General features: G+C 63.1%; 102 protein-coding genes, 1 tRNA gene, 1 pseudogene and 1 riboswitch (1 of these 105 only partly in view). Of the genes and pseudogenes, 47 read left to right on the forward strand and 57 right to left on the reverse strand.

Translation table 11 applies throughout. The features are described from left to right. Positions 1-159 (forward strand): annotated as a pseudogene (locus NDO48_RS06830) (UTP--glucose-1-phosphate uridylyltransferase); the annotation flags it as partial. Between the two features lie 70 nt (positions 160-229). Here NDO48_RS06830 and scpA read toward each other — a convergent pair. The 4 genes from scpA to NDO48_RS06850 are packed head-to-tail and all read right to left on the reverse strand — an operon-like array spanning position 230 to position 6522. Beyond that, complete coding sequence (gene scpA / locus NDO48_RS06835) at positions 230-2371, reverse strand: methylmalonyl-CoA mutase (protein ID WP_018430492.1); 2142 nt, start codon at positions 2369-2371, stop codon at positions 230-232. A 7-nt stretch (positions 2372-2378) separates the two neighbouring features. Next, positions 2379-4397: an acetyl-CoA carboxylase biotin carboxylase subunit gene (locus tag NDO48_RS06840; protein ID WP_267321195.1), complete on the reverse strand. Its 2019-nt coding sequence runs from the start codon at positions 4395-4397 to the stop codon at positions 2379-2381. Positions 4398-4408: 11 nt separating this feature from the next. Further along, positions 4409-5941, reverse strand: coding sequence for an acyl-CoA carboxylase subunit beta (locus tag NDO48_RS06845; RefSeq protein ID WP_018430490.1), 1533 nt, complete (start codon positions 5939-5941; stop codon positions 4409-4411). Continuing rightward, positions 5941-6522, reverse strand: a complete 582-nt coding sequence (locus NDO48_RS06850) for a biotin transporter BioY (RefSeq protein ID WP_018430489.1) — start codon at positions 6520-6522, stop codon at positions 5941-5943. The genes NDO48_RS06845 and NDO48_RS06850 overlap by 1 nt, the downstream gene beginning before the upstream one ends. 166 nt (positions 6523-6688) lie before the next feature. Between NDO48_RS06850 and NDO48_RS06855 the strand changes: the two genes are divergently transcribed. Then, positions 6689-8101: a helix-turn-helix domain-containing protein gene (locus tag NDO48_RS06855; protein WP_018430488.1), complete on the forward strand. Its 1413-nt coding sequence runs from the start codon at positions 6689-6691 to the stop codon at positions 8099-8101. A gap of 3 nt (positions 8102-8104) precedes the next feature. On the opposite strand, the gene NDO48_RS06860 is transcribed toward NDO48_RS06855, so the two are convergent. Continuing rightward, the gene (locus NDO48_RS06860; RefSeq protein ID WP_018430487.1) at positions 8105-8461 is read right to left on the reverse strand and encodes a DUF423 domain-containing protein; all 357 of its coding nucleotides are present in this window, start codon (positions 8459-8461) and stop codon (positions 8105-8107) included. A gap of 205 nt (positions 8462-8666) precedes the next feature. Between NDO48_RS06860 and NDO48_RS06865 the strand changes: the two genes are divergently transcribed. The 3 genes from NDO48_RS06865 (at position 8667) to NDO48_RS06875 (ending at position 13185) form a co-directional block, all read left to right on the forward strand. Next, entirely contained in the window at positions 8667-10970 is a 2304-nt protein-coding gene (locus NDO48_RS06865) for a Tex family protein (RefSeq protein WP_267321196.1), read from the forward strand. Between the two features lie 205 nt (positions 10971-11175). Further along, entirely contained in the window at positions 11176-12393 is a 1218-nt protein-coding gene (locus NDO48_RS06870) for an argininosuccinate synthase (protein ID WP_018430485.1), read from the forward strand. Between the two features lie 306 nt (positions 12394-12699). Further along, positions 12700-13185, forward strand: a complete 486-nt coding sequence (locus NDO48_RS06875) for a hypothetical protein (RefSeq protein WP_051091925.1) — start codon at positions 12700-12702, stop codon at positions 13183-13185. A gap of 63 nt (positions 13186-13248) precedes the next feature. Here the strand turns inward: NDO48_RS06875 and NDO48_RS06880 are convergent, their stop codons facing one another. Both NDO48_RS06880 and NDO48_RS06885 read right to left on the reverse strand, forming a co-directional pair. Next, positions 13249-13767: a hypothetical protein gene (locus NDO48_RS06880; RefSeq protein WP_157632828.1), complete on the reverse strand. Its 519-nt coding sequence runs from the start codon at positions 13765-13767 to the stop codon at positions 13249-13251. A 130-nt stretch (positions 13768-13897) separates the two neighbouring features. After that, positions 13898-14716, reverse strand: a complete 819-nt coding sequence (locus NDO48_RS06885) for a lytic murein transglycosylase (RefSeq protein ID WP_018430481.1) — start codon at positions 14714-14716, stop codon at positions 13898-13900. 428 nt (positions 14717-15144) lie between these two features. Between NDO48_RS06885 and NDO48_RS06890 the strand changes: the two genes are divergently transcribed. Continuing rightward, the gene (locus NDO48_RS06890) at positions 15145-15756 is read left to right on the forward strand and encodes a DUF1236 domain-containing protein (protein ID WP_018430480.1); all 612 of its coding nucleotides are present in this window, start codon (positions 15145-15147) and stop codon (positions 15754-15756) included. A gap of 38 nt (positions 15757-15794) precedes the next feature. Here NDO48_RS06890 and NDO48_RS06895 read toward each other — a convergent pair whose 3' ends face one another. Both NDO48_RS06895 and NDO48_RS06900 read right to left on the reverse strand, forming a co-directional pair. Beyond that, the gene (locus tag NDO48_RS06895; RefSeq protein WP_018430479.1) at positions 15795-16499 is read right to left on the reverse strand and encodes a DUF2270 domain-containing protein; all 705 of its coding nucleotides are present in this window, start codon (positions 16497-16499) and stop codon (positions 15795-15797) included. 126 nt (positions 16500-16625) lie between these two features. Then, positions 16626-18353, reverse strand: a complete 1728-nt coding sequence (locus NDO48_RS06900; protein ID WP_157632827.1) for a putative bifunctional diguanylate cyclase/phosphodiesterase — start codon at positions 18351-18353, stop codon at positions 16626-16628. 176 nt (positions 18354-18529) lie between these two features. On the opposite strand from NDO48_RS06900, the gene NDO48_RS06905 reads away from it, so the two are divergent. From NDO48_RS06905 to NDO48_RS06935, 7 genes are all read left to right on the forward strand, one after another. Beyond that, on the forward strand, positions 18530-19471 hold the full coding sequence (locus NDO48_RS06905) for a glycosyltransferase (RefSeq protein ID WP_018430477.1): 942 nt from the start codon (positions 18530-18532) through the stop codon (positions 19469-19471). Positions 19472-19736: 265 nt separating this feature from the next. After that, positions 19737-21317, forward strand: coding sequence for a signal recognition particle protein (gene ffh / locus NDO48_RS06910; RefSeq protein WP_267321197.1), 1581 nt, complete (start codon positions 19737-19739; stop codon positions 21315-21317). Between the two features lie 6 nt (positions 21318-21323). Beyond that, entirely contained in the window at positions 21324-21650 is a 327-nt protein-coding gene (locus NDO48_RS06915; RefSeq protein WP_018430475.1) for a chorismate mutase, read from the forward strand. Positions 21651-21707: 57 nt separating this feature from the next. Beyond that, positions 21708-22100: a 30S ribosomal protein S16 gene (gene rpsP, locus NDO48_RS06920; RefSeq protein ID WP_018430474.1), complete on the forward strand. Its 393-nt coding sequence runs from the start codon at positions 21708-21710 to the stop codon at positions 22098-22100. A 443-nt stretch (positions 22101-22543) separates the two neighbouring features. Further along, positions 22544-25069 (forward strand): putative bifunctional diguanylate cyclase/phosphodiesterase, encoded by a 2526-nt coding sequence (locus NDO48_RS06925; protein WP_198292879.1) that lies wholly within the window; start codon positions 22544-22546, stop codon positions 25067-25069. Positions 25070-25145: 76 nt separating this feature from the next. Continuing rightward, positions 25146-25661, forward strand: a complete 516-nt coding sequence (locus NDO48_RS06930) for a cupin domain-containing protein (RefSeq protein WP_018430472.1) — start codon at positions 25146-25148, stop codon at positions 25659-25661. Next, the gene (locus NDO48_RS06935) at positions 25658-26068 is read left to right on the forward strand and encodes an ACT domain-containing protein (protein ID WP_018430471.1); all 411 of its coding nucleotides are present in this window, start codon (positions 25658-25660) and stop codon (positions 26066-26068) included. Before NDO48_RS06930 ends, NDO48_RS06935 begins: the two co-directional genes overlap by 4 nt. Here NDO48_RS06935 and NDO48_RS06940 read toward each other — a convergent pair. The 5 genes from NDO48_RS06940 to NDO48_RS06960 form a co-directional block, all read right to left on the reverse strand. Further along, entirely contained in the window at positions 26059-26964 is a 906-nt protein-coding gene (locus NDO48_RS06940; RefSeq protein ID WP_267321198.1) for a bestrophin family protein, read from the reverse strand. The genes NDO48_RS06935 and NDO48_RS06940 overlap by 10 nt on opposite strands. Before the next feature lie 114 nt (positions 26965-27078). Continuing rightward, positions 27079-28314 (reverse strand): glycosyltransferase, encoded by a 1236-nt coding sequence (locus NDO48_RS06945; RefSeq protein ID WP_081623533.1) that lies wholly within the window; start codon positions 28312-28314, stop codon positions 27079-27081. A 70-nt stretch (positions 28315-28384) separates the two neighbouring features. Beyond that, on the reverse strand, positions 28385-28852 hold the full coding sequence (locus NDO48_RS06950; RefSeq protein ID WP_018430468.1) for a GNAT family N-acetyltransferase: 468 nt from the start codon (positions 28850-28852) through the stop codon (positions 28385-28387). A 4-nt stretch (positions 28853-28856) separates the two neighbouring features. Next, positions 28857-29891, reverse strand: coding sequence for an aspartate-semialdehyde dehydrogenase (locus NDO48_RS06955; RefSeq protein ID WP_018430467.1), 1035 nt, complete (start codon positions 29889-29891; stop codon positions 28857-28859). Positions 29892-29998: 107 nt separating this feature from the next. Next, on the reverse strand, positions 29999-30130 hold the full coding sequence (locus NDO48_RS06960; RefSeq protein ID WP_018430466.1) for a hypothetical protein: 132 nt from the start codon (positions 30128-30130) through the stop codon (positions 29999-30001). 143 nt (positions 30131-30273) lie between these two features. On the opposite strand from NDO48_RS06960, the gene NDO48_RS06965 reads away from it, so the two are divergent. From NDO48_RS06965 to NDO48_RS06980, 4 genes are all read left to right on the forward strand, one after another. Beyond that, complete coding sequence (locus NDO48_RS06965) at positions 30274-30933, forward strand: GNAT family N-acetyltransferase (RefSeq protein WP_018430465.1); 660 nt, start codon at positions 30274-30276, stop codon at positions 30931-30933. Between the two features lie 208 nt (positions 30934-31141). Continuing rightward, complete coding sequence (locus NDO48_RS06970) at positions 31142-32110, forward strand: helix-turn-helix domain-containing protein (protein ID WP_018430464.1); 969 nt, start codon at positions 31142-31144, stop codon at positions 32108-32110. Positions 32111-32251: 141 nt separating this feature from the next. Continuing rightward, positions 32252-33769 (forward strand): aldehyde dehydrogenase, encoded by a 1518-nt coding sequence (gene adh, locus NDO48_RS06975; protein ID WP_018430463.1) that lies wholly within the window; start codon positions 32252-32254, stop codon positions 33767-33769. 154 nt (positions 33770-33923) lie between these two features. After that, positions 33924-34289 (forward strand): DUF779 domain-containing protein, encoded by a 366-nt coding sequence (locus tag NDO48_RS06980; protein ID WP_018430462.1) that lies wholly within the window; start codon positions 33924-33926, stop codon positions 34287-34289. A gap of 104 nt (positions 34290-34393) precedes the next feature. Here NDO48_RS06980 and NDO48_RS06985 read toward each other — a convergent pair whose 3' ends face one another. Further along, positions 34394-36283 carry an ABC transporter ATP-binding protein/permease gene (locus NDO48_RS06985; RefSeq protein ID WP_026227697.1) on the reverse strand — a complete coding sequence of 630 codons (1890 nt, stop codon included), beginning with the start codon at positions 36281-36283 and terminating at the stop codon, positions 34394-34396. A gap of 293 nt (positions 36284-36576) precedes the next feature. Between NDO48_RS06985 and NDO48_RS06990 the strand changes: the two genes are divergently transcribed. After that, positions 36577-37344, forward strand: a complete 768-nt coding sequence (locus NDO48_RS06990; protein ID WP_267321199.1) for a DUF805 domain-containing protein — start codon at positions 36577-36579, stop codon at positions 37342-37344. 65 nt (positions 37345-37409) lie between these two features. Here NDO48_RS06990 and leuB read toward each other — a convergent pair whose 3' ends face one another. The 4 genes from leuB to NDO48_RS07010 form a co-directional block, all read right to left on the reverse strand. Then, positions 37410-38513 carry a 3-isopropylmalate dehydrogenase gene (leuB, locus tag NDO48_RS06995; protein WP_018430459.1) on the reverse strand — a complete coding sequence of 368 codons (1104 nt, stop codon included), beginning with the start codon at positions 38511-38513 and terminating at the stop codon, positions 37410-37412. Positions 38514-38662: 149 nt separating this feature from the next. Continuing rightward, positions 38663-39466 (reverse strand): endonuclease/exonuclease/phosphatase family protein, encoded by an 804-nt coding sequence (locus NDO48_RS07000; protein WP_026227695.1) that lies wholly within the window; start codon positions 39464-39466, stop codon positions 38663-38665. 16 nt (positions 39467-39482) lie between these two features. Further along, entirely contained in the window at positions 39483-39863 is a 381-nt protein-coding gene (locus tag NDO48_RS07005) for a RidA family protein (protein WP_018430457.1), read from the reverse strand. Between the two features lie 7 nt (positions 39864-39870). Next, the gene (locus NDO48_RS07010) at positions 39871-40701 is read right to left on the reverse strand and encodes a hypothetical protein (protein ID WP_157632826.1); all 831 of its coding nucleotides are present in this window, start codon (positions 40699-40701) and stop codon (positions 39871-39873) included. 244 nt (positions 40702-40945) lie between these two features. Between NDO48_RS07010 and NDO48_RS07015 the strand changes: the two genes are divergently transcribed. Beyond that, entirely contained in the window at positions 40946-41575 is a 630-nt protein-coding gene (locus NDO48_RS07015) for a LysE family translocator (RefSeq protein ID WP_026227694.1), read from the forward strand. 74 nt (positions 41576-41649) lie between these two features. Here NDO48_RS07015 and leuD read toward each other — a convergent pair whose 3' ends face one another. Beyond that, positions 41650-42255, reverse strand: coding sequence for a 3-isopropylmalate dehydratase small subunit (gene leuD / locus NDO48_RS07020; protein WP_018430454.1), 606 nt, complete (start codon positions 42253-42255; stop codon positions 41650-41652). Positions 42256-42590: 335 nt separating this feature from the next. Between leuD and NDO48_RS07025 the strand changes: the two genes are divergently transcribed. Beyond that, a complete protein-coding gene (locus NDO48_RS07025) occupies positions 42591-44138 on the forward strand; it encodes a phospholipase D family protein (RefSeq protein ID WP_040456368.1) in 1548 nt (515 codons plus the stop codon). A gap of 8 nt (positions 44139-44146) precedes the next feature. Further along, entirely contained in the window at positions 44147-45340 is a 1194-nt protein-coding gene (locus NDO48_RS07030) for a chloride channel protein (protein WP_018430452.1), read from the forward strand. A gap of 30 nt (positions 45341-45370) precedes the next feature. On the opposite strand, the gene NDO48_RS07035 is transcribed toward NDO48_RS07030, so the two are convergent. From NDO48_RS07035 to NDO48_RS07045, 3 genes are all read right to left on the reverse strand, one after another. Further along, positions 45371-45832 (reverse strand): glyoxalase superfamily protein, encoded by a 462-nt coding sequence (locus NDO48_RS07035; RefSeq protein WP_018430451.1) that lies wholly within the window; start codon positions 45830-45832, stop codon positions 45371-45373. 206 nt (positions 45833-46038) lie between these two features. Continuing rightward, entirely contained in the window at positions 46039-46872 is an 834-nt protein-coding gene (locus tag NDO48_RS07040; protein ID WP_018430450.1) for an aldo/keto reductase, read from the reverse strand. Between the two features lie 73 nt (positions 46873-46945). After that, a complete protein-coding gene (locus tag NDO48_RS07045) occupies positions 46946-48148 on the reverse strand; it encodes an MFS transporter (RefSeq protein ID WP_018430449.1) in 1203 nt (400 codons plus the stop codon). A 153-nt stretch (positions 48149-48301) separates the two neighbouring features. Between NDO48_RS07045 and NDO48_RS07050 the strand changes: the two genes are divergently transcribed. Together NDO48_RS07050 and NDO48_RS07055 are read left to right on the forward strand one after the other, a co-directional pair. Continuing rightward, positions 48302-49201, forward strand: a complete 900-nt coding sequence (locus NDO48_RS07050; RefSeq protein WP_018430448.1) for a LysR family transcriptional regulator — start codon at positions 48302-48304, stop codon at positions 49199-49201. Between the two features lie 102 nt (positions 49202-49303). Then, entirely contained in the window at positions 49304-49636 is a 333-nt protein-coding gene (locus NDO48_RS07055; RefSeq protein ID WP_018430447.1) for a hypothetical protein, read from the forward strand. A 76-nt stretch (positions 49637-49712) separates the two neighbouring features. On the opposite strand, the gene NDO48_RS07060 is transcribed toward NDO48_RS07055, so the two are convergent. From NDO48_RS07060 to NDO48_RS07070, 3 genes are all read right to left on the reverse strand, one after another. Continuing rightward, entirely contained in the window at positions 49713-50201 is a 489-nt protein-coding gene (locus NDO48_RS07060; protein ID WP_018430446.1) for an SRPBCC family protein, read from the reverse strand. 26 nt (positions 50202-50227) lie between these two features. Then, positions 50228-50569: an ArsR/SmtB family transcription factor gene (locus tag NDO48_RS07065; RefSeq protein ID WP_018430445.1), complete on the reverse strand. Its 342-nt coding sequence runs from the start codon at positions 50567-50569 to the stop codon at positions 50228-50230. 112 nt (positions 50570-50681) lie between these two features. Further along, complete coding sequence (locus tag NDO48_RS07070; protein ID WP_267321200.1) at positions 50682-52121, reverse strand: FAD-binding oxidoreductase; 1440 nt, start codon at positions 52119-52121, stop codon at positions 50682-50684. A gap of 416 nt (positions 52122-52537) precedes the next feature. Between NDO48_RS07070 and NDO48_RS07075 the strand changes: the two genes are divergently transcribed. Both NDO48_RS07075 and NDO48_RS07080 read left to right on the forward strand, forming a co-directional pair. Further along, the gene (locus NDO48_RS07075) at positions 52538-53887 is read left to right on the forward strand and encodes an alginate export family protein (RefSeq protein ID WP_026227692.1); all 1350 of its coding nucleotides are present in this window, start codon (positions 52538-52540) and stop codon (positions 53885-53887) included. Between the two features lie 70 nt (positions 53888-53957). Continuing rightward, positions 53958-55220, forward strand: coding sequence for a serine hydrolase domain-containing protein (locus tag NDO48_RS07080; protein WP_026227691.1), 1263 nt, complete (start codon positions 53958-53960; stop codon positions 55218-55220). Positions 55221-55276: 56 nt separating this feature from the next. Here the strand turns inward: NDO48_RS07080 and NDO48_RS07085 are convergent, their stop codons facing one another. Together NDO48_RS07085 and NDO48_RS07090 are read right to left on the reverse strand one after the other, a co-directional pair. Further along, the gene (locus NDO48_RS07085) at positions 55277-56068 is read right to left on the reverse strand and encodes a DUF2189 domain-containing protein (RefSeq protein WP_018430441.1); all 792 of its coding nucleotides are present in this window, start codon (positions 56066-56068) and stop codon (positions 55277-55279) included. A gap of 455 nt (positions 56069-56523) precedes the next feature. Beyond that, positions 56524-57537, reverse strand: coding sequence for a GlxA family transcriptional regulator (locus NDO48_RS07090; RefSeq protein ID WP_018430440.1), 1014 nt, complete (start codon positions 57535-57537; stop codon positions 56524-56526). 108 nt (positions 57538-57645) lie between these two features. On the opposite strand from NDO48_RS07090, the gene NDO48_RS07095 reads away from it, so the two are divergent. Beyond that, positions 57646-58587 carry an alpha/beta fold hydrolase gene (locus NDO48_RS07095; RefSeq protein ID WP_018430439.1) on the forward strand — a complete coding sequence of 314 codons (942 nt, stop codon included), beginning with the start codon at positions 57646-57648 and terminating at the stop codon, positions 58585-58587. 141 nt (positions 58588-58728) lie between these two features. On the opposite strand, the gene NDO48_RS07100 is transcribed toward NDO48_RS07095, so the two are convergent. Beyond that, entirely contained in the window at positions 58729-59223 is a 495-nt protein-coding gene (locus tag NDO48_RS07100; RefSeq protein ID WP_018430438.1) for a DUF2127 domain-containing protein, read from the reverse strand. Positions 59224-59258: 35 nt separating this feature from the next. Between NDO48_RS07100 and NDO48_RS07105 the strand changes: the two genes are divergently transcribed. Further along, complete coding sequence (locus tag NDO48_RS07105; RefSeq protein WP_018430437.1) at positions 59259-59801, forward strand: phosphatase PAP2 family protein; 543 nt, start codon at positions 59259-59261, stop codon at positions 59799-59801. A gap of 93 nt (positions 59802-59894) precedes the next feature. On the opposite strand, the gene katG is transcribed toward NDO48_RS07105, so the two are convergent. Next, positions 59895-62084 carry a catalase/peroxidase HPI gene (gene katG / locus NDO48_RS07110; protein ID WP_018430436.1) on the reverse strand — a complete coding sequence of 730 codons (2190 nt, stop codon included), beginning with the start codon at positions 62082-62084 and terminating at the stop codon, positions 59895-59897. Between the two features lie 293 nt (positions 62085-62377). Here katG and NDO48_RS07115 point away from each other — a divergent pair, with 293 nt between their 5' ends. Together NDO48_RS07115 and NDO48_RS07120 are read left to right on the forward strand one after the other, a co-directional pair. Beyond that, entirely contained in the window at positions 62378-63301 is a 924-nt protein-coding gene (locus NDO48_RS07115) for a LysR substrate-binding domain-containing protein (protein ID WP_018430435.1), read from the forward strand. 256 nt (positions 63302-63557) lie between these two features. Beyond that, a complete protein-coding gene (locus NDO48_RS07120) occupies positions 63558-63974 on the forward strand; it encodes a DUF1801 domain-containing protein (protein WP_026227688.1) in 417 nt (138 codons plus the stop codon). A 15-nt stretch (positions 63975-63989) separates the two neighbouring features. On the opposite strand, the gene NDO48_RS07125 is transcribed toward NDO48_RS07120, so the two are convergent. Continuing rightward, the gene (locus NDO48_RS07125) at positions 63990-64364 is read right to left on the reverse strand and encodes a hypothetical protein (protein WP_018430433.1); all 375 of its coding nucleotides are present in this window, start codon (positions 64362-64364) and stop codon (positions 63990-63992) included. A gap of 42 nt (positions 64365-64406) precedes the next feature. Further along, positions 64407-64622, reverse strand: a complete 216-nt coding sequence (locus NDO48_RS07130) for a hypothetical protein (protein ID WP_157632825.1) — start codon at positions 64620-64622, stop codon at positions 64407-64409. Positions 64623-64877: 255 nt separating this feature from the next. On the opposite strand from NDO48_RS07130, the gene NDO48_RS07135 reads away from it, so the two are divergent. Then, positions 64878-65597: an outer membrane protein gene (locus NDO48_RS07135; RefSeq protein ID WP_245262274.1), complete on the forward strand. Its 720-nt coding sequence runs from the start codon at positions 64878-64880 to the stop codon at positions 65595-65597. Between the two features lie 70 nt (positions 65598-65667). Here NDO48_RS07135 and NDO48_RS07140 read toward each other — a convergent pair whose 3' ends face one another. Continuing rightward, positions 65668-66498, reverse strand: a complete 831-nt coding sequence (locus tag NDO48_RS07140) for an AraC family transcriptional regulator (RefSeq protein WP_267321201.1) — start codon at positions 66496-66498, stop codon at positions 65668-65670. Positions 66499-67212: 714 nt separating this feature from the next. Further along, a complete protein-coding gene (locus tag NDO48_RS07145) occupies positions 67213-68385 on the reverse strand; it encodes a DUF930 domain-containing protein (RefSeq protein WP_245262270.1) in 1173 nt (390 codons plus the stop codon). Between the two features lie 644 nt (positions 68386-69029). On the opposite strand from NDO48_RS07145, the gene NDO48_RS07150 reads away from it, so the two are divergent. After that, positions 69030-69680: a glutathione S-transferase family protein gene (locus NDO48_RS07150; RefSeq protein WP_267321202.1), complete on the forward strand. Its 651-nt coding sequence runs from the start codon at positions 69030-69032 to the stop codon at positions 69678-69680. A 42-nt stretch (positions 69681-69722) separates the two neighbouring features. On the opposite strand, the gene NDO48_RS07155 is transcribed toward NDO48_RS07150, so the two are convergent. After that, positions 69723-70892 carry an NAD(P)/FAD-dependent oxidoreductase gene (locus NDO48_RS07155; RefSeq protein WP_018430426.1) on the reverse strand — a complete coding sequence of 390 codons (1170 nt, stop codon included), beginning with the start codon at positions 70890-70892 and terminating at the stop codon, positions 69723-69725. 96 nt (positions 70893-70988) lie between these two features. On the opposite strand from NDO48_RS07155, the gene NDO48_RS07160 reads away from it, so the two are divergent. Further along, a complete protein-coding gene (locus tag NDO48_RS07160; protein ID WP_267321203.1) occupies positions 70989-71879 on the forward strand; it encodes an HpcH/HpaI aldolase/citrate lyase family protein in 891 nt (296 codons plus the stop codon). A 14-nt stretch (positions 71880-71893) separates the two neighbouring features. Further along, the gene (locus tag NDO48_RS07165) at positions 71894-72100 is read left to right on the forward strand and encodes a DUF1737 domain-containing protein (RefSeq protein ID WP_267321204.1); all 207 of its coding nucleotides are present in this window, start codon (positions 71894-71896) and stop codon (positions 72098-72100) included. An 18-nt stretch (positions 72101-72118) separates the two neighbouring features. On the opposite strand, the gene NDO48_RS07170 is transcribed toward NDO48_RS07165, so the two are convergent. Next, a complete protein-coding gene (locus NDO48_RS07170) occupies positions 72119-72541 on the reverse strand; it encodes a metallopeptidase family protein (RefSeq protein ID WP_018430423.1) in 423 nt (140 codons plus the stop codon). A gap of 194 nt (positions 72542-72735) precedes the next feature. Here NDO48_RS07170 and NDO48_RS07175 point away from each other — a divergent pair, with 194 nt between their 5' ends. Genes NDO48_RS07175 through NDO48_RS07185 form a run of 3 tightly spaced genes read left to right on the forward strand, consistent with a single transcriptional unit; the run spans position 72736 to position 78471 of the window. Continuing rightward, positions 72736-73722, forward strand: a complete 987-nt coding sequence (locus NDO48_RS07175; protein ID WP_267321328.1) for an ImuA family protein — start codon at positions 72736-72738, stop codon at positions 73720-73722. Then, entirely contained in the window at positions 73664-75133 is a 1470-nt protein-coding gene (locus NDO48_RS07180) for a Y-family DNA polymerase (RefSeq protein WP_267321329.1), read from the forward strand. Before NDO48_RS07175 ends, NDO48_RS07180 begins: the two co-directional genes overlap by 59 nt. Continuing rightward, the gene (locus NDO48_RS07185) at positions 75130-78471 is read left to right on the forward strand and encodes an error-prone DNA polymerase (RefSeq protein WP_267321205.1); all 3342 of its coding nucleotides are present in this window, start codon (positions 75130-75132) and stop codon (positions 78469-78471) included. The genes NDO48_RS07180 and NDO48_RS07185 overlap by 4 nt, the downstream gene beginning before the upstream one ends. Positions 78472-78590: 119 nt before the next feature. Here NDO48_RS07185 and NDO48_RS07190 read toward each other — a convergent pair whose 3' ends face one another. From NDO48_RS07190 to NDO48_RS07205, 4 genes are all read right to left on the reverse strand, one after another. Continuing rightward, the gene (locus tag NDO48_RS07190; RefSeq protein WP_267321206.1) at positions 78591-78803 is read right to left on the reverse strand and encodes a Trm112 family protein; all 213 of its coding nucleotides are present in this window, start codon (positions 78801-78803) and stop codon (positions 78591-78593) included. Between the two features lie 144 nt (positions 78804-78947). Next, on the reverse strand, positions 78948-79619 hold the full coding sequence (locus tag NDO48_RS07195; protein WP_267321207.1) for an LON peptidase substrate-binding domain-containing protein: 672 nt from the start codon (positions 79617-79619) through the stop codon (positions 78948-78950). 66 nt (positions 79620-79685) lie between these two features. Next, positions 79686-80651 (reverse strand): thioredoxin, encoded by a 966-nt coding sequence (gene trxA / locus NDO48_RS07200; RefSeq protein WP_018430417.1) that lies wholly within the window; start codon positions 80649-80651, stop codon positions 79686-79688. Positions 80652-80714: 63 nt separating this feature from the next. Further along, positions 80715-81227 (reverse strand): prolyl-tRNA synthetase associated domain-containing protein, encoded by a 513-nt coding sequence (locus tag NDO48_RS07205; RefSeq protein WP_267321208.1) that lies wholly within the window; start codon positions 81225-81227, stop codon positions 80715-80717. A gap of 211 nt (positions 81228-81438) precedes the next feature. Between NDO48_RS07205 and NDO48_RS07210 the strand changes: the two genes are divergently transcribed. From NDO48_RS07210 to NDO48_RS07230, 5 genes are all read left to right on the forward strand, one after another. Beyond that, positions 81439-81513 (forward strand) — tRNA-Gly (locus tag NDO48_RS07210). Between the two features lie 250 nt (positions 81514-81763). Then, complete coding sequence (locus tag NDO48_RS07215) at positions 81764-83437, forward strand: restriction endonuclease subunit S (RefSeq protein WP_267321209.1); 1674 nt, start codon at positions 81764-81766, stop codon at positions 83435-83437. After that, positions 83427-85130, forward strand: a complete 1704-nt coding sequence (locus NDO48_RS07220; RefSeq protein ID WP_267321210.1) for an AAA family ATPase — start codon at positions 83427-83429, stop codon at positions 85128-85130. The genes NDO48_RS07215 and NDO48_RS07220 overlap by 11 nt, the downstream gene beginning before the upstream one ends. After that, positions 85127-85705 (forward strand): hypothetical protein, encoded by a 579-nt coding sequence (locus NDO48_RS07225; RefSeq protein ID WP_267321211.1) that lies wholly within the window; start codon positions 85127-85129, stop codon positions 85703-85705. The genes NDO48_RS07220 and NDO48_RS07225 overlap by 4 nt, the downstream gene beginning before the upstream one ends. 229 nt (positions 85706-85934) lie before the next feature. Then, positions 85935-87419 carry an HsdM family class I SAM-dependent methyltransferase gene (locus NDO48_RS07230; protein ID WP_267321212.1) on the forward strand — a complete coding sequence of 495 codons (1485 nt, stop codon included), beginning with the start codon at positions 85935-85937 and terminating at the stop codon, positions 87417-87419. A gap of 36 nt (positions 87420-87455) precedes the next feature. Here the strand turns inward: NDO48_RS07230 and NDO48_RS07235 are convergent, their stop codons facing one another. After that, positions 87456-87791: a helix-turn-helix domain-containing protein gene (locus NDO48_RS07235; protein WP_267321213.1), complete on the reverse strand. Its 336-nt coding sequence runs from the start codon at positions 87789-87791 to the stop codon at positions 87456-87458. Between the two features lie 80 nt (positions 87792-87871). Between NDO48_RS07235 and NDO48_RS07240 the strand changes: the two genes are divergently transcribed. Continuing rightward, positions 87872-88603, forward strand: a complete 732-nt coding sequence (locus NDO48_RS07240; RefSeq protein ID WP_267321214.1) for a hypothetical protein — start codon at positions 87872-87874, stop codon at positions 88601-88603. A gap of 57 nt (positions 88604-88660) precedes the next feature. Beyond that, a complete protein-coding gene (locus NDO48_RS07245; RefSeq protein ID WP_267321215.1) occupies positions 88661-89140 on the forward strand; it encodes a hypothetical protein in 480 nt (159 codons plus the stop codon). A 197-nt stretch (positions 89141-89337) separates the two neighbouring features. Here the strand turns inward: NDO48_RS07245 and NDO48_RS07250 are convergent, their stop codons facing one another. The 8 genes from NDO48_RS07250 to NDO48_RS07285 all read right to left on the reverse strand — a co-directional run bounded on the left by NDO48_RS07250 (position 89338) and on the right by NDO48_RS07285 (position 98190). Further along, complete coding sequence (locus NDO48_RS07250; protein ID WP_267321216.1) at positions 89338-89499, reverse strand: hypothetical protein; 162 nt, start codon at positions 89497-89499, stop codon at positions 89338-89340. A gap of 263 nt (positions 89500-89762) precedes the next feature. After that, on the reverse strand, positions 89763-90071 hold the full coding sequence (locus tag NDO48_RS07255) for a DUF3223 domain-containing protein (RefSeq protein ID WP_267321217.1): 309 nt from the start codon (positions 90069-90071) through the stop codon (positions 89763-89765). A 48-nt stretch (positions 90072-90119) separates the two neighbouring features. Continuing rightward, complete coding sequence (locus NDO48_RS07260; RefSeq protein ID WP_267321218.1) at positions 90120-91361, reverse strand: tyrosine-type recombinase/integrase; 1242 nt, start codon at positions 91359-91361, stop codon at positions 90120-90122. Between the two features lie 363 nt (positions 91362-91724). Further along, on the reverse strand, positions 91725-93944 hold the full coding sequence (locus tag NDO48_RS07265; RefSeq protein ID WP_267321219.1) for a bifunctional DNA primase/polymerase: 2220 nt from the start codon (positions 93942-93944) through the stop codon (positions 91725-91727). Next, positions 93937-94176, reverse strand: coding sequence for an excisionase family DNA-binding protein (locus tag NDO48_RS07270; RefSeq protein ID WP_267321220.1), 240 nt, complete (start codon positions 94174-94176; stop codon positions 93937-93939). Before NDO48_RS07270 ends, NDO48_RS07265 begins: the two co-directional genes overlap by 8 nt. Before the next feature lie 85 nt (positions 94177-94261). Continuing rightward, on the reverse strand, positions 94262-95005 hold the full coding sequence (locus tag NDO48_RS07275; RefSeq protein WP_267321221.1) for a hypothetical protein: 744 nt from the start codon (positions 95003-95005) through the stop codon (positions 94262-94264). Positions 95006-95257: 252 nt separating this feature from the next. Then, positions 95258-96538, reverse strand: coding sequence for a hypothetical protein (locus NDO48_RS07280; protein WP_267321222.1), 1281 nt, complete (start codon positions 96536-96538; stop codon positions 95258-95260). Positions 96539-96600: 62 nt separating this feature from the next. After that, positions 96601-98190: an ATP-binding protein gene (locus NDO48_RS07285; protein ID WP_267321223.1), complete on the reverse strand. Its 1590-nt coding sequence runs from the start codon at positions 98188-98190 to the stop codon at positions 96601-96603. Positions 98191-98406: 216 nt separating this feature from the next. Here NDO48_RS07285 and NDO48_RS30545 point away from each other — a divergent pair, with 216 nt between their 5' ends. After that, positions 98407-98895 (forward strand): GNAT family N-acetyltransferase, encoded by a 489-nt coding sequence (locus NDO48_RS30545; protein ID WP_416377186.1) that lies wholly within the window; start codon positions 98407-98409, stop codon positions 98893-98895. 328 nt (positions 98896-99223) lie between these two features. On the opposite strand, the gene NDO48_RS07295 is transcribed toward NDO48_RS30545, so the two are convergent. Both NDO48_RS07295 and NDO48_RS07300 read right to left on the reverse strand, forming a co-directional pair. Continuing rightward, positions 99224-99844: a DedA family protein gene (locus NDO48_RS07295; protein ID WP_018430415.1), complete on the reverse strand. Its 621-nt coding sequence runs from the start codon at positions 99842-99844 to the stop codon at positions 99224-99226. After that, a complete protein-coding gene (locus NDO48_RS07300) occupies positions 99834-100409 on the reverse strand; it encodes a class I SAM-dependent methyltransferase (RefSeq protein ID WP_267321225.1) in 576 nt (191 codons plus the stop codon). The genes NDO48_RS07295 and NDO48_RS07300 overlap by 11 nt, the downstream gene beginning before the upstream one ends. Positions 100410-100691: 282 nt before the next feature. On the opposite strand from NDO48_RS07300, the gene NDO48_RS07305 reads away from it, so the two are divergent. Further along, positions 100692-101366 carry a response regulator transcription factor gene (locus NDO48_RS07305; RefSeq protein WP_267321226.1) on the forward strand — a complete coding sequence of 225 codons (675 nt, stop codon included), beginning with the start codon at positions 100692-100694 and terminating at the stop codon, positions 101364-101366. Then, positions 101366-102718 (forward strand): sensor histidine kinase, encoded by a 1353-nt coding sequence (locus NDO48_RS07310; protein WP_267321227.1) that lies wholly within the window; start codon positions 101366-101368, stop codon positions 102716-102718. Before NDO48_RS07305 ends, NDO48_RS07310 begins: the two co-directional genes overlap by 1 nt. 33 nt (positions 102719-102751) lie before the next feature. Here NDO48_RS07310 and NDO48_RS07315 read toward each other — a convergent pair whose 3' ends face one another. From NDO48_RS07315 to NDO48_RS07325, 3 genes are all read right to left on the reverse strand, one after another. Then, positions 102752-103084 (reverse strand): CbiX/SirB N-terminal domain-containing protein, encoded by a 333-nt coding sequence (locus NDO48_RS07315; protein WP_267321228.1) that lies wholly within the window; start codon positions 103082-103084, stop codon positions 102752-102754. A gap of 101 nt (positions 103085-103185) precedes the next feature. Then, a riboswitch (cobalamin riboswitch) is annotated at positions 103186-103377 on the reverse strand. 43 nt (positions 103378-103420) lie between these two features. Then, positions 103421-107215, reverse strand: coding sequence for a methionine synthase (metH, locus tag NDO48_RS07320; RefSeq protein WP_267321229.1), 3795 nt, complete (start codon positions 107213-107215; stop codon positions 103421-103423). 73 nt (positions 107216-107288) lie between these two features. Further along, on the reverse strand, positions 107289-108587 hold the full coding sequence (locus tag NDO48_RS07325; RefSeq protein ID WP_267321230.1) for a glycosyltransferase family 2 protein: 1299 nt from the start codon (positions 108585-108587) through the stop codon (positions 107289-107291). 229 nt (positions 108588-108816) lie between these two features. Between NDO48_RS07325 and cls the strand changes: the two genes are divergently transcribed. Continuing rightward, positions 108817-110262, forward strand: coding sequence for a cardiolipin synthase (gene cls / locus NDO48_RS07330; protein ID WP_267321231.1), 1446 nt, complete (start codon positions 108817-108819; stop codon positions 110260-110262). A 65-nt stretch (positions 110263-110327) separates the two neighbouring features. Here cls and NDO48_RS07335 read toward each other — a convergent pair whose 3' ends face one another. The 3 genes from NDO48_RS07335 to NDO48_RS07345 form a co-directional block, all read right to left on the reverse strand. Continuing rightward, entirely contained in the window at positions 110328-111104 is a 777-nt protein-coding gene (locus NDO48_RS07335; RefSeq protein WP_267321232.1) for an SDR family oxidoreductase, read from the reverse strand. A gap of 11 nt (positions 111105-111115) precedes the next feature. Continuing rightward, positions 111116-112393, reverse strand: a complete 1278-nt coding sequence (locus tag NDO48_RS07340; protein WP_267321233.1) for an L-fuconate dehydratase — start codon at positions 112391-112393, stop codon at positions 111116-111118. Between the two features lie 115 nt (positions 112394-112508). Beyond that, positions 112509-112701: the 3' end of a fumarylacetoacetate hydrolase family protein gene (locus NDO48_RS07345; protein ID WP_267321234.1), read on the reverse strand. The gene runs 662 nt beyond the window's last position; only the last 193 of its 855 coding nucleotides appear in the window; its start codon lies beyond the right edge, outside the window; it ends in the stop codon at positions 112509-112511.

The raw sequence follows: 112701 nt of genomic DNA on the forward strand, positions 1-112701 counted from the left end.
CGCCCGTTCGGGGGACGCATGTTCGACTGCGGCTCCAAGGAAGGTTTCATCCAGGCCAATGTGGCGTTCGCGCTGAAGCGGGCCGACCTCAAGGGCTCGGTGCTGGAAGCGCTGCGCGAGATGATCGCGGAGCACGACCGCGAACAGGTTTCGGCCTGAGGATCTTCTTGTCTATCTCCAAATGCAAAAAAGGCCCGCTTTAGCGGGCCTTTTTTGCCTCGTGTGGCGCTCACTGGTTGCGGCGCTTGCCTTCCATCAGGTCGAGCACGGCCCGCGCCGCGTCGAGCACATTGGTGCCAGGGCCGAACACTGCCGCCACCCCATGGTCGAGCAGATATTGGTAGTCCTGGCGTGGGATGACGCCGCCGACGACGACAATGATGTTGTCGGCACCCTTGGCCTTGAGTGCCCCGACCAGCTGTGGGGCGAGCGTCTTGTGGCCGGCGGCCAGCGACGACATGCCGACGACATGCACCCTCGAGGCAATGGCGGTGTCCGCGGCCTCGTCGGGTGTCTGAAACAGCGGCCCGGCAATGACCTCGAAGCCGATATCGCCGAAGGCCGAGGCGATCACCTTGGCGCCGCGGTCGTGGCCGTCCTGGCCAAGCTTGGCGACCATGATACGCGGTTTCTCGCCTAGTGAGCCGGCAAACTGCTCCAGTCGCGAGACCAAAGTCCGGAACTCCGGCTCGTCGTCATAGGCCTTTCCATAGACGTTTTCGACAACCTCGGGCACGGCCGCATGATCGCCGAAGGCGCGGCGCATTGCGTCCGAAATCTCGCCGACCGTGGCGCGGGCGCGAGAGGCATCGACGGCGGCGGCCAGGATGTTGCCCTCCCCTGTCCGCGCGACCTGTTCAAGCGCCACAATTGCTGCCTCGACCCGCTTGGGGTCGCGCTGCCGGCGCGTGCGCTCGATGCGCTCGACCTGGGCCTGGCGGACAGCCGAGTTGTCGATCTCGAGGATGTCGATCTCGTCTTCCTGTTCGAGCCGGTACTTGTTGACGCCGACGATGACCTCGTCGCCGCGGTCGATCGCCGCCTGCTTGCGCGTCGCGGCCTCTTCGATCAGGCGCTTGGGCAGGCCTGTTGCGACCGCCTTGGTCATACCGCCCATCGCCTCGACCTCCTCAATCAGCGCCCAGGCCTTCTCGGCGAGGTCGTTGGTCAGGGCCTCGACATAATAGGAGCCGGCGAGCGGGTCGACGACCTTGGTCACGCCCGTCTCATGCTGGAGGATCAACTGGGTGTTGCGGGCGATGCGAGCCGAAAACTCGGTCGGAAGTGCAATCGCCTCGTCGAAGGAGTTGGTGTGCAGCGACTGGGTGCCGCCCAAAGCTGCCGACATCGCCTCGAAGGCGGTGCGGACGATGTTGTTGTAAGGGTCCTGCTCTTGCAGCGACACACCAGAGGTCTGGCAATGCGTGCGCAGCATCAGCGACGACGCCTTCTTGGGCTCGAACTCGGTCATGATGCGCGACCACAGCAGGCGCGCCGCCCGCAGCTTGGCCGCCTCCATGAAGAAGTTCATGCCGATGGCGAAGAAGAACGACAGCCGGCCGGCGAAGTCGTCGACATTAAGCCCCTTTTTCAGCGCCGCCCGCACATATTCGCGTCCATCGGCGAGAGTGAAGGCGAGCTCCTGCACCAGCGTCGAGCCGGCCTCCTGCATGTGGTAGCCGGAGATCGAGATCGAGTTGAACTTAGGCATCTCCTTTGCCGTGTACTCGATGATGTCGGCAACGATGCGCATCGAGGGCTCGGGCGGATAGATGTAGGTGTTGCGGACCATGAACTCCTTGAGAATGTCGTTCTGGATGGTCCCCGAAAGCTTGTCGCGCGACACGCCTTGTTCCTCGCCGGCGACGATGAAATTGGCGAGGATCGGGATGACCGCGCCGTTCATTGTCATCGACACCGAGATCTGCTCGAGCGGAATGCCGTCGAACAGAATCTTCATGTCTTCTACGGAATCGATAGCCACTCCGGCCTTGCCGACATCGCCCTCGACCCGCGGATGGTCCGAGTCATAGCCGCGATGGGTGGCGAGGTCGAAGGCGACCGACACGCCCTGCTGGCCGGCGGCTAGCGCCTTGCGGTAGAAGTTGTTGGAAGCCTCCGCCGTCGAGAAGCCGGCATATTGCCGGATCGTCCAGGGGCGGCCGGTATACATGGTGGCGCGTGGGCCGCGCAGGAACGGTTCGATGCCTGGCAGCGAACCGATATGGTCGATGCCTTCGAGATCATCCGCCGTGTAAAGCGGCTTGACGTCGATGCCTTCGGGCGTGTTCCAGATCAGCGTGTCGGGCGATGCCTTGATCTCGCGTTCGGCGAGCTTGCGCCAGTCGGCCTTTGTTGGGCGGTCAGTCATGGCACACCTACTCGAATTCCATGATCAGTTCGTCGACGGCGAGGCTTTCGCCTGCGGTTGCCGCGACGCGCTTGACCGTGCCCTTGCGCTCGGCGCGCAGCACGTTTTCCATCTTCATAGCCTCCACTGTCGCCAGCGACTGGCCGGCCTCGACGGTGTCGCCTTGCTTGACCAGGATCGACGTCACCACCCCCGGCATCGGGCAGAGCAGCATCTTCGAGGTGTCGGGCGGCAGCTTCACCGGCATCAGCTTCGCCAGTTCGGCGACGCGCGGGCTGCGCACATGGGTCATCACATCCATGCCACGCCAGCGCAGGCGCCAGCCGGTGCCCGAGCGCGAAGCCTTGACACCGATGGAGGTACCGCCCACGGCGAAGTTGGCGTGCGGGTGGCCGGGCAGCCAGTCGCTCGATACCGCAAGTGCTGCGCCGTCATCGAATTCGACCACGGTGCCGTCCGCCCCGTCCCTGACATGGAGCGGCAGAGTGAGGCCGGCAAGAGTAACCACCCAGTCGGCTCCGACGGGGCGCTGGTGGTTGGCGAGCGAGCCCGAGATCTGGGCGCTGCGGCGCTGTACGGACTGGTTGATCAGCGCCGCCACCGCGGCAAGCTTGCGGGCGTCGGCCTCGGAAGGTGTCACGCCAGTGAAACCGTCGGGGAACTCCTCGGCAATGTATGCAGTGGTCAGCGCGCCCGAGCGGAAGCGCTCCTGGTCCATGACCGCCGACAGGAACGGCAGATTGTGGCCGATGCCCTCGACCTCGAAGTCGTCGAGCGCCCGGCCCATGGCCTCGATCGCCGCCAGGCGGGCGGGAGCCCCTTCTCCTGGAGCAAAAGTGCAGAGCTTGGCGATCATCGGGTCGTAATACATCGAGATTTCGCCGCCCTCGAATACGCCGGTGTCATTGCGGACGATGGTGCCGTCGTCACGCTTGCCTTCGACCGGCGGGCGGTAGCGGGTCAGCCGACCGATCGACGGCAGGAAGTTGCGATAAGGATCTTCGGCGTAGAGGCGGCTCTCGATGGCCCAGCCGTTGAGCTTCACATCGTCCTGGCTGAAGCGCAGCTTCTCGCCAGCGGCGACGCGGATCATCTCTTCGACGAGGTCGATGCCGGTGATCAGCTCGGTTACAGGATGCTCGACCTGGAGACGTGTGTTCATCTCGAGGAAATAGAAGTTCCTGTTGCCATCGACGATGAACTCGACCGTGCCGGCCGAGAAATAGCCGACGGCTTTGCCAAGAGCGACAGCCTGCTCGCCCATCGCCTTGCGGGTCTCGGCGTCGAGGAAGGGCGACGGCGCCTCTTCGATAACCTTCTGATTGCGGCGTTGGATCGAGCATTCACGCTCGCCGAGATAGACGAGGTTGCCGTGCTGGTCGCCCAGCACCTGGATCTCGATATGGCGCGGTTGGGTGACGAATTTCTCGATGAAGATGCGGTCGTCGCCGAACGACGATTTTGCCTCGTTCTTCGATGACTGGAAGCCCTCGCGGGCCTCGGTGTCGTTCCATGCAATGCGCATGCCCTTGCCGCCGCCGCCGGCGGAGGCCTTGATCATGACGGGATAGCCGATCGAATTGGCTATCTTCACCGCCTCATCAGCGTCCTCGATCAGGCCCATGTGACCGGGCACTGTCGATACGCCGGCGGATGCCGCGATCTTCTTCGAGGTGATCTTGTCGCCCATCGCCTCGATCGCTACGGGCGGCGGTCCGACGAAGGCGACGCCCTCGGCCTTCAGCGCCTCGGCGAAGTTCGCGTTCTCCGACAGAAAGCCATAACCGGGATGCACCGCATCCGCCCCGGTCTGCCTGATCGCGTCGATGATCTTCTGGATGACGATGTAGGACTGGTTCGACGGCGCAGGGCCGATGTGGACGGCCTCGTCGGCCATCTTCACATGCAGGGCCTCGCGGTCAGCATCGGAATAGACTGCGACCGTTGCGATACCGAGCTTCTTGGCCGTCTTGATGACCCGGCAGGCGATCTCGCCGCGATTGGCGATGAGGATTTTCTTGAACATTTTTGACCTGCTCACAGCGGTATCGTGTCGTGCTTCTTCCACGGCGCATCAAGCTTCTTGCCGCGCAGGGCGGCGAAGGCGCGGGCGATGCGGCGGCGCGACGAATGCGGCATGATCACTTCGTCGATGAAACCGCGCTCGGCGGCGACGAAGGGATTGGCGAAGCGTTCTTCATATTCCTTGGTGCGTGCGGCGATCTTGTCTGCGTCGCCAAGTTCCGAACGATAAAGAATCTCGGTTGCGCCCTTGGCGCCCATCACCGCGATCTCGGCCGTTGGCCAGGCATAGTTGATGTCGGCACCGATATGCTTGGAGGCCATGACGTCGTAGGCGCCGCCATAGGCTTTGCGGGTGATCAGCGTGACCATCGGTACGGTCGCCTGCGAATAGGCGAACAGCAGCTTGGCACCGTGCTTGATGACGCCGCCATATTCCTGCGCCGTACCCGGCAGGAAGCCCGGCACGTCGACCAAGGTCAGTATCGGGATCGAGAACGCATCGCAGAAGCGCACGAAGCGCGCTGCCTTGCGTGACGAGTCAATGTCGAGGCAGCCGGCCAGCACCATCGGCTGGTTGGCGACGACGCCGACGCTCTGGCCCTCGATGCGCATGAAGCCGGTGATGATGTTCCTGGCGAAAGCCTCCTGGATTTCGAAGAAGTCGCCCTCGTCGGCAATGGCGAGGATCAGCTCCTTCATGTCGTAGGGCTTGGCCGCGCTGTCGGGGATCAGTGTATCGAGCCGCTTTTCCAGCCGCGCCGGGTCGTCGTGGAACGGCCTGACCGGCGGCTTCTCGCGGTTGTTGAGCGGCAGGAAGTCGAACAGCAGACGAACCTGCTCCAGCGCCTCGATATCGTTTTCGTAGGCGCCGTCGGCGACCGAGGATTTCGAGGTGTGGGTGCGGGCGCCGCCGAGTTCCTCGGCGGTGACGATCTCGTTGGTGACGGTCTTCACCACGTCGGGACCGGTCACGAACATGTAGGACGAGTCGCGCACCATGAAGATGAAGTCGGTCATGGCGGGCGAATAGACCGCGCCACCGGCGCATGGGCCCATGATGACCGAGATCTGCGGCACCACGCCCGAGGCGTCGACATTGCGCTTGAATACATCGGCATAGCCGGCAAGCGAGGCAACGCCCTCCTGGATGCGGGCGCCACCGGAATCGTTGAGGCCGATGACCGGCGCGCCGTTGCGCACGGCCATGTCCATGATCTTGCAGATCTTCTGCGCGTGCGTCTCGGACAGCGAGCCGCCGAGCACGGTAAAGTCCTGCGAAAAGACGTAGACCAGGCGGCCGTTGATGGTGCCCCAGCCTGTGACGACACCGTCGCCCGCCACCTTCTGCTCGGCCATGCCGAACTCGGTGGTACGATGGGTGACATACATGTCGAACTCTTCGAAGGAGCCTTCGTCGAGCAGCACGTCGATGCGTTCGCGCGCCGTCAGCTTGCCCTTGGCGTGCTGGGCGTCGATGCGCTTCTGGCCACCGCCGAGGCGGGCCTCGGCGCGGCGGGCTTCCAGTTGTTCGAGTACGGCGCGCATCAGTTCATGCCCTTGTGAGAAAGCCATTTCCAGGCGGCGGGAAAAGCGATTGCCGCAAGCACGGCCTTCATGACGTCGCCTGGGATGAAGGGATAAAGCCCGAAGGCCAGCACCGGTTTGTCCCAGCCAACGACGCTGCCGAGCCAGAGCAGGCCGGGAACGTAGATGACAGCGCCGGCGAGCAGTGCAGCCAGCATGGCGGTGAAGGCATTGCGATCCCAACCGCGTTCGGCGAGCCAGCCAGCGAGCGCGGCAGCAGGCAGGTAGCCAGCGAGATAACCGCCGGTCGGGCCCATCATGTAGGCAAGACCAATGCCCTTTTCCGGCGTGCCGGCGAAGACTGGCAGGCCGAGCGCACCCTGCGTCAGATAAAGCGCCACGGCGGCGGCACCGCGCACCGGGCCAAGCGCCAGGCCGAGACCGATGACGACAAGCGTCTGCATGGTCATCGGCACGGGATAGAATGGCACCTGGATCTTGGCCGAAACGGTCAGCAGCAGCGATCCCGCTACGACTGCCACTACATCCATCGTGCTTATCCGGCTTGTCCGTTCCGGTGCGACGGCCTGGTAGAGCGTCATTATTTTTCTCCCGCACTACGATCTTGCAAAACAATGTCTCCCCGCCGCGTCAGCGGCAAGGCGCAGTTAGCGCCCATTACGCCTATGCCCGCCATAGGAAAACCGTTGAAAGTGTGCAAAAGCGTAATGTACAAATTCCAAAAATGTAAATTGCGAAATTGCAAATATGGCGACCCGCAAACTCTATATTGGCCGCAAAGTGCGCGAACTGCGCGAAGCCAACAAGGCGACGCAGGCGAGCTTCGCCGAGCGCATCGGCATCTCGACCAGCTATCTCAACCAGATCGAGAACAACCAGCGCCCTGTCTCAGCCTCGGTGCTGCTGGCGCTGGCCGAAAAGTTCCAGATCGACATTTCGGAGATTTCGCAGGGCGACAATGACCGGTTGCTGTCGGCGTTGACGGAAGCGCTGTCCGATCCGATCTTCGAGAATTATGCGCCCAACCTGCAGGAGCTCAAGCTGGTGACGCAGAACGCGCCGGGCTTTGCCCGGGCGCTGATCTCGGCGCACCAGGCCTATCGCCGCAATTCCGAGCAACTGGCGAGCCTCGACGACACGCTGGGTCGCGGTGCCGCCGGGTCGGAGCCGACGCCTTACGAAGAGGTGCGAGACTTCTTCCACTTCGTCGACAACTACATCCACGCGCTCGATGTGGCGGCCGAGCGGCTGGCGGGCGAACTCGGCATCGGCGAGCGCGACAGCTATGCGGCGCTCGCCGGGCATCTCGAAAGCAAGCACGGAGTCCGCATCGCCCGCGTTGATGCCGATGACGACGCGCTGCGCCGCTTCGACGCTAAATCGGGCGTGCTGTTTCTCAACCCCTACTCGCCGCTTGCCACCCGCAGCTTCCAGATTGCCTTTCAGATCGCCGAGATGGAGATAGAGGCCGAGGTGGCGCAGGTCGCTCGCTCTGCCGATTTCCGCACCAGCGAGGCGCTGGAGATCTGCAAGATGGGGCTGCGCAACTATTTCGCTGGGGCGCTTGCCCTGCCTTACCAGGCGTTCATGCGCGCGGCCGGCGAGCTGCGCCACGATCTCGAATTGTTGGCGGCGCATTTCGGCGCCTCGATCGAGCAGGTGGCGCATCGCCTCAGCACCTTGCAGCGCCCAGGCCACAAGGGCGTGCCGATCTTCTTTGCCCGCATCGACCGCGCCGGCAACATCACCAAGCGCCATAGTGCGGCCAAGCTGCAGTTCGCCCGCTTTGGCGCTGCCTGCCCGCTGTGGAACGTGCACCAAGCCTTCGAGACGCCAGGGCGCATCATCCGCCAACTGGCCGAAACGCCCGATGGCGCGCGCTATCTCTGCATCGCAACCGAGATTTCAAAGGGCGGCGGCGGCTTCAACGCGCCGCATCGCCGCTATGCCATCGCACTTGGCTGCGAGGTCACCTACGCCCAGGATTTTGTCTACGCCGACGGGCTGGAGCTGGGCAGCAAGACCGCCTTCGATCCGATCGGCATCTCCTGCCGCATCTGCGAGCGCACCAATTGCCTGCAGCGTGCCGTGCCGCCGCTCAAGCGACGGCTGGTGATCGACAGGGATGTCCGGCATCCGCTGCCGTATCGGATCGGCTGAACGTCAACCGTCCCTGCGTGCCAACAGCCCGCCGACGGCCAGCGTCAACCAGCCCACAATCATGCCGGTGCCGCCCACCGGCGCGGCAAACGGAAACAGGCGCTGCCCGAGATAGTCGCGCGCCAGCAGGTCGCCGGAGAACAGCAGCACCGCCAGAAGCAGGATGGCGGCTCCGATGTGCAGCACACGGCTGCCCGCAACCACCAGCGACAGCGCCAACAGCACAGGCGCGTGAAACAGCAGGAAGTTTGCGGCCGTGGCGAAATTGGCGCTGCCGCCATGGCTGGCTGCGGCAGATAGCGCCACGCCGGCTGCACCGAACAATGCAGCGGCGACAAACAGAACCCGGTCGAACTTCATTCATGTGCTCCTGAGGGCGCGCCTTCCGGGGAAGATACGCGGAAGTGCGAAGGAAACCTGCCAAAACTTCCGCCCCTGCCCGCGCCGATTGCCGCAGCCCTGCCGCTTTTCTGTGGAGCTTGAGATGGCGTGGGACAATGGCCGTTTGGCGTTCCGGCCGGCAGTCACTATGTTCGCGCACCCGTTCAACAGGCACCAGGATTCCATGGCTGGCGACAACAGGAAAATCGCTGCGATCATCGCGGCCGAGATCAACGCGAAGCCCGAGCAGGTCGTGGCCGCGGTCGGACTGCTCGACGAGGGCGCGACCGTGCCGTTCGTCGCCCGCTACCGCAAGGAGGTCACCGGCGGCCTCGACGACACGCAGCTGCGCGATCTCTCCGAGCGCCTTGCCTATCTGCGCGAGCTCGAGGCGCGCCGCGCGGCAATCGTCGAATCGATCACCAGCCAGGGCAAGATGACCGACGATCTGGCGGTTCGAATCGCTACCGTAACGACCAAGGCAGAGCTTGAGGACATCTACCTGCCCTACAAGCCGAAGCGCCGCACCAAGGCTGAAATCGCCAGGGAGCGCGGGCTAGGCCCTCTGGCCGAAGCCATCCTCGCCGACCGCTCCAAGGTGCCGGCTGAACTCGCCGTGGCTTATGTCGCCGGAGAGGTCGCCGACGTGAAGGCAGCGCTCGAAGGCGCGCGCGACATCGTCGCCGAGAGCATCTCGGAGAACGCCGACCTGCTCGGCCGTCTGCGCACCCACATGAAGGAGCGTGCGGTGATGCGCGCCCGCGTCGTCGACGGCAAGCAGGAGGCCGGCGCCAAGTTCTCCGATTATTTCGACCATTCCGAGCGCTGGGCTTCCGTGCCTAGCCACCGCGCGCTGGCCATGCTGCGCGGCCGCAACGAGGACGTGCTGTCGCTCGACCTCGAGATCGATGCCGACGACATCTCGCCGGTCAAGCCGGTCGAGCGCATGATCGCCGCCGCCTATGCGATTGGCGCAACGCTTCCGGGCGACCAGTGGCTGATGCAGGTTGCCGGCTGGACCTGGCGGGTGAAGCTGTCGCTGTCCTTGTCGCTCGACCTGATGCGCGACCTGCGCGAGGCGGCCGAAGAAGAGGCGATTCGCGTCTTCTCGCGCAACCTGAAGGATCTGCTGCTCGCTGCCCCGGCCGGCTCGCGCGCCACCATGGGCCTCGATCCAGGCATCCGTACCGGTGTCAAGGTCGCGGTCATCGATGCCACCGGCAAGGTGCTCGACACCACCACCGTCTACCCCTTCCCGCCCAAGAACGACGTGCGCGGTACACAGGCCGAGCTGGCCCGGCTTATCATCCGCCACAAGGTCGAGCTGATCGCCATCGGCAACGGCACCGGTAGCCGCGAGACCGAGCGTCTGGTCGCCGATATGCTGACTGACATGCCGGCGCCGAAGCCGACCAAGGTCATCGTCAGCGAGGCCGGCGCGTCGGTCTATTCGGCGTCGGCCACTGCTGCCGCCGAGTTCCCCAATCTCGACGTGTCGCTGCGTGGTGCCGTGTCCATTGCGCGGCGCCTGCAGGATCCGCTCGCCGAGCTGGTCAAGATCGAGCCCAAGTCGATCGGCGTCGGCCAATATCAGCATGACGTCGACCAGTACCGTCTCGGCCGCTCGCTCGAAGCGGTGGTCGAGGATGCGGTGAACGCCGTCGGCGTCGACCTCAACACGGCCTCCGCCCCCCTTCTCGCCCGTGTCTCAGGCCTCGGGCCGTCGCTTGCCGAGTCGATCGTGGCCTATCGCGACGCTTCGGGCGCCTTCGCCACGCGCCGCGATCTGCTGTCGGTACCGCGTCTCGGCCAGCGCGCCTTCGAGCAATGCGCCGGCTTCCTGCGCATCCGCGACGGCAAGGAGCCGCTCGATGCATCCTCGGTCCATCCTGAAGCCTATGGCGTCGCCAAGAAGATCGTTGCGTCCTGCGGCCGCGACCTGCGCCAGCTGATGGGCGACAGTGCCGCGCTGAAGGCCATCGATCCCCGCGCGTTCGTCGATGAGCGTTTCGGCCTGCCGACCGTGCGCGACATCATCGCCGAGCTGGAAAAGCCGGGTCGTGATCCGCGTCCGGGCTTCAAGACCGCGACCTTCGCCGACGGGGTCGACGACATCAAGGACCTGAAGCCGGGCATGCTGCTCGAGGGTACGGTGACCAACGTTGCCGCCTTTGGCGCCTTCGTCGACATCGGCGTGCACCAGGACGGCCTTGTCCATGTCTCGCAGCTGGCCGACAAGTTCGTGAAGGACCCGCATGAGGTCGTGAAGGCCGGTGACGTGGTGAAGGTCCGCGTCGTCGAGGTGGACATCCCGCGCAAGCGCATCGGGCTCACCATGCGCAAGGACGGCGGCGAGGCGGCGCCGCGCTCGGCCGCTCCCGCCAAGGCCCGCGACATGAAGTTCGCCTCGTCCAAGCCACAGCAGAACAAGCCGGAGCAGCAAGGCGCATTCGGTGCGGCGCTGCTCGAGGCGATGAAGCGGAAGTAGGCGACGGGGCGAGGAACCCAAGCTGGGAGGACCTCCTCTTCCCCGTCGATCGGGGGAAAGATGGCCCGAAGAGCCGGAGTGGGGGTCGACCTGATCCCCCTACTCACCCAGCGGCATCATCGCCCTTGCCCGGCTCGCCGTTCGTGCTTAGAAAGCCCGGGAAACGCGGCCCCAGCCGGCCGCTTGCAAAAGGTGCCGTGCTCAAATGTCCAAGTGGAAAGACGTCAAGAAGGTCGTGCTCGCCTATTCCGGCGGTCTCGACACCTCCATCATCCTGAAGTGGCTGCAGACCGAGCTCAATGCAGAGGTCGTCACATTCACCGCCGATCTCGGCCAGGGCGAGGAACTCGAGCCGGCGCGCAAGAAGGCCGAGATGCTCGGCATCAAGGAAATCTTCATCGAGGACGTGCGCGAGGAATTCGTCCGCGACTTCGTTTTCCCGATGTTCCGCGCCAATGCCGTCTATGAAGGCGTCTATCTGCTCGGCACCTCGATCGCCCGTCCGCTGATCTCCAAGCACCTCGTCGACATCGCCCGCAAGACCGGTGCCGACGCCATCGCGCACGGCGCCACCGGCAAGGGCAACGACCAGGTCCGCTTCGAGCTGTCGGCCTACGCGCTCAACCCCGATATCAAGATCATCGCGCCGTGGCGCGACTGGTCGTTCAAGAGCCGCACCGATCTGCTCGACTTCGCCGAGAAGCACCAGATCCCGGTCGCCAAGGACAAGAAGGGCGAGGCCCCCTTCTCAGTCGACGCCAACCTGCTGCACTCCTCGTCGGAGGGCAAGGTACTGGAAGATCCGGCCGTCGAGGCGCCCGAATATGTCCACATGCGCACGATTTCGCCTGAAGCCGCGCCCGATAAGGCGACCATCATCAAGATCGGCTTCGAAAAGGGCGATGCCGTTTCGATCAACGGCGAGCGCCTGTCGCCGGCGACCCTGCTCGCCAAGCTCAACGATTATGGCCGCGACAACGGCATCGGCCGCCTCGACCTTGTCGAGAACCGTTTCGTCGGCATGAAGTCGCGCGGCGTCTACGAGACCCCCGGCGGCACCATCTTGCTCTCTGCGCACCGCGCCATCGAATCGATCACGCTCGACCGCGGTGCGGCGCACCTCAAGGATGAGCTGATGCCGCGCTACGCCGAGCTGATCTACTACGGCTTCTGGTTCTCGCCCGAGCGCCAGATGCTGCAGGCGGCGATCGACCTCAGCCAGAAGGACGTCGAGGGCGAAGTTACGCTCAAGCTCTACAAGGGCAACGTCATGGTCATCGGCCGCGAGAGCGCGAAGTCGCTCTATTCCGACAAGCTGGTCACGTTCGAGGACGACCAGGGCGCCTACGACCAGAAGGACGCTGCCGGCTTCATCAAGCTCAACGCTCTGCGCCTGCGCACGCTGGCCGCGCGCAACCGGTAATGATGAGCTTTTCTTCTCCCCGTTCTAAGGGAGAAGATGCTGGCAGGCTGATGAGGGGCCATGCAAGCCCCTCATACTTACGCGCTGCCCCTCATCCGGCCCTTCGGGCCGCTTTTCCCCGTGAACTCGGAGAAGGAACCCGCCTCCTTGGCCGACGGGTAGCGTGCCCAGAAGATGTGATGTTGATAATGTAATTCCCGTACAGGAAAGCGCATCACCAAAAAGCGCTGTTGATCCAAAAGACGCGAAGTTGACATCGAATTCACGGAAAGCCTCAATGGAAACATTGAGGGGGATGAATTCCAGATGATCAGCAAGAATAGTATATGCGCGTTTTCATGTCTAATTTTGGCGTCTTGCGCATCTAGCAACACCATCAAGACATCATCTAGCACCGCTATCGTGCAGACATCAGCTGAGGCGATGTGCGGTGGTGCTGGTGCGGCAAACGTTGCGCAAAAGCAGGCAGCGATCGAAACTCTCAAAGCTGGCTTTGACCGTTACATCATCTTCGACTCGGCTGCATCGAGCGACGTTCAGGTGACGCAGATGCCCGGAAGCTACCAAACCAGTGGCACTGCCATGATCTATGGCAACAGGGCAACCTATCACGGAAATACACAATATATCCCTGGACCAACAATCGTCTCAGGCGGATATCAGCAGTCGTTTGCCATAAAGATGTTCCGCGAGGGTGAAAGCGGTGCTTCGGATGCGGTTTCTGCGCGGGAGACGCTGGGTCCGAAATGGCAGCAGCTTGTGAAGGTCGGCACAATCCGCACCTGCACCTAGGTCATAGCGCGATTGGTTGACGTGGGCGCGCTGGTGAGGGCGGGGCTCATTGCCTCGTCTCATTCACGCTCCGCCTTCATACATATCCCGGAGATATGTCCGCTTGGCCACCTCATCGCGCGCCGAGAATAGATAACTGCTGAATGCCAGCCGTTCGTGGTTGACCGCGGCCAGTTCCCAGACGCAGAACGTGGCTCGATGCGGCCCGGGCAGCGGAAACAGCGAAAAATCGGGTGCGTTGGCCGTCTTGGCATAGACGGTTTCCCACATCTCGTTGGCATTGCGCCACGAGCTCACCAGCAGGAAATGGAAGTCGCCGCCGCAGCGGTGCAGGATGACGAAGCCGAGCTCACCCTTGAGGTCGAGGCGGCCGGTCGCCGTTTCGGCTGCGAGGAAGCGGCGGGCGAGCGCGTCGGTATCGCGCGTCACCGGCGTGTCGCGCTCTGCGATGTCGTACCATTTCAGCAGGCCGCCGCCAGATGTCGCCGGCAGGCCCGGGGTCACTGATTTGGGGTAGTGGGCATAACCTTCGACATTGCCGAAGGGCGAGAGATCGGCGGGCAGGCCGCTCAGGCTGTTCATGAAAAAATCCTCGTCCGCATCGAAAAAGCCCGGTGCAGGCACCGGGCTTTTGTCATTCTGCGTCCGAGGTCCTGGCTTTGCCAGTGCTCCGGAAATGTCTCCTGACAGGGTCGTGTCAGGTCTGCGGGCTTTAGTTTCCGTCAATCTCGGCGCCGATGATGGCGATGGCCTGCTGGTAGACGCTGGCCGCGTTCCAGCCCTGGAGTGCGGCGAAATTGGCCTGGCCGGGCTGGTAGCCAGCGCCTGGCTGCCAGCCATGGCCGCGCAGGAAGTTGGCGGTTGAAGCCAGCGCGTCGGCCTTGGAGCGGACCATGTCGATCTTGCCGTTGCCGTCGCCGTCGGCGCCGTACTTCAGCACGTTGACAGGCAGGAACTGAGTCTGGCCGATTTCGCCATGGGCCGCGCCGACGGCGTTGGTCGCCAGCGTGCCCGACTGGACCAGCTTGAGGGCTGCGTAGAGCTGGTCGGTGAAATAGTCCGAGCGGCGGCAGTCATAGGCGAGCGTCGCCACGGCCGACAGCGTGTGCTGATTGCCCATATAGGCGCCGAAACCGGTTTCCATGCCCCAGATCGCGATCAGCGGGCCCGCCGGAACGCCGTAGCGCTGCTCGATGCTCTGGAAGAGTGCGGCGTTCTGCTTCTTCAGCACCTTGCCCTTCGAAGCGATGGTCTTGCCGCCGCGCTTGGCCATGAACTGGTCGAGCGAGAGCTTGAAGCTTTTCTGGTTGCGGTCGGCGTAGATCGTCTTGGTGGCATAGGTCGTATCGGACAAAGCGTCGAGCGCCCTGCCGCTGATGCCGTTGGCTGCGGCTTCCTTCGCAAACGAAGCCTTCCAGGCCTCGAAGCCGCCTGAGTTGTTGCCGCACTGGGCAGCGTATGCGCCGCCAGCCGTCACCGCCAGCATGGCGGAGGCCGCAGCAAAAGTCTTCACCTTGGCAAGTATTGCCATGCCGTACTCCTGATGCCTGAATCAATGCCCTTGGGAGGGAAGTTGCCAGCCGCACGCTCTCTTGTCATCGTTAAGAAGGCGTTTACGTCCCCACTGTCTTGCAATGGCTGGTGGCAAAAAACTCGCACACGATCAAGCGGTGAATGTGGCGAGAGCGGGGAAAAACCATGGAAGATGCCGATGTTGTGATCGTCGGTGCGGGTTCCCGGGTCTTTCGACTGCAAAGAGCTATGCCCGAGTTTGTTCAACCTCAGGGTGCCGGAGGCGGGGGACGTGGGGTTGGGGCAGGCCATCCTGCACAGGCCGGCCCGACTGGCTGCAGTGAAAGGCCGGAACAATTTGTGAGCGGAACGTCGGCATTTTGGCCGGAACGGATGCTAACGGGTCTCGTTCCCTGCTCCTGGGGGACCAAGAAAAGGAGCGAAAAGATGAAACCCACCTTGCTGCTACCCGCTGTCGCGGGGGCACTTCTCGCCTTCTCCGTCCCCTCTTTTGCGGAGACCGCCGTTTCCGCCGCCACCGATTTGAACGTGCGCGCCGGCCCCGGGCCGCAATATCCCGTCATCGGCGTGATCGATGCCGGCCAGTCAACGGTGCTGCGTGGCTGCCTCGAAAACAGCAAGTGGTGCTCGATATCAGATTCCGGCGGTGAGGGCTGGGTCTATGCCGACTATCTTGTTGGCGATTTCGGTGGTCAGGACATCGTTTTGTCTCAGCGCCCTGCAGGTTCCGACGTGGTCGTGGTCGATCCGACGGCCGCTGGCGGTGCCGGTGACGTGGTCATCGATGACACGACCGGCGCCATCATTGCCGGCGTTGCCGGACCGGCGATAGAGCCGCCTGGCGAGGTGCGCAGCTACGTAACCAGCCACCGGATCGAGCCTGTCTATCTGGACGGCGAGGTTGTCGTTGGGGGGAGCCTGCCCGATACGGTGGATCTGACCGAAATCCCCGACTACGAGTATCGCTACGTCTATGTGAACGGCCAGCCGGTGCTGGTCGAGCCGTCCAGCCGCCGCATCGTCTATGTGGTGCGTTAATCCTTGGCGAGATCGCCGGGCTTGACGCCCGGCGGTGCTCACACATGGACCTTGCTGAGATTGCCTTCGGTCGCATCGTCGGCCGGGCGCAGCGAAGCGCGAAGCAGCCAGAGATAGAAGGCTGTCACGACAAGGACGACCAGCCAACCCGGCAACGGTCCGAGGCTGGCGTTGGCGGCCAGGTCCCAGAGCGACGACACGAGGTCGGCACTGCCATGGCTTTGCAGCGTCGGGGTCGTGATCTTGAGCACCCATGCGAGCAGCAGGATCAGGAACATCCAGATGTAGTTGCGTCTCAGCCGGCGCGAGAAGGCGTCAGCGTAGGAGATGCGGAACTGCGGATCGCGGAGGCTTTCGGCCAGCATCTGCCGCCAGTTGACGGTATCTCCGGCAAGCGGCGAGAAGATCGGCGCGAAATAATAGCGTTCGAAGGTGCGCACCCGTGAACGGTAGACGTCGAAGAAGCGATAGCGGCGCGCTTCGATCCATAGCAGGAGGAAGACGAGCAGCATGGCAAACAGCAGCACGCCGTGATGAGCGCTCGGCGTCGACAGGGACACCGACAGCATCGCGGCGACTACCGTGATCGCCCAGTTGCTGGTGCGGTCGATGCGGTCGCGCCAGCCGGCCATCCTCGCCATTTCGGCGCGATGATAGTGCGCCATCGTGTTGACGATCTCGGTCGAGGTCATGGGCGTCAGCGCCCCGGGCTGGAGCAGCTCGGTCTTCACCATTTCCGGCATCGCAACCTCCCTGGTGTGGGCAGGCCGCGGCTTCCAGGTGTGCCGTAGTGCCGCGCCGGTGGCCGATGCAGCCCGCTGCCTTGGGATTTTATACCCGCCAGCCCCGAATTGTACGGAAAACCGCGGTCAGCTGTCTCTCGGCACGCTATTTTCGCGGCGCTTGACCAGGGCAGCGAAATCATCGGCCGGAATGGCCTTCGAATAGAGATAGCCTTGGCCGATGCGGCAGCCCATGCCAAGGAGCACGGCCTCGTGGGCCAACGTCTCGATGCCTTCAGCGACGACGGTCATCGCCATGTCGTTGGCCATGCCGAGCACGGCGCGCACGATCGCGGCGTCCCGGGGTTCGTTGAGCAGGTCACGCACGAAGCTGCGGTCGATCTTGAGCACGGTCAGCGGAAACCGCTTGATGGTGCTGAGCGCCGCGTGTCCGGTGCCGAAATCGTCAAAGGCGAGGCCGACGCCGGCCGTCGCGAGTTCGCGGAAAGGTGCGAGCGTGCGCTCTTCATTGTCGAGGGCGATGGTCTCGGTGATCTCGAGTTCGAGGGCGCGGGACGGCAGGCGATGCCGCTCGAGCGCTGCCATCACCGTTTCGGCCAGGTTGCCGGCGTTGACCTGCACGGCGAACAGATTGACTGCCATGCGCAGTGCCGGCAGGCCCTCGGCGCGCCAGACAGCCGATTGCCGGCAGGCCTCGTCGAGGATCCAGTTGCCGACCGTCAGCGCGCCGGAATGGGTTTCGAGTACAGCCAGGAAGTCGGCGGGCTCGAGCAGGCCGCGTGTCGGATGGTTCCAGCGCAGCAGCGCTTCGGCGCCGACCACCCTGCCCGAGTTGAGGCACACCTGAGGCTGGTAATGAAGCGTGAACTCGCCGGCGCCTATGGCCCGCAGCAGCTCGTCCTGAAGCGCCCGCCGCACCGCCACCGCGTTGAGCATGGACGGCTCGAACATGCAGTAGCTGGAGCCGCGCTGGCGCGCCCGGTAGAGGGCGAGATCGGCGCTGGCCAGCAGCTCCTCGAGGTCGCCGCCGTCGCGCGGGCCGACCGCGCCGCCGATGCTGACGCCGAGCTTCAAAAGGTGATCGCCGATGCCGAAGGGCTTGTCGAAGGACTGCAGCAAGGCACGGGCCGCAGCCGCGGCCGTCGCCGGGTCGTCGATGCGACGCAGGAGCACGGCAAATTCGTCGCTGCCAAGCCGGGCCACCATGGCATCGGCCTCGACGGCAGCGGGCAGCCGCACGGCAAGCGCCTGAAGCAGCGTGTCGCCGGTGGCATGGCCCAGCGTGTCGTTGATCCTTCTGAAGCCGTCGAGATCGATCAAGAGCACGGCAGTCTGCTCGCCGATCTCGAGCGCTTCCTCAAGGCGCATGTCGAACTGGAAGCGATTGGGCAGGCCCGTCAGCGCATCCTGGTGGGCGAGCCTGTGCAACCTGATGTCGCGCTGGCGGCGATCGGAGATATCGCGGATCAGCCCGCCCATGGCCACGCCATGGGGGCCGTTCCAGACCGACAGCGACAGCTCAATCGGGAATTCGTTGCCGTCGCGCCGCTGCGCCGTCACTTCGACTGTCTTGCCGCTCAGCTTCGAGCGCTTGCCGGAACCGACCTTGGCCACCCCGGCTTCGTGGGCGCCGCGCAGCCGTGGCGGAATGATCAGGTCGAGCGTCTGGCCGATCATCTCGTCGTAGTCGTAACCGAACATCCTTTCGGCCGTTTTGTTGACGAAGGTGATCTTGCCGTCGGCGTCGATGACCACCAGGGCGAACTCGATGTTCTCAACAAAGCCGGCCAATGACGGCGTGGCCTCGCCAGCCGCATCAGGTTGAGGAACGCCTCGCGTATGTCGTTTGCGCATCTGAACAAGCTGCTTGAAAGTAATTCAAAATTGCTTGGTGGGTCGTTTCGTAAAACACTATCATATGAACACTATTCTGGAGTGATTAACGGGTTTCGCGCAAGGTGTCGCAAACGATAATTGAGTGAAGTCTTATATAACTGGTGATATGCGCCGAGATCGTATGGGGATAAGTCTTGCGAATTGCACTGATCGTATCGGGTGCGGTCCCTTGCAGGGGCTATGGCGGCACCCAACGGCAGGTCGAGTGGCTGGCCAGGGAGCTGATGCGGCGCGACCATCAGGTCGTGGTCGTTGCCGGCCATGTCACCGGCCCTGCCTCCTTCGAGTTGCGGCAGGCCTCGACCGAGCAGCAAATCCGCGAGGCCATTCCGGCGGATACGCAACTCGTCCATTGTCATGGGCCGCATCTCGAGCTTCCGCTGCCCACCCTCAACACCATGCATGCGGTGGGGGGGAGCCTTGCCGACAGCGACGGCAACTGGAGCTTCGTCAGCGCCAGCCATGCCCGGAATCATGGCCGGCAGAGCTTCGTCTTCAACGGCTTTCCCGTCGATGAGTATCGCCTGTCCGCAGGCAAGAACGACCGGCTGCTTTTCCTTGCCGGCATAGCGCGGGCAAGCAAGAACCTGAACCGCGCGGTGGGGCTCGCGCGGAAATACGATTTTGGCCTGGACATAGCCGGAGGCGCGCGCTGGATGCTGCTGACGCGCAGCCAGGTGCGCCGCGACCTCGTCTTCTTCAAGAGCCTTTCGCCGCGCTATCATTTCCACGGCATCGTCGATGGCGACGAGAAGCTCGCTTTGCTCGGCCAAGCGCGTGCCTTCCTAAACCCGATCGCCTGGGAGGAGCCCTTTGGCATGGCACCGGTCGAGGCGATGCTGTGCGGTACGCCGGTGCTGGCGACACCCCGCGGGGCGATGCCTGAGATCGTCGATCCGGAGACGGGGCGGCTGTTCGAGACGGACAAAGAGTTTGCCGCAGCCCTCGATGATGTGTCGGCGCTGGCACCGGCGCGTTGCCGCGAGGTGGCGGCCGAACGTTTCTCCATTGCCAGGACCGCGCATGGCTATCTCGATCTCTATGCCCGTATCCTCGACGGCGAGCGTCTGCCGTGACGCCGGCGCGGCGCAAAAGTGGTGGCAAAGCTTGACTCCCCGGCCATTTTCCTGTCTACAGCCCTCGAAATTCCGCGAAGAGTTCCACTCCTAGCGGCCGACCGGGACACCCCAGAGGTTGTCAAACGATCCCGGAGGCCAACACCCGGCAGCGCGATGCGCCCCCGGGTGCTTTTTGGTTTTGGCCGCATGAATGGTTTGGCGCTTGGGCGCGGAGGCATTACTTCTCGGCCAACGCATGTGTGTCCGGGAAAGGGAAAGTCGAATGTTTGAATCGCTGCAAGAGCGGCTTGGATCGATCCTGAACGGCCTCACTGGCCGTGGCGCGCTGTCGGAGGCCGATGTTACGGCCGCTCTGCGCGAGGTCCGTCGCGCCCTGCTCGAAGCCGACGTCGCGCTCGAGGTCGTCCGTTCGTTCACCGACCGGGTGCGCGAGAAGGCCGTGGGTGCCGCGGTTCTGAAGTCGATCAAGCCCGGGCAGATGGTCGTCAAGATCGTCCATGACGAGCTGGTCGAGATGCTCGGCGCCGAAGGCGTTGCCATCGACCTCAACGCGCCGGCCCCCGTCGTCATCATGATGGTCGGCCTTCAGGGCTCGGGCAAGACGACGACCACCGCCAAGATCGCCAAGCGGATGACCGAGCGCCAGGGCAAGAAGGTCCTGATGGCCTCGCTCGACACGCGTCGCCCGGCCGCCCAGGAGCAGCTGCGCCAGCTCGGCGAGCAGACCAAGGTGGCGACGCTGCCTGTTATTGCCGGCCAGTCGCCGGTCGACATCGCCAAGCGCGCCGTCCAGGCGGCCAAGCTCGGCGGCCATGACATCGTCATCCTCGACACCGCCGGCCGCACCCATATCGATGAGCCGCTGATGGTCGAGATGGCCGACATCCGCAAGGTGTCGGACCCGCACGAAATCCTGCTCGTGGCCGACTCGCTGACCGGTCAGGACGCCGTCAACCTCGCCAAGAGTTTCGACGACCGCGTCGGCATCACCGGCCTGGTGCTGACCCGCATGGACGGCGACGGCCGTGGCGGTGCCGCCCTTTCGATGCGCGCCGTCACCGGCAAGCCGATCAAGCTGATCGGTGTCGGCGAAAAGATGGATGCGCTGGAGGAGTTCTATCCCAAGCGCATCGCCGACCGCATCCTCGGCATGGGCGACATCGTTTCGCTGGTCGAGAAGGCTGCCGAAACCATCGACGCGGAAAAGGCCGCGGCGATGGCCAAGAAGATGCAGTCGGGCAAGTTCGACCTGAACGACCTCGCCGACCAGCTTGGCCAGATGCAGAAGATGGGCGGCATGGGCGGCATCATGGGCATGATGCCCGGCATGGGCAAGATGAAGGACCAGATGGCCGCGGCCGGCCTCGACGACAAGATGTTCGGCCGCCAGCTCGCCATCATCTCGTCGATGACCAAGGCCGAGCGCGCCAATCCCGACGTGCTCAAGCATTCGCGCAAGAAGCGCATCGCCGCCGGTTCCGGCACCGATGCGGCCGAGATCAACAAGCTGCTCAAGATGCATCGCCAGATGGCCGACATGATGAAGGCGATGGGCGGCAAGGGCAAAGGCGGCGGCCTCATGCGCGGCATGATGGGCGGCCTGGCCTCCAAGATGGGCCTCGGCGGCATGATGCCCGGCGGCGGCATGCCTGACCTTTCCAAGATGGACCCCAAGCAGCTCGAGGCGCTGAAGAAGCAGGCTGAGGCAGCCGGTCTCGGCCAGGGTCTCAAAGGCCTTCCCGGTGGCATGCCGGGTCTCGGCGGCGGTCTTCCCGGCCTGCCTGGCGGCATGAAGCTTCCGGGCCTCGGCGGCGGCCTGCCCGGCCTCGGCAAGAAGAAGTGAGGGCCCATGACCGACATCGACCCTAAGGCCCGGCTGCAGGAACTGCGCGCTTCGATCGACAACATCGATGCAGCACTCATCCATATGCTGGCCGAGCGTTTCCGCTGCACCCAGGCGGTCGGCGTGCTCAAGGCCACCCATGGCCTGCCACCGGCCGACCCGGCGCGCGAGCAGACCCAGATCGCGCGTCTGCGCCGGCTTGCCGACGATGCGCATCTCGATCCCGATTTCGCGGAGAAGTTCCTTAACTTCATCATCCGCGAGGTGATCCGTCACCACGAAATGCTGGCCGCCGAACACAATGGCGCGCCAGACAAGACTACCTCCGCCTGACGGCGGAACAGACTTAAGACCAAGAACCCAAGACAGAACCACTCCAGGAGTAAGAAAATGTCCCTCAAGATCCGTCTGGCCCGCGCCGGCTCGAAGAAGCGCCCCTACTACCACATCGTCATCGCTGACGCCCGCAGCCCGCGCGACGGCCGCTTCATCGAGGCGATCGGCGCCTGGAACCCGCTGCTGCCCAAGGACGGCGACCGCATGAAGCTGGACGCCGACCGCGCCAAGTACTGGCTGTCGAACGGCGCCCTGCCGACCGACCGCGTTGCCCGCTTCCTCGATGAGGCTGGCGTCGTCAAGCGTGAAGCCCGCTCGAACCCGACCAAGGGCGAGCCGGGCAAGAAGGCCCAGGAGCGTCTGGCTGCCCTCAAGAAGGCGCAGGAAGACGCTGCTGCTGCCATCGCAGCTGCAGCTGCTGCCCCGGCCGAGGCTTCGGCCGAGTAATTTCCGGGTACCCGGAACACGTAAACGGGCAGGGAAACCTGCCCGTTTTTTTGTGCCCGCCAGTCTACTGGTCGAGGATGGAAGGGGCGGCGCTTCCGACTTTGCTGTGCCCGTGCAGGTTGATGTGTGCCGGTCCTCGCGATAGGGATTTCCACCGGCGATATCACGGTAACGGGCCACGACGTGGACGCGACGAGGGCATGGGCCGGTCCCCGCACTATGACACTTATATGACGTTGCGCTTAAGCAGGCGGTAAGCCTGCACCCGATAGGTTGCGCCGCGACGGCGCCCGGCCTTCCTGCCGTGCCGGCATGAGGCCGTGCCGTCGGGCCGAAACGTTCGGCATGCTGACAACAGATGCGATGCCTTCAGGCGTCCGGCGAGTGCCGGACCGCGGAAATCGGCAGTCGCACCAGCGACAGGTGACCGGATGCTTTTGGCAATGCGAGCTTGGGATAAGGCGAAGGCGTTTCCGCCGGAAACGCGTGACGGCGCCGCCGAGCGGCCGGCGGTCATGCGCGCTGCCGACCTGCCGCCTGATATCGATACCGAGTTCGACGATGTCAGGCTGGTGTTGCGCCGCTGGCAGGCTGCACGCGTCGATGGCGGCTTGCCGCCCTATGAAGAGTTGGCGCTCGGCAGCATCGGCCGCTTCGCCGACGAGATGGCGGTGCTGCGCCTGCAAACGGACAAGGACGGGTTCATTCTGCGCGCCGGTCCGCGCTTCACCACCATTGCCGGACTTTCCGAGCCTGCAGCGACGCTTTCCGTGCTGCCCTTCGCCTTCCGCCGCGCAATTGCCAGCGCCATGGACCAGGCCCGCGCCGCCGCTGCGCCGAAGCTGACGTTCTGCCGGTCGCTGGTCGACGGCATGGTCTCCACCGTCGAGGTGCTGGCGCTGCCGCTGGCCTGCCGCTGGCCGGGCGAATATTTCATGGTCTTCGCGCGCCCGCGCAAGAGCCAGATCGACCTTGCCCGCCTGTTGATCAACTCGACCGACGAGGGCATCCTGGCGCTCAGCCCGCTGGAAACCGCCGGTGGCGAGATGCGCGACTACCAAATTCTCTCGGTCAACAACGCCGCCGCAAGGCTGCTGGGCCTTTCGACCGAAAACACCCGTTTCCGGCTGCTGTCCGAAGCACGGGCGGCGCAGGCTTTGTCGGAGGCGCTTGCCCAGCTTGGCCTGGCCCGCGCCCATGGCGTGGCGGCACCCTCGCTCGAGCTGGCCTACGACCTCGATGGCGAGGCGGTGTCGCTGCAGGTCGGCGTGGTCGAGACGGGCGGCCTGCTTGCCGTAACGCTGACCGACGTGCGCGAGATCAAGAACCGCGAAGCGCTGTTCCGCTCGCTGTTCGACGACAATCCGGTGCCGATGTATGTGCGCAAGGCCGAGGGCGGCGCGTTCCTGAGCGTGAACGCCGCGGCGCTCAACCTCTATGGTCGCAGCCGCGACGAGTTCCTGGCGCTTGGACTTCAAGACCTCGATCACGGCGACGGACAGGCGAGTGCAGCAATCGAGGGCGAGCGCCATGCCCGCCACCGCACTTCCACCGGCACCGAGCTTGATGTCATCGAATACGCCCGCCACATCCGCTTCGGGGCGGCGCCCGCGACGCTGTCGACCATCGTCGACATCACCGAGCGCAAGCGCGCCGAGGATCGCATTTCCTTCCTTGCCCATCACGATCCGCTGACCGGCGTCGGCAACCGCACCACCTTCTCGCAGGAGATCGAGGAGGCTGTGGCCACTGCGGTCGCCGGCCACCAGCCCTTTGCTCTGCTGCTTGTCGATCTCGACGATTTCAAGGTCGTCAACGACACGCTTGGCCATGCGGCGGGCGATTCCCTGCTGATCGAGACCGCGGCCCGTATTCGTCGGCTGCTGCGCCGCAGCGACCTCGTCGCCCGTCTCGGTGGCGACGAGTTCGCAATCCTGCTGCGTGGAGCGCTGAGCCGTCCCGATGTCGAGGCGCTGGCGCGTCGCATCATCCAGGCCATCGGCGAACCGCATCTTTATGACGGCCACAAGCTGACGATCGGCGCGAGCCTCGGAGCGGCTATCGCGCCAGCCGATGCGCGCGAGACCGGCGCGCTGCTCAAATGCGCCGACCTCGCGCTCTACCGCTCCAAACGCGAGGGCAAGGGTGCGTTCCACTTCTTCGAACCGGAGATGGACGCCGAGATGCGCGACCGGCGCGAGCTCGAATTCGAGCTGCGCTGTGCCGATCTCGACCAGGAGCTCGAGCTTCACTACCAGCCGATCATCTCGGTCAAGACCGGCGGCCTGCGCGGCTTCGAGGCGCTGGTGCGCTGGCGCAATCCCCGGCGCGGCATGGTCTCGCCGGCGCAGTTCATCCCGCTGGCCGAGGAGACCGGTATGATCGAGCCGATCGGCCGCTGGGTGCTCAACGAGGCCTGCCGTCGCGCCGCTGACTGGCCGTCCGATCTCGTTATCGCGGTCAACGCATCTGCTGTGCAGTTCCGTGGCGGCCATCTCGCCGAGGATATCGGCCAGGCTCTGGCCGCATCCGGGCTTGTGCCGGCGCGACTGGAAATCGAGATCACCGAATCCGTGCTGCTTGCCGATACGGGCGCAAATCTGGCCGTGCTGCAGCGGCTCAAGGACATCGGCGTGCGGGTTGCACTCGATGATTTCGGCACCGGCTATTCGAGCATGAGCTATCTTCGCCGCTTCCAATTCAGCCGGCTAAAGATCGACCGATCCTTCGTTCGCGATATCGGCAACAGCCGCGAATCCATGGCCATCGTGCGCGCGATCATCGGCCTCGGGGCCAATCTCGGCATCGACACGACGGCTGAAGGCGTGGAGACCGGCGCACAGCTCGAACTGCTGAGGCAGGAGCGCTGCGGCGAAATCCAGGGCTTCCTGTTCAGCCCGCCAGTGGACTGCACAGGGGCCGCCCGCATCATCGAGAGTTATTGCGGCGGTGCAGTCCACGTCGCATGAGGTGATGCCTCGGCGAGCTTGCCGCCTTGACCGTGGCCGTCAGCCATCCCACCCTCCGGCCAAACGGAGGAAAATCATGTCGAAGAGAGAATCGTCCATCAATCCAGAGGGCGTCTACGAGCCGTTTTCGGCGCTCGAAGCGCCGCTGGAGGTCTTCAGCCATGGCGAGCGTTTCGGCTCCAGCTTCCGGCACCTGTCGAGCTTCGGCGGCGGCAGCCATGTCGGCGTGGCGCTGGAGGAGCTGCCGCCGGGCAAGGAAACCAACCCGTCACACTACCACATGCTCGAGGAGGAGCATCTCTACGTCCTCGACGGTGTGGCGACGCTGAAGCTCGGCGACCGTACGTATGTCATGAAGGCTGGCGATTATGTCTGCTTCCCGGCCGGCCAGAAGGTCGGCCATTCGCTGTACAACCACACCGACGCGCCCTGCCGCTACATCATCATCGGCGAGCGCAACCCCAACGACGTCATTGTCTATCCGGAATCGGGCCGCGTCAGCGTCCGGCTGACGGGCGAAGGCTACAGCGGGGCGTCGGTCATGGAGTACTGGGAGGGTATCGACGCGAGCAGGCAGCAGGCGAAGCGATGACTTTGGGCGAGACTGACCTCGGCGTCCTGCTGGCCTCCATGGAGCCGGAGCTTTGGCCCGAGACCTATGTCTTTGCGACCGTGCCGGAGGGAGCGCCGGTGCCGCCGGATACGGTGATGAGCTTTCGCGAGCGAGAGGGCACAACCCTTATCCTGCGGGAGGCAGACGCGAGGAGCGCTGGACTTGCCGCGGCCTTTTCATGCCGGATGATCACGCTGAATATCCATTCGTCGCTCGAAGCGGTCGGCTTTCTTGCCGCGATCACTGCGCATCTCGCTTCCGCGGGCATGGGCGTCAATCCGGTCTCGGCCTACTACCATGACCATCTGTTCGTGCCGGCAGGGCGAGCGGAGGAGGCGATGATGCTGCTGAGGCAGCTTGCGGCGGAGGCGGCTGCTCACGAATAGTAGTAGTGCTCGGCCGGAAGCATCTGCGGTGGGGTTTCGCCCAGCGCTTCGAACACCGAGATCTCGCAGACGCGGCAAAGGCCATCGAGGGCGAGGTCATTGGCCTCCATGCCGAAGGGGTCCTCCAGCTCTTCCGACAGCGCGTCGAGGCCGAAGAAGGTGTAGGCGATCAGCGCCGTGAACAGCGGCGTTCCCCAGCCGGCGGAGCCCGCGAGCCCGAAGGGCAGCAGCAGGCAGAAGATGTAGGCCGTGCGCTGCAAAAGTAGCGTGTAGGCGAAGGGCAGGGGCGTGCCCATGATGCGCTCGCAGCCGGCCTGAAGTGCTGCCATCGCCGACAGGCGCTCGTCGAGGATGCGGTAATCCATTGCTTCCAGCGTGCCGCTGCGCTTGAGGGCGCCGAGCTTGCCACCCATGCGCCGCATGACGGCGTCCGGTCTGTTGGTGGCGGCGTGGATTTCGTCGACGGCATCGCCGATGAAGGGGCGCGCCGCGTCACGCGTATCGATCCGGCGCAGTTCGCCGCGCAGGAAATGACAGAAGGCGAGCGAATCCATCAGCAGCGGCCGCAGCGCCTCGCGTTCTGAAATCATCGCGGTGGAGGCGCGGCACAGGTTGCGGATCTCGAACACCAACTGCCCCCACAGCTTGCGCGCCTCCCACCAGCGGTCATAGGCGGCGTTGTTGCGGAAGCCGAGATAGATGGACAGCGCCACGCCGAGCAGCGCGAAGGGCGCCACCCCGGCGTTGCCGAAATCGAGCCCCAGCGCCTGCACCAGCGCCACCACGACGGCGCCATAGGCGGCAAAGCCGATGATCTGCGGCAGGATGCGCGGCACGACGGACCCGCGCATGACGAAGAACAATTTGAGCAGGTTCGTGCGGGGGCGGACGATCATGTGGGGCGGTACCTCTTTGCAGCGGATACTGTGCCGCGGAACCGGCCAAAGTCATCCCCTCAATCGCGACAGGCGTGACGATTTCTTGGAGCTGAAGCGGAGCGCGGCTTGGGATCACTTTTCGTAGGTTCGGCCCGTCAGCTTGTCCATGACCCGGCGCAGCAGCCCACCACGCCTGAGCCGGCGAACCTCCTCCGACAGCTCGGCCGCCCTGCTGGACAGCTCGCCGATCAGGAGTTGCAGCTCTTCGCTGGGGCCAAGCCCTTCCCGCAACTTGAGGAAGCGGCGGTCATAGATTCGCCGCTGCTGGAGAAACCGTTCGATGATGGCGGCCAGCGCGCGCTCGTCCTCATCCGCTTCGCGGCGCGGCCACTCCCTTTCAGACAGGACTTCGCGATAGATCGTCTCCAGAGCCTGGGCGCCCCTGTCGCTGCTGAAATCGCGCCGGACGAGCGCGGTTACGGCTCGGGCATCGTCCGCACCGTAAGCTGTCAGCTCGCGATCGAGCAACTCCGGCGAGGCTGCATCCGACAGCGCACCATAGGCAAAGTTGATGGCTGCAAAGTCGTCGAACCTGCCTGTGGTCACAAGACCGCCGATACCGAAGCGGTCGGCATTGATCACCGCGCATCCCTTGGCCATGGCTTCGAGTGCCATCCGCCCGCTGGCGAATGCCAGTTCGATCCCGTCAAGACGTTGCACCACGTCGGTGGCCACCTTACCAACCAACTCGCCGCGGAAGGCGATGCCGTGCCGCCGGCAAGCCTCTGCGATCATTGGTGTGAAGGGGATCGCTCCTGGATGAGCGAAGACCGCTGCCGTTGTCAGCAGCGGTGGCGGCGCCAAGACGCGTCCTACACGCTGGAGGTCGACGGTGTTCGACCAGAAGGCAATCTTCGAAGCGTCCACCCCGCATTCGTCGACAAGCCGGCCGCGCAGGCCGGACCGAACATGAAGATAGCGCCTGATCCGGGGATGTATGGGAGGATCGTCAAGTTCGCTGGTGAAATCGTGACAAACGAAGATGGCCGGTGTGCCCGGAAAGCGTGCCAGGGCTGCGATTGTCGGACCGGCATGATGGCCATGGATGATGTCAGGCGCTTCGCCGAACGTTTCCAGCGACGTCAGCACCGGCGAGCCCGTCGCCCGGATTTCCGCTGCAGCCGGACCGATGACCGGCGCAAAGGTTGCCACCGAATGGCCGCGCCGACGCAGCGCCAGGACCATGTCGCGCACCAGCGTTTCGGTGCCGCTGCGTGCCCTCAAGACGGCGTTCGTCATCAGAATTCGCAGGGGCCGACCCGTGCCCTGGGCAAGGCTGCCGGTAGCGTCAAGGCTGTCGCGTGCCATGCTCCCGTCTCCGATGCATCAACCCACCCACCCATGACTTGGCGCTAATGTATCGAAGCAATGCCCGGGATCAACCATTCAGCCAACTACCGGCCGGGTCCTCGCGGACATAGAGAACATCAGGCAGGCCTTCTTCGTTGCCCGAGCCATCGCCGAAGGCTTCCGCGCGGAAGTCGTGGCGTTCGTAGAAGCGGCGTGCGCCTGAATTGGCCTGGAAGCAATGGAGCTGGACGCGGGGCATGGTCGATGTGGCGTGCCGCAGGAGGCGGCTGCCGATGCCGCGGCCGGTCCAGTCCGGATCGAAATAGAGCTGTTCGACCCAGTCGTCCTTGATCGATATGAAGCCGACGATGCGGTCTGCGGCGGTTACGACGGTGACAGCCTGGTGGGCGAGGAGCACATGCCGGACGAAATACAAGTCCTCGTCCGGCGTGTGGAGTTGTGGCATCCACTCGAAGGCAGCAAGCGCCGCCCTCAGGACGCGGGCGATGTCGTGTGCGTCGCCGGCTTCGGCCGGACGCAGCACGACATCGAACATGGCGTCAGGCGGCCTTCTGCTTCGGCTTGATCAGGCCGCGCTCGACCAGAAGTTCGGCGATCTGCACGGCGTTGAGGGCCGCGCCCTTGCGCAGGTTGTCGGAGACGATCCACATCGCCAGGCCGTTGTCGACCGTGCCGTCCTCGCGGATGCGAGAGATGTAAGTGGCGTCTTCGCCGGCCGAGTCGAGCGGCGTGGCGTAGCCGCCGTCCTCATGCTTGTCGATGACCAGGCAGCCCGGCGCTTCGCGCAGGATGTCGCGCGCCTCGTCGGCGGTGATCGGCTCTTCGAACTCGACATTGACGGCTTCGGAGTGGCCGATGAAGACAGGCACGCGCACGGCGGTGGCCGTCAGCTTGATCTTGGGGTCGAGCATCTTCTTGGTCTCGGCGACCATCTTCCACTCTTCCTTGGTGTAGCCGTCCTCCATGAAGACGTCGATGTGTGGAATGACGTTGAAGGCGATGCGCTTGCTGAACTTCTTGGCTTCGACCGGATCGGCGACGAAGACGGCGCGCGTCTGGGTGAACAGCTCGTCCATGCCTTCCTTGCCGGCGCCCGACACCGACTGGTAGGTCGCAACGACGACGCGCTTGATCTTGGCCTTGTCGTGCAGCGGCTTCAGCGCCACAACCATCTGGGCGGTCGAGCAGTTCGGGTTGGCGATGATGTTCTTCTTGGTGAAGCCGGCAATGGCGTCCGGGTTCACTTCCGGCACGATCAGCGGCACGTCCTGGTCGTAGCGGAAGGCCGACGAATTATCGATGACGACGCAACCCTGCTTGCCGATCTTGGGCGACCATTCCTTGGAGATATTGCCGCCGGCCGACATCAGGCAGAGGTCGGTGTCGGAGAAGTCGTAGGTGTCGAGCGCCTTCACCTTCAGCGTCTTGTCGCCATAGGACACTTCGGTGCCCTGGCTGCGGCGCGATGCCAGCGGCACCACTTCGCTGGCGGGGAAGCCGCGTTCCTCGAGGATATTGAGCATTTCGCGGCCCACATTGCCCGTGGCGCCGACGATCGCAACCTTGAAACCCATCAGATCACTCCTGTCCCTCTCCGCTCGTTCCTGGAGAAAACCCGCTGGCCAGCGCGGGCTTCATCCCCCGGGCCAGACCCGGGAGAGGGTGAGCAGGCCAAGGGAAATCACACCGTTTTGGTGGTGGTGGTTTTGGCCATGGTTTTGGTCGAAAGCAGGGAAACGGCTCCGCGCCCGGCACGACTTCTGTCGTGGCCGGGGAAATCGAATGCGAAAAGCGCCATCAAGAGGCCGCGCATCGGAGGGTTCCCTGTTCGCCGCCGCTTTTATCGGGTTTCGGCGAAGAGTCAATCGCGCGCGCAGGTTGCCGAGGGTAGTGTCTTTGGCAAACTTGAATTGCCTTGTACTATTCTCGTCGAGGCGCAGATGCGGGATCAGGCCAATGGGCGAGCCAATCGATGCGAAACTGCCGGTTGCGACCGTCATTGGCGGTCGTCATGGCAGTCTCCGGCCACTTGAAGCCTCCGATGCCGTCACGCTCTACCGGCTTTCGCATGACGAGAACGTCGCTGCCGCCTGGGCCGAGATGAAGGTCGGGCCGTTTGCCGACGAGACCGCATTCGCCGCCCATGTCGATGTGCTTGTCTCCGACCCGAAGCGGGCGTTTTTCGCCGTCATCGATCTTCGGGGCGCCGTGCTGGGCTGGTTGTGCCTGATGGAAGCGAGGGCCGCACATCAGGTCGTCGAGCTCGGCTACGTGCTGTTCACGTCAAGCATGCAACGCACGACGCTTGCGAGCGAGGCACTCTATCTGGTCATGCGCCACGTCTTCGAGGGGCTTGGCTATCGCCGCCTGGAATGGACCTGCACCGCCGAGAACAACCGGTCGCGAATTGCCGCCGACCGGCTCGGCTTCACTTATGAAGGGACCTTGCGCGAAGGTTTGCTGCTCAAGGGGCTGGCAAGAGATATCTGCATGTATTCGATGCTGTCGTCCGAGTGGCCGGCCTGTCGCGCCGTCATGGAAGAGTGGCTGGAGCCGGCCAATTTCCTGGATGGCAGGCAGCTGCGGTCGATGACCGAGATCAGGGCACGGCGATAGCAGGCTTGCGTCGCTGATGCTCCGCAATTGTTGATCCCTTGTGCCTGAACATTCGTTATATATGCTTGGCTACAGCGGGCGCCGTCCTTGTGACGGCCTTGTTCTTATGGCGAATTGACGGGGCGGCCGAACTCTGGAGGATCGGCAGCTTGGCGGCATGGTCCGCCGCGCATGGCAGCAGGAATGGTCCGGGCTTTGGGAGGAGCTTATGAGCGGACAGTTTTTTGGACGGCATGAGGATGCCGTGCAGGCTGCGGTCGCTTCCGACGAGGCGGCACGCTCGGCGCTGGTGGCGTCCTGGCGGCGGTCGTCGCGGCTGCATCGTCTCGACCCCGGCGAGCACAAGCCGCCGCAGCGCCTCACCGAGCAGGAGTTGCGCGACGCGCGCCAACGCATCGAACCGCTGATCCATGCCGCGCAAGCGAGCCTCGACCGGCTCTATCTCGCCGTCGGCGGCGTCGGCTGCTGCGTTCTGCTGGCCGATCGCGACGGCGTGCCGATAGAACGGCGGGGCGCGATCTCCGACAACCAGACCTTCCACAAATGGGGCCTGTGGACCGGCACCATCTGGAGCGAGGAAAGCGAAGGCACCAACGGCATCGGTACCTGCCTTGTCGAACAGCGGGCGCTCACCATCCACCGCGACCAGCATTTCTTCGCCCGCAACACGGCGCTGTCCTGCACCACGACGCCGATCTACGATCATGAGGGCAATGTCGCCGCCGCACTTGATGTTTCGTCCTGTCGGGCCGACCTGACCGAAGGTTTCGTCAATCTCATCGCCCTCGCGGTGAACGACGCCGCCCGCCGCATCGAGGCCGACAATTTCCGTCTCGCTTTCCCCGAGGCGCGCATCCTGCTGACGCCGGCTGCCGAGCGCAATCCGGGCGCCATGGTGGCCGTCGACGCCGACGATCTGGTCATCGGCGCCACCAGGCAGGCGCGCCTCGCCCACGGCATCACCCGCGAGCAGCTAGAGCGCCGGCTGCCGGTCGCCGACCTTCTGGGCATGCCCCAGCGGGTGTCGGGAGACCTCGACGAGGCCGAACGCGCGGCACTGCATCGCGCGCTGGCCCGCGCCGACGGCAACGTCTCGGCGGCGGCCCAGAAGCTCGGCATTTCCAGGGCGACGCTGCACCGCAAGCTCAACCGGCTGGGCATCCGCCGCGACCATTGAGTTTTGCAGCGCCCGACTGTCGCAGAACTGCGACAGTCGCCGCCTGCCATCGCTTCCCCTGGGGCTGACAGCTTTCGCAACATCTCCGACGCTCTTTGTCGACGCGCCGCATCCTGCGGTGCCGCTTCTCGGGAGGAAGAGATGAACAAGGTGGAATTCTCGCGCACGGCCAAGATCCCCTTCGCCAAGCGCTACGACAATTACATCGGTGGTGCGTGGGTGGCGCCGAAATCGGGCCGCTACTTCGAAAACGTCTCGCCGGTCACCGGCCGGCCGCTGGGCGAGGTCGCCCGCTCCGACGCAGCCGACATCGAGGCAGCACTCGATGCCGCCCACAAGGCCAAGGACGCCTGGGGCAAGACTGCGCCCGCGACCCGCGCGCTGATCCTCAACCGCATCGCCGACCGCATGGAGGAAAACCTCGACTGTCTGGCGCTGGCCGAGACCTGGGACAACGGCAAGCCGATCCGCGAGACGACCGCCGCCGACGTGCCGCTCGCCATCGACCATTTCCGCTATTTCGCCGGGGCGCTGCGTGGCCAGGAGGGCAGCCTGTCGCAGATCGACGACGACACCGTCGCCTATCATTTCCACGAGCCGCTGGGCGTCGTCGGCCAGATCATCCCGTGGAATTTCCCGCTGCTGATGGCCTGCTGGAAGCTGGCGCCGGCGCTCGCCGCCGGCAATTGCGTGGTGCTGAAGCCGGCCGAGCAGACGCCCGCCACCATCATGCTGTGGGCCGACCTGATCGGCGACCTGTTGCCCGAGGGCGTGCTCAACATCGTCAACGGCTTCGGCCTCGAGGCGGGCAAGCCGCTGGCGTCGAGCCCGCGCATCGCCAAGATCGCCTTCACCGGCGAGACGACGACCGGCCGGCTGATCATGCAATACGCCTCGCAGAACCTGATCCCGGTGACGCTCGAACTCGGCGGCAAGTCGCCCAACATCTTCTTCCAGGACGTGACGGCGGAAGACGACGACTTCTTCGACAAGGCGATCGAAGGCTTCGTCATGTTCGCGCTCAACCAGGGCGAGGTCTGCACCTGCCCGAGCCGGGCGCTGGTGCATGAGAAGATTTACGACAAGTTCATGGAACGCGCGCTGAAGCGCGTCGAGGCAATTGTCCAGGGCGACCCGCTCGATCCGGCCACCATGATCGGCGCGCAGGCCTCGTCGGAGCAGCTGGAGAAGATCCTGTCCTATATGGACATCGGCCGCCAGGAGGGCGCTGAGGTGCTGACCGGCGGCGAGCGCGCGCATCTGCCCGGTGACCTCGCCGGCGGCTATTACGTCAAGCCGACCGTGTTCAAGGGCCACAACAAGATGCGCATCTTCCAGGAGGAGATCTTTGGGCCTGTTGTCTCGGTCACCACCTTCAAGGATGATGACGATGCGCTGTCGATCGCCAACGACACGCTGTACGGCCTCGGTGCCGGCATCTGGAGCCGCGATGCCAACCGGCTTTACCGCTTCGGCCGCGCCATCCAGGCCGGGCGCGTGTGGACCAACTGCTACCACGCCTATCCGGCGCACGCCGCCTTCGGCGGCTACAAGCAGTCGGGCATCGGCCGCGAGACGCACAAGATGATGCTCGACCACTACCAGCAGACCAAGAACATGCTGGTCAGCTACAGCCCGAAGAAGCTCGGGTTTTTCTGAGATGACGAGCGTTCCTCTCCCCGTTCACGGGGAGAGGATGCCGGCAGGCAGGTGAGGGGCAGCGCTGACCCGACCGCGTTCGCGCCGCCCCTCATCCGTCACTTCGTGGCCCTTCTCCCTGCAGGCGGGGACAAGGAAGAACCGGAACCCACTCATGTCCTCGCATCATCCTCTCGACAAGGTCTCGGCAACACCCGGCGCCGTCGCCCTGCTCGACGAGATCATCGCCGACCACGGGCCGGTGCTGTTCCACCAGTCCGGCGGCTGCTGCGACGGCTCGTCGCCGATGTGTTATCCGCGCTCCGACTTCATCGTCGGCGACCTCGACGTGCTGATGGGCACCATCGGTGACACGCCCGTCTACATCAGCGCCTCGCAATACGAAGCCTGGAAGCACACCGACCTGATCATTGATGTGGTGCCGGGGCGCGGCGGCATGTTCTCGCTCGACAATGGCCGCGAGAAGCGGTTTCTCACCCGCTCCATCATCTGCGCCGTGCCGCTGCCAGGCAGCGTCTAGAGTAATTTCAGGAAAAGTGCGCAGCGGTTTTCCGTCCGGAATAGCGCAAAAACAAAGAGATGGAGGGTTTCCGCGATTCGAAGAAAAGCGGAAGGCCTCTAGGGCTACCTGTCGGTGAGCTTGACGCGCTGGCCGCGCTTCGGCCAGGGCCGGACCGGCAGGGGCTGGTCGAGCAGGGTGGTCAACTCGGCTGGCAGGCTCGATATGGCCTGTTTGGTGGCTGTGCCGTCGGCGATGCTGACGATGCTGTCATAGAATTCGCTGCCGTCGGCGGCGCGCGGCGGCACGGGGTCGTGCATGACGCTGATGACGGTCACGCCGGGGCAATTGTCCTTGATGGCGCGGTGGAAGGCGATCTTGGCCTCGTGGTCGAGCGCGCCGGTGGCCTCGTCGAGGAACAGCAGGCCCGGCTGGTGCAGCAGGATGCGGGCGGCGACGAGCTTCTGCTTCTGCCCGCCGGAGAAGACCTGTTCCCATATCCTGCCGTCATGCAATTCGCTGTCGAGATGCTCGATGAAGTCGCCGAGGCCGGCCTTGTGCAGCGCCACCGCCACCTTCGCCTCCGAATGGCCCTCGGCGCTGCCCGGCAAGCAGACGAGCTGCTTGAGCGTGACTTGCGGCAGCTTCACGTCCTGAGTGGCGTAAAAGGCCGAAACGTTCTCGGGAAAGACGATGTCGCCGCGGCCATACGGCCAGAGCCCGTTGATCGCCTTGACCAGCGAGGTCTTGCCGCAGCCGGATTCACCGCGCACGAAGCTCCATTCGCCGCGCCGGAAGCGCAGGCTGGTCACCGTCAGGAAGGGTTGCACGTCGCTGCCGCGATGCATCAGTTCCAGGTTGCGCAAGGCAAGTCCGAAGACGGCGTGCTGGCTGGCGAAGCGGAATTCGGCCTGGCCCGTTCGGCCATAGTGCTGCTGCGGCTGCTGAACGTTTTCGATTGCCTCGGCCAGGTCGATCACCCGCACGCTGTTGGCGCGCAGCGTGGCGATCGCCGGCATCACCTGGATGAACCAGGAGCATTGCCCGATCAGTGAGTTCACCAGCTCGGCGCCGGTGACGTAGCCCTTGAGATTGATCTGGCCCTGCATGTAGGGGATCAGCCCCGGACCGTAGGCAATGAAGCGGGCGGCGACGAAATTGTAAATCAGCTCGAACGACATGTAGCCGGCATTGACCGTGTTCAGGCGGGCCCAGGTCTTGTCGATGTCGCGGTAGTGGCGCTCGTGCATGGCCTGCTGCACGCCTTCTCCACGCGATGCGGCGACGTGGAAACTGCGGCGCAGAAGCGTGTTCATCTCGCCGCGATAGCTGCCTTCGGCCTGCTGCATCCTGACGTTCAACCGCTCCATCAGCCCGCCGAGCTTCATGGCGATGAAGGTGTTGAGCGGCACGTAGGCGGCGACCGCGCCTAGCGCCAGAACGAAGCTGCCATAGTCGCCGAGGAATTCGAGCCCACGCACCGGCGCCGATGTCTCCCACAATTTCTGGCCGACGAAGAACAGCGAGGTGGCGACGCTCATCACCCCCATCGCCAGGCCGATGGCACCGCCGGTCATGCCCTTGATGGCGTCCTGGACCCGCTGGTCGATGTTGTCGGGCGCAGCCCGGCCCTCGCCGGCGTCGTGCTGGACGTGGAAATGGGTGTGGTTGGCATCGAGCAGAGCGGCGTTGAAGCGGCCATCGAGCCAGCCCCGCCATTTGCGATGCAATGTCGTGGAGAAGAGGTGGCGGATGCCCGTGAAGCCGGCATCCTTGAGCAGCACGAGAATGAAGAGCGTGCCGGCGGCGGTGAGCAATGACGCAAGCGGCGTCACGTTGGCGGGATCGTGGAAGAAGGCGATCGAATTGACCAGTTCGCCCGAGGCTTCGGCCATCCATACGCTGGCCTTGCTGGAAAGTGCGGTCAGGAGGGCTATCACCAGCGTCAGCCCCCAGGCTTCCTTCCAGCGATCCGAGAACCAGTAGGCCCGCATCAGGCCCCAGAAGCTTCGCATCGCCGAGACCGGCGTCCGGGGAGGCGGCCTTGAGGCGCCGCGTCGCCATGTCATCGATAGGTAGCGAGGTCTGCCGACCCGAATCACTACGTTCCCTACCCCATTGCCCTTTTAGCGAAGGGTAACATGAGTGGCCGTTTCTCAAACCGGATTATATCGGGAGATGCATTGGCGGCGTTGTTTTCGCGGCATCTGTGCCGGTGGGAACACAGGCCGGGCGTGGCTGCGCGCCGGACTTGCCGGGTGTGAAAAACTCTGCTCACAGTTGTTAGAGATCAGCCGCCGGAGGGATCATGCGCGGGGAAATGCTACATTACGACGAGGCGCAAGGCTTCGGCTTTATCGAAGGCGCCGACGGCAACCGCTACGGCTTCGCGCGCGAGGACCTGCGCCAGGCGATGGCAGTCGGCAAGGGAACGGAGGTCGAGTTCACCCCGTCAGGCGGACAGGCCCGCGACGTCTTTCCCATTCATGCGCCTGTTGCGCGCAGTGCCGGACCGATGCCTCAACCCGGACGATCGGTGCCGCAGTTCGGCCGCCGCGGCGTGGCGGACAGCCAGCCGGCTCCGGCGCAGGCCGTGCCTCGCGCGCCGAGATACGAACCCGCCTACAGCGATGCAGCCTATGGCGAACCGTCAACTGGACTGTGGTCTTACTTTTGGCGAGCGATCACGACGAACTATGTCAATTTCAGCGGCCGTGCACGTCGCAAGGAATATTGGGCTTTCACGCTGTTCATGATCCTGGGCGGAGTGGTGCTCGGCGCCTTGATCGGCATCTTCGCTGCAGTCTCCGGCCAGGATGAGCAGAGTCTGCCGATCATGGTGCTCTTCCTGCTCAGCGCCTTCGGCCTGGCCATGGTCTTGCCCAGCATTGCCGTCACCGTTCGGAGGATCCACGATCTCGGCTTGTCCGGCTGGTTCTATCTGCTGATCTTCGTACCCTTTGGCGGATTTGTGCTTCTGGTCTTCACCTTGCTGCCGTCGCAGAAGCACGACAACAAGTGGGGGCCGGTGCCGGAGGGCGTAAGCGTGCCCGCGCTCTACATCCCGGATGCGTAGCGACATCAACAAGGACAAAGAAAAACGGCGCCCAAGGGCGCCGTTTTCAGTTCTTCAGTCGGCAATCAGGCGAAGAACTTCGCCACGATGGCGTCACCCATCTGAGTGGTGCCGACTTCGGTCTTGCCTTCCGACATGATGTCTTTGGTGCGCAGGCCGTCGTCGAGGACAGCGGCAATCGCGGCCTCGAGGCGGTCGGCCTCGGCCACCATGTTGAACGAGTAGCGCAGGCACATGGCAAATGACGCGAGCATGGCGATCGGGTTGGCGATGCCCTGGCCGGCGATGTCGGGCGCCGAGCCGTGCACTGGCTCGTAGAGCGCCTTGCGTTTGCCGGTAAGCGCGTCGGGCGCGCCCAGCGAGGCCGAAGGCAACATGCCGAGCGAGCCGGTCAGCATCGCCGCGACATCAGACAGCATGTCGCCGAACAGGTTGTCGGTGACGATGACGTCGAATTGCTTGGGCCAGCGTACCAGCTGCATGCCGCCGGCGTCGGCCAGCATGTGGTCGAGCTTGACATCGGCATACCTGGCCTTGTGGGTGGCGGTCACCACCTCGTTCCACAATACGCCCGACTTCATGACGTTGCGCTTTTCCATCGACGTCACGCGGTTCTTGCGGGTGCGAGCCAGTTCGAAGGCGACGCCCGAGATGCGCTCGATCTCGAAGGTGTCGTAGACCTGCGTGTCGATGCCGCGCTTCTGGCCGTTGCCGAGATCGATGATCTGTTTCGGCTCGCCGAAATATACGCCGCCGGTCAGCTCGCGCACGATCAGGATGTCGAGGCCTTCGACCACGTCCTGCTTGAGCGACGACGAGCCGGCCAGCGCCGGGTAGCAGATCGCCGGACGCAGGTTGGCAAACAGCTCCATGTCCTTGCGCAGGCGCAAAAGGCCGGCCTCGGGGCGCACCTCATAGGGAACTGCGTCCCACTTCGGGCCGCCGACTGCACCGAACAGCACGGCGTCAGCCGCCATCGCCTTGGCCATGTCGGCATCCGAGATCGCCTGGCCGTGCGCGTCATAGGCCGAGCCCCCGACGAGACCTTCCTCGGTGGTGAAGCCGCTGCCGAGTTTCTCGTTCATCGCCGAGATCAGCTTGCGGACCTCGGCCATGGCCTCGGGGCCGATGCCGTCGCCGGGCAGGAGAAGAAGATTGCGCGTCGCCATGGAAAGCCTTTCCGAAAGATGCGTGAACCGCGGACTTGCTAGCCTTGGCAGGGCGTCGGTGCAAGCAGGAAAGGGCGTGCCAGAGCGGCCAAATGACTCCACCAGCTCCTGTTTTTCGCGATTTGTGTCTTCATCGGCTCCGAGGTGACCTACCCAATCTCCAGCAGCAGCGCGCGGTGATCGGATATCTCGGGTTCCTCGACCACCTCAAAGCCGCGCACATCGGCGTTGCCGCTGACCAGCATATAGTCGGCATATCGCGGCGATTTCAGGTAATGCGAGGTCCGGGTGTCGGTGAAGCCACGCGACGTCACCAGTTCGGTCAGCCCGATGTCGCGCAAAGCCGAAAGCATCCGGCTCTCGGGCAGCACGTTGAAGTCGCCGCAGACGACGAGCCCGTCGCCGTGGTGACGTATCCTGTCGATCAGCTCGATCAGCCTTGCCGTCTGGGCGTCGCGGGCAGGGGAGTCGCCCTTGCCGTCGAGCTCGCGCAGGCCGTGGAGATGAACGACGACTGTTGTCCGCCCGGTCGCGTAGTCGTGCAGTCGGACGGCATGGGCGTTGCGCGAGCGCGGGTGCTCACCGAAGCCGTCGGCCGAGAAGGCGCCGTGGATAAAGTCCTGCATCTGTCCGACGATTGGAAGCGAGCACCTGACGAAGGTCGCCAGTCCCCATTCCGACTGCAGCATCCGGTCGCCGTCATGGAGAGGGCCGCGCGCGGCGGGGCAGAAGAACGCCTGGTGGTCGGGCAGTGCGCTGGCCACCTCGGCAAACAGGTTGGCGCGCTGCAAGAGCTCGCCGCCGCCATCACGATAGGTAAGCCACGGGGAGGTTGCCGCTGGCGTGCTGGTCGCCTCCTGCAGGCAGAGCACATCAGGCTCGGCGTCCCCGACATAGGTGACAAGTTCCTCGCCGAGCCTGCCGCCCCAGCCGTTCAACGATAGGATGCGCAAGCAGTCCCCCTTGCGGTCACAAACGCTTCAGCGCCGTCACCTCGATCTCGATCTTCATCTCCGGCTTGTTGAGCTGGCAGACGATCATCGTCGCTGCCGGCCGGATGTCGCCGAAGGTCTCGCCGAGGATCGGGAACACCAGGTCCACATAGGCCTGGTCGGTGATGTAGTAATGCGCGCGCACCACGTCGGCCATATCGAAGCCGCCGTCCTTGAGCGCCTTGGCGATGGTCGCCAGGCAATTGCGCGTCTGCGCCTCCACGTTGTCGGGCATGGTCATGGTGGCGTAGTCGTAGCCCGTCGTGCCGGAAACGAAGCACCAATCTCCCTGGACCACGGCGCGTGAATAGCCGGCAGTCTTTTCGAAGGGCGATCCGGTCGAAATCAGTTTGCGCATCTCTTTCTCATTCTCCCTGTATCAACGACTTGGTCATCGCGCCCTTCAATTCGGCCGGCCATTCGGCCAATGCTGGCCAGGTGTCCGGCTCCGACGCATCGCCCTGCCTGGCGAAATAGAGCTTCCTGCCGCCGGCATCGATGCCGATGAAGGAATCGTTGATGCCGCAGGCATGGGGCACGCAGCCGGTTGCGAAGACCAGGCCCGAGGTCGTCTTTTCCGGACCGCTCGACACCGAGAGGCCCAGCGCGACGCCTTCGAGCTTGTCGCCCAACATGGCGCTCGCTGCTTTGTAGATGTCGGCGTTGTCGAAGAAGTCGACGGGGTAGAGGACGTCTTCGACCTTTAAGTTGGCCCAGGTCGTGTCAGGCTGCGGCGTGAAGGCCAGCTCGCCGGCCATGGACAGGCCGTCTCCCGGCGACCATTTGCGAACGGGCGACTTGGTGCCTGGCAGCAGGTAGGGCACGAAATAGAGCGTGTCGCTGGTCGCGGCAGCTGGCGGGGTGCCGCATTCGCCATCGCCGACCACAGTGGACTGGATGCCCGCCTCGGTCTTCCAGGCGAGCACGGTTTCCGGCCCGCAGGCGTTGCCGCCGTCGCCTATCGCAAAGATCGCCACCTTGGTGCCGTTGAGATCGACCGTGCGGTCGTGGAAGGCGACGTAGTTCTTGGCCAGTTCCTTGCCTTCATAGGCAAGCACCTTCTCGCCCTCGGCGTTCTCCTTGATGGTGAAGTTGCCGCCTTCGAAGGCAATGGTCTGCGGCTCGCTGTCCTGGGCAATGGCGAGCGTCGGCAAAAGCGCGATCGATACGGTTACAAGAAGAATGGATGGTTTCATGCGGCGCTCCATTGGCTGGGCGTGAGCGATGTGCCGAGGCGCAGTCGTGCGCATGCCCCGAATCCCGAGGCACGACAATGGCATGGCATGGGCACAGTGTCAGCCGCCGGCGGCTGCGACAGCTATACGCCAGGGCGCGGTGGCGGCGCGGCTCGCCTTCGGCCGGCTCGCACAAACCTTCAAGACGAGACATGCCTCCTGGCTCCAGGCTGGCCCGCACAGCAGCAATGCCAGGAGGTTGATCGTGCAGCAGCAGCTTTTCGCAGTACCGGCCATCGAGCCCGTTCTCGCACTCATTGCCACCGCGCTGGTCGTTATGGGCAGCCCCGGTCCCTCGACCATCAGCGTCACGGCGCTTGGCAGCGCGTTCGGATTGCGACGCTCGTTGCCCTATCTCGCGGGGGTCATCATCGGCACCAGCGTCGTGCTTGTCGCGGTCGCCGCGGGGCTTGCGTCGGTAGTCCTGTCGCAACCGAGGCTGGCGCCGCTGCTGCTCGGCCTGTCGGCGCTCTACATCCTCTATCTGGCCTTTGCGATCGCGACGGCGCCGCCGCTTGCCGAGACGCCGGCCCAGGCGTTGGCCCCTGGCTTCACCGGCGGCCTGCTGCTCGCGCTTGCCAATCCGAAGGCCTATGTCGTCATCGGCGCGGTCTTTGCCGGAACCCAGCTCGGATTGCGGCCGGAGCTGATTGAGACGTCGGTGAAGACGGCGATTCTGCTGGCGCTGATCGTAGTCATCCACTTTGCCTGGTTCGGCGCCGGCACAGCCTTTGCAGGCCTGCTGCGGCGGCCATTGCTATCACGTATCGTCAATCTCGCCTTCGCAGCTGCACTTGTGGTCACCACCTTGTCCTCCCTGCGTACGCTCTGGTGAACCGCATCCAAGGAAAAAGCCCCGTTCGATGGAACGGGGCTTTGGTCTTCTCAGCTATGAAGTGGGGGGGGCGATCAGGCCCAGGGACGGCTATCGCCGACTTTCTTTTCATAGGTGTCGATCGAGCCGGCCTTTTCCATAGTCAGGCCGATATCGTCGAGGCCGTTGAGCAGGCAGTGACGACGGAAATCGTCGAGGTCGAACTTGACCACGCCGCCGTCGGGGCCGCGGATTTCCTTGGCTTCGAGATCGACCGAGATGGTGGCGTTGGCGCCGCGCTCGGCATCGTCCATCAGCTTGTCCAGATCTTCCTGGCTGACGGTGATCGGCAGGATGCCGTTCTTGAAGCAGTTGTTGTAGAAGATGTCGGCGAACGACGTCGAGATCACGCAACGGATGCCGAAGTCGAGCAGCGCCCATGGCGCATGCTCGCGGCTCGAGCCGCAGCCGAAATTGTCGCCGGCGACGAGAATCTCGGCCTTGCGGTAGGCCGGCTTGTTAAGCACGAATTCGGCGTTCTCCGAACCGTCCTCATTGTAGCGCATCTCGGCGAAAAGCCCGGTACCAAGGCCCGTGCGCTTGATCGTCTTGAGATAATCCTTGGGGATGATCATGTCGGTGTCGACATTGACGATCGGCAGGGGGGCGGCGACGCCCGTGAGCTTGGTGAATTTTTCCATGGCTTTTGCCCGTCTGGCTGTTGCGGGGGATTTTTGCTTGCCTCGCTTTACACAAGCTTGGCCGGGAATCAAAGCGTTTCGACGCTGGGGAAGCCCGGCTGCGGCATCGAGCGATGGCTCGCTGGGCACGGACGCCCCCTCAAGGCCCCGTTCCGAAGCGACGTAAGCACCGGCCGAAATCAGGTTCGCGCCAGGCAACAATCGGGGTCTCGCGATGAATCCCCGTTCGGCTTGTGGGCGTCGCCGATGCAGCCATGGCTTGTCATCGGGGACTTGCTTGCGCTTTAACAGGGCGCGGGGTGCCTGCAACGCAAACCCGGTGCGAGGACGGCCGAATGAGAGTGATCAAGGCAGTCCTTGCCCTGCTTCTGGCTGCAGCCGTCGCCATTGTCGTCGCCCGCCTGCTCTTTCCGTTGCCCTCCATCGAAGGCCGCCCTGCTGAAGCCGCGCTGCCTGCCGTCACCGACGGGGTGCTGGGCCGGATGGCCGGCGAGGGCAGCAGCGCCAATCCGGGCAAGAGCGGCGTGGTGCCGATTGCCGGCGGTCACGATGCCATCGCCAGCCGGCTGGTTATGTCTGCGGTCGCGACGCACTCGATCGACGCGCAATATTACATCTGGCACGACGACACTTCCGGCCGCCTCCTGCTGCGGGCGCTCTACGAGGCGTCGAAACGTGGTGTGCGAGTGCGCCTGCTGCTCGACGACAATGGCGTTCCCGGTCTCGACCGGACGATGGCGACCTTGGCCGCGCAGCCAAATTTTGAGGTCCGGCTGTTCAATCCGTCGACGGTACGCCGGCCCAAAATGCTCGGCTACACCTTCGACTTCTTCCGTATGAACCGGCGCATGCACAACAAGTCGTTCATCGTCGATGGCGTGGCGGCCATCGTCGGCGGGCGCAATGTCGGCAACGAATATTTCAAGGTGGGCGACGAGTCCTATTATTTCGACCTCGACGTGCTCGGCACGGGCCCGGTCGTGCAGGACACGTCCGCCGCCTTTGACCGCTACTGGAACAGCGCCTCGGTGTTTGCCGCCGAAAGCATCCTCGACATGTCCGCGGCCAATCTGGAGACCTTCCTGGCCGAGACCGACGAAGCTGCGGCACGGCCCGAGGCGGCCGAATTCATCACCCCCGACGCACCCATCTACAAGCGGCTGCGCAGCGGCGCGCTCGGGCTCGAATGGGTCGACGTCAAGCTGGTCGTCGACGATCCGTCGAAGGGCGAGGGCAAGGCGACCAAAGACCAGCTGATGATTGCCCAGCTGGCCAAGGTGATAGGCCCGGTCAGCAAAGGCCTCGACCTGGTGTCGGCCTACTTCGTCCCGGGCAAGGCTGGCACGGACTACTTCGATGGCCTCGCCAGAGCCGGCGCCCAGGTGCGCATCCTCACCAACGCGCTGGAGACGACAGACGTCGCAATGGTGCATGCCGGCTACGCCAAGTACCGGCGCGGTCTGCTCGAGGGCGGCGTGAAGCTCTATGAGCTGAGGCCCGTCGAGGGCGCGCCCGACGGCGATGCCGAACTCAACGTCATTGGCTCGTCCGGTGCCAGCCTGCACGCCAAGACCTTCTCGGTCGACGACGACAGGATCTTCATCGGCTCGTTCAACTTCGATCCCCGCTCGGCGCTGCTCAACTGCGAGATGGGCTTCCTCATCGATAGCCCTGCCATGGCGCAGACGATATCGGGCGCGTTCGACAACCGGATCCCCGAGGACGCCTACACAGTGTCGCTGACGCCGGAGGGAAAGCTGTCGTGGACGGCGAGCCGCCCCGGCGAGGCGCCGCAAAGCTTCTCGTCCGATCCGCACAGCGGGGTGGTCAAGCGCGCACTCGTCGTCGTGCTCGGCTGGCTGCCCATCGAATGGATGCTCTAGGAGGCAGGATGACGTCGCTGTCGAAGACGCAGATCGTCAGGCTCGGGCTTCTTGCCGGCGGGGTCGGCTTGCTGGCCGGTGTCGCCGCAGGCGTCATGCTGTGGCTGATGCAACGTGCCAGCGCACTGGTGTGGTCGGTCGGCGAGTCCAGCTGGTACATTCTTGCGGTGGCGATAGCAGGCGGCGTGCTCATCGGCGTCACCAGGCATCTCGGCGCGACAGACAGTGTCGACGAACAGATCGCTGCGCTGCGCGATCCCATCCACATCCACCGCCGCAAGGCGCTTCTCGTCGGGTTCGCCGCGGTGATCGCGGTGGCTTTCGGTGGCGCCGTCGGCCCGGAGGCCGGACTCTTGGCCGTGGTGGCCGAACTCACGGCCGCGATCGCCGTCTTTCTCGGCCGCAGTCATGCCGAAGCGCGCATCATCGGCGAGGCCGGTGCCGCTGGCGCGCTCTCGGGCTTCTACGGCTCGCCGCTTGGCGGCGCCGCCTATGCCGACGAGACATCAGAGGCGCCGCGCGCATTGTTGCTGTTTGCCGGCCTGTGCGGATTGCTGGGCTTTCTGGTCGCCGCGCGGCTGCTGCTTTCAGGCGGCCTCCACCGCATCACGCTGCCGGCCTATGCCGCGCCGGGAGACGGCAGCGACCTGTTGCTATCGGTCGTGCCGGCCCTGCTCGGGGCGGCGGTTGGCGTGGCCTTTCTGTTTGCACTGCCGGCCGCCAAAAGGCTGGTCCAGCGCCTGGTCCCGCAGGCCTTCTGGCAACCGGTCCTGGGCGGTGTTGCCTTCGGTCTTGTCGCCGCCGTTCTGCCGATCCTGCGTTTTTCCGGTCATCACGAGATCGGCGCCATGCTCGAATGGGCGGCAGCCGCCGGCATGGCCACCCTTTTACTGCTCGGCCTGCTCAAGGTGCTGGCGGCCGTGCTCTGCCTGTCGACGGGATGGCTTGGCGGGGCGATCTTTCCGTTGATCTTTTCGGGTGCAGCGGCGGGAGCTTCGGTGCTTGCGGTTGCGCCCGGTATCCACCCGGCAGTCGCTATCGCGGCCGGCATGAGCGGGGCCGCCACGGCCGGGCTGGGCCGGCCGATCGCTGCAATATTGATCATGCTGTTTGTGGTCGACGGTTCGCTGTTCGGGCCGATCTGCGTCGGCGCCCTGTGCGGTTATGCCGGCAGCATGATTGCGCCGAAGCCGGCGCATTAGGGCCGCCGTAGGCGGCCCTTGTGTGTCCGGTCAGGCGCGTGCGAGCGTCATCACGCCGGTCTCGGTGCCGGTCAGGCGGCGCGAGCGGCCATCGGCGCCCACCACCATCTGGATGCGCCGGCGCTCCGACGAAAACAGTGTCGAAGTCGACACATTCACCGGCGGGTTGAAGGCCACGGTGACGCGCCAGAGGTCCGGCTTGATGGTTTCCTCAAGCCCGATGACGCGGCCCTTGGCCGGATTGCCATTGAAGGTGCCGGCGACGTTCTCGCCGACGGCAAAGGGTGCGCCGGCCTTGAGCTCGTCGGTCCCGGTCGCCTCGGAGATCGCTGTCGAGCGGGCCGAAAGCGTGTTCCAGTCGCGAGCGCCGTTCTGCTTGGCTACCAGTTCGAGAGCTTTGGCGTGGCTGATGTCAAAACCCTCGGCGGCGAGCGCGTCGCGCAGCCGGCGGGCATTGGTCTTGTAGTCGGTCGGGGTCTGACCGTTGGTCATGTTTCGCTCCTTCGCGATTGGCGAACGGCGTGTTAAAAGTCGGGAGCCCGCATTGCCGCTTCGGCCGTCGCATCGACAGGGAAACGAAGGTTTCGAGGGAAGCTTCACCGTGCCTTGCGGCTGCGGGCAGCAGGGGCTTCCCGCCCTTGACCGCCCTCAGATAGGAAGAAGCCGACGCCACGTCAACTGCCGCGCCGGCTTGGCCCTCAGGCCGCCTGATCCCATGCGGGCGCCAGGCCCGCCGGGCTGACGATGCGGCCGCTTGCAGTGGCAAGCGCATGGATCGCCTTCATCTGGATCGGCGACAGCTCGAAATCGAAGATGGCGAAGTTCTCCGGCAGCCGCTTCAGCGTCGAGGTCTTCGACAGCGTGATGACGCCGTCCTGCTGCACCAGCCAACGCAGCACCACCTGCGCCGGCGTCTTGTTGTGGCGGGCACCGATATCCTTGAGCAGCGGATCGGAAAGAACCTTGCCGTCGGCCATGGCGTAGTAGGCCGTCACCGACATGCCGAGCCGTCGCGCCGTTTCCAGCACCTTGGCCTGGTCGAGATAGGGGTGGTACTCGACCTGGTTGGTGACGATGGGGGCGGCGCTCAGCTCCACGGCTTCAGCCATCAGCGCGGAATTGTAGTTGCTGACGCCGATGTGGCGCACCTTGCCGGCCTGCCGGACCTCGTTCAGCGCGCCGATCTGCTCGGCCAGCGGTACCACCTCGTTTGGCCAATGCAGCAGGAGAAGGTCGACATGGTCGGTTGCAAGCTTCTTCAGGCTTTCGTCGACCGACTTCAGGAAGTCGGCATGGCGAAACTTGTCGACCCACACCTTGGTGGTCAGGAAGATGTCGCCGCGCGCCGTGCCCGACTTCCGGATCGCCTGGCCGACCTCGGCCTCGTTGCCGTAGATCTGGGCGGTGTCGATGTGGCGGAAGCCGAGCCTGATGGCTTCAGGCACGACCTCGAGCACTTCCTTGCCGGGCATGCGGAAGGTTCCGAAGCCGAGAGCGGGGATCGTCGCGCCATTGGCGGTCACGAATTTCATGGTGTTCTCCTTGGTTGGGAGGAGGGGCCTGGGAAGGTAGGCCCCTCCTAAGTTAGGTCCGGCTTCCGGGCGATCAACCGCCTAGGCCGGCTGGCACAACGGTTCTTGATGCCGGTTCTTGGCGCCGGTCGAGCAAGCCGCTCCAGACGGTCAGCACCAGCGCCGCCGCTACCAGTACGGCGCCGACCCAGGGCGTGGCGCCGAGGCCGAGCGGCGAGGCCACCACCAGGCCGCCGATCCAGGCGCCGAGTGCGATGCCGAGATTGAAGGCAGCGATGTTGAGGGCCGAGGCGACGTCGACGGCGGCGGGGCGATGCTCCTTGGCAAGCTGCACGACATAAATCTGCAGGCCCGGCACGTTGGCGAAGGACAGGAATCCGAGACCGACGAGTGTGACGATGGTCCAGATTGGCGAGACTGCGGTGAAGGTGAAGGCGACAAGCACCGCCGCCTGCAGCGCAAACAGCACCGTCAGCGCCTTCACCGGGTTGCGGTCGGCGATGCGGCCGCCGGCGATGTTGCCGGCCGCTATCGCCAGGCCATAGAGGACAAGCAACAGACTGACACTCGAGGCCGAAAAGCGGGTGATGGTCTCGAGGATCGAGGCGAGGTAGGTGAAGGCGACGAAAGTGCCGCCATAGCCCAACGCCGTCATGGCGAAGACCAGAAGCAGCCGGCCCGAGCCGAGCACCCTGACCTGGTCGAGCAGGCCCGATGGGGCAGCCTTCTTCAGCGTCGAGGGCAGGAGAGCTGCGATGGCGATAAAGGCGATGACGCCAAGGGCAGATACGCCCCAGAAGGTGGCGCGCCAGCCGAAAGTCTGGCCGATGAAGGTGCCGAGCGGGACTCCGGTCACGATCGCCACCGTCAGGCCCATGAACATCATGGCAATCGCCGAGGCGCGGCGGTTTTCCGGCACGAGGTCAGCGGCGATGGTGGCGCCGACCGAGAAGAACACGCCATGGGCGAAGGCCGAAAGCACGCGCGCCGCCAGCAACGTCCCGTAGCTCGGGCTGAGTGCGGCGGCAGCATTGCCGATGACGAACAGCGCCATCAGGCCGAGCAGCAGCGGCTTGCGCTCGATCCTGCCGGTCAGCGCTGTCAGGATGGGCGCGCCGAAGGTGACGCCCAGCGCATAGACGCTGACGATCAGGCCGGCGAGCGGCAAGGTGATGCCGAGGTCTTGAGCCACCGTCGGCAGAAGCCCGACGATGACGAATTCGGTGGTTCCGATCGCGTAGGCCGCAATCGTGAGCGCCAGGATGGCAAGAGGCATTGGAGCACCGTTTCCGCCCCTTTTGCGAGCGGCCAGACTAAGGCGGCGCGTGGCCGCCGGGTTGACGATGGCGGCAATATGGTGCCCGCCCACTTGCGCAATAATCCGGTATGATGGACGAATACCTGTGAAACAAATTCACAAGAGGCTGTCATGGACAATCGCGCCGGCGAGATGGAAGTGTTCGTGCGGGCCGTCGGGCTCGGCAGCTTTTCGGCCGCCGGCCGGCAGCTCGGTCTGTCGCCTTCGGCAGTCAGCAAGCTCATCACCCGCATCGAGGACAGGCTGGGCGCGCGGCTCTTGGTGCGCTCGACGCGGGCCTTGCAGCTGACGCCCGAGGGCGAAGTCTATCTCGAACGCGCCGGCCGCATCCTCGGCGAGATCGAGGAAGCGGAACGGGTGGTGACGTCAGGTGGCTCGGCTGTGCCGCGCGGCCCCCTCCGGGTCAGCGCCTCGGTTGCCTTCGGTGCCAGCCACATCGTGCCGCACATGGCCGAGTTCCTGGCGCTCTATCCCGGCATCGAGCTCGACCTGTCGCTGACCGACAGCGTCATCGACCTCTACCAGGAGCGGGCCGATGTCGCGATCCGCTCGGGCAAGCTGCGCGATTCCTCGCTGGTGGCACGCAAGATCCTTGAAATCCGCCGTGTCGTCGTCGCCTCGCCCGCCTATCTCGAACGCCATGGCACACCGCAGGTGCCGGCCGATCTCGCCGCGCATAACTGCCTGCGCTTCAACTTCCTCGCCAATCGCGACGAGTGGATTTTCCGCGACCCCGAAACCGGTGAGAATTTCGCCCAGCGCATCGGCGGCAACATGCTTGGCAACAATGGCCCGACCCTGCGCCGGCTCTGCCTCGACGGCCTCGGCCTCATCCGTTCCGGCCGCTTCCAGGTCGAGCGCGATATAACGGAGGGAAGGCTTGTGCCGGTGCTGGAGCGCTTCAATCCTCGGGACATCGAGACCATCCACGCCGTCTTCGCCGGCCATGGCCATCTCGCCGCGCGCATCCGCGCCTTCATCGATTTCCTGGCCGACAAGGCGCGGTCCTGAGGCGGGCTCAGGCTATGCCGTATTGCATCGCTGTGGCGATGCACTATCTTTGGGGAAGGGCCAAAGAGGCCCTGTCCAACGGGATTTCTTGCCGTGCGCGGGATGAAGGAAACAATGGCGGTGGTGGTTGCGGCCGGGCTGATGCTCGCGGCGGCCCCTGCGCATGCGATCGACATCCTGACGCCGCCCAATCAGGTGCTGACGCCGGCGGCCCGCATTGAGGCCCTGCGCAACGGCCAGCTCGACGACCTGCAGATCCTGCAAAACAGGCAGGACAGGCTCAACTTCCAGCTCCAGCAGCAGCAGTTCCGAGACCAGGACCGCCAGGCGATCCAGCAGCAGACGCCGCTGCGCCTCAAGGTGCCGAGGCTGCGCCAACCCTGCCAGCCGCAGGTGTTCGGCAACGCCTATGCCGGCCAGCCGGCCTGTCCCTGATCCGCCGGCGCATCGGCCCTGCCACCACTATTTGCGGATTCGACAAGCCAGAGCGTCCATTCGAACGCACGGCGCATTATCCGGCTGAAACCCCTTCCGCTAGCAAATTGTCCAGTCTGTCATAGCCGGCCGCCACGCCATCGGCCATGCCGACCTGGATTGCGCCGTCGCGGGCCTTTTCCGAACTGTAGAGAATGGTCGTCATCGAGGTGGTGCGGCCGTCCTTTTCGGTCAGCATCAGCGTCACATGCGCCTCGCCCTCGGTCCAGTCCATGTCGAAGATCTCGGTACTGGCGAGCTTCTCGGGCCTGACGATTTCACGATAGGTGCCGGTCATGCCCATGTCGCCGCGGTCGACATGTTGCCAGACGAAACGATATTGGCCGCCGACGCGCAGGTCGACGTTGCAGACCTTGAAGCTCCAGCCGTCAGGCCCGGTCAGCCAGCGCTTCAAAAGCGCCGGGATCGTCCAGCAGTCGAAAACCAGGTCGCGCGGCGCGTCGAAGACGCGCGTCATGGCGATCTCGCGCGGGCTCGGCGTCGTCACTTCCAGTTTGTGCGTCATGATCCTCTCCTCGTGTCGGTTTCGGGTCAGGCTTTGCCCTTATTAGCCTGCAGTTCGGCCAGCAGGCCGTCGAGCCGCCTGTAGTTGCCTTCCCAGACCTTGCGGTACTCCTCCAGCCAACCCACGGCCTCGGCCATCGCCTCGCCCTCGATGCGGCAGGGTCGGCGCTGGGCGTCACGGCCGCGCGAGATCAGACCGGCGCGCTCCAGCATCTTGAGGTGCTTGGAGATTGCCGGCTGGCTCATGGCGAAGGGCTCGGCCAGCTCCATCACAGAGGCTTCGCCCTGGATCAGCCGTGCGAGGATCGCCCGCCGGGTCGGATCGGCAAGGGCGGTGAAGGTGGCGTCGAGGCGTTCGGAAGGCGTCATTGCATAACCCGTATATTTGATAACCTTATGGTTATTTATGGGCGCACGTTTGTCAAGTCTGCTTCCGATGTCTCGTCGCAGCAGCTTCTGTCGCGGATATGCCTTGCGCGTTCTACGCGGCCTTGCGCTTCGACTTTGTCCTGAGGTTCTGGTTCATGCGGAACAGGTTGTCGGGGTCGTATTTGCGCTTCACCTCCATCAGCCGCGCATAGTTGCCGCCATAGGCCGCCTCCACGCGGTCGGCCTCGTCGGCGGGCATGAAGTTGATGTAGGCAGTACCCACCGCCAGCGGCCGCGTCGCGTCATAGATGCCGCGGGCCCAGCCGATGCAGGCGTCGTCCATCGAGGCTTCGCGCCAGCGCGCATGCACGTTCATGACGAAATGCGAGCTGCGCTGCGGGAAAGCCGTGGCATCGGTGGCTACCCGTTCGGCCGCGCCGCCGACATGGCCGACGAAGATCTCGCATTCGGGCCCAGGCAACGTCCTGATCGCGCCGTCGAGAATGTCGATCGTCTTGTCGGCCAGTTCGATGAAGTCGTGGCTCTTCCAGTAGTTGCGCGCGCCGGGCTGGAGCAGCGGGTCGAATGCCGTCTGCCAGCCGGTGAACGGGTTCGGCCCGACCACGTCGACGATCGGCTTGCCGATGGCCCGCAGGGCCGCCGTCGCCTTTTCGCCCGCAGCCATGTCGCCGCTCCAGCACATTGCCAGCACCAGCACCTCCTTCCAGTGCCACTGCGCGGGCAGGAACGGCAAGGGCGGGGCTTGGCGCATGACGGCCCAGCAGGTCAGTTCGTCGGGCGCGTCTTCGAGGGCCGCACGATAGGCCTTCAGCACGTCCTTGGCGTCGTCGAATGGATGCACCACCAGGCCGGCGAAAACCTGCGGACCAAGCTTATGCAGCTTGAACTCGAAGGCGGTGACCACGCCGAAATTGCCGCCGCCGCCGCGCAGCGCCCAGAACAGGTCGGGATGCTCGGCGGTGCTTGCCCGCACCAGTTCGCCATCCGCCGTCACAACGTCGGCCGACAGCAGATTATCGATGGTCAGGCCGAGCTTGCGGGTGGTCCAGCCGAAGCCACCGCCGAGCGTCAGCCCGGCGACACCGGTCGTCGAGTTGATGCCTGTCGGCACCGCCATCCCGAATGCCTGCGTCTCCTTGTCGAGGTCGGCGAGGGTTGCACCCGGCTCGACCCAGACGCGCCGGGCCACGCGGTCGACACGCACCGACTTCATGGTGCTCAAGTCGATCATCAGGCCGCCGTCGCATACGGCACTTCCGGCGATATTGTGCCCGCCGCCGCGCACGGCCGTCAGCAGGTGGTTTTCGCGTGCGAAGTTGACAGCGGCGATGACGTCGGCAGCACCTGCACAGCGCACGATGAGACCGGGCCGGCGGTCGATCATCGCATTCCAGACGCTGCGTGCCTCGTCATAGCCGGCGTCACCGGCATTGAGCAGCTGGCCGCGCAGGCTCGCGGCAAATGCATCGAGGACAGGCGCGCTCACCGTCGCCAGCCCTCCGTCAAGGGTCGTGAGGTTCAGGTCGTTCATGGAGCTTTCCTCCGATCAGAGAAAAGGCCTCCTCGTCCGCCGAAGCCGGCAATTCTGCACCTTTGATCGGGCGGTAGCAAGGCGGGCGGAGGCTTGTTGCAGAATGTGATGGGGCGCTGCCGGATACCTCGGATCGGCTGCGCGACTTGCCGTAGCTCACCCCTGCCGCCATAGTGTCTTGGAAATTCGGTTAGTTGCTTCGAAGCGCGGCGGACAATCGGAAGCCAGGCATTGGCGGAGGCCAGACATTGGCAGGTTTCAGGGCCGGTAGCATCCATCCAGGCCCACCTCAAAGCTGTTCGAACATCGAGGTGTCTGGCGAAGGCCGATGGCGACTCGCCAGCTGGGCCGGACTATCGGCTCTGGCCCTTGCGGGCGTGTTTGCCTCCGACCGGGTCCTTGCCGCCGATGACCGCATGCTTCTCTACGACCAGGACGGGCTGGCCATACGGATGCATCTTCAGGCCGGCCTGAACGCGGTGGCCGAGCACAATGTGTTCTGGAACTATGCCGACACATTCGCGCCGTCGTCCGGGTTCAATTCCAACGCCAGTTGGCTCGAGGGCTACATCCTGCCCGGCCTCAGTTTCACCCAGGATGTTGGCGGACCCGTTGCCTACGGCAAGGTCTCGGCCGTCGCCTCCGGCACGCTCGGCATCGATGCCTACGCAACCGGCAACACCGGCCGCATCACGCTGGAAGAAGGCTATCTCGGCCTACGCAGCGGCGACAAGAGCGACCCGTTCTTCGATGTCTCGGTCGGTCCGCGCACCTTCAAGGCGGGCACCGGCATGCTGCTCGCCAATGGCGGGTCGAGCGGCTTCGATCGCGGCGCGCTCAAGCTCGGTCCGCGCAAGGCCTGGGAAATGGCGTCGATCGGCCGTTTTGGCTTCGACAATTTCACCGGCACGGCCTTTTATCTCGATGCCAACGAACAGACCGAAAGCGACACCCACACCAGGATCGTGGGCGGCGACTTCCGCTACGACGGCGAGGATGACACGTTTGCCGGCATGACCTTCGGTCATGTGCTGCGCTCCGACCAGCCTTACCCGCAGGCGGCGCCTGGCGGCATCGGGGCGCCGACGCTGGTCGAGAACGGCCGCGAAGGGCTGAACTTCGTCAATCTGTACGGCCGCGCCATTCCGTTCGGCGGCAGCTTCGAAAACGTCTTCGTCGCCGGCGACTTCGCCTATCAGTGGAACGAGCGCATCGACATGCGGGCCTGGGGCGGCCGCGTCCAGGTCGGCTACACCTTTGCCGAATATTCGTGGTCGCCGACCATTGCCTATTCCTACCAGACATTCTCCGGCGACGATCCGTCGACATCGCGGCTGGAGCGCTTCGACCCGCTCTATTACGAGGGCAGCCCGAGTTCGTGGTCGACAGGCTCGAAGTCGTCGATGGTGTTCATCAATTCCAACGTCAACGCCCATCAGCTCAGTCTGCGCGTTCAGCCGACCGAGCGCGACACGCTGACATTCCGCTACGCCTATATCAGCGCCAACGAACTGCGCAGCCCGATCCAGTTCGGCCAGGGCACGCATCTCGAGGTCATCAACGGCGTGCCCAATCCGGTCGCGGGCGTATCGGCCAAGCACCTCTCGGACGACTTTTTCATCGAATACAACCGCGTGCTGAACCCCAACACATATCTGACCGCCGGGTTCAGTGTCTCAATCCCCGGTCCCGGAGCCGACTCCGTCGTCAGTTTCGATGCGCCCGTCTGGACAGGAGGCTTCGTCAATGTCGTCGTCAATTTCTGAGGCCGCAACGGGTGCAAGACGGTGCAAGTTCGCGGGCAATGCATTCCTCGCGGCAACGATCGCCGTGGCAATGCCATCGATCTCTTGGGCACAGGAGCCAAAAGTGCTGTCAGCCGCGGACTCCGATCCCGTCAAGCTGGGCTGGATGGTCGGTTCGCCACCGCCGGCCGACAAGATCATCCGCTTCACTGATCCTGACTACTTTGCCTTCCCCAGGATGCGCTGGTCGGTCTGCAATTTTCGCCAGCTGATGCCGACGGTCAATGTCAGCCGCGGCCTTGGCGCGCCGGTGCCGCTTGCGCGCGACATTGACGCCACCATCGACGCGGTCAAATTCACCCCGCTGGGCGGCGGTACGGAGATGACCTGGGCGCAGTCGCTCGATGCCAACTACACCGACGGCATCGTTGTCCTGCATGAGGGCAAGATCGTCTATGAGCGCTATTTCGGTTGCCTCGACGAGGCTGGCCAGCATGGCGCCATGTCGGTCACCAAGTCGCTGACCGGCCTGATGGGCGAGATGCTGGTGGCCGAGGGCAAGCTCGACGAGAATGCCAAGGTGGCTTCGGTCGTGCCCGAGCTCGCCAAGAGCGCCTTCGGCGATGCTACCGTCAAGCAGGTTCTCGAGATGACCACCGGCCTGCGCTACAGCGAGGACTATGCCGACCCGGATGCCGACGTCTGGGTCTATTCGGCTGCCGGCAGCCCGCTGCCCAAGCCGGAGGGTTACACCGGCCCGCGCAGCTACTTCGAATATCTGCAGACGGTGCGCAAGGAAGGCGAACATGGCGCGGCCTTCGGCTACAAGACCATCAACACCGACGCGCTTGGCTGGATCGTCGCGCGTGTCGCCGGCCAATCCGTTGCCCAGTTCATGTCCGAGCGCATCTGGAGCAAGATGGGCGCCGAGCAGGACGCCTACTACACCGTCGATTCCACCGGCACGCCCTTTGCCGGCGGCGGCTTCAACGCCGGCCTGCGCGACATGGCGCGGCTGGGCCAGGTCCTGCTCGACGACGGCGTCGTCAACGGTGAGCGCCTGGTGCCGGAGGCGGCGATCGCCCGCATCCGCGCCGGCGGCGACAAGGCGGCGTTCGAGAAGGCCGGCTACCAGCTGCTCAAGGGCTGGAGCTATCGCGGTATGTGGTGGATCACCAACAACGATCATGGTGCCTATATGGCGCGTGGCGTGCACGGCCAGGCGCTCTACATCGACCCGAAGGCGCGGGTCGTCATTGCCCGCTTCGCCTCGCACCCCACAGCCGGCAACGCCGCCAACGACCCGATCTCGCTGCCGGCCTACGAAGCAGTGGCCAAGCATCTGATGAAGTGAACGGGAAGTCGGGGCGACGGCTGTTTGTGGGTACGGGATGAGGCTGGGCGGGCTCGCTACACCACTGCGCGGCGGTAGAGATGCCAGGTCGCGTGGCCGAGCACCGGCAACACGACCAAAAGTCCGAGGAAGAAGGGCACGCAGGCGGCCAGCACCGCGAGCGTCACCACCAGTCCCCAACCGAGCATGACCAGCGGGCTCGCCAGCACTGTTCGTACCGAGGTGATCATGGCGGTGACGAAGTCGACCTCGCGGTCGAGCAGCATCGGGATGGAGATCACGGTGATGGAGAACAACACAAGCGCCAGTGCCGCGCCCTCGATGTGGCCGATGCCGAGGAAGACCCAGCCCTCGTTGGTGGTCAGGATCAGATGGGCGAACTTGTCGAGCGTGGCATAGGAACTGCGCCCGAGGATCAGCGCCATCAACAGCCTGATCTGGTACATCCAGATCCAGAACACGAACAGCATGACGAAGGCCATCCACGACACCTCGCGGCGGCGCTGGGCCCAGATCACCTTGAAGACCTCACCGAGTGTCGGTGCCTGCCCGGCCTCCAGCCTGCGGCTCACCTCGTAGAGGCCGACGGCGGCGAAGGGGCCGACCAGAGGGAAGCCGATGGCGAAGGGATAGATCAGCCAGGGTTCGTGCAGCACCACGAGCGAGGTGGTGATCGCCATGCCGATGACGACGAAGACCAGCGCGATAACGAGCCCGACACCGGGGCAGCGGGCAAAGTCGGCGGCACCTTCCGCCAGGCTCTGCTTGACGTCGGCCACCGTGAGCGCCCGCACCTCGGGCAGCGCGCCCGGCCGCTTGCCGCTGGCCTTGTTGCTTATGTCCGCCATCGCTTCCTCCCTCGCACGGCGCCGCATTCTATCGCGCCCAGCGCCTTTTGGGCGGACAAAGACGCGGACTGTATCGTTCGTCGCCAAAGCTGCACGGCAGGGAGCGGGGCGCATTGATCGAGATCAACGGACATTGCCGCAGCCGAGGCATCTTGCGGCAGGGCGAAACCGCCCGGCATCGCACAAATGCGGCAAAACAAGTTGTTGGAGCGAATGCGAGGTTCATGCGCTCCAAAGGGCAAACGCCGGACAAGAAAAAAGCGGGCAATGCCCGCTTCCCTCTGGCTCCTGAGACTTTGCATGCAGCCGGTACATCCGTGGTCGGCATGCCATCAATCAGGGCAAATGCAGCGGCCCGCGGCAAAACCCAGACATCGTATCTCGACGTGCGTTTCGCTCCCGGCAGGCTCGCCGATGGACGCTATGTGGGAAGTGCGTTTCGCGATTTCAAGGGCTTATGTCCTTGCCCGATAACGCTGGCGATATTGCGCAGGCGTAATGCCGGTGTGGCGGCGGAACAGCTGGCGGAAAAAGGCCGGGTCCTCGTAGCCTACGGCGACGGCGATTTCCTCGGTTGCTTCGGCGCTCGTCTCCAGCATCTGCTTGGCTTCCTCGATGCGCAGGCTCTGCACATAGTCGACCGGCGTGTAGCCGGTCGCGGCCTTGAAACGGCGCTTGAAGGTACGCTCCGGCAGGCCGCTTTCGGCGACCATGCGCGTCACCGGATTGGCCGAGGCATAGTTGTCAGCGATCCAGACCTGGCAGTTGCCGATGGTGGCGTCCTTGTGGCGGCGCGGCTTGGCCATCGAGGCGAAGGGCAACTGGCCGGCGCTGCGGTCGCCCAGCAAAAACACCTTGGCGATGCGCGCCGCCTCCTCCTTGCCGCAGTGGCGGCCGATCAGGTGCAGCGCCAGATCCTCCCAGGACGAGGCGCCGCCTGTGGTGATCAGTCGGCCGTCTTCTGTCGTGTCGCAGACGATGCGCTCCGGCCTGAAACGCACCAGGGGGTAGCGGTCGCGAAAGATGTCGGCAGCGATCCAGTGCGAGGCCGCGTCCTTGCCGTCGAGCAGGCCGGCCTCGGCGAGAAAGATCGAGCCGGTGCACACCGAGCAGACGGTGGCGCCCGCGGCCAGCCTGTCGCGCACCCAGGCAAGCTCTTCGGTCCAGCGCGCTGGGGCACGGTCGTCGAGCGGCAACGCCAGATCGGTGACGATGACGACGTCGCAATCGGCAGCCTCGGCCAGCGACGCCTCTGGCGATATCGGCGTGCCGATGGCGCAGGTGAAGGTCTCTTTCCGGCGTGCTACGATCGACGGCACGATGCGCCGCGCCCTGGTTTCCTGTCCGGTCAGCCGGTCCCAGATCGAGCCGGCCGCCGACAGCACCTCATAGAGTCCGTAGACGGCTGCGGGCGTCGTTTCGGGCAGTGCAAGCAGGCCGATGCGCAGCGGCTTGGCATTCAGGCTCATGCGCCATGAATGGCACGAATGCCTCGTTTTTGTCCAGATCGTCTCTCACGGCCCAGGTGGGTGTGCCGTAGCTTCCGCTCAGACCTCGGGAGGTCGAAGGAAACCAAGATGGGCAAATACGCAATCAGCCGCCGCCGCTTCCTGCTCGGTGCAGCAGTGTTCGCAGCGGCCAGCGCAACGATAAGGAACAAGACGATGGCCGGCACGCACACCACGACAAGGACAGTTCACGCCAATGGCGTCGAGATCGCCACCGAAGCCTTCGGCCATCCGTCCGCCCCGCCGGTGCTGCTGATCATGGGCGCCATGGCATCGATGCTGTGGTGGCCGGACGAATTCTGCCGCAAGCTCGTCGCACAGGGACACTATGTCATCCGCTATGACAACCGCGACACCGGCCTGTCGACCAAATATGTGCCGGGCAACCCGCCCTACAGGTTGGACGACATGGCCAGGGATGCGGCAGCCGTGCTCGACGCCCATGGCATTGCGTCGGCCCATGTCGTGGCCATGTCGCTCGGAGGCATGATTGCCCAGATCCTGGCGCTGACCGAGCCGCGGCGCGTCACCTCGCTCACCCTGATCTCGACCACGCCCATCGGGCTCGACCTCGACCTGCCGCCGCCCGACAAGGCCTATATGGAACATGCCGCGGCGGGCGAGAGCATCGACTGGTCGGACCGCACCCAGGCCATCGACTTTGTTGCCGGCGACGTCCGCATGATTGCCGGCACCGCCCATCCTCACGATGCCCCGGCGATGCGCGCCTTCATATCGAGGGACTACGATCGCTCGAGCGGATATCTGTCGGCGACCAATCATTTCATGCTGCGGGGAGGCGACGCCATCAAGGGCAGGCTGCCGACGCTCGAAGCGCCGCTTCTCGTCATCCACGGCACCGCCGATCCCATTTTCCCGGTCGAGCATGGCCGGGCATTGGCCAAAGCGGTGCCTGGTTCGACCTATCACGAACTCGCCGGCGGCGGCCACGAACTGCACGAGGCCGAATGGGACAGGATCATCGGCTTGGTGGCTGAACAGACCAGATAGAGCGCTGTCCGTCCGAACGGACGCACAGCGCTCTAAGTGTTTGAATCTGCGCATCGTGCCTTCCGAAAATCGATTCCGATTTTCTGGCCGATGCGCTAGAGCCTGCCGCGCTGCCGTGCCCGATCCCGTCGGGCGCGGCCCTTATCTTACGTCGTTGGTGCAGAGATGGCGCCTGACGACCCGGTACTCGTGCCAGATAAGCCACATCACGATCACGTCGAAGACCGTCAGAACGATCAGCCCGACCCCATGCGTGTAGGAAAAGCGGTAGAGCTGGTAGACGATGAACAGTCCGAGCACGACCAGCGACGCTGGATAGGCCCACATCCTGCCCTTCAGCAGGCCCGCCACCAGCAACAATTTCACGATGCCATGGCTCAGCAGATAAAAGGCATAAAAATGCCTTGTCTCTACGGAGAAGCTTTGCGCCCAGGACAAAAGGTGGGTGGCAAGAAAATCATGCGGGTCTTCGACCAGCTCTTCCTGCGTAAGCGTGTTGACGATGTGCTGGATCGTGTCGTTGCCGATCAGGGCGAGGGCAATGCCTCCAGCGCATTCGACCAGGGCATGCGCGCCCTTGAGCAGGACGCTTATCCTGAACACCTGGTGGATCTGCCGTTCTTCCACGCACGTCATCCCATGCAACGCCCGACGCGGAGTAGATAGCATCCATGGATCAGGAAATCACACGCTGGCTCAACGCACCGGCAGGCAACATCCCGGCGCTCGACATGGCAATGCTCTCGATAACGCGTTTCGGCGTGCCGCTGCTGATACTGCTCGTCATCCTGCAATGGTGGAGCAGGCAGGACCGTCTCCGGGTCAGGCATGTTTGCGTCGCGGCCGGGCTCTCATTCCTCATCGGCCTCGGCATCAACCAGATCATCTTGCTCTTCGTGCATCGGCTGCGGCCCTATGATGGCGGGGTCAGCCATCTCATTGTCGAGCGCAGCGCCGACTGGGCGTTCCCGTCGGACCATTCCACGGCAGCTTTTGCCATTGCCGCGGCCTTTCTGCTGCATGGCCTTGGCCGGCACGGCGCGGCCTTCCTGGCGATCGCGGTGCTGGTCGGCCTGTCGCGCGTCTATGTCGGCACCCATTATGTCGGCGATGTCGTCGGCGGTGCGCTGACCGGGCTCGTCGCGGCGCTTCTGGTGCGGGCGCTCTACTGGGAGGGCACTCGCGCCGACAGACTGATCACAGGCATTCTTTAGCCGGATTCATCAGCTCGTTTCCTCAAGAAACGTCTGAAAAAGGGCGACGCCTTGGCAGGCGCCGCCCTTTTCATGCGTGTCAGGCTTGCCGGATCAGGCGATGTCGAAGCGATCCGCGTTCATCACCTTGTTCCATGCCTTGACGAAGTCCCTGGCGAACTTCGCGCCGGCGTCGGACGAACCATAGACCTCGGCCAGCGCGCGCAGCTGCGAGTGCGAGCCGAACAGCAGGTCGACACGGGTCGCGGTCCACTTGACCTCGCCGCTCTTGCGGTCGCGGCCTTCGAACACGTCCTTGGCCTCTGATGTCGCCTTCCACTCCGTGCCCATGTCGAGCAGGTTGACGAAGAAGTCGTTGGAGAGCGTGCCGGGACGGGCGGTGAAGACGCCATGGGCGGAATCGCCCGCATTGGCGCCGAGCACGCGCAGACCACCCACCAGCACCGTCAGCTCAGGTGCGGTCAGCGTCAGCAACTGGGCCCGGTCGACGAGGTTCTCCTCGGCGCTCAGGCGCTGCCTGCCGCTCGAATAGTTGCGGAAGCCATCGGCGGACGGCTCGAGCGGGGCGAAGGAGTCGACATCGGTCTGGTCCTGCGAGGCGTCCATGCGGCCCGGCGCAAACGGCACCTTCACGTCATGGCCGGCATCCTTGGCGGCCTTCTCGACCGCTGCAGCGCCGCCGAGCACGATCAGGTCGGCCAGCGACACCTTCTTGGTGCCCGACTGTGCGTTGAACTCCGACTGGATCGCCTCGAGCTTCTCCAGCACCGAAGCCAGCTGCGCCGGCTGGTTGACGGCCCAATCCTTCTGCGGGGCAAGGCGGATGCGCGCCCCATTGGCGCCGCCGCGCATGTCCGAACCGCGGAAGGTCGAGGCCGAAGCCCAGGCGGTCGACGCCAGCTGCGACACCGTCAGGCCCGAGCCGAGGATCTTGGCCTTGAGGGCCGTAATGTCGGCGTCATTGACCAGCTCATGGTTGATGGCCGGGATCGGGTCCTGCCAGATCAGCTCTTCCTTCGGCACCAGCGGGCCGCGATAGCGGGCGAGCGGCCCCATGTCGCGGTGGGTCAGCTTGAACCAGGCACGGGCGAAGGCGTCGGCGAACTGGTCCGGATTCTCGAAGAAGCGGCGCGAGACCTTCTCGTAGGCCGGATCGAAGCGCAGCGCCAGGTCGGTCGTCAGCATCGCCGGGGCGTGGCGCTTGGACGCGTCATGCGCATCCGGCACGGTGCCGGCGCCCATATTGTGCTTCGGCGTCCACTGCTGCGCGCCGGCCGGGCTCTTGGTCAGCTCCCAGTCGTAGCCGAACAGGTTCCAGAAGAAGTTGTTGCTCCACTTGGTCGGCGTCGTCGTCCAGGTCACCTCAAGACCCGAACCGATGGTGTCACCGCCCTTGCCGGTGCCGAAGCTGTTGTGCCAGCCCAGGCCCTGCTGCTCGATGTCGGCGGCTTCAGGCTCGGCGCCGACATTGGCTGCGTCGCCTGCGCCATGGGTCTTGCCGAAGGTGTGGCCGCCGGCGATCAGCGCCACGGTTTCCTCGTCGTTCATCGCCATGCGGGCGAAGGTCTCGCGGATGTCGCGGGCGGCTGCCAGCGGGTCCGGATTGCCGTTCGGGCCCTCGGGGTTGACGTAGATCAGACCCATCTGCACCGCTGCCAGCGGTCCTTCGAGCTCGCGGTCGCCGCTGTAGCGCTCGTCGGCCAGCCACTTGCCTTCCTTACCCCAGTAGATGTCCTGTTCGGGCTCCCAGACGTCGGCACGGCCGCCGGCAAAGCCGAAGGTCTTGAAGCCCATCGTCTCCAGCGCGACGTTGCCTGTCAGGATCATCAGGTCGGCCCAGGAGATCTGGCGGCCGTATTTCTGCTTGATCGGCCACAGCAGGCGGCGGGCTTTGTCGAGGTTGACGTTGTCAGGCCAGCTGTTGAGCGGGGCAAAACGCTGCTGGCCAGCACCCGCGCCACCGCGACCGTCGCCGATGCGGTAGGTGCCGGCGCTGTGCCAGGCCATGCGGATGAAGAGCGGGCCATAATGGCCGAAATCGGCCGGCCACCAATCCTGCGAATCCGTCATCAGCGCCTTGAGGTCGGCGATCACGGCGTCGAGGTCGAGATTATCGAATTCCTTGGCGTAGTCGAAGGCCTCGCCCATCGGATCGGACAGGCTGGAATGCTGGTGCAGGACGCTCAGGTCCAGCTGGTTCGGCCACCAGTCACGATTGCCGGTACCGGTGGGCTTGTGTGCGACAGGGCATTTGCCCGCGCTCGTCTCAGTCTTGGTATCCATCTTGGTCTCCGGTCGTGGCTGCGTTGGTTGATCTGCCGGACAATGTCCGAGGCGGCCGGTCATGGCCGCACGTGGCTACGTCGAACGTCTCTGCGCGTGGCAGGTCTTCGTGGAATGCAAAACAGCACGGTCTTACCTGATGCCCTGATGACACCGGCAAACCGCGCACCGCCATCGGTCGCGATATCCAGGGATCGTGACACGGCTCCTCCTTGCCTTCCACACCAAATCTGTACCAAAGCCCTTTCATTATCTAAAGTTGGATTTCCTGATTGCAGCGATAAGGCAAGGTTATGATCAATCTGACGCTCAAGCAGCTTCGCTATTTCGAGGCGCTGGCCCGCCACAGCCATTTCGGCCGCGCGGCGGATGCCTGTGCAATCTCCCAGCCGGCGATGTCGGTGCAGATCAAGGATCTCGAGGAGAATCTAGGGTCCGAGCTGTTCGAGAGAAGCGCCCGGCAGGTCAGGCTGACCGGTTTCGGCGAGGAATTCGCCGCCCGCGTCCGCGACATCCTGCGCTCGGTCGACGAGCTCGAGGACCTGGCGCGCGCCTCCCGCGAGCGGCTGGTGGGGCGGCTGCGCATCGGCGTCATTCCGACTGTCGCGCCTTATCTTCTGCCCACCATCATCGGTAATCTCACCCGCCTGCATGACGGGCTCGACATCCATGTGCGCGAGACACAGACGCAGAAGCTCATTCACGAGCTGTCGGAAGGCCGGCTCGACACGGCCATCGTCGCCTTGCCTGTCTCCGAGCCGTCGCTGACCGAGGTCGCGCTGTTCGAGGAGAATTTCGTGCTCGTCCGACCCGGCGAGGACGCCGGCAAGCCGGTACCCAACCGCGAGATGCTGCGCGAAATGCGCCTGCTGCTGCTCGAGGAGGGCCATTGCTTCCGCGAGCAGGCGCTGTCCTTCTGCAACATGCAGTCGACCCGCCCGCGCGAACTTTTGGACGGCAGCTCGCTGTCGACGCTGGTGCAGATGGTCGGCGCCGGCATCGGCGTGACGCTGATCCCCGAAATGGCGGTCCCGGTTGAAACGATGTCGGCCTCGGTCTCCATCGCCCGCTTCAGGAGCCCGCAGCCGTCGCGCACCATCGGCATGATCTGGCGCAAGGCGAGCCCGCTCGCCGACCAGCTCATGCAGATCTCGGAAGTGGTGCGCCAGTCGGCCGAAGGCCTGCGCGGGCAGGGCGCCGTATCAAGCCAGGCCTGAGCCCCGCGCCGGCTTTTTGCCGTCGTGGCCACCGGCGCGTCCAGCGCCACTTCGGCAAGATTGCGACGCGGCTTTCCGCCAAGCTTGCGCCAGAACAGGATGGTCCGGCGTTTTCGCGATGCGAGGACAGGCGGAAATGCTCTACTGTCGCCACCAGGCGAGGCGGGCGCCATTCGTGGCTGGGGCCGAGCATCCGCTCTGCTCGGTGAACAATACAAGCGGCGTGGCGGACGCCGCAGCAAGCGAGGAGGACATGATGGACAAGGCAAAGACGGGCGCGAGCGGCGCTGAAGCCTCGAAGCAGATCGACGCCAGGATCGCCGAGCTCTCGGACTGGCGCGGCGCCATGCTCGCGCGCCTGCGCAAGCTCATCCACGAGGCCGACCCCGAGGTGGTCGAGGAGGTCAAATGGGGCGGCACGCCGGTCTGGTCGCATGCCGGCATCATCACCACTGGAGAAACTTACAAGGCGGTGGTCAAGCTGACCTTCGCCAAGGGCGCACAGGTCGACGACCCCAAGAGCCTGTTCAACTCCAGCCTCGAAGGCAACGTCCGCCGCGCCATCGATTTTCGCGAGGGCGAGGCGGTCGACGAGGAGGCACTGAGGGCGCTGATCCGCGCTGCCGTGGCGGTCAATGTGGCAAGCCAGGCAGCCAAGAAGCGGAAGAGCTAGCGCTGTGAAGCGTGCCTAGGCCGCACGGGCGCGGAAAATGATCGCCCCGAACATCAGCACGCCGGCGAACACGACCAGGGAGGAGATGGCAACCACCGGCTCCAGCGACGGGGTGCCCGTCAGCAGAAGGTAGAGCGCCGGCGTCATCACGATCACTCCGCCAGTGTAGACATAATACTGCACCTTCGCCAGCCGGCTCCCCGCGCCATGCGGGTTAAGGGCATGAAACGTGCCGAAAATCGCCATCGTCACCCAACCGAGCAAGTTGATATGTGCATGTGCGCCGGTTGCCGAATAGTCATGCGCAATCGACATCTTCAGCCCGACCAGAATGCCGGCCACGAGGAAACAAATGGCGGTCAGGAAATACATCTTGGCAATATTCGGCATTCTTCCCCCCATCGTCATTTTCAGTTCCGGACGGCCGGCCCCTCAGGGCTTACGCCGCCTGCCATCGGAGCCCTTCCAACCGCCGAGCATGTCGAGTGCCTCCAGGCCGTCGGAGCTCTGCTCGTTGTGCTCATATGAGCCCGCCAAGGCGACCCACGCCCTGCTCAATGCACGGGTCAGGGACAAGGATTGCGGGCGGGCGGGCTGCTCCACCGCGGCCTGACCAATCTGCTGCATCTGAACTGCTTCGTTCGGCATGTTCGTGCCCTCCCAGGCGCTCGCTCCACCATTCCCCAGTGCCATCGCCCGCCGGCCGCCGCCCACGGCGGGCGGGCCTCTGTCCAAGACCCCGAGACATTTCTGGGTGATGTCGGCTAGCCTGTCACTGCCCGGAACAAGCGTGGCGTGCGCATTGGGACGTTCGGTCATCAAGTAGGGACGCCAGGTCAAGGCGGCTGATCTTCGCCTCATGTAGAACCATTGTCGTTCTCACATGAAGTTCCGGAGTTCGTTTTGAAAAAATCTGCCAGAATTACGATCGTTTATTCCATGATGATCTTGGGCCTGTCCTCGGCGCAGGCTGCCGACGTGATCAGCGAGCAGACTCCGTCGCCAGTCGCGGAGCGCTTTGCCTATGACTGGAGCGGCCTCCACGTAGGTGTCCACGGCGGCATCGGCGGCGGCACGTTCGACAATTCGTACATCATCGAAACTGAGGTTGGCCCGATTGGCTATTACGTCAGCGACCGGGCATTTGGTGGTTTCGGTGGCTTCCAGGTCGGCTACAACAGGCAATTCGCTTCGAATTGGGTCGCGGGCGTCGAGGCGGATTTGTCCCTGTCCGAGATCAAGGCCGAGCATAGCGAGTCGACCGAAGGCTTCAGCTCCCGATATACGGTCCAGGTCGATTGGTTCGGCACCGTGCGCGGCCGTCTCGGCTACGCCGAAGAGAATGTTCTGTTCTACGGCACGGGCGGCGCAGCCTATGGCAAGATTTCTTATTCAGACAGCGATAGCGACGGGTTCAGCGAGGCGCTTTCCGACACCAATTTGGGCTGGACCGCCGGCGCGGGCGTCGAATATGGCATCACCGATAATGTCACGCTGAAGACCGAATATCTCTACGTCGATCTCGGCAGCCTGAAGGGGACGAATCTTATCTTCACCGGAGACCGGATCGAGATGGATACCGCCTTCCATACGCTGAAGACCGGCTTGAACTACAAGTTCTGAGCTCGGGCGCATGATGAAAAGAGGCGGCCTACAGGCCGCCTTTTGTCTGCCGCGAGCCTTCTTGCCTGTCTCAGGCGCGCGCGGCCGCGAGCCAGGCTTCGACGATGGCGCCGCCATTGCCGTCGCCGCGCTTCAGCAAGGTGTCGTAGGTCGCCATGCGCAGCGAATCCCTTGATAGCGTGCGGACAGAGCTGGGACTGATCTGGTACCGCTTGTGAAAGGCCCGGCTGAAATGTGCCTCGCTGCGAAAGCCGTGATTGCGGGCGATGGCTGATATCTTGTGATCCGGGGTCGAGCGCAGAATGCTCTGCAGGCTTGCCCTCAGCCGCTCGGCCAGCATCCAGCGCTGCACGCCGCCATGCGGCTCGAACAGGCGGAACAGCTTCGACCGCGAGACCCCCAGCGCCGCCACCAGCTCATCCGGGCCGAAGTCGGGATCGGACAGGCCCTGTCGCGCCGCCGACGATGCGCGCTGGAACAGAAAACGCTTGTCGCGCCGTTCCCGCGTTGCGGGCGTTGCAAAGGCGGCCGCGGCAAAATTCAGGATGCCCTCGACGATCACCTGGCCCTGGTGAACGCTGAGGCCGTCGATGTGCTCGGCCAGTGCCCTGATCTGGCCGCCCAGCATGGCGCCGGTGGGGTCGTTCGCTGTCAGCACCAGACCGTGCGTGTTGCTCTGGAATTCGACCGGCACGCTTGCCTTGTCGAAGGTCAGCGCGATGGCTTCGAAGCCCGACGTCTGGCTCTCATAGGGCAAGGAATAGTCGACGACGACGATGTCGCCGGGCTCATGTTCCTGGATCAGCCCGTCATAGTTGCTCGTCACCCGCCCTTCCAGGACCATGAACAGCACCATATGCGGGGTCGGCCGCTCGTCGATGACCTGCTGCGTCCGCGACATGGCCATCGCCGAACCGCCGTTCACATGCAGGAAAGCGCCCGGAAGCTGCCAGGCGCACCCGTGAAAATCAAAAAGCGCAGGATCCGCATCCTCCGGAATGGAGCAGTCGACAAGCAGGGAAATCGCATCTTTCCACGCGGCCAGACACTCCGCGCCGGGCGGAAACGGCCATTCCTGTCGTTGTGGTGTCGCCATGGTCGCCCCCGCTCCCAGAACCGCATGCTGTCGCTTGCACCGGCGCTGCGCCGGCCAAGTCATATGAGGTGATCTGCAACTGCCGCGCTAGTCAATGGCGGGGGACGCTCGGTCAAGCGGTTGAGACGCATGGTCAAGGCATCGGGCCATCTGTTTACCGGAACGCAGGTCCGCGCGCCCCTTCCACGCAGGAGATTGGCTTGAGGATCGCGGATCCGGGCAATTGGCGCGGCCCGCTTGCGCAAATTCATCCACGAGGCCGACCCAAGGAGGCCACGTAGGGCAGCATCTGGTCTGGTCTCCCACCGGCATCGTCACCATGGCCGAAGCCTGCAAGTCAATGGTCGAGCCGACCTTCGGCAAAGAGCTCAGGTGGAAGGTCCCGTTCAACTCCAGTTCGGACGAAAAACGTCTGCCGCGCCATCGCGGCATGCCCGACAGCTGTTGTCGCCGAGCCAATGCTTGAGCGTCGGGGCGCAGGCGGAGCGGCGGCTTCCGCGAGCCAGCTCGACCAACCTTCTAATTGCCGGAGGGCAGTCCGAGACGCCGCCATTGGTCGCGCGGGATCGTCCCGCCGACGCGGAAGGTCAGCGACCGGATCGTGGTGGCGTCGGCGTCGACCTCACAGCGATAGCTCAGCTCGTGCCATGCCGTCCGCGTGCGGAACGCGGCCTCCGGAACGTCGAGCACGTTGCCCCGCTTCAGCGGCACGAGCGGCACCAGGTCGGGGGAATAGGACGCCTGCAGCAGTTGCTGCTGCAGCGCGCTGGCGCACAGCCTCGCGGCCCGCTTGTCACGCGGCACGCCGGCCATCGCGGTCGTGCTCAAGGCGTCGCCGCCCTGCGACTGCGGCCTCCGGACTCCTGGCAATCCCGAAAAGGGCTGCGCTGCGGCAACATCCGCATTCCGCTGGCTTGGCGCCCTGCTTGCCCCTCCGGGCTTCGTGAACTCCGAACGGCTGGGCTTCGCCGCGGCCGCGGGCCTCGGCTCGGGCGCCTTGGCCAAAGCGGGCAGCGCCAACTCGCCATCGCTGCCTTCGGCCCCAAGGGCTGGCGGAGCCGCAGCTGTCTGCTGGTCAGCACCTTCGGCAAGGCCGACTTGCTTGTCCTCGGCCTGCTGACCTGCGTCCTGGGGCGCGGCCGCCTGGTTGGGCGTGTCCTGGGCCGTGGCGACCTCGTTCGGCACATCCTGGACCGGCTGGGTATCCTTCGCCGCCTCCGCCTGCTTTTCGGCGTCCGGCCGCGTCTCAGCAGGTGGCTTCGCGCCGTCATCCGTCGCCGGTGAAGGTGTCTGCACACCTCCTCCCTGCTCGGCCGACTTGCCGGAGCCGGCATCTTTCTCCCCGAACTGGAAAACCGGCTTCAATACCTCGATCTTCGCCGGCTGGGCCGGCTCGGTTTCCGCCACAGGCGGTTGCTTCGGCTCCTCGGGCTTCTTCTCCTCGGGAGGCTTCGGGGGTGGCGGTGGCGGGGCGGGTTCCGGCCTCGGCTGTTCCGGCGGCGGCGCCAGCGTGACGTTCACCGCTTCCTCCTCAGGCTGCTGCGCAGCCCTCGGCTGGCTGTAGGCCACCAGCACCGCAATCAGCAGCCCGTGCAGGATCAGCGATGCGGGCAATGCCCACAGCGAGTCCCGACGTCGGTTGCTTGTCTCGTCCGCCATGCCGACCGATGTGGAGTGAAATCTGGGCGGCATCAAGCGCTATCGGGCAAAAATAGGCGCCAGGGTGTTGGACGGTGCTGCGAGGGAGCAAAGGACCGACTACGGAATGGCGGTCTTGGATGGCGTGGGCAGGGTTGCGGCCGCCCGCAAAAAAGTCGGCGCGCCGCCGGCAATTGCCAGCGGGCCTACGCCCGATGGGTGCACCCTCTGAACCTGGCAGCTAAGTTCCCGATCGCGTGGTGGCCCGCCTTTTTCGGCGGCCTTACGCTTGTCTTTCGGTGCCTGTCGCTGGTTGGCCGATTCTGGCGGGTCGCGGCCTGCCGCCTGTCCGACCGAGGAACTCGATGCATCGCGGAAGGACAACTCGCGCCGTGCGTTTCCGACATCCTGAAAAGCCGGCTTAGAATCGGCTCATCTCCCTCGCCGGAGCCTGGTACGCACCGGGTGTACGGAGCCGATTTCGGCTGACACGATGCATGACCTCAGGGGAACACCGCTTTCGCGTCCGGACGGGATGCGCGGCGCTCCAGAGCGCCTGAGCGCCAGCGCCGGCGAAAAATTGCAAGCCAGCTGTTGGGAGCTGTTGCCGCCATTCGTCCTGCGGAGGCAAGCGAAGGATTGCGTTTCATGGCATATCCAGGTGACGGTGGCGCCGTGCAATCGGCAGGAGGGTTCCGATGTTCCCCATCATGACTGCTTTTGCAAATTCGCCCGACGAAGGCGCGGGACAGGCGCGCGACATGCGCGTCCGCTGGGCGTTCGAGGAGGTCGGCCAGCCCTATGACGTCAGGCTGGTCTCGTTCCCGCAGATGAAGCAGTCGGCGCATCTGAGGCTCAACCCCTTCGGCCAGATCCCGACCCTCGAAGATGGCGGCCTCGTCCTGTTCGAGTCGGGTGCCATCGTGCTTGAGATCGCCGAGCGGCATGCCGGCCTTCTGCCCGGCGATGTCAACGGCCGGGCGCGGGCCGTCATGTGGATGTTTGCGGCGCTGAACACGGTCGAGCCGCCGATCGTCGAATACGACCAGGCCGACCTTGTCGAGCGCGACAAGCCCTGGTTCGGCCAGCGCCTGCCGATGCTGCAGGACCGCATCCGTGTCCGCCTCGGCCAGCTGTCCGCGGCCCTTGGCGAGGCCGACTGGCTCTACGGCGCGTTCAGTGCCGGCGACCTGATGATGGTGATGGTGCTGCGGCGTCTCTACGGCTCGGGCCTGCTGGAGGAATTTCCTGGTGTTGCTGCCTATGTCGCCCGCGGCGAGGCGCGGCCCGCTTTCCAGCGCGCCTTCGCCGCCCAGCTCGCGGTTTTCACCGCGGCGTCGTCAGGCTGATTGTTCGGTGGGGACAGCGTTTCCGTCCCTACCGCTAAAAAGCTAGATCACGTTCAGTTCGCGGAATGGGCGGCCCTCAGCGATGCGCTGGTAGCCGAAGGCCGAGCAGTCGATCGAACGGTAGCCGCCATGGACGATGAGCTCGGCCAGCGCCTTGCCGACCGCCGGCGCCTGTTGCAGGCCGTGGCCGGAAAAACCGTTGGCGAAGATGAAGTTGTCGACCTCGGGATGCGGGCCGATGACGGCGTTCTGGTCGAGCGCGTTGTAGTCGTAGTGGCCGACCCAGGCGCGCGTCGCCTTGATCGCCTCGAAGGCCGGCACGCGGGTGGCGAGCGCGGGCCAGATCACTTCCTCGAACAGCGACCAGTCGGGGTTGAAATCCTGTGGGTCCGCCGCCTGCTCGCCGTCCTCGCTCTCGGCGCCGCCGGTGATGTACATCGAGCCCTCGGGGCGAACATAGACGCCGCTGGGATCGACCATCAGCGGCATGTCGTCGAAGCGGTCGCGCGCCTCGAACACGAAGACGTTGCGCTTGCGCGGCTCGACCGGCAGCACCAGGCCGGCCATGGCCGAAACCTTGCCGGCGTTGGGACCGGCGGCGTTGATGACCGTGCCGGCATCGATCTTTTCGCCAGTGGCGAGCGTGACCGCGGTCAGGCGGTTGCCCTGGCGCTCGATGGCTGCCACCTCGCCGGTGATCAAGTCGACGTTTTTGGTCTTCAGCGCCTTGCGGAACAGGCCGAGCATGGCATGCGCGTCAAACCAGCCTTCGCCCGTCCGGCCATAGGCGCCGGCGGTGATGCCTTCGGTCGAGATCCATTTGAAGCGCCTGGCAAGCTGGTCGGCGTCCTCAAGCACGATGTCGGCGCCCTCGGCCATCTGCGCGTCGTGGTTGGCCTTGAGGATCGGCAGGCCGTTCTCGCCGGCGAGGATCAGATAGCCGCCCTCGCGGAAGCCGATGTCGGCATCGGGGCCGAACTCCTCCTTCAGGCGCCGGAACAGACCGAGCGTGAACTGCGACAGGCGGATGTTCTCGGGAATGGAGAATTGCTGGCGGATAGAGGCGCAGGACAAAGTGGTCGCCGCGTTGGCGAATTGCGGGTCGCGCTCGATCAGCGCAATCGAGCCGGTGAAACCCTCGTCGCGCAGATAGTAGGCGATCGAGCTGCCGACGATCGCGCCGCCGATGATGACCACGTCGTAGCGTGCCATGAGATGATTCCGTCTGTTCGGATGGAAGAGAAAACCAGTTACGCCACTGCCCCGCAAGCTCTTGCAAGGGCCAGCGTTGCCGGGCAAGAAGACCAGATGTCACATTCTCTGCCCCGTCCGCGCCGTTCGGCGCTTTTTGTGCCGGCCACCAACGAGAAGGCCATCGCTAAGCTGCCCCAGCTTGCCTGCGACGCCGTCATCTTCGATCTCGAGGATGCCGTGCTGCCCGAGCACAAGGCAGCTGCCCGCGAGCGGCTGGAGCGCTTCTTTGCCGAGCGACCTGAAGGCGGGCGCGAATATGTGGTGCGGATCAATTCGCTTGCCAGTCCCTGGGGGGCTGACGATCTGGCGGCGGCCAGCGGCTGGGCAACGGACGGCGTGGTGCTACCCAAGGTGGAAACGGCGCGCGATCTGCTCGAAGCCAATGACGTGCTCGACGAGGCCGATGCGCCCGATACGCTGAAGCTCTGGGCGATGATCGAGACGCCGCGGGCACTGCTCAATCTACCTGCCATATCAGAACTCGGCCGCGATCCTTCGGCCCGGCTGTCGTGCCTGATCGCCGGCCTCAACGATCTCGCCAAGGACACCGGCGTCAAGATCACGCCCGATCGTCGTTATCTCCAGCCCTGGCTGCTGCAGATGGTGTTGTGCGCCCGGGCCGGGGGCGTCGACATGCTCGACAGCGTGTCCAACGATTTCCGCGACCTCGATGCCTTTTCCCTCGAATGCGGTGAAGCCGCCGCCATGGGCTTTTCCGGCAAGAGCATTATCCACCCGGCCCAGATCGGCCCGGCCAATGCGGCGTTCTCACCTTCGGACGAGGCGCTTGCCGAGGCGCGCGCGGTGGTCGATGCCTTCGCGCTTCCGGAGAATGCTGCGTCAGGTGTAATCTCGCTCGGCGGCAAGATGGTCGAGCGGCTGCATCTGGCCGAGGCCGAACGGCTTCTGGCGCGGGCGACACAACTCGAAGGCCTCAGGCACTGAAGAGGGAGACCGACATGAAACTCTACCGCTTCCTCACCGGCCCCGACGACGCCACCTTCTGCCACAAGGTGACCGCAGCCCTGAACAAGGGCTGGCACCTGTTCGGCTCGCCGACCTATTCCTTCGACGCCGAAACCAAGACGATGCGCTGCGGCCAGGCGGTGGCGAAGGATGTCGACGGCGTCGAATACGACCCCGGCATCAAGCTCGGCGATTTCTGAGAGCAGGGGCGGCGAGGCTTAGTCGACCGAGGCTTCCAGCCGCTCCATGTCGTCGTCCGACAGGCCGAAATGATGGCCGATCTCGTGGATCAGCACGTGGGTGACGATGTCGCCCAGGGTCTCTTCGTTCTCGGCCCAATAGTCGAGGATGGCGCGGCGGTAGAGGGTGACGCGGTTGGGGCCTTCGCCGGTCTGCGGATTCCAGCGCTCGGCAATGCCGCGTCCCTCGAACAGGCCGAGCAGGTCGAAGGGCGTCTCCAGCGACAGGTCGTCCATGATCTCGTCGGTCGGGAACTCGGCCATCTGGATGACGACATCGCCGGTCAGCTGGCGAAATTCTTGCGGCAGGTGTGCGTAGGCTTCAAGCGCCAGGAGTTCCATTTCCTCGATTGAGGGCGAAAGCTGGTCGTGCCAGGCGCGGGTCTTGTAAATGCGGGCCATTCTTTGTCCTTTTGAGGGCATATAGCCTTTCGCCGCTTCGCTTACGAGGCCTTTGCCACGCCGGGGGTAAATTAGCCGCAAAACAGCGCGTGCCTGGAGAGGAATAAATTCTCCTTGAATCGGCTTGACTCTCCGTGGTGCCTCTGGAATCTATAGGAACATAACAGGAACAATTGATGGGAAAGCAGATCGACATGGCAACCAGCGCCGTGGCGCGGGATGTCGTTTTTGCCCTGCGCCAGAAGATAGCGAAGATAGAGGGAACGCTGCCCGAGAGGCTGGCCGCGCCTTCCGACGGCCAGCCGGTCGCGGGGCTTCTGGTCCGCCGCAACGGCTTTGCCTCGGCACGCGATTTCTTCCTGCCGACCGGCGTCGATCGCCTCGACGAGGTGCTCGGCGGCGGCCTGCCCAAGGCGGCGCTGACCGAGATCCACGGAACTGAAACCCGCAATGCCGGTGCCGCCGCAGGGCTGGCGTTTTGTCTCGTCAGCCGCATGCTGAGGGAGCGGTCGCGGCCCAGAGATCTCGTCCTGTGGGTCGGCACGACCGAGGTATTCAGGGAAGCGGGATTTCCCTACGCGCCGGGCCTGGACAGGTTCTTCGGCATTCCGGCTGAAAGCCTCCTGTTCGCCGAAGCGCCGAAGCCGACCGATGTCCTCTGGATCGCCGAGGAAGCCGCCCGCATCGAGGAGATCGCGGCCATCGTCGTCGAGCTGCGCGGCAATCCTCGCATCGTCGACCTCACGGCGACGCGCCGCCTGCATCGCCGGGCTCAGGACAGCGGCCGCCCTGTCTTCCTGCTGCGTCAGTCGGCCGAACCGGAGCCGACGGCGGCACCCGTCCGGCTTGTCGTCTCGCCTGCGCCGGCGACGCTGCGGCAAACACTTCTTGGGCCGCTGGTCGGTTCGATCGGCGCGCCCACCTTCGCCGTCGAGATCGGCAAGAGCCGCACGGCTCTTCCCGGCAGCTTCATTCTGGAATGGAACCCCGATGCACACACCCTCGCCGAGAGAAGTCCAGAGAATCGTGTCGCTGTGGTTTCCCCATCTCGCGGCCGAACGCGTCCTCCGGCGCCGCCTGGGGCGGTCCTGGCGTTCAAGCCCGCAACAGGTCAAGCCGTTGGTGATCAGCCACCGCGAGAGCAACACCCAGCGCATCGCCGGCCTCGACGCGCGGGCTGAGGCTCTCCGGCTCAAACCGGGCATGGGCATCGCCGAAGCACGCGCCATGCACCCCGACATCGACGTCGTCGAGGCCGATCCCGAGGCCGACCGCAGGCTGCTCGAAGGCTTGGCCGACTGGTGCGACCGCTACACGCCGCTTGTCGCCCTCGACGGCGTCGATGGGCTGTTCCTCGACATTTCAGGCTGCGCCCACCTGTTCGGCGGCGAAAAGGCGTTGCTCAACGATCTCATGATGCGTTTCTTCCACCAGGGTTTCGACGTCCGTGCCGGCCTTGCCTCGACCCCGGGGGCTGCCTGGGCCGCCGCCCGCTTCGCCAGCGGCCAGATCCTTGCTCCCGGCAACGAGCGCAATTTCCTCATCCGCCTGCCGCTGTCGGCGCTGAGGATCGACGTCAAGACGAAGGCGAGCCTCGAAAGCGTCGGCCTGCGCACCGTTGGCGCGATCATGGACGGGCCGCGCGCGCCACTCGTCCGCCGTTTCGGTGCCGAACTCATGGAGCGCCTGGACCAGGCGCTGGGCCGGCTCGAGGAGGCGATTTCGCCGCGCTTGCCCATAGCCCCGCTTTCGGTCGAACGGCACCTCGCCGACCCGCTGTCGCTCGTTGACGACATCGAGCGGCTTATCAGCCTGCTCGCCGTCACCCTCAAGGTCGATCTCGAACGTCGGGAAGAGGGCGCGCGCGGGCTCGAACTTTTGCTGTTCAGGGTCGACGGCATGGTCAGCCGGATAACGGTCGGCGCCTCGCGCCCCATCCGTGAACCGGCGCTGGTGCGCAGGCTGTTCCATGAGCGGCTGGCGACGCTCGGCGATACCATTGATGCCGGCTTCGGCTTCGACCTCGTGCGTCTTTCCGCCTTGTCGACGGCCCGGTTCGATGCCCGCCAGGCCGATCTTGCCGGCGAAGTCGAGGATGGCGGCGAGGAACTGGCGATCTTCGCCGATCGCATCGGTGCGCGTCTTGGCGAAACCGCGGTGCTTGAGGCCGTCCCCGTCGAGAGCCATTTGCCGGAACGTGCCGCGCCCGCCCGGCCCTATGCCCGGGAGGAAGCCCGCAAAGAGATGGTCGAGCGGCCGGCCACGGGGGCACCAACAGCGACGAGACGACCAAGGCCGGCCGATCGCCCCATCCGCCTGTTCCGCCAGCCCGAACCCATCGATGTTCCGGCAACCGAGGTTCCCGACGGCCCGCCGCTCAATTTCCGCTGGCGCCGGGCGCTGCATCGCGTGGCCCGTGCCGAAGGGCCCGAGCGCATAGCACCCGAATGGTGGCGTGAGGCCGCGGATGCGCCGACGCGCGATTACTATCGCATCGAGGATGCGGAGGGCCGCCGCTACTGGCTCTATCGGCAAGGCCTCTACACTACGCAGGCGGTACCGCGCTGGTTCCTGCACGGGGTCTTCGCATGAACATGGTCGTCGCAGCCAGCTATGCCGAATTCGGCATCCAGTCGAACTTCTCGTTCCTGCGTGGGGCCTCTGCTCCGGAAGAGCTGGTGATCGCGGCCAAGTTCCTGGGACTTTCGGCCATCGGCCTTGCCGATTGCAACACGGTGGCCGGTGTTGTCCGCGCGTGGAAGATGGCGGAGACGGAAGGGTTGGCCTACCACCCGGGATGCCGGCTGGTTTTCGCTGATGGCACGCCCGATATGCTCGCCTACCCTAGAAATCGCAAGGGGTGGGGGCATCTGTGCCGCATGCTCACTGAGGCGAATGCTCGACCTGAAAGCGAAAAGGGTGCCCCGCTTCTTTATCGAGAGGATCTTTTCGAGTGGGGGGATCTGCTGTCACTTGCAGTCCTGCCCGACGTCGCCGCCGCCACGCAAGATGACGTTGCGCTTCTGCGTAGTCTCAAGGAGCGGTTCGGCGCCTCCTTGTGGCTGGCGGTTGCGCCGAATTTCGGCGGTGACGACCGCTTCAGGATCGAGCAGGCGGCGACAATGGCCGCCATGGCAGGGGTGCCGCTGATGGCGACCAATGACGCGCTCTACCATGCCCCGGGGCAACGCGCCCTGCAGGACGTCCTGACGGCGATCCGCCTCAGCGTGCCTGTCGCCGAGGCCGGTTTCGAGCTCAGGGCGAACGCCGAACGCCACCTCAAGGCGCCTGTCGACATGGCGAGGCTTTTCCGCAGCCATCCGGAGGCACTTGCCGAGACGCTGCGCTTCGCCGACAGCCTCTCTTTCTCACTGAAGGAGCTCAAATACAATTATCCAGACGAGCCGACGGAATCGGGCCTCGAACCGCAAGCCGAATTGAAAAGGCTGACCTGGGAAGGGGCGAAAAAGCGCTACCCTGACGGCGTTCCGGAGAAGGTGCAGGGCATCATCCGGCATGAGCTCGGTATCGTCGAAAAGCTCAACTACGCCCGCTATTTCCTCACCGTCTACGAGATCGTGAAATTCGCCCGTTCGGTAGGTATCCTTTGTCAGGGGCGTGGGTCGGCGGCCAATTCGGTCATCTGTTTCTGCATCGGCATCACCGATGTCGGGCCCGACATCGTCGACGTGCTCTTCGAACGCTTTATCTCGGAAGAGCGTGGCGAGCCGCCAGATATCGACGTCGACTTCGAGCACGAGCGGCGCGACGAGGTCATTGCCTTCATCTACAAAAGATACAGCGCCAAGCGCACCGCGCTCGCGGCTTCCGTCGTCACCTATCGCGGTCGTTCGGCCCTGCGCGAGGTCGCCAAGGCGATGGGTTTGTCCGACGACGTCAGGGGCGCCATGTCGGGCTCGATCTGGGGCTGGTATTCGTCCGAACTGGGCGAGAAGGAAGCGACTGCTGGTGGCCTCGACAAGGCGGATCCGGTGACGCGGCATGTCATCGACCGCGCCAACGAGATCATGGGCTTTCCCCGCCATTTGTCCCAGCATGTCGGCGGCTTTGTCATCACCCGCGATCGGCTCGACGAGATCGTGCCGATCATCAAGACGGCGATGGACGAACGCAAAATGGTCGAATGGGACAAGGACGACCTCGACGCCGTCGGCATATTGAAGGTCGATGTGCTGGCGCTCGGTATGCTGACCTGCCTGCGCAAGGCCTTCAAAATGCTTGAGGTACATTACGACGAGCGTGACCGCCATGGCCGCCCGCTCGAGCTGGCGACGTTGCCGCCGGAGGATCCCAAGGTTTATGACATGATCTGCCGGGCCGACACGCTCGGCGTCTTCCAGATCGAGAGCCGGGCGCAGATGTCGATGTTGCCGCGCCTCAGGCCGCGCGAGTTCTACGATCTCGTCATCGAGGTGGCGATCGTCCGGCCCGGTCCCATCCAGGGCGACATGGTGCACCCTTATCTCCGTCGCCGGCAGGGCAAGGAGGACGTCGACTTTCCCAAGACGGAACTTGAGGACATTCTCGGCAAGACGATGGGTGTGCCGCTGTTCCAGGAGCAGGCGATGAAGATCGCCATCGTCGCCGGCGGCTTCACGCCCGGCGAGGCCGACCAGCTCCGGCGCGCCATGGCGACCTTCAAGCGTACCGGCACGATCGGCAATTACCGCGACCGCATGATTAAAGGCATGGTCAAAAGAGGCTACGAGCGCGACTTTGCCGAGCGCTGTTTCAAGCAGATCGAGGGTTTTGGTGAGTACGGCTTTCCCGAGAGCCATGCCGCGGCCTTCGCACTACTTGTTTACGCCTCCTGCTGGTTCAAGGCCTATTATCCCGATGTGTTCTGCGCGGCGATCCTGAACGCGCAGCCGATGGGTTTCTACCGGCCAGCTCAGCTGGTGCGCGATGCACAGGATCATGGTGTCGAGATCAGACAGATCGATATCAACCACTCCGTCTGGGACTGCACCCTCGAGCGGTCGGGCTTCGACCCGAAACGCATCCAGCAACGCCACGCCGAAATGCGGGATGTCATCAGGACCAGCCACGCCGTCCGGCTCGGCTTTCGCCAGATCAAGGGGCTTTCCGACAAGAAGATGCGGGCATTCGTCGAGCGGCGCGGCAAGGGCTACGTCTCGGTGCGCGATGTCTGGCTGCGCTCAGGACTCGACGTCGGCGAGATCGAGCTGCTCGCCCAGGCCGACGCCTTCCGCTCGATCGATATCGACAGGCGCGCAGCGATGTGGGCAGTACGGGCGCTTGACGGCAGGAGTGCCGCTGAAATGCTGCCGTTGTTCGACCGCCCCGATGTCCAGCTGGTCGACAACGAGCCCGAGACACAGCTGCCGCGCATGCCGCTTGGCGAACATGTCATCCACGACTACCGCTCGCTGGGCATGTCGCTGAAAGCGCATCCGGTGGCCTTCCTCAGGCATCACCTCGACCGCGCCGGCATCACGCCCAACGCCCGGCTCGGCGACGTGCCCGATGGGCGGCGCGTCTCCGTCGCCGGGCTGGTGCTTGTCCGCCAGCGACCGGGCAAGGGCAATGCGATATTTCTTACGCTGGAGGACGAGCATTCGATTGCCAATGTCATCGTCTGGTCGCGGGTTTTCGACCGCTTCCGGTCCGTGATCATGGGGTCGAAGTTCATCCGCGTCACCGGCAAGCTGCAGAAAGAATCCGACGTCATCCATATCGTTGCCGACAAGATGGAGGATTGGACGCATTGGCTGGCGGCGATGTCGGAGGAATTGCAGGCGAGTGCTGATGCCGGAACCAGGCAGGTGCCGGAAGCACGGGCAAGTGCCGCGGACAAGGCCGCGCGTGATCCGCGCATTCTGCAAAGCTACGAAACGCTCGCCCGCAAGGCGAGCACCGTCATGCCCAAGGGCCGCAACTTTCAATAGAGGGACAGAGAGGGACAGCAGAGCACAGATGGCTGCCGAGGTTTGCTACCGCTCCGCAGGCGGGAATGGAGGCGCGGCGCGACCACTTGGCTCGGGTGCGCGTCGCGGGACAGGCAGGGTCAGGTGCTCGGATTTGTTTCCGGCTCGCCGATCTGCCGCGCTTCTGAAGGCAGCATGACAGGAATGCCGTCGCGCACTGGGTAGGCAAGGCGAGCCAGACGGGACACCAGTTCGCCGCGCTCTGCGTCCCAGACGAGCGGCCCTTTGGTCAGCGGGCAGGCGAGCAGCTCGAGCAGCTTGACGTCGATGTCGCGTTTGCCGGTTTCGCCCATCTTTGGCCTCCTGTCGTCTGACGGACCTTCTTTATCCGCTTCTGTGCGCCACCCACCGAACGGCAATTGTCCGGAGTACTTTGCCAGGCCGGGATTGCAGCGGTTGCGCGGACTATTGCCCGAGCCCATGCAGCCTGACGCCTTCTACTGAAGACTTGGCCCGAATTCGTCGTTTTCGCGCGCCAGAGTCATTTCGGTGATGGCGATCAGCGTCTCGGCGCGCGTCTTGAGGTCGGGAGCTTCGAGCAATGCCTGCTTTTCGGCCGCGCCATAGGGCGCCATCATCGACAGCGCGTTGACCAGCATGACGTTGTCGGCCCGACCGACGCTCTCCCAGTCTGCCTCGAGCTCGTTGGCCTGGAGGTAGGTGCGGAAGGCCCGCAGCAGCGCCGGCCTGTCGATCTCACCTGCCAGATTGTCCTCCGAAAGGTCGGTTGCAAATGGCGCGATCTTGCACTGGCGAAACGGAGACTTGACTGTGAGTTCCTGTACCACCCTGAAGCGGCAGACGCCCTGGAGCGAGATGAGGTAGCGGCCATCGCCGGTCTCGGCGAAAGAGGTGATGCGGCCGATGCAGCCGACCGGGCAGAGCTTTGGTTCGCCGTCGGCCCGTGTGGCGCCGTCAAGCGACGGCTGGATCATGCCGATCAGGCGTGAGCCGCCGACAACCTCGTCGACCATCTGGAGATAACGCGGCTCGAAGATGTTGAGCGGCATGCGGCCGCCCGGCAGCAGCAGCGCCGCCGGCAGCGGAAAAATCGCCAGCGTCGTCGGTAGATCGGTGTCGAGCCGGTAGTGCGCGTTCCCTGCCTGCATCTTGTCCTCGCAGATGCCACATCATCTGGGGCTGCCGCGCCAGAGCGCAAGGCTGCCCCGTGCTGTTTACGAAAACAGCAGCGACGACAGCTTGCGCCGGGTGGCGAGCGTCACATCGTCGGTCATGCCCCAGGCCTCGAACAGCTTGAGCAGTTGCGCCCTGGCGCCGTCGTCATTCCAGGTGCGGTCGGTCTTGACGATGGCCAGCAGATTGTCCGCCGCCTCGGCGCGATCGCCCCTGGCGTTCTGGATCATGGCGAGGTCGAAACGTGCCTGATGGTCCTTCGGGTCGCTCGCAATGCGACGCTCCAGCTCGGCAGAATCGCCGAGCTCGGCGGCCTGCTCGGCGAGCGCGATCCTGGTGCGCACCGAAGCGAGCGGGGCGGCATCCGCCTTGTCCTCGGGCGCACGGGCCAGCACCTCGGCAGCGCCAGCGGCATCGCCAGCCTCGAACAGGATCTCCGCCAGGGCGGCAATGGCGTCGATGGTATCAGGCGCCTGCTCGAGCACGGCGTCGTAGATCTGGACGGCCGTCTGCAGGTCGCCGGCGGCGCGGGCTTCGGCGGCGGCAGTCATGGCCTCCTCGATCTGGGGGGCTGCGCCACCTTTTCCTGCGACGCGATCGATGAAGTCGCGAATCTGCGTTTCGGGTACCGCGCCCATGAAGCCGTCGACCGGCTGGCCGTTCTTGAAGGCGATGACCGCCGGGATCGACTGGATGCCGAGCTGACCGGCAATGGCGGGGTGATCGTCGATGTTCATCTTGACGAGCTTGACGCGGCCGCTGGCGGCCTGGACGACGCGCTCGATGACCGGAGTCAGCTGCTTGCACGGTCCGCACCAGGGCGCCCAGAAATCGACGAGCACCGGCTGGTTGCGCGATTCCTGGATGACGTCGGCGGCGAAGGCGGCAGTGGTGGTGTCCTTGATGAGGTTGGCTGCCGGCTGGGCCGCAACGTCGCCTGCGCCAAACTGCACATTGGTGGCGTAGTTGCCGCTCAGGCCGCCGAAGGGATTGTTCTCGTTGCTCATCTTCACTCTTTCGATGTGTTGCCGGCCGGCGTTCGGAGGGGCTGTTCAGCCACCATGTGGCGATCAGGCCGAGACTTTCAAGATAACAGGATCGTGGCCCGTTGCCTCGACGAAACGCAACAGTTCGTCGCGACCTATCGAGGTCGTTGCCTCATTGGTCAGCGGATGGGCGTTGATGGTGGCGTTTTCCATCAACGGCGCGTCGAGCACGACCTTCACCTTACCTGCCGTATCGTTGATGAGGCCAAACACGGTGACGGCTCCCGGGATGACGCCGAGCAGTTCCATCAGCGCCTCGGGCTTGCCGAAGGAAACACGGCTTGCGGCGCCGATCAGCTGGTGGATCTGCTTGAGGTCGACATTGGCGTCTTCGTCGACGGTCACCAGGAAGAAATTGTCCTTCTTGTCCTTGAGGAACAGGTTCTTGGTGTGGCCGCCTGGGATCGCGCCGCGCAGGGCCTGCGAATCGGCGACGGTAAACAGCGGCGGGTGGTCATGGGTGGTGACGGAAATGCCGAGTTCCGCCAGATAGGCGAGCAGTTCGGCACGGGTCTTGGGGGCTGTCGTGGCGGTCATCGGGTTTTCCGGGAATTGCCGTTGCGCGAGGTTTATGGGCAAAGCCGGCTTTCGACACAAGCCCGGCTTTGCCAATCGGGGAAGCTTCCCGAGGGGAAATATGGGTTTGCGGGGGCTCTCGAAAAAAGTTCAAAAAAGAGCGGTTTTTCCCTGTTGCATTCGCCGCGGTCTTCGGCCATATAGCAGCCGTTGCGGCGACGAGCCGCGGCGAGCGGGTGTAGCTCAGGGGTAGAGCACAACCTTGCCAAGGTTGGGGTCGAGCGTTCGAATCGCTTCACCCGCTCCAAATATCCCACGAAAAAGGCCGCGGTTTACCGCGGCCTTCGTCGTTTCTGGGCATGCGAAAACGCAACCAGAAACAGGGCCGTCGCGGCCAGGGTTACCAGCGGGTCACATCGGCGTAGTATGGCACCCTCACAATTCTCGGGCTAGCCAAACCAGGCAGGCTAATTTACTGCCATGTTCCGAGAGGTTGTATGCTCGTGGCCCATGCTTCGTCCCTCTGCACCAATGTAAGGTAGAGGTTCCCATACTACATGGATGACGTGCTTCCTCCCACTTGGACGCTGGTTCCGCTATCCCAGGCGGTTGTCGTTTCCAAAGGACGCCGCCCGTTCGAGCTAGGTCCGCGTAGTGCGGAGCGGACGATTCCTTACATAACGATTTCGGCATTTGAGACTGGCGAAGCCACGGACTACGCACCTGAACAGGGCCTGCCCGAGATAACATCGGCGGATACATTGCTCGTATGGGATGGTGCCAGAGCGGGCCTCGTGGGGCGCAGCGAACACGGTTATGCCGGCTCTACCATAGCGCGTTTGACTCCTGTACTCGTTGATCCTGAGTATCTTTACCGCTTCATGCAAGCGAGTTTCGGAGAACTCAATTCCCGAACCAAGGGCGCTGGGATTCCTCATATAGATCCTGAGGTGCTGAACGCACTGAGCTTTCCGCTTGCGCCTTTGGAGGAGCAGCGTGCCGTGGCGCTGCGACTGGACGAGCTCTTAAATGGTCTTGATAGAGCTCAAACCGAGGTAGACGGTGCTCGCCGAAGCGCCGCAATGGCTTGGACCTCGGCACTTGTTTCGGCGATGCGCGGAGAATTGACAGCCGGCCTGCGCAGAGATCGGAACGATCAGCACCAAACGTTGCATAGCGGGCATGCCCTTCTCGAACAGATAAAGCGTGTACGTGCAGAGAAGATGGGTGACACGGAGGAAGGAGACGAGGACGCCGCCCCCCTGCCGTCCAGTCTACCGAGTGAATGGACCTGGAGCACACTCGGTGAATGTTTCGATATTATGGTAGGCGCGACACCTAGTCGAAGGCGCCCCGATTTCTGGAATGGTTCCATTCCTTGGGTGAGTTCAGGGGAGGTACGGTTCAATCGTATCCGCGCGACCCGAGAGTTGATCTCTGAAATCGGGCTTCGGCATAGCAGTACCCAGCTTAACCCTCCGGGATCGATCCTACTCGGCATGATAGGCGAAGGGAAGACGCGCGGCCAGGTTGCAATCCTGGATATTGCAGCTGCTAACAACCAGAACTGCGCTGCTATCCATGTCTCGAAGACCGAAATACCTCCGGAGTTCGTCTTCTACTGGCTGTGGTCGCGGTACCAGCAGACTCGGGTTGTGAGCGTAGGGAACAACCAACCCGCATTGAACCGCACGATAATCTCACGGATGCCAATACCTATTCCGCCACTCTGGGAGATGCATGCGATCGTCGATGCGCTAGATATTGCGCGCGTGCAGTCAGAGCAGTTTGAGCGAGCTGCGACGGAAACGCTCCAGCGGACCAAGGTCCAACGTCAAAGTATACTTGCTGCTGCCTTCTCGGGCAAACTAACTCCGCGTATAGAGGGCGTGGAAGGAGGGGACGCGCTTATCAACCACATGCATGCCGCCAGGTTAAACATTCGAGAGGCAAACACGAGGCGCGTTGCAGTCACGCGAAGGAGTAAGAAGAAGGTGAACCAGACTCTTGAGGCTGTGTTGAAAGATGCTGGCGGCTGGATACTTGCGCAAGAGGCGTTCCGCCGTTGTGGGGTGGCAGATGAAGTATTGACGGATTACGTTGAGACACTCTACCGCGAGCTAAGCCGGCTCGAGCGGTCGGGTGCGATTGCGGTGCAAGCTGTATACGACGACGCAGGGCGCAAAATCGAGGATCGGATTCGGCTGGTGGAGAAGTCGAATGCGGCTTGACCAGCTCCGGATCGGGAGCGCGAAGGACAGCCCCACACACCGCTTCAAAAATCTCAAAGATGTTTCCATCGACTTCGATGAAAGACACTGGGTAACTGTCCTTATCGGATGGAACGGTACCGGCAAGTCTAATGTACTTGAGGCGCTGGCAATCATTTTCCGAGATCTAATTACGGGTATGCGTCGCCCGGCGTTCGCATACCGGCTCGTCTATCGGATGGGAGTAGGGGATAATCTTAGGCACATCGTCATAGACGCGGATCCGGATAGAGCTCGACAGCCGCTAGCTGCATGGATAGCTACCCCCGAGGAATTCAATGCGCGTGACAAAGCGCTTGACCTGCTCGTGCCAGAACTCGACAGCTTTCCCGGCAGCCGGGTATCGCTCAAACAGTTCCTCGCGCCCAATAACGCGGACCTACCCAGATACGTCTTCAGCTATTACTCCGGGGAGAGCACCCGGATGCGTGAAATTTTCCAGCCATATCTAGATCGCTATGACAGTCGCCTCCGTAAGGGAGAAGATCCAGGGCTCAAACGTCTGTTTTACGCAATGCCAGTACACAGCCAGTTCGTGCTACTTGCGTTCCTGATACAATCATCCCCACTAGTGAGCGATTTCCTGGACAAGCACCTCGGCATCGATGCCGAAGACGGTATCGATTCGGTGCTTTTTGTCCTTCGCGAGCCGCCTTGGGGCTCTGCGGACGGGGATCCGCGTGTCTGGAACGCACGAGGTGTCGTACAAGATTTTCTGAGCCGTCTCTATGACATCGCGCTTGCTCCAATTGAGGTTCGTCGAACCGTCCGCGTCTCGCCCTGGAATGAGAGGAAGCTCGAGTTCAAGTACCTCTTCGTGAAAGACATCGTCTCCCTCCGCAATCTTGTTGGGGATCGATCGCCTGCGCGATTTTTCCGAGATCTAGAGAGCACCTATGTCTCCGAACTCATAGATGAGGTGCGGATTCGCGTGCGGCTCAAAAAGAACGACGGCGAGGTCACATTTCGCGAGCTAAGTGAGGGCGAGCAGCAGTTGCTAACGGTGCTCGGGCTGCTGCTATTTACAGCAGAGGATGAGAGCCTCTTTCTGTTGGACGAGCCTGACACACATCTGAATCCGCGTTGGAGCGTCGATTATATCGACTACCTTAGAAGTTTCGTGGAGGAGAGTGCCACGGGGGACGACACAAGCCACGTACTGCTTACCACTCACAATCCTCTCTCGATCGCCGAACTCGAACGCGAGCAGGTACAGATTCTCGCGCTTCGTCAACGAGGCGAGCGCCAAGTGTTCGTATGTCACCCAGAAATGAACCCGAAGGGCATGGGCTATGCCGCCATTGTTACAAGCGACATGTTCGGTATTGCGTCCACCCTGGACCAGCCGACGCAACTGATCCTCGAGAAGCAGCGCGCGCTCGCGGGCAAGGACAAGTTGAAACCGGATGAGCAACTGGAGTTGGACCAGTTGAACGACGAACTGGAACGACTCGGATTCCGCCTCTTCCATCCTGACGACGAGTTCTCGCGTTATCTACGACGGCGAAATGAGGCACTTCGCAAGCGATTCCAGACAGATGATCCGGAAACCATTGCTCGAAATGCTGTAGCGATGTCGAGAGAGGAGCGGGAGACATTTGCCCAGGAACTCATAGACGAGATTCTCTTCGAAGAAGAGGTGGAGGAGGGATGAGGCACGTCGACATCGAGGAGCTGAAGCTCCCGAAGGGATGGAAGGCGCGCGCTGAAGCTGCGGCCAAGGCCGTTGACGCTGGAGGGGATCCAGAGGACTATGCAAATGTATGGCGGGTCCTGAAGGACCGGCTGGCAGATTTGTTACCGGAGAAAAAGTGCTGGTACTGCGAGGTTGCTGTTGATCGGGCAGACAACGCAGTTGATCATTATCGCCCTAAGGGGCGCGTCTCGGACGCCGCGAAGGAGCACAAGGGCTATCGCTGGCTGGCCTTCGAACCCAGCAACTTCCGCTACTCGTGTACGTGGTGTAATAGCCGACGCAAGGGTGTTGACACGGCTGGCGGTAAAGGCGACCGCTTTCCTCTCGTCTACGAACCGGATAGAAGATATAGTAAGACGGATGTTGGTCCGGAACGACCAGCTTTGCTCGATCCTTGTGATCTGGACGATTGGAAGTTGCTCGGATGTCGTCAGGAAAGCGGCGAGTCCTGTCCCGCTAGCACAAACAAAGTTGACATCGATAGAGCAGAGCAATCGATCAAAATTACCATCTCGACTACGGACCGACTGTGAATCGGCGGCACACCACTGTAGTAAATCTCATCAGTCAAGTAGAATTAGCGAAAAGCCTCTTTCCGGGATCAAAGACAGATCCTGCTACTAAGGGGCAGTTCGTAAAGGCTGCAAAGATCATACGGCGCGCTATCAAGCGCAACGCCGACTTCAGTGGAGAGATGGTGTTCATACTCAAAGGGGAGCGTCATTCTGACCACCCTTGGATCCAAGACCTTCTGGAGATCGGATGAGCGACGCCGCGCGACTAGTTCAGACTATATGGAATTTTTGCCACACGCTCCGGGATGACGGCGTAAGTTACCTTGATTACCTGGAACAACTGACGTTCCTGCTTTTTCTCAAGATCATCGACGAGACGGAAGGTGAAGCGCAGATTCCAGCTTCGTACTCTTGGAGTAAGCTGAGCAGCCTGAAAGGGAATGCGTTGGAGGCTCAGTATTTCGCTACCCTTCACGAACTCGGCCGAGAGCCGGGGGTACTGGGCGCGATCTTCGATCGTGCGCAGAACAAAGTTCAGGATCCAGCCAAGCTTGCTCGGCTGATTAAGCTAATCGACGCTCAGAGTTGGCTCGATCTCGATACCGACACTAAGGGAGATATCTACGAAGGGTTGCTTCAGCGAAATGCCGAGGATACCAAAAGCGGGGCAGGCCAGTATTTTACGCCCCGGCCACTCATCCAGGCGATCATCGCTTGCATCCGGCCGCAACCGTTCCGGACGATCTGCGATCCAGCTTGCGGAACTGGCGGCTTCTTCTTGGCTTCGACTGACTGGTTACAAGGAGAAGCGGCGTGGCTCCGCGAAAACCAGTGGCTTGGGCGAGACAGCAACCCCCTGACCATGAGCGAGAAGGCGTTCCTTCGCGCAGAGACATTCCATGGGAACGAGATCGTCGCCTCTACGCGACGTTTGTGCCTCATGAACCTCTTTCTGCGTGGGATCGGCGGATTGGGCACGGAGCCGCTAGTGCAGCCTGGGGACGCGCTCGCCAGTCCACCCTCACGACGATTTGATTATGTGCTCGCAAATCCTCCTTTTGGTACCCGAAGCAGCATGACCGCAAATACAGACGGTCAAGATGACGATGACCTCACGTACCGCCGGCCTGATTTTTGGGTCACCACCTCCAACAAGCAGCTGAACTTCGTACAGCACATTGCCGGACTACTTGCCGAAGGGGGGGCGGCAGCCATCGTCGTCCCCGATAACGTACTGTTCGCCGCCGGGGCGGGCGAGCGTGTCCGTGAACGTCTGCTTAGCGAGTTTGACCTTCACACCATCCTGCGACTTCCAACGGGCATCTTCTACGCGCAGCAGGTCCGCGCGAACGTTCTCTTCTTGGAAAGACCGGCTGGTGGCTCAGGAGCAAAAACAAAACGTGGCACCTGGGTGTACGATCTGCGCACCAACAAACGGTTCACCCTCAAAGGTCGGCCAATGCGATTGAAGGATCTGAAAGACTTCGTCCTTCAGTACAAACCGAACGACCGTTCTGCGCGGGTGGAAACCGATCGCTTCCGGTTTTTTTCCAGGGAACTCCTCCTCGCCCGCGATCGCACGAGTCTTGACCTAAATTGGATAGCGGCCGAGGACCTCGGCGCAGGACCGATCCTACCCCCTCCGGACGTTCTCCAACAGGCAGTCATCGAGCAGCTTGAGGCTGCACTGGAAGCATACCGCGAGGTTGCGGCGACGCTTACACGCGCTTAATGCTCGGCGCTGCCGAGCGGTCAGATCACAGGCTATTCAATCGCGATTTCGTGCTGCCGCCAACGCTTCGACCATAATCGAGATACGCTCTAGATCCTCGACTGGGAGGCTGACAGCTGCCGCAGCTATTCTGTCCTTAAAGGTGGTGGCACCTCGCTTGTCAAGCTCGCCCAATGTTAGCGTCAAAAGGTGATTTGGAGTTGTCGCCAACACGTCGGCGATCCGAACCAGCGTTGCAAGGTCCGGCTCTCGCCGGCCGCTGACATAATTGCCATAGCGCCGCTCGCTCAAGCCAGCGCGCCGCGCCGCTTCGGCGTTCGATATCCCAAGCTCCTCGGCTCGTTTTCGAAGGTTTGTCGCGAACGGCTCCATAGGAACGAAATGTTCATGACATACCCCACGGGTCTATGTACGTTGTGGCGTGTTAGTCGACGCCATTTCGTGGGGGCAGGGTGAAGGAACAGTACGTCGGGGATATAAATGACTACCGGAAGTATGCGCTGTTGAGAGCGCTGTCGGCAGAAGGCGCAAACCGGGTCGGTGTGTGTTGGATGCTGACGCCTTCGGACGGGAGTTCGGACGGCAATAAGCTCGGATACCTGGAACAGACTGACCGCTATCGCCACTTCGACGCAGAACTGTTCGACATCCTGGCCCACGCCGCGTCGGAGCCGGATCGACGCCGATTGCAGGTCATCGAGGACAACAATACGATCCCCGGTTCTGCCTATTTCAACGACCTGCTCGCTGATGACCTCGCCGGCCGGCGGATCTTTATGGATGGATGCTTAGCCGACTTCTTGGGCGCCGATCTTGTGTTCTTCGACCCTGACAACGGTGTTGAGACGACTCTTCCGAAGGGGCGGAAGAATTCCAGCAAATACATCTATCTCGAAGAGCTTGCCTCGTTCTACGAGACCGGCAAGTCGCTACTGGTATATCAGCATTTTCCCCGCATCGAGCGTCGAGTGTTCATCGCTTCCTGTATGGATCGGCTTCGCGGGTTCGCAAAGGACACCGCCATCTGGGCGTTCACCACGGCGCATGTCGTGTTCTTCCTTGTTGTCCATCCCGAAAGCCCTGCGCGGCTGGCCGTCGCGGCGATGGAAGCCTGCGGCCGTTGGGAACCGGCATTCATCAAGGGCGAATATCTCGGACGCGGAGGCGGCGTGCCCAATAATTGACAGAGAATCTCGTACGTGATTTTTCAGATAACGAAGTGATTACAATAGGATAGACGAATGTCACAAGTTCTTCGAACTGCCGCCTTCCTTGTTCCGGCGATCGCTCTTGCCGCCTGCGCCGGCACCAATACGATCCGCACCTCATCCGATACGGCAATTGTCCAGGCGAGTGCTGCGCCCATCTGTAGAGGCACCGGGGCAGCCAAGGTCGCCCAGAAACAAGCTGCCATCGAAACGATCAAGGCCGGCTATGACCGCTACATCATTGTCGACGCAGCGAGTGCCAACAACGTCCAGGTTACCCAAACACCAGGAAGCTATCGCACATCCGGTACCGTCTATGGCGGGTACGTCAACGCAACGACCACCTACCAGCCCGGCATGCCTATCATGCACGGCACGCACGATCAGGCCTTCGCAATCAAGATGTTCCGAGACAGCGATCCGGGCAGCGGTCGAGCGATTTCGGCGCGCGAGACACTGGGACCGAAGTGGCAGGACATGGTGAAGGCCGGATCCATCCGGACATGCACCTGAGGAAATTTGGCGCGCATATCCATGCGTATGCAGCTTTGACCCAATTGCAGGGTCCTCCGGGTCCCTTTCCCTATCCCCCCACATCTTTCGCGAAGGGGGGAGGGTCGCGGCAGACCGCCGGGAGCGGTAGACACAAAAACAGAACGGGGCGCGATGTGCGCCCCGGCGTGTATCGTCCAGCGATGGGCTACTGCTGCTCATTCCGGCTCGAGGGCGATGTGGTCGACGGACTCGCACTCACCGTGTTCTTCGAGCGCCCATTCGATCTCTTCGGCGTTGAGGCCCATTAGCTCCACCGCGATTTCAATGCGGATCCATTCCTCCGATCCGGTGCGCTTATCTCTGACGAGGATGTGCATAGCTCTCTCCTGCTGTCCAACAGGACAGTAAAACACAGGGAGAGTCGTCACGCAATTATATGTGTAAAATCAGTATGTTATGCCAAAACGTCGCTGCGCGAACGCCACAGTTTCGGTCGAATTCGGCTACGTGGGGCCAGACCTGCGGGCAGCTACCTACATGCCGCCCAGGTCGCTGCCGGCGCCTGGCGTACTGCTGCTGGCCCGCCGCATAGCTGACGTACTAGCGGGCGCGCCTGGCTACACGCGCGCTGGGCACCTACTTATCCGGCGGGGTAGTGATTGATCAGTTTCCAGAAGCTGATGTCGAGAAATGAACCATCATCCAATTCGGCGAAGATACAGCGCGTAGGGTTGTCCTGATGCATCTTGCGAACGTACCGGACAACGCCCCTGTCGCCCAGTTCCTGTAGCTTGTCGGGGCGACTTTTAAGCACCGCGTCCGCGAATTCGGCATCTTCGCCCATGAGCTGGGAGCCGAGCATCCCGCGATTCAGCACTTCGCCGCCATACCGGGTAGCAGCTGCTTTCGACGAGAACTGAAAACGTCCAATGACTATAGGAATGGGCATGGTCTGCTCCCTAGATTAATGGTGAGAATTGGACCGAAGCGCCGGGACCTAGCCGCCGTAGGCCCGTTCCAGTGCGGCGACGGCGGCACTGCCGTCGCGCACGGCCTGGGTGTAGTGGCCGAGCGTCACAGTCGGATTGGCATGGCCGGCGATCTGAGCCACCAGACCGATCTCGATGCCCTGCGCTTGCAAGGTCGAAATGAAGGAATGCCGGGCGCTGTGCGGTGTGACATAGGGTAGGCCGAGCTGCTTGAAGACGGGCTGCCAATAGCGCTTGCGGAAGTTCTGGTACAGCAGCGGGCCGCCGCCACCGATGCGACCACGTGGCCATTCCTGGAGCCGGCCGGGGCCGGGAAATACGCGCTGCAGTTCCTTGCCCTTGCGTGGGCAACGGACCCGCCACGCAAACAGCATCTCCCGCAGCGTCGGGCTCATCGGGATATCGCGGGTTCCGGCCTCGGTCTTGGTCATTTCGGTCAGCGATCCATCGCGTTCCTGGATGCGACGGATGTGGATGACGTTGTTGTCGAAGTCGACTTCGCTCCACAGCAGCCCAAGCTGTTCGGACGGCCGTGTGCCGGCGAGGAAGGCAAAGGCATAGTAGGCGCCGTGTTCGAGATCGTCCTTGGCTGCGGCGATCAGCTTGCGGATGTGCTCTGAAGTCAGGATGGCCTTGTTGGGCTTGTGCTGCCTGCGGGTAAGTCCGGTCGGCATCGAGGGAGCACGCACCGACAGGTCCTCTTCGGCCAGAGCGAGGATGGACTTGAGGTGCGATTTAGCCCGATTGGCTGTGTAGGTGCCGCACTGCTCGACGATCGTGCGGTGCCAGACGCGGATCATCGCGGTGGTCAGATCTGTCAGCTTGATGTCACCGAGCAGCTTGATGAACCGCCCGTCCTTCGGCGCGACGCCTGTTTCGGTGAAGTCGGCTCGCTGCTGCGGTGTTCCAACCAAAAGCGGCCCGCGAATAGCTCCATTCACCACCACCTTATAGCCCATCAGGGTCGACGCTTTAACCTTGCCGATCTTGTCAGCTAGCCAATGGTCGATAGCCTTCCCCACGGTTGGCGCGGTGCGCTCGTCGACATAACTGCCCTCGGCAAACTTCAAGAGCAACTCGGTCCTGAAGGCCTCGGCATCCTTCCTGGTGTTGAAGGCCCTACGGCGGCGCTTCAGGAGCTTAGGGTCCTTGTACTCGCAATACCACTGCGGGTACGTGGCGATGGTGCCGCTCTTTAGCTTGCGGCGTCGGGTGGTTTTGGTGATGCTGACATTCTGGACGTTGTTCATTGGCTTGCCTGTTGGAGTCAAAAACAACGAGGAAAACACACCAAAGTAACCGGCACAATTAATCGCCAGATGCGCTCAGACGGGCTCGAACCCGTCCGAATTGTAACCAGGCATGTAACCTCGGATTATTGGCGGATGTCGAAGCCGCGAAGCGACGCGGCTCCTGAATTCTCGGATTCCGGCCTCATTGAGGTTGAAATCGCAGCGAAAGCGCCTCGTGGTCGCGCGGCGGTGCCCTATGTGGCGGCGTGCCGGCAGTGACGGCCACCCTGGGCGCACTGGCAGCTAGCGGGGGGGACTACTACCCCCAAGCCCAGCGCGGGCGACACTGCTGACCGGCGTCACAACCGTCACGCCGTCACATCAGAATTTCGGCAAGCCCATGCTGTCCGAGGAAGAAACTCTGATCATGCGTCCGCGTCGGTCCTTCTCCAGGAATTCTACGATAACGCCGGCCTTCGCCATTGCCGGTCGCATACGGTCCAATTGATTGGACAGGCGCGACGGCGATTGTGGTAGGCCCCGTTCGAAAGCCTTGTCCTCGTGATCAACAATCCTTGCAAACAGATCGCCGATATAGCCCACGAACGGATCGGTCCGCGTGATCGCTCGCAGCTTCATGACGAGAGGGTCGTCATTGACGCGATCCACGACGAACTCATGCTGAGCTGTCGCAATTGCCTCAATGACGGCGCCCGGTTCCTCACCTAAGGCTGTTTCGGCCGCCTTGATCCACCTCGCCGCATCAGCCATGCGCAGATGACGGGGTGGTTCGATATCATCGAAAGTCTGCAAGGCTTGTGAAACCGCATCGTAAAGCCCGCCGAGAATTGACGGCAGGATTCGTTCGAACTCGGACATCAACTCGGCCTCGGTTTTCCGGCCACCTTCGGGCATGGGAACCAGCTTTATTGGAATTCCACGTTCCATGAGGTCGGGCCGGTTCGCGTAGCCCGAAATGCCGTTGATCATGAAAGGGCGTGCAAAGCTCATGACATAGAGATCGCCATCGCTATAGAGTTTGCGCACAGCGATGCCGCCGCCCGTGGCCAAAGAGCACAACACATCAGACATCTCGGCTTTCATGCCTGATGCATTGTCGAAGCTGAGCAGCCTATACTCCTTGGCCTGTATCATCAGGTCCTGTGGTTTTTCGGGCAGGCGGAGCCGCAGCGCTTTGTTGGGATCGATGATCCTCTTGATGATCTCACAAAAGAAGCTTTTGCCGGAGCCTTGTTCCCCCTCAACAAGGAGGATGAAATAAGGACCGTTTGGCTTCAGCGCGTTGATGAGGAAGGCGATGAGCAGACGATAATTCTGATCGTCTAGCCCGAAGAATGTTTGAAGCGGTCGGAGGTCGCCCTCTTTGGCCGGATTAAGCAATTGCTCGAATCCAGCGCCTCGCACGAATTTGTACAACGTGTTTGCTTGAGTGCTCCAGCCTTGTTTGTCGATGTGGAGGACCGTGCCGTCGGGCCTGCCCAGATCAATGGATACAGCTTGGCTGTCACCGGCGATGCGAACATTCACCGCCTGAGAATTGCCGTCAAACAGAGCAACTGCTTCTATCGTCGCTATTGCCTCGTTGAGGGGACCTGTACCGACCGGTTTTTCCATCTCGCGGTGCGCCCGATGTCGCAGCCATGTTTTGAAGCCGCCAGAAGTTACGCGATGCGCAATCGCGGGGCCACTGGACGGAAGCGTTGCGAACGCGTTGCCATCGCCGTCGTTGAACAATTCGACAACTTCAGACAGAGCCAGCGAAACCAACGCGGCCGTTACCGTCTGGCTGGCTGGCGTTTGCTCGTCGAAACCCTTTTCACGAGCGGATTTGATCCAGCCGGGCAACTCTTTCAGGGAATCGCCGTCATAGTTCTCGGGTAGAAGGCCTACGAAGATAACCTCGATTTCCTCATCAGTTGCGCCCGCTCTGACCAGCACCGCCGTAAAGGGAACGCCTGCATCATGCGTAGCTTTGCCGCCGATGATGGTTAGGACATGTACAGAGCCAAGAGCCGTCTTGAGGATCGCGACTTCGCGCTCGGTGAATTTTGGTAGCTCGTCGAAATCGACCTCAAGAAGCGACTTGCCGACCACTTCATATGGCCTGCCCGTGTCCGGATGGATCGACGGTGGCATAACGGTCATTCGCCCTGCTGCCAGGAAGTCGATATTTCCGAGCCCCTCGACACCTTTGATGGTGGTCGATTTGAGGGATTTCGGCGAACGAACGAAAACGGTGATGCCCTTCTTGCCACGTTTCCCAGCGATGCAGGCACGACGCTCCGAGCGATTGAGGCCCAAGAATTCAAGCACCATCCGCTGCAGCCGATCATCGTCAACATCGACGGCGTTGATGTGAACGCCAGCAGCAGCCTGAAATCCAAGCAAGATGCCGATGCCGTGAGCTGGGTATCGTTCTTGCCAATTGCGCCGGGTTTGTTCATTGGCAAAGGAACCTAGCTGCCCCTGCCATCCCTTCATGTCCAGCGGGGGCCGTTTGGTGCCGGGCTCGACAGGTACGACTGGCAGGCCATACTCCCAATACCGGGGCGCCTGAGTTCCGAAGACAGCGTCAGACATTTTCACCTCCGATTTTGGAGGCGTCGATCGCCGAGACTACCTCGGACAGGCGAACTAGCTTACGGCCATTGAAGGGCGCGTAAGCGGGGATTGTGCCAGATTTAATGGCTCGGCGCAGCGCCCAGGTGTGGAGGTTAAGCCGTTTGGCCGCTTCTTTGATGTTGAGTAGGGGTTCGAAGCTACCGGGTTGCACCGGCGGCTGACGCAAGTTTTCTATAATAAGCTTTGTCATATCGACGCTCTCCTTAACTTGAGGACGCCGATGGCCATCGACACACGTGGTATCGCTGAGTTCGGGACTATTTTCTAAACCACCCCTAGGGTGGGGGAAGTCCAAGAGCGAATTGCGGAACGCCGATCAGGGGCTCGCTGTCGAGCTTTGCTATTTCCTTACCGGACAACTTCCCTCGAAACGCCTTTGTTAAGCGACGCGCATTGTCCAAGCTTTCCGACGCCTTGTCGCTCAGGAACTGATCAAACCATTGTCGCTGTTCGCCATCTGGCGAGCGTTTAGCAATGGAATTGATGAAGCTCTCCATGATCTCCAAAGCGTCATCCCTTTTTCGAGCAGGAGAAATCTTCCGATAATAGTGTGCAAACCATCGCCGATGGGCGTCCAGATTTTCGGATGCTTCCCGTTGGCGTCCAACATCTGATTTTGAATGGTAGACGAGGTACACGGCACCGGCGACTCGATTGAGCAAGCCCCAGGTACGAAGGAGTTCTGGCGAAAAGTCTCGTGCAGCAATGGATTTTTCGATCGTGGGAACGAGGCGTATTCCTAGCTCGATTTGCTCCTGCAGTTCAGCTTGTTTGATTGCATCGATGTAGGGGAGGACATTCCATGCTCTCACTGACATCCCAATGTCTTGATCGGCCCAACGTGCGGTGGTGTCGCGCCATACTGCCTTCTTGCCAGTTCTGCGATTGGCGGTGGAAATTCTCACGCCCACGGCCTCTTGTTTTGTTTCGAGGCGCATATTCAGCAAGTCGCGAATCTCGCTGAGATCGAATTCGAGCTTCGACCACATGTCTCCGATTTTTAGGTTGCGATTGGACACCTAGCTGTACCTCAGGTGAATGCGGTGGAGGGACTACTCCCCTACCTGCCGCGAAGACGGCGTGTGTAGGGTACCGTCACACACGTCACGCCGTCACCGTTCCGCGACTACAGTGACGCTGTGCCGGCGGTGACGCTACCTCACGGCCTAGTCTCGGGCTAGCGCGGGAAGGGATCCCGCGCCCGCGTGTCTGCGCTGCTGCGGAAAAGCGACGTATATGCGCAGCGTAGCGCATCGCGGAGAAGTGGGTATTTATTCGCCCCATGAATATCTCGGTGGTGGCGGGTCGCCTTCGGGGTCATGGAACTCGTCTGAGTCTGGGAACAGGTTCTGCTCTCTCAAACTGGCCGTAAGGGATTCAAGCTGGTTTTGGGCCTGTAAGTGCGCCAAGCGATTTTCCGCCCAGGCGATCATGCGGAGGTACTCAGGGCTGGCTTGTGGCAAAAGTTCGCTAGCCTTGGCGACCGTCACATTTAGGTCTGCAACCTCTCTTTGCAATTCAGCTAGCTTTCGGAGAAACCCCAGTCTGTTGGCTTCTCGTTCCTGACGTTTCTTGTGGAGTTCCCGTCGACGCGCCATGTGCTCGCGTCGTCGTTGTTCGGCCACTTGCTCTTCCCGGTGTGCCTTCTCGTAAACCAGATGGAACAAGATGCCGTCTGCGATTGCCTCAAGCATCGATTCCAAGCTCTGATGCTTGCCGTCGCCCCAATTTTTGCGGGCGCCCGCCGCCCAGTTCAAAACATGGAGTGTCAATTTCCCTGAATGAATGTAGTCGTACTCAGGCCAGAAGCTTTCCCAAGGAAGCCACTGCCCTCGGCGTCTCGCCAATTCCCGTCGCTGTTCGTGATCTTGTCGCTTCTTCAATTCGATTGGAGTGGGTTCGTGTTTTTCACGCCTCCGACTTTCAGCAATCTCGAATCGCACATCGTCGGGGCCAATCGCGACCCCAATTCCCTTCTCATTGTAGCTGAGAGCTATGTCTCTCTTTTCGAGAGCCAGAACGAGGTGATGCAAAAATGCCGTAACTCGCGTCACTGACGCTGGGTGGACGCGAATGCCTGGTATGGACAGCTCGCCATGCTGGTCCCGTTTTGCCGACTTTAACGCCGTGGTCAGAGGTGAGATCGAGCTATGTGGACGCTTCACGGGCTCGAGTACTAACGGTTCCTTTGCGATGGAGGGCTCAAAGGATTTTTCCGGCGTCAGTTTGGCTTTCTGCCTGATTTTTGATTGCTCGACCGCGTTACCTGCCCGCTGAATTGCGAAGGCCACGTATGGGTTCACCGCGGGTTTGAAGCCGCCGATGTGTATTGTCTCCAGTGCAGGATTCTCGATTTGCCATAGCGGCGTCTTCGTCGCCGACTGGCCAGCCTCCACCTTTGCCCAATAGCCGCGACCAGGCACGGGCACATGGTAACGCAGGCAAGTTTTGGCTAATCCTCGATCAGAAATGTCGAGCTGCTTTGCGAGTGTAGCGATCGGAGTCGACCATACGAGATCGTACAATTCTTGTCGGGTGTAGGTTCGTTTCATTTGTTCAATTTGCGCTGCCGCCTGGAGTGCCTCACTTTGGCGATAGATAGGCGCAGCGCCCACTAGCTTATCTTAATGTCGAACAGAAGTTTCAATGCCTGCCCAACCACCTGCCTGAAATCAGAAATCTGAGTATCGGTAATTCCAACTGTGGCCCTCTCGTGCACGAGCTTGTTTCTCAGCGTGTACATATGGTTGATCTTTGGCATCAGGGTTGCCAGTTTGGGGATGTGGGGAGCAACCTCGTTAATAACTTTATGGCGAGACTTGAAGATTTCAAGTATTTTTGTGTCGTTATATATGTGAACCGGAAACAGATCAGTTCTATTCACGATGAATTCTTTCATCGAAATCTCAAAATTACTATCGAGAAGTATGAGAGCTGCACGGTTTTTGGTTTCAAGCTTTTGGCGCGAAATGATGTCCACTAGCCCCATTGCCTCGACAAGGCCGAGTGTCCAAGGGCTGCTAGAGATAACATTTTTGTTCTTTATCTTCAGGGTGTCAGCATGACGACGTTTGCCAGCAGGTAGAATTGGCAGCACCAATCGCGACTTGCCGATCGCCTGCGGATCGATGCTTTCGATCGTGCCTTGGGGATATGCGAATACGCCTTCATCTCGGTCATTTTTCATACGGCGCGAAAGCATGGAAAAGTATGTAACCAGGTTCAGGATCGTCGGCCGAATCTGCTTGAAGACAGGGTTTGAGTAGTTGATGCCGCTTTTGCTGCTGTTCCATGGCATTATCTCGGGTGGACCGGACATTTCCACGATGACGCGACATAGGGAGGCGTCGGGATGCGGAATACCGGCAGACCCAGTAACATACCCAACTTCCCAGCTTTTGAGCTCCTTAACGATTAGTCTGCCGTTGCAATAGAAGTAGACTCCGTAGTTGTCCTCTGCAGGGCTTCGGTCGAGGATCAGCCCAGCGGTTGTGGTGATCGCTATCTTGTCTTTCCCGTTCGGCGACACCTCGAAACTTGTCGAGCGTGGTGCGTAACCGGGCGGATATGCCCAGTTGTTAAACCGAGCCGGCTTTGCCTGCTCACCTTCGACCTCTATAGAGCAACCTTGCTCAATGAACGATGCGTAGGTTCCTGACACGTGTGCCTTGATATTTTCTACGTCATCATCAGTAAAAGTTTGGCGGAGGTGAGAGATATCAATTCTCGTCGTACCTTGCGCTATTTCTGCAATCTCGTAGACGGGCATTTCCCAGTCTTCCGAGGCGAGCCACTCTGGCGTAAGGTCAAGTTGAAAGCTTTTTTGCTTCTTGTAGCGAGTTCTTATTTCTACTCGTTCACCCAAAGCGACCGCTGCCCGCTTGCTTCCGACACCGAAGACGCCGATTACGTTATCGTCTGAAGAATGATGGCTGGCACCGGGGGCGACAAGAAGATGAAGGTCCTGTTGCTGGACGCCCCCTGCATTATCTTCGACAGAGATGAGTTGCCGCGCACTGTCGAGCCTAATGCGTACGGTTATGCCTTTTGGCTTTCCGTTAGCTGTCCAAAGGTCAACGGCATTGTCGACTAGCTCACAGAGCCCCGTCTTGAGGTCATAGTCGCTGATTATCGACATAAACACCCGTTTGAGAGGTGTTCCGTCGATTGGTGAGACCTCTCTCTTCACCGAAACAATGTTCATTGTCCCCCTCCACGTGAAGTATCCCTCACGGTATATCGCAGATTTCCTAGTGACCAAAAAGCAGAGATGATATGCGGACCACCTAGAGCAGATCGAATTTGCCGTTCTTGACTAAAATTGACGGAACACGGCACTAACAGTCATCGGCTAATGCGTGATTGTCATGGGAAGTGACAGGCGCTCGCCCACATCCTGATCCTGGTAGGACAGCCTAAAATGACCATAGGATTGACGATAAGCCCAGCGAGCGCGTTCACTGTCGAGCAGCGCAAGGCGTTCGAGGCGTTGGTTTTGCAGGACCCACAGGTTCAGAGAGAAGGTCTGACGGGCCGTATCGCAGAAGCGCACTACCTTGCCCTCCTCTTCCTCAACGACGAACTCGTAGGAACCAATGCGATCAAGAGTAATCGACCGTATCAACGAACTCTTGAGGAGCGTGCAGGGGTTTCGCTTGCCGATGCCGAGTACTTCGGAGAGATCGGCTATCTGCACGTTGACAAACAATGTCGCCGGGCGCGCCTTGCCGATATCTTGCTCCTTGGCACCTTCGCGGTCGTCAAAGGCCAAGGTCTGTTTGCGACCATCCAGTCGATGAACGTGGCATCACGTCGACTGTTTGAGCGCCACGGATTCACCCAGGTTGGAAACTCTTGGCCTTCAAACAAGATAAAGGACCGGGTCAATCTATATGTTCGACCGGGGTAAAGGTGACGACTACCATCTCATTCGGCGATTGGCCGGTTACCGCGCGGTTACGCTTCCCGCATTTCGTGGCCGTCCCAGCTACTTCGCCGCAGTTTACTGTACTCTGATCTTAAGAGAGTGCTTCAACTTTCCAAGGCGTCGTTATTCCGTGTATTCGAGGTCATTGGAACACTCTCCATCGTACTGCTGCGACGCTACAGTTTCTCGTTTGCCAAGGTTGGGGTCGAGCGTTCGAATCGCTTCACCCGCTCCAATTACTCCACGATAAGGCCGCGGCTAACACCGCGGCCTTCGTCGTTTCTGGGGTCCGGCAAGGCTGACTGGTTGCCTATGGCCGCACGGCGGCTTTTCGTCTGCGAACGGCAAGCAAGATCAAGCCTTCCAGCCCGACGACCGTGCAGGCGGCCCAGAAGCCTATCTGAGCAAGATCGTGTCCGCTGCTGCGCAAGGCAAAGCCCAGGCACAGGAACGGGGCGTTCCACGTCAGGCAGCCAAGCGTGGTCGCTGCCAGGAACGTCTTGAGGTCGAGCCGCAGGGCACCGGCCGGCAGGGCCAGGTAGATGCGAACCGCCGGAACGACCTGGCCCGACAGCGTCACCCAGAAATGATTGCGGCGGTAGCCGTCCGTCAGCCGATCGTAGAAGGCCAGCTTCAGCAGCACGAACCTGCCGTAGCGGCTGACGGCCGCGCGGGCCCGTTGTGGACCGAGCGTCCAGCCAATTGCATACCAGCCAAGCCCGCCGAACACCGAGCCGAGCGTCGTGGCAACGATGGTGAACAGCAGAGCCGGGCCGTCCGGCACTGTCAATCCCAGCAGCATCAGCAGGATGTAGGAGGGAAACAGCGGCACGAATTTCTCGGCTATGGCGAGGCAGAAGATACCGGCAAGCCCGAAGCTCAGCAGCATCGCGACGCCTTGCGGCATGTCGATCGACACATCAGCGCTCATTGCACCTCTCAATCCGGTAGACCGAGGCCGGCGGCACGTTCCAGAGGGTCCGGCCGACAAAGGCTGAGACGAGCTTCAGCTGGCCGAGCACGGAAGTGGGTACAGGACAGCGCGGGCCGTAGGTGATCTGGTAGAAGGCGCCGCCGGGCCTGAGGTGCTTGAATGCGCCGGCCAGGATGGCGGCATGCTGCTGGGGTTGCATGGCGCGGAAGCCGAGCCCGCTGACCACCGCGCCTGTTGTGGCCCGGTCGAACAAGGCGATGTCGCCGAGCCGCGTCGCGTCCATCTTGAGCACGTGCGCCCGCGGGAATCGCTTTTTCAACAGCTCCACAAAATCGGCGCTGAATTCGACCAGTGTCAGGTCGCTTTCGCGGACGCCGCGCCGGAGCAGAGAATAGGTGAACGAGCCGGTGCCTGGCCCCAGCTCGAGGACGGGTCCTGTGGCAGCGTTTATGTCCTGTGTCATCAGGTCGGCGACACGGGCGCCCGACGGGGCGACGGCGGCGATGCTGCGCGGATTGCGAAGCCAGGCCAGGAAGAAGGGTGGAATATCAGCGAGCGACATTCTGGCCATCCACGACAATGGTGTGAGAAAAGGGCGCGGGTTGTCGTTCGACCGTGAGGCCGCAGGTGGCAGGCAGCATTGATTGGGTCCTATCCAGTTGAGGGCCGGAGAGGTCACACGCCCGGATTGAGAAAACCTGTCAGGCAAAAGGATTTCGCAAACTGGGGCGCCTTGTTGCCGGTGAGGGCGGGAACGCCCTGTTGCGGGCGGCATGACAGGTTTTCTCAATGCAACCATGTGGCCGAGTGGCTAAACCATCCGGGCGAGCGGCGGAGCGGATTGATGCGCGTGCTTTTGGTGGAAGACGAGCAGGCCATGGTCGGGGTCCTGCGCAGTGGGCTGGTTCGCCACAACATGGTCGTCGATGACGTGGCCAGCCTCGCGGATGCGGAAGCCGCTCTCTACAGGGACATCTACGACGTGGTGGTGCTGGACCGGAGGCTGCCCGACGGAGACGGGCTCTCGCTCGTCAGGTCGCTGCGGGCCAACGGCAATGTGGTGCCGGTGCTGGTGCTGACGGCAAAGGGCGATCTGATCGACCGGGTTGCCGGCCTGGACAGCGGGGCCGACGATTATCTCGGCAAGCCTTTTGCCTTCGAGGAGCTGCTGGCGCGACTGAGGGCCATCATGCGGCGGCCGGTCAACCTGCAGCCCGACGTCGCCAATGTCGGCCGCATATCGTTCGACTTCACCCATCGCGAAGCGCATGTCGGAGGCATTCACCTGCGCATGCCCCGGCGGGAATTGCTGGTGCTCGAGGCGCTGATGCGGCGTATGGGCCGCATGGTGCTGCGCGAAACGCTGATGGAAGCGGTCTTCGGCATGAACGACGACATCGAGTCGAATGCGCTCGACACCCATATCTCCAGGGTTCGTCGCAAGCTGGTGGACGCCGATGCTGGCGTCGTCATCAGCGGCATTCGCGGCGTCGGCTATCTGTTGCGCGAGACGCCGTGATGGCAACAAGGCCGCCGTCGCTCAAGTGGCTTCTGGTCAGCCGAATGGTGACGCTGCAGGCGGCCATGATCGCGGCGTTCCTGGTGTTGATCGTCGCTGCACTGTGGGGCACAGGCTATCTCGTCGACGATTATGAGGGCGGCAGCCTCGATGTGCTTGCGGATGCCGTGGTGCGGGACGCCAATGGCAGGCTCGCCCTTGCGCCGACATCGGAACTGGCGCGGCTCAGGACGCATGCACCTGGCCTGTGGTTCGTCATGCGCGACAAGACGGGACACCGCTTGAGCGAAGGCACGATACCACCTGTCTATGCGCCCGTCGCCGGTATCATCGAGCAGCTGAACGACGCGCGGCTGGGCCATCCGCTCGGCGACGAAGCCAAGCCCGACGCGATCGTCAAATGGACCGATACCGCTGCCGGCAAGGTGCAGATCCTGACCGGCACGCAAGGCCGGATGTCCGTCCGGCGTTTGCTTGCGGGTGTCTCGGGTGGGTTCATTTCGGTGATCTTGCCGGTGATCGTTCTCATGGCGCTGGCGACGATGGTTGCCACACCGCTTGTCGTGCGCCGCTCGCTGGCGGGCCTGGGGCAGACGGTGTCGCAGGCCACGCGCATCGAGTTCGACAAGCGCGGTGTGCAGCTGCCGGTGAACGAGGTGCCGGTCGAAATCGGTCCGCTTGTCAGCGCCGTCAATGATGCGCTCCGGCGTCTCGATGCGGGGTACGAGCGCCATCAGCACTTCCTCGCCCAGGCCGCGCATGAATTGCGCACGCCCATCGCCATCCTGAACGCGCGTGTCTCGGCGCTGCCGGCAGGCGCGGACAAGAGGGAGCTGCTCGAGGATGCGGCGCGGCTGACCACGCTCGCCGGGCAGCTGCTCGATCTGCAACGGCTCGACCAGAAGGGGAACCGGTTTGCACCCGTCAATCTCGTCGCCATGGCCAAGCAGGTGGTGTTCGATCTCGGGCCGCTGGCGCTCGCGGCGGGTTACGACATGTCGTTCGAGCCCGAGGTGGAGACAGTTCCGGTAGAGGGTGACCAGACATCGCTCGAACGGGCGCTGACCAATCTGGTGCAAAATGCCATCGATCATGGCGGACGCCAGGGCGTTATCACAGTACGTGTGGGTGCCGCCGGCTTCGTCGAGGTCTGCGACGAGGGGCAGGGCATCGCGGCCGATCAGCGCAAGGCGATCTTCGAACCGTTCAACCGCCTCAAGCCCGATGGGCGCGGCGCCGGGCTGGGACTCAACCTGGTGCGCGAGATCATGGCGCTGCACGGGGGGCAGGTCGCGGTTATAGAGACTGCGAAAGGGGCATGCCTCCGCCTTTCATTTCGATCGAGTGATTAGCCGGCTTTCTGTCGGCGCGCAGTTTCTATGAATCTAGCTGGACTCGGCGGGGAAGGGCGGGCGCAGCGTCTGCCTGCGGCGCAGCGACTTGGTGAGCCAGGCGGTGAAGCTCGGCTCGATGGGCAGCATCAGCGGCAGGATCAGGACGTCGGAGGCGCCGGCTGCCCGCAGCGAGCCAAGGACCTCGCGCAGTGACGGCGTGCCTTGCTCGGTGAAGCCGAAGCTGGCGCCGGCGACGCCGGGCAGCGCGGCTGCAAGGTCGGTAAGTTGCTGCATCTGCTTGTGGGGTGCTGCGGCAAAGGCGGACTTTGCGACGAGCAGCACATGCGGTTGTGGCGCGGAGTTGTTTTCGGTTGAGTTCGACACCTGCAATCCCTGACCAGCCGGAGCGGGAGTGCGGTAACGCAGGCCGAACGGCGCCGGAACGGCAACCGATTCAACCGCGTCCCTGTGGTACACTCCGCCCACGGAACCTCACTTGGTCAGGCAGGTCTCCTGGCTCGCAGGTCGTCGCTTCACCGCCTATCTTCCCGGCTTCATGCCAGTGACGCGGTGGGCAATGTGGCTCGCCGCTTACAGTTGCGGGGCAGCTTCGGCTTCTACGAATTCCCTCTTAGCTCCCGCCCAGAGGCGGGAGAACCATAACCGTGCGGCACGCTATAGTGGCGCGCCGGTCAAGCGCGCAAGCCGCGAAGCCGGCAACTATTCAGCCGCCTCGGAGAAGGCCGTCGGCAGGTAGTTGAGGATCGGCGCCAGCCAGCGCTCTGCTTCCTGGAGCGACATGCCCTTGCGCTCCGCATAGTCCTTGACTTGATCGCGCTCGACCTTGGCGACGCCGAAGTAATAGCTCTCGGGGTGCGACAGATAGAGGCCCGAGACAGACGAGCCGGGCCACATGGCCATGCTTTCGGTCAGGGTCACGCCAGCGGTTTTCTCGGCGTCGAGCAGGCGGAACAGCGTCGTCTTTTCGGTATGGTCGGGTTGGGCCGGATAGCCGGGCGCCGGGCGGATGCCGGCATAAGCCTCGCCGACCAGCTCGTCACTGGTCAGCTTCTCATCCTTGGCATAGCCCCAGAATTCCTTGCGGACGCGCTCATGCAGGCATTCGGCAAAAGCCTCGGCAAAACGGTCGGCCAGCGCCTTGACCAGGATCGAGGAGTAGTCGTCATTGGCGCGCTCGAAGCGCTCGGCGATCGCCACTTCTTCGATGCCCGCCGTCACCACGAAGCCGCCGACATAATCGGCTTTGCCGCTGTCGGATGGAGCGACGAAGTCGGACAGCGCCACATTGGGCCGGCCGTCGCGCTTGGTCAGCTGCTGGCGCAGCGTGAAGAGGGTCGCGAGCTCGCTCTGGCGGGTATCGTCGGCGAACAGCCTGATGTCGTCGCCGATTGTGTTGGCCGGCCAGAAGCCGATCACGGCCTTGGGCGCGAACCATTTCTCGTCGATGACCTTTTTCAGCATCGCCTGGGCGTCTTCGAACAGCTGACGTGCGGCCGCGCCCTGCTTCTCGTCCTCGAGGATCTTGGGATAGCGGCCCTTGAGCTCCCAGGTCTGGAAGAAGGGCGTCCAGTCGATGTAGCGGGCGAGTTCGGCGAGCTCCCAGCTTTCGAACACCTTTGTGCCGAGGAAGCTCGGCTTCGGCGGCGTGTAGCCGGCCCAGTCGACCTTCTGCGCATTGGCGCGAGCGCGGGCCAGCGGCAGGCGCTGCTTCTCGCGCTCGGAGCGCTCATGCGCCTCGGCGACCTTCACATATTCGGCCTGGATGCCCTCGACATAGCCGGCCTTCGCCTCCGGCGAGAGCAGGCTCGACACCACGCCCACGGCGCGGCTGGCGTCGGTGACATAGACAGCCTGGCCGCTGGCATAGCGCGGGTGGATCTTCACTGCCGTGTGGACGCGGCTGGTGGTGGCGCCGCCGATCAGCAGCGGGATGTCGAAACCCTCGCGCTCCATTTCGGCGGCGACATGGGCCATTTCGTCGAGCGAGGGCGTGATGAGGCCGGACAGGCCGATGATGTCGACATTCTGCTCGCGCGCGGTCTGCAGGATCCTGGTCGCCGGCACCATGACGCCGAGGTCGATGATCTCGTAGTTGTTGCAGGCGAGAACGACGCCGACGATGTTCTTGCCGATGTCGTGGACATCGCCCTTCACCGTCGCCATCAGAATCTTTCCCGCGCTCCTGCGGTCGGAGCCTCCATTTGCGGCCTTCTCGGCCTCCATATAGGGCAACAGCACGGCGACCGCCTGCTTCATGACGCGTGCGGATTTCACCACCTGCGGCAGGAACATCTTGCCCGCGCCGAACAGGTCGCCGACGACATTCATGCCGGCCATCAGCGGGCCTTCGATGACATGCAGCGGCCGTTCGGCCTTCTGGCGCGCTTCCTCAGTGTCGGCGTCGATGTATTCGGTGATGCCATTGACGAGTGCGTGCTCGAGGCGTTTTTCGACCGGCCATTCGCGCCAGGCGAGGTCCTTTTCCTTGGCCTCCTTGCCTGCCGAACCCTTGTAGCGCTCGGCCAGTTCGAGCATGCGCTCGGTGGCGGTGCCGCCCGACTTCGGTACGCGGTTCAGCACCACGTCCTCGCAGGCCTCGCGCAGCTTGGGGTCGATCGATTCATAGACGGCCAGCTGGCCGGCATTGACGATGCCCATGTCCATGCCCGCCTGGATGGCGTGGTAGAGGAACACGGCGTGCATGGCCTCACGCACCGGCTCGTTGCCGCGGAACGAGAAGGACAGATTCGACACGCCACCCGAGACGTGGACATGCGGGAGCGACTGCGTGATTTCCCGCGCGGCCTCGATGAAGTCGACGCCGTAATTGTCGTGCTCTTCGATGCCGGTGGCGACAGCGAAGATGTTGGGGTCGAAGATGATGTCCTCGGGCGCGAAGCCGGCCTGCTCGGTCAAAAGCTTGTAGGCGCGGGTGCAGATCTCGACCTTGCGCGCCTTGGTGTCGGCCTGGCCTTGCTCGTCGAAGGCCATGACGACGACGGCGGCGCCATAGGTGCGGCAGAGGCGGGCATGATGCAGGAAAGCTTCCTCGCCTTCCTTCATGGAAATCGAATTGACGATTGCCTTGCCCTGCACGCATTTCAGGCCGGCCTCGATGACCTCCCATTTGGAGCTGTCGATCATGACAGGCACACGCGCAATGTCGGGCTCGGCGGCGATCAGGTTGAGATATTCGACCATCGCCTTTTTCGAATCGATCAGGCCCTCGTCCATATTCACGTCGATGATCTGGGCGCCGTTGGCGACCTGGTCGCGGGCGATGTCGAGGGCGGTGGCGTAGTCGCCTGCCGTGATCAGCTTGCGGAACTTGGCCGAGCCGGTGACGTTGGTGCGCTCGCCGACATTGACGAAGGGAATCTCCTCGGTCAGTGCGAAAGGCTCAAGACCCGACAACGCCATGATGGCGCGGTGCTCCGGCACCTGGCGCGGCGGGTGCTTGGCAACGACTTCCGCGATGGCGCGGATGTGCTCGGGCGTCGAGCCGCAGCAGCCGCCGGCAACGTTGATCAGGCCTTCGCGCGCGAACTCCTCGACCTGGGCGGCCATGAATTCCGGGCTTTCGTCATACTGGCCGAAGGCGTTGGGCAGGCCTGCATTGGGATAGGCGCAGGTGAAGGTGTCGGCGACATCGGAGAGCTCCGACAGATGCGGGCGCATGGCGTTGGCGCCGAGCGCGCAATTGAGGCCGATGGTGAAGGGGTTGGCGTGGCGCACCGAGTTCCAGAAGGCAGTCGGTGTCTGGCCCGACAGGGTGCGGCCCGAGAGGTCGGTGATGGTGCCCGAGATCATGACCGGCAGGCGCACGCCCTTTTCGAGGAAGATCTCCTCGCAGGCGAAGATCGCCGCCTTGGCGTTCAGCGTGTCGAAAATGGTCTCGATCAGGATGATGTCCGAGCCGCCGTCGATCAGGCCGCGCAGTTGCTCGCCATAGGCGAGGCGCAGGTCGTCGAAGCTGACGGCGCGGTACCCGGGATTGTTGACGTCGGGCGAGATCGAGGCGGTACGGTTGGTCGGCCCGAGCGCGCCGGCGACAAAGCGACGGCGGCCGTCCTCCTGCTGGGCACGGATGGCGGCGCGGCGGACGAGGCGGGCGCCGTCTCGGTTGAGCTCGTAGACCATGTCCTCCATGCCGTAGTCGGCCTGGGCGATGGAGGTCGATGAAAACGTGTTGGTCTCGATGATGTCGGCGCCGGCCTTGGCGTAGCGGTAGTGGATCTCCTCGATCGCCTTGGGCTGGGTCAGGATCAAAAGGTCGTTGTTGCCCTGCTGGTGGCAGGCGCAGCCACCGAAGCGGTCGCCACGGAAATGATCCTCGTTGAAGCCGAGTCCCTGGATCTGCGTGCCCATAGCCCCGTCGAGCACGAGAATGCGCTCGCGCGCGGCCGACTTCAGCGCGGCCATCACCTCCGACCCATCCGATCTGGCGGAAACGGCCCCGAACAGGGCGTCGAGGGAGGAGGTGTTTTGCGACATTTTACGTCCTTTCGGCGACAGCAATGCGCTGTCACATAAAGACATCTTTATGTCAATATGTCGAGAGGGTCGGTTAGTTCCATGCAGACGGGGCTGATCGAGGAAGTCGACGCAGCGAGCGCAACTTGCGCTTGAGTTGCTCTGCAAAGGCAGCGATCTCCACCCCGGCCATCCCTGGCCCGTACAAAGTGGCGAAATCCCTGTGTCGGCTGTCTCGCAGGGTTGAATGCAAGGCATTCCTCGACATCATGACCCTCAGCTTCCGCAGTGTGCGCCATTTGCCGAAGGCCGCGAACAGGTGGTCGAGGTTTTCAGAAATGACGGAACGCGTTTCGGGCAGATCGAAATCCTGTTTGGGCGAACTGCCGTTGGTGCCCAGTACGTGAGCTAGCGACGACCAGAAGCGAGCTGTCCCAATGCGGGGGACAAACAGCTCCGCTTGCTCGACCAGAACGCGCAATGCTTCTCGCCGCCGCTTTGCGAAGTGCTGAGTAGCCGGGCCCGTGGCCTGCCACATGGCTTTTATAGCCGAGCTTCCAGCAAAGGAATTTGCGCCGTGTTGACGATAGGCCGACAGCGGAATGTTGATAGTCGCCGACCCGCCCAGCGCATGGCCAAGCATGCAGAAATGCCCGTCGGCAGCCAGCCCGAACATCTGGTCGTCAGCTATCCTGGGCCTTGATAGGTCCAGTGCGGCGCGACGGAACATATTCGCAGTGCCAGGCGACCATGGCCAGCCGCCCTGCCAGGGGTCAAACACCGCCAAGCCTTGCAGGAGATGGTTGAATTTTTGGTCCGACACTTCGGAGAGCCTTGGCACCGCCCATTCGGGGCAGAAGGATGGATCTGACGATGAAGGGCCTAGCCTCGCATCCAGAGACACTATCCCGCCGTCGCCGTCGACTTCGATCACCGAGTTAGAGGTGAAAGCCGCCCTGCCCGCCAGCGCGAGATGCGCCTGGACGTGGGTCGACGCAAAATCGGTGAACACATAGTCGTCCGAATCGACAAAACACACAAAGTCACCACGTGCGGCATGCAATCCTGCGAGGCCGGCAGCCAGCCCGCCGAGGTTCCGATCGAGCCAAGTCGTCCTGAATCGTGGATCGTCGCCTATGGCCGCTTCGATCTCGCTGCGACTGTTGTCGGTCGAGCCGTTGTCGACGACGATGGCTTCGAGTTTGGGGTAGTCCTGGTTGCGAACAGACCTTATCGCCGCGCCGACGAAGCGGCCGTAGTTCCAGTTGCGGATAATGAAGGTCACGAGCGGGTAGGCAACCGGTTCCGGCGCCAGTTCGCTGAGAGCCATGCCACCCAGCGTCAGCCTGGAGTTGACCGAAGAAGTCGGGAGGTCCTGTAGTTTCTTGTGCATGGGTAATCCCTGAAAAGCCGGGCAGGGCAAGGCGTCTGGTCGCGGCGGCACATTGCATCAAGAAGGGGCAATATCAACAACCATTGCGGGAAATAATCGCAAGGCACCCATCCTGATTGCGATTTCGCCCGGCCGGCAGGATGACAGGCAAGACCGAGCTCCGACAAGTGGCTTGTCGCGGTAACAATCTGCTATGGGTTGGCGTCTTCCCTTGGAGGCCGGAGGCTGGATGAGCACATCTGGTTACATGGGCTGGGCGCTGGTCGTGCTGCCGATAGCGCTGCAGGTTTTCTACTGCATCCGCGCGCTGTTGCGTCCGCATCGTGAGCCCGCTTCGCGCCTGGCATGGGTGGTGGTGATCATCGTCGCGCCCATCGTCGGTGTGGCTGCCTACATCCTGTTCGGCAACACCAATGTCGGCCGTCGCCGTATCGCGCGGCTGCGCGATGCGCTGAAGCGCTTGCCTTCGCTTACGGAAATGGGCTTGTCCGAGGGACAGCCGCCGATCCCCGAGCGCTATGCGCCGCTGTTCCGGGTTGGCCAGTCGATCAGCAACTATCCAGCGGTCGGCGGCAACAAGGCGCAACTGATGGCCGATTCCGACAAGGCGATCGATGCGATGGTGGCCGACATCGACGCCGCCACCGACCATGTGCACCTGCTATTCTACATCTGGCTGCCCGACACCAACGGGCTGAAGATGGTCGAAGCGGTCAAGCGCGCGGCGAGGCGCGGCGTGACCTGCCGGGTGATTGTCGACGACATCGGCTCGCGCCTTCTGCTGCGCTCGGAGCACTGGCAGGCGATGGCGGCCGCGAAGGTGAAGCTGGCGCGGGCGCTCCCGGTGGGCAATCCGCTGCTGCGCCCGCTCAAGGGGCGCATCGACATGCGCAATCACCGCAAGATCGCCGTTGTCGACAACCGCGTCACCTATTGTGGCAGCCAGAACTGCGCCGACCCGGCCTTCGCCATCAAGGCAGACTATGCGCCGTGGGTCGATGTGATGATGCGCTTCGAGGGGCCGGTGGTGCGGCAGAACCAGCACCTGTTCGCCAGCGACTGGATGGCCCATGTCAAGGAAGACCTGAGCCCGTTGCTGCGGGCGGTGAACCTGCTTGCCGGCCCCGGTTTCACGGCGCAGGTGGTGGGGACGGGGGCTGCCGTGCGTTATTCGGCCATGCCGGAAATGTTCATCGCCCTGATGAATTCGGCGCGGCGAGAGCTTGTTATCACCACGCCCTACTATGTGCCGGACGAGCCGATCCAGGCGGCGCTTTGTGCCTGCGCCCATCGCGGCGTCGAAACGACAATCGTCTTTCCCCGCCGCAACGATTCTTGGATCGTCGCCGCCGCGAGCCGCAGCTACTATCGCGAGATGCTCGATGCCGGCGTGAACATCCACGAATATGAAGGTGGGCTGCTGCACGCAAAGACGCTGACCGTCGACGGCGAGGTGACGCTGATCGGTTCGGCCAATCTCGACCGGCGCAGTTTTGAGCTGAATTTCGAGAACAACATCCTGCTGCACGATATCAACGTCACTGCTGAGGTGCGGGCGCGGCAGCAGAGCTATATCGAGTCGTCGGTCCCCATCAGCGACCGCATGGTCGCCAAATGGAGCAGGTCGCGCCAGATCTGGAACAACGCCGTCGCCATGCTCGGACCAGTGCTTTAAAGCACTTTGTTCTTAGGCAATTCCAGTCGAAAACTGCTTCACAATTGTCCTGGAATTGCCCTTGGTCAATCCAAGGCGCGGTCGAGGTGGGTGTAGCCGCCGTCGACGAACAGCCACTGGCCGGTGGTGTGGCTGGCCTTGTCGGAGAGCAGGAAGATGATGGTATCGGCGATCTCTTCCGACGTCGTCATGCGCTGCCCGAGCGGGATGCGGCGGGTGATCTCTTCAAGTCGCGCTTCGGGATCGTCGAAGGTCTTCAGCCACTTCTCGTAGAGCGGCGTCATCACCTCTGCCGGAATGACCGCGTTGACGCGGATGCCGTCGCCGCGCAGGGCGGCGGCCCATTCGCGGGTCAGCGACAGCTGCGCGCCCTTGGCGGCGGTATAGCCGCTGGTGCTGCCCTGGCCGGTCAATGCCGTCTTGGACGATACGTTGACGATCGAGCCGCGCGATTCTCTCAGCCACGGCAGGCAGTGGTGGGCTGTGGTGTAGTAGTGGATCAGATTGCGCTCGAGCGACTCGCGGAAGGCGTCCGGGCCGGCCGCGAGATCGATGCCGTCATTGATGCCGGCGTTGTTGACCAGCCCGTCGATGCGGCCGAAGGTTTTTGCTACCTGTTCGACCGCAGTGGCGATCTCCGGGTCGTGCATCAGCTCGATCTGGACGAAGATCGAGCGCGGTGATGCTGCCTTCAGCTTCGCGGCGAAGTCTTCAGCCAGCGGGCTGCGGCCGAAGACGACAGGGATGGCGCCCTCGGCGGCAAGGCCGAGCGTGACCGCGCCGCCGATGCCGGCACCGCCGCCGGTGACGATGACAACCTTGTCCCTAAGGCCGAGCTCCATCGCAGCCTCCGTCAGCCCCTGAACTGAAAATCTTCGAGCGTCGCCGGCTTCATCTCGATGGAGAAGCCGGGTGCCGATGGCGGCATGTAGGCGGCGTTGCGGACAACGCAGGGTTCCTTGAAGTGCTCGTGCAGGTGGTCGACATATTCGACCACGCGGCCCTCGCGGGTTCCGGCAATGCAGACATAGTCGATCATCGACAGGTGCTGGACATATTCGCACAGGCCGACGCCACCGGCATGCGGGCAGACGAGCAGGTTGTACTTTGCTGCCATCAACAGCACGGCAAGGATTTCGTTGACGCCGCCGAGACGGCAGGAATCGATCTGCACCACGTCGATGGCACCGCGCATGATGAACTGCTTGAACATGATGCGGTTCTGGCACATCTCGCCGGTGGCGACCTGAACCGGGGCCACGCTTTCGCGGATCTTGCGGTGGCCCTCGACGTCGTCGGGGTTGGTCGGCTCCTCGATGAACCACGGCTTGGCAAAGGCGAGGTCGCGCACCCAGTCGATGGCCTGGCCGACTTCCCAGACCTGGTTGGCGTCGATCATCAGCTGGCGGTCGGGGCCGAGCACTTCGCGGGCGATGCGCAGGCGCCGGATGTCGTCGGCCTTGTCGCGGCCGACCTTGAGCTTGACGTGGTTGAAGCCGGCGTCGACCGCTTCCTGGCAGAGCCGGCGCAGCTTCTCATCGCCATAACCGAGCCAGCCGGCCGAAGTGGTGTAGCAGGGGTAACCTTCGCGCTCGAGGGTTGCGATGCGCTCGCCCTTGCCGGGGGCCTTTTGGCGCAGCATGGTGAGTGCTTCGTCAGGGGTGATGCAGTCGGTGATGTAGCGGAAGTCGATGCAGCGGACGAGCTCTTCGGGCGTCATTTCGGCAACCAGCTTCCACACCGGCTTGCCCGCCATCTTCGCCCAGATGTCCCAGACGGCGTTGACGACAGCACCCGTGGCCAGGTGGATTGCGCCCTTGTCGGGCCCGATCCAGCGCAGTTGGCTGTCTGAGGTGACATGGCGCCAGAAAGCCCCCATGTTTTCGGTGACCTTGTCCATGTCCAGACCGACGATCAGGTGGCGCATCGCCTCGATCGCCGCGCAGCAGATTTCGTTGCCTCGGCCGATGGTGAAGGTCAGGCCATGACCTTCGATGCCGGGCGTGTCGGTCTTCAGGATGACATAGGCCGCCGAATAATCGGGGTCCGGGTTCATCGCGTCGGAACCGTCGAGATGCTGCGATGTCGGGAAACGCAGGTCGAGCACCCGCATGTCGATGATTCTGGTCATGGTCGTGGGTCCTCTGGGCATGAGCCCGAAAGGCTGTGGACCTTTCGGCTGAGTTCATGCGGCTGAAACGAGAGCGGGATGGCGGCTTGGGGAGGTGCTATCCCGCTCCAATGGTTCAGGCGGCGACGACGCGCTGCCTCTGCGTGCCCAGGCCTTCGATGCCAAGGGTCATCGTCTGGCCTGCTTTGAGATAGACAGGCGGCTTCTGGCCGAGGCCGACGCCGGGCGGTGTGCCGGTGGAGATGACGTCGCCGGCCTGCAAACTCATGAAGCGGCTGAGATAGGCGACCACCTGCCGGACCGAGAAG

The sequence above is a fragment of the Aminobacter sp. MET-1 genome, from assembly GCF_026521175.1.
Lineage (GTDB): Bacteria > Pseudomonadota > Alphaproteobacteria > Rhizobiales > Rhizobiaceae > Aminobacter.

Excerpts from the sequence above, each read along its gene's own strand:
- NDO48_RS07100 (WP_018430438.1), bottom strand. The coding sequence starts at position 59,223 with ATGACGTGCGTGGAAGAACGGCAGATCCACCAGGTGTTCAGGATAAGC.
- NDO48_RS07215 (WP_267321209.1), top strand. The coding sequence starts at position 81,764 with ATGGATGACGTGCTTCCTCCCACTTGGACGCTGGTTCCGCTATCCCAG.
- NDO48_RS06985 (WP_026227697.1), bottom strand. The coding sequence starts at position 36,283 with ATGCGAAGCTTCTGGGGCCTGATGCGGGCCTACTGGTTCTCGGATCGC.
- NDO48_RS07250 (WP_267321216.1), bottom strand. The coding sequence starts at position 89,499 with ATGCACATCCTCGTCAGAGATAAGCGCACCGGATCGGAGGAATGGATC.
- NDO48_RS30545 (WP_416377186.1), top strand. The coding sequence starts at position 98,407 with ATGACCATAGGATTGACGATAAGCCCAGCGAGCGCGTTCACTGTCGAG.
- NDO48_RS07340 (WP_267321233.1), bottom strand. The coding sequence starts at position 112,393 with ATGACCAGAATCATCGACATGCGGGTGCTCGACCTGCGTTTCCCGACA.
- NDO48_RS07050 (WP_018430448.1), top strand. The coding sequence starts at position 48,302 with ATGGACAATCGCGCCGGCGAGATGGAAGTGTTCGTGCGGGCCGTCGGG.
- rpsP (WP_018430474.1), top strand. The coding sequence starts at position 21,708 with ATGTCCCTCAAGATCCGTCTGGCCCGCGCCGGCTCGAAGAAGCGCCCC.
- NDO48_RS06875 (WP_051091925.1), top strand. The coding sequence starts at position 12,700 with ATGATCAGCAAGAATAGTATATGCGCGTTTTCATGTCTAATTTTGGCG.
- NDO48_RS06940 (WP_267321198.1), bottom strand. The coding sequence starts at position 26,964 with ATGATCGTCCGCCCCCGCACGAACCTGCTCAAATTGTTCTTCGTCATG.
- NDO48_RS07075 (WP_026227692.1), top strand. The coding sequence starts at position 52,538 with ATGCTTCTCTACGACCAGGACGGGCTGGCCATACGGATGCATCTTCAG.
- NDO48_RS07045 (WP_018430449.1), bottom strand. The coding sequence starts at position 48,148 with ATGCCTCTTGCCATCCTGGCGCTCACGATTGCGGCCTACGCGATCGGA.
- NDO48_RS07310 (WP_267321227.1), top strand. The coding sequence starts at position 101,366 with ATGGCAACAAGGCCGCCGTCGCTCAAGTGGCTTCTGGTCAGCCGAATG.
- NDO48_RS07285 (WP_267321223.1), bottom strand. The coding sequence starts at position 98,190 with ATGAACATTGTTTCGGTGAAGAGAGAGGTCTCACCAATCGACGGAACA.
- NDO48_RS07130 (WP_157632825.1), bottom strand. The coding sequence starts at position 64,622 with ATGCCGAACGAAGCAGTTCAGATGCAGCAGATTGGTCAGGCCGCGGTG.
- NDO48_RS06865 (WP_267321196.1), top strand. The coding sequence starts at position 8,667 with ATGGCTGGCGACAACAGGAAAATCGCTGCGATCATCGCGGCCGAGATC.
- NDO48_RS06845 (WP_018430490.1), bottom strand. The coding sequence starts at position 5,941 with ATGCGCGCCGTACTCGAACAACTGGAAGCCCGCCGCGCCGAGGCCCGC.
- NDO48_RS07105 (WP_018430437.1), top strand. The coding sequence starts at position 59,259 with ATGGATCAGGAAATCACACGCTGGCTCAACGCACCGGCAGGCAACATC.
- NDO48_RS07155 (WP_018430426.1), bottom strand. The coding sequence starts at position 70,892 with ATGGCACGCTACGACGTGGTCATCATCGGCGGCGCGATCGTCGGCAGC.
- NDO48_RS07055 (WP_018430447.1), top strand. The coding sequence starts at position 49,304 with ATGAAGGAAACAATGGCGGTGGTGGTTGCGGCCGGGCTGATGCTCGCG.
- NDO48_RS07060 (WP_018430446.1), bottom strand. The coding sequence starts at position 50,201 with ATGACGCACAAACTGGAAGTGACGACGCCGAGCCCGCGCGAGATCGCC.
- NDO48_RS07010 (WP_157632826.1), bottom strand. The coding sequence starts at position 40,701 with ATGAAACCATCCATTCTTCTTGTAACCGTATCGATCGCGCTTTTGCCG.
- NDO48_RS07190 (WP_267321206.1), bottom strand. The coding sequence starts at position 78,803 with ATGGGCGAAACCGGCAAACGCGACATCGACGTCAAGCTGCTCGAGCTG.
- NDO48_RS06970 (WP_018430464.1), top strand. The coding sequence starts at position 31,142 with ATGAGCGGACAGTTTTTTGGACGGCATGAGGATGCCGTGCAGGCTGCG.
- NDO48_RS07245 (WP_267321215.1), top strand. The coding sequence starts at position 88,661 with ATGTCACAAGTTCTTCGAACTGCCGCCTTCCTTGTTCCGGCGATCGCT.
- NDO48_RS07095 (WP_018430439.1), top strand. The coding sequence starts at position 57,646 with ATGGGCAAATACGCAATCAGCCGCCGCCGCTTCCTGCTCGGTGCAGCA.
- NDO48_RS07165 (WP_267321204.1), top strand. The coding sequence starts at position 71,894 with ATGAAACTCTACCGCTTCCTCACCGGCCCCGACGACGCCACCTTCTGC.
- NDO48_RS07335 (WP_267321232.1), bottom strand. The coding sequence starts at position 111,104 with ATGGAGCTCGGCCTTAGGGACAAGGTTGTCATCGTCACCGGCGGCGGT.
- NDO48_RS07185 (WP_267321205.1), top strand. The coding sequence starts at position 75,130 with ATGAACATGGTCGTCGCAGCCAGCTATGCCGAATTCGGCATCCAGTCG.
- NDO48_RS07300 (WP_267321225.1), bottom strand. The coding sequence starts at position 100,409 with ATGTCGCTCGCTGATATTCCACCCTTCTTCCTGGCCTGGCTTCGCAAT.
- NDO48_RS07220 (WP_267321210.1), top strand. The coding sequence starts at position 83,427 with ATGCGGCTTGACCAGCTCCGGATCGGGAGCGCGAAGGACAGCCCCACA.
- katG (WP_018430436.1), bottom strand. The coding sequence starts at position 62,084 with ATGGATACCAAGACTGAGACGAGCGCGGGCAAATGCCCTGTCGCACAC.
- NDO48_RS07150 (WP_267321202.1), top strand. The coding sequence starts at position 69,030 with ATGTTCCCCATCATGACTGCTTTTGCAAATTCGCCCGACGAAGGCGCG.
- NDO48_RS07235 (WP_267321213.1), bottom strand. The coding sequence starts at position 87,791 with ATGGAGCCGTTCGCGACAAACCTTCGAAAACGAGCCGAGGAGCTTGGG.
- NDO48_RS06990 (WP_267321199.1), top strand. The coding sequence starts at position 36,577 with ATGCGCGGGGAAATGCTACATTACGACGAGGCGCAAGGCTTCGGCTTT.
- trxA (WP_018430417.1), bottom strand. The coding sequence starts at position 80,651 with ATGAGCAACGAGAACAATCCCTTCGGCGGCCTGAGCGGCAACTACGCC.
- NDO48_RS07040 (WP_018430450.1), bottom strand. The coding sequence starts at position 46,872 with ATGAAATTCGTGACCGCCAATGGCGCGACGATCCCCGCTCTCGGCTTC.
- NDO48_RS07120 (WP_026227688.1), top strand. The coding sequence starts at position 63,558 with ATGGACAAGGCAAAGACGGGCGCGAGCGGCGCTGAAGCCTCGAAGCAG.
- scpA (WP_018430492.1), bottom strand. The coding sequence starts at position 2,371 with ATGACTGACCGCCCAACAAAGGCCGACTGGCGCAAGCTCGCCGAACGC.
- NDO48_RS06890 (WP_018430480.1), top strand. The coding sequence starts at position 15,145 with ATGAAACCCACCTTGCTGCTACCCGCTGTCGCGGGGGCACTTCTCGCC.
- NDO48_RS06965 (WP_018430465.1), top strand. The coding sequence starts at position 30,274 with ATGGGCGAGCCAATCGATGCGAAACTGCCGGTTGCGACCGTCATTGGC.
- NDO48_RS06930 (WP_018430472.1), top strand. The coding sequence starts at position 25,146 with ATGTCGAAGAGAGAATCGTCCATCAATCCAGAGGGCGTCTACGAGCCG.
- ffh (WP_267321197.1), top strand. The coding sequence starts at position 19,737 with ATGTTTGAATCGCTGCAAGAGCGGCTTGGATCGATCCTGAACGGCCTC.
- NDO48_RS06935 (WP_018430471.1), top strand. The coding sequence starts at position 25,658 with ATGACTTTGGGCGAGACTGACCTCGGCGTCCTGCTGGCCTCCATGGAG.
- adh (WP_018430463.1), top strand. The coding sequence starts at position 32,252 with ATGAACAAGGTGGAATTCTCGCGCACGGCCAAGATCCCCTTCGCCAAG.
- NDO48_RS07035 (WP_018430451.1), bottom strand. The coding sequence starts at position 45,832 with ATGACCAACGGTCAGACCCCGACCGACTACAAGACCAATGCCCGCCGG.
- NDO48_RS06895 (WP_018430479.1), bottom strand. The coding sequence starts at position 16,499 with ATGCCGGAAATGGTGAAGACCGAGCTGCTCCAGCCCGGGGCGCTGACG.
- cls (WP_267321231.1), top strand. The coding sequence starts at position 108,817 with ATGAGCACATCTGGTTACATGGGCTGGGCGCTGGTCGTGCTGCCGATA.
- NDO48_RS06925 (WP_198292879.1), top strand. The coding sequence starts at position 22,544 with ATGCGAGCTTGGGATAAGGCGAAGGCGTTTCCGCCGGAAACGCGTGAC.
- NDO48_RS06915 (WP_018430475.1), top strand. The coding sequence starts at position 21,324 with ATGACCGACATCGACCCTAAGGCCCGGCTGCAGGAACTGCGCGCTTCG.
- NDO48_RS07125 (WP_018430433.1), bottom strand. The coding sequence starts at position 64,364 with ATGCCGAATATTGCCAAGATGTATTTCCTGACCGCCATTTGTTTCCTC.
- NDO48_RS07085 (WP_018430441.1), bottom strand. The coding sequence starts at position 56,068 with ATGGCGGACATAAGCAACAAGGCCAGCGGCAAGCGGCCGGGCGCGCTG.
- NDO48_RS07065 (WP_018430445.1), bottom strand. The coding sequence starts at position 50,569 with ATGACGCCTTCCGAACGCCTCGACGCCACCTTCACCGCCCTTGCCGAT.
- NDO48_RS06855 (WP_018430488.1), top strand. The coding sequence starts at position 6,689 with ATGGCGACCCGCAAACTCTATATTGGCCGCAAAGTGCGCGAACTGCGC.
- NDO48_RS07005 (WP_018430457.1), bottom strand. The coding sequence starts at position 39,863 with ATGCGCAAACTGATTTCGACCGGATCGCCCTTCGAAAAGACTGCCGGC.
- NDO48_RS06980 (WP_018430462.1), top strand. The coding sequence starts at position 33,924 with ATGTCCTCGCATCATCCTCTCGACAAGGTCTCGGCAACACCCGGCGCC.
- NDO48_RS06900 (WP_157632827.1), bottom strand. The coding sequence starts at position 18,353 with ATGCGCAAACGACATACGCGAGGCGTTCCTCAACCTGATGCGGCTGGC.
- NDO48_RS06950 (WP_018430468.1), bottom strand. The coding sequence starts at position 28,852 with ATGTTCGATGTCGTGCTGCGTCCGGCCGAAGCCGGCGACGCACACGAC.
- NDO48_RS07225 (WP_267321211.1), top strand. The coding sequence starts at position 85,127 with ATGAGGCACGTCGACATCGAGGAGCTGAAGCTCCCGAAGGGATGGAAG.
- NDO48_RS07115 (WP_018430435.1), top strand. The coding sequence starts at position 62,378 with ATGATCAATCTGACGCTCAAGCAGCTTCGCTATTTCGAGGCGCTGGCC.
- NDO48_RS06880 (WP_157632828.1), bottom strand. The coding sequence starts at position 13,767 with ATGAACAGCCTGAGCGGCCTGCCCGCCGATCTCTCGCCCTTCGGCAAT.
- NDO48_RS06945 (WP_081623533.1), bottom strand. The coding sequence starts at position 28,314 with ATGGCACGCGACAGCCTTGACGCTACCGGCAGCCTTGCCCAGGGCACG.
- NDO48_RS07070 (WP_267321200.1), bottom strand. The coding sequence starts at position 52,121 with ATGAACGACCTGAACCTCACGACCCTTGACGGAGGGCTGGCGACGGTG.
- NDO48_RS07205 (WP_267321208.1), bottom strand. The coding sequence starts at position 81,227 with ATGACCGCCACGACAGCCCCCAAGACCCGTGCCGAACTGCTCGCCTAT.
- NDO48_RS07160 (WP_267321203.1), top strand. The coding sequence starts at position 70,989 with ATGTCACATTCTCTGCCCCGTCCGCGCCGTTCGGCGCTTTTTGTGCCG.
- NDO48_RS07030 (WP_018430452.1), top strand. The coding sequence starts at position 44,147 with ATGACGTCGCTGTCGAAGACGCAGATCGTCAGGCTCGGGCTTCTTGCC.
- NDO48_RS06860 (WP_018430487.1), bottom strand. The coding sequence starts at position 8,461 with ATGAAGTTCGACCGGGTTCTGTTTGTCGCCGCTGCATTGTTCGGTGCA.
- NDO48_RS07270 (WP_267321220.1), bottom strand. The coding sequence starts at position 94,176 with ATGACAAAGCTTATTATAGAAAACTTGCGTCAGCCGCCGGTGCAACCC.
- leuB (WP_018430459.1), bottom strand. The coding sequence starts at position 38,513 with ATGGCGACGCGCAATCTTCTTCTCCTGCCCGGCGACGGCATCGGCCCC.
- NDO48_RS06840 (WP_267321195.1), bottom strand. The coding sequence starts at position 4,397 with ATGTTCAAGAAAATCCTCATCGCCAATCGCGGCGAGATCGCCTGCCGG.
- metH (WP_267321229.1), bottom strand. The coding sequence starts at position 107,215 with ATGTCGCAAAACACCTCCTCCCTCGACGCCCTGTTCGGGGCCGTTTCC.
- NDO48_RS07145 (WP_245262270.1), bottom strand. The coding sequence starts at position 68,385 with ATGCCGCCCAGATTTCACTCCACATCGGTCGGCATGGCGGACGAGACA.
- leuD (WP_018430454.1), bottom strand. The coding sequence starts at position 42,255 with ATGGAAAAATTCACCAAGCTCACGGGCGTCGCCGCCCCCCTGCCGATC.
- NDO48_RS06850 (WP_018430489.1), bottom strand. The coding sequence starts at position 6,522 with ATGACGCTCTACCAGGCCGTCGCACCGGAACGGACAAGCCGGATAAGC.
- NDO48_RS06955 (WP_018430467.1), bottom strand. The coding sequence starts at position 29,891 with ATGGGTTTCAAGGTTGCGATCGTCGGCGCCACGGGCAATGTGGGCCGC.
- NDO48_RS07170 (WP_018430423.1), bottom strand. The coding sequence starts at position 72,541 with ATGGCCCGCATTTACAAGACCCGCGCCTGGCACGACCAGCTTTCGCCC.
- NDO48_RS07195 (WP_267321207.1), bottom strand. The coding sequence starts at position 79,619 with ATGCAGGCAGGGAACGCGCACTACCGGCTCGACACCGATCTACCGACG.
- NDO48_RS07260 (WP_267321218.1), bottom strand. The coding sequence starts at position 91,361 with ATGAACAACGTCCAGAATGTCAGCATCACCAAAACCACCCGACGCCGC.
- NDO48_RS07080 (WP_026227691.1), top strand. The coding sequence starts at position 53,958 with ATGCCATCGATCTCTTGGGCACAGGAGCCAAAAGTGCTGTCAGCCGCG.
- NDO48_RS06870 (WP_018430485.1), top strand. The coding sequence starts at position 11,176 with ATGTCCAAGTGGAAAGACGTCAAGAAGGTCGTGCTCGCCTATTCCGGC.
- NDO48_RS07140 (WP_267321201.1), bottom strand. The coding sequence starts at position 66,498 with ATGTCGCGGACGCAGCAGGTCATCGACGAGCGGCCGACCCCGCATATG.
- NDO48_RS07090 (WP_018430440.1), bottom strand. The coding sequence starts at position 57,537 with ATGAGCCTGAATGCCAAGCCGCTGCGCATCGGCCTGCTTGCACTGCCC.
- NDO48_RS07175 (WP_267321328.1), top strand. The coding sequence starts at position 72,736 with ATGGCAACCAGCGCCGTGGCGCGGGATGTCGTTTTTGCCCTGCGCCAG.
- NDO48_RS06960 (WP_018430466.1), bottom strand. The coding sequence starts at position 30,130 with ATGCGCGGCCTCTTGATGGCGCTTTTCGCATTCGATTTCCCCGGCCAC.
- NDO48_RS07255 (WP_267321217.1), bottom strand. The coding sequence starts at position 90,071 with ATGCCCATTCCTATAGTCATTGGACGTTTTCAGTTCTCGTCGAAAGCA.
- NDO48_RS07295 (WP_018430415.1), bottom strand. The coding sequence starts at position 99,844 with ATGAGCGCTGATGTGTCGATCGACATGCCGCAAGGCGTCGCGATGCTG.
- NDO48_RS06885 (WP_018430481.1), bottom strand. The coding sequence starts at position 14,716 with ATGGCAATACTTGCCAAGGTGAAGACTTTTGCTGCGGCCTCCGCCATG.
- NDO48_RS07265 (WP_267321219.1), bottom strand. The coding sequence starts at position 93,944 with ATGTCTGACGCTGTCTTCGGAACTCAGGCGCCCCGGTATTGGGAGTAT.
- NDO48_RS07230 (WP_267321212.1), top strand. The coding sequence starts at position 85,935 with ATGAGCGACGCCGCGCGACTAGTTCAGACTATATGGAATTTTTGCCAC.
- NDO48_RS07280 (WP_267321222.1), bottom strand. The coding sequence starts at position 96,538 with ATGAAACGAACCTACACCCGACAAGAATTGTACGATCTCGTATGGTCG.
- NDO48_RS07025 (WP_040456368.1), top strand. The coding sequence starts at position 42,591 with ATGAGAGTGATCAAGGCAGTCCTTGCCCTGCTTCTGGCTGCAGCCGTC.
- NDO48_RS07305 (WP_267321226.1), top strand. The coding sequence starts at position 100,692 with ATGCGCGTGCTTTTGGTGGAAGACGAGCAGGCCATGGTCGGGGTCCTG.
- NDO48_RS07325 (WP_267321230.1), bottom strand. The coding sequence starts at position 108,587 with ATGCACAAGAAACTACAGGACCTCCCGACTTCTTCGGTCAACTCCAGG.